This window comes from Streptomyces sp. RLA131 (assembly GCF_056270125.1).
Map to the genome: position 1 here is coordinate 4,867,262 of NZ_JBWDOQ010000002.1, position 110,812 is coordinate 4,978,073.

General features: G+C 70.4%; 122 protein-coding genes and 4 tRNA genes (1 of these 126 only partly in view). 101 read left to right on the top strand and 25 right to left on the bottom strand.

Going from position 1 to position 110,812, the window contains the following annotated elements:
* Positions 1-365, top strand: partial view of an NADH-quinone oxidoreductase subunit M gene (locus RWE79_RS23070; protein ID WP_475941963.1) — the 3' portion only. It extends 1,231 nt beyond the left edge of the window; only the last 365 of its 1,596 coding nucleotides appear in the window; its start codon lies off the left edge, out of view; the stop codon is at positions 363-365.
* Positions 362-2,011, top strand: coding sequence for an NADH-quinone oxidoreductase subunit NuoN (nuoN, locus tag RWE79_RS23075; protein ID WP_475941964.1), 1,650 nt, complete (start codon positions 362-364; stop codon positions 2,009-2,011). Before RWE79_RS23070 ends, nuoN begins: the two co-directional genes overlap by 4 nt.
* Positions 2,012-2,240: 229 nt before the next feature.
* On the opposite strand, the gene RWE79_RS23080 is transcribed toward nuoN, so the two are convergent.
* Complete coding sequence (locus RWE79_RS23080; protein ID WP_475941965.1) at positions 2,241-2,558, bottom strand: LuxR C-terminal-related transcriptional regulator; 318 nt, start codon at positions 2,556-2,558, stop codon at positions 2,241-2,243.
* 477 nt (positions 2,559-3,035) lie between these two features.
* On the opposite strand from RWE79_RS23080, the gene RWE79_RS23085 reads away from it, so the two are divergent.
* From RWE79_RS23085 to RWE79_RS23110, 6 genes are all read left to right on the top strand, one after another.
* Positions 3,036-4,289, top strand: coding sequence for a carboxylate--amine ligase (locus tag RWE79_RS23085; protein ID WP_475946036.1), 1,254 nt, complete (start codon positions 3,036-3,038; stop codon positions 4,287-4,289).
* The gene (locus tag RWE79_RS23090) at positions 4,286-5,485 is read left to right on the top strand and encodes an FAD-dependent oxidoreductase (protein WP_475941966.1); all 1,200 of its coding nucleotides are present in this window, start codon (positions 4,286-4,288) and stop codon (positions 5,483-5,485) included. The genes RWE79_RS23085 and RWE79_RS23090 overlap by 4 nt, the downstream gene beginning before the upstream one ends.
* Positions 5,486-5,763: 278 nt before the next feature.
* Complete coding sequence (locus RWE79_RS23095) at positions 5,764-6,786, top strand: polyprenyl synthetase family protein (protein ID WP_475941967.1); 1,023 nt, start codon at positions 5,764-5,766, stop codon at positions 6,784-6,786.
* Between the two features lie 299 nt (positions 6,787-7,085).
* On the top strand, positions 7,086-8,312 hold the full coding sequence (locus RWE79_RS23100; RefSeq protein WP_475941968.1) for a LolA family protein: 1,227 nt from the start codon (positions 7,086-7,088) through the stop codon (positions 8,310-8,312).
* 10 nt (positions 8,313-8,322) lie between these two features.
* A complete protein-coding gene (locus tag RWE79_RS23105; protein ID WP_475941969.1) occupies positions 8,323-9,306 on the top strand; it encodes an ABC transporter ATP-binding protein in 984 nt (327 codons plus the stop codon).
* Positions 9,293-10,189, top strand: a complete 897-nt coding sequence (locus RWE79_RS23110) for an ABC transporter permease (protein WP_475941970.1) — start codon at positions 9,293-9,295, stop codon at positions 10,187-10,189. Before RWE79_RS23105 ends, RWE79_RS23110 begins: the two co-directional genes overlap by 14 nt.
* 15 nt (positions 10,190-10,204) lie before the next feature.
* Here RWE79_RS23110 and RWE79_RS23115 read toward each other — a convergent pair whose 3' ends face one another.
* On the bottom strand, positions 10,205-10,693 hold the full coding sequence (locus tag RWE79_RS23115; protein ID WP_475941971.1) for a hypothetical protein: 489 nt from the start codon (positions 10,691-10,693) through the stop codon (positions 10,205-10,207).
* 123 nt (positions 10,694-10,816) lie between these two features.
* Between RWE79_RS23115 and RWE79_RS23120 the strand changes: the two genes are divergently transcribed.
* Both RWE79_RS23120 and RWE79_RS23125 read left to right on the top strand, forming a co-directional pair.
* Entirely contained in the window at positions 10,817-11,629 is an 813-nt protein-coding gene (locus RWE79_RS23120) for a helix-turn-helix domain-containing protein (protein ID WP_475941972.1), read from the top strand.
* Entirely contained in the window at positions 11,626-11,853 is a 228-nt protein-coding gene (locus tag RWE79_RS23125) for a DUF397 domain-containing protein (protein WP_475941973.1), read from the top strand. The genes RWE79_RS23120 and RWE79_RS23125 overlap by 4 nt, the downstream gene beginning before the upstream one ends.
* Here the strand turns inward: RWE79_RS23125 and rarD are convergent.
* The 7 genes from rarD to RWE79_RS23160 all read right to left on the bottom strand — a co-directional run bounded on the left by rarD (position 11,837) and on the right by RWE79_RS23160 (position 20,660).
* Positions 11,837-12,799, bottom strand: a complete 963-nt coding sequence (rarD, locus tag RWE79_RS23130; RefSeq protein ID WP_475941974.1) for an EamA family transporter RarD — start codon at positions 12,797-12,799, stop codon at positions 11,837-11,839. The two genes, RWE79_RS23125 and rarD, sit on opposite strands and share 17 nt — an antisense overlap.
* A 116-nt stretch (positions 12,800-12,915) precedes the next feature.
* Positions 12,916-13,773 (bottom strand): SDR family oxidoreductase, encoded by an 858-nt coding sequence (locus RWE79_RS23135; RefSeq protein ID WP_475941975.1) that lies wholly within the window; start codon positions 13,771-13,773, stop codon positions 12,916-12,918.
* Positions 13,774-13,981: 208 nt separating this feature from the next.
* Positions 13,982-15,064: a 2-oxoacid:ferredoxin oxidoreductase subunit beta gene (locus RWE79_RS23140; protein ID WP_475941976.1), complete on the bottom strand. Its 1,083-nt coding sequence runs from the start codon at positions 15,062-15,064 to the stop codon at positions 13,982-13,984.
* On the bottom strand, positions 15,057-16,961 hold the full coding sequence (locus tag RWE79_RS23145) for a 2-oxoacid:acceptor oxidoreductase subunit alpha (RefSeq protein ID WP_475941977.1): 1,905 nt from the start codon (positions 16,959-16,961) through the stop codon (positions 15,057-15,059). The genes RWE79_RS23140 and RWE79_RS23145 overlap by 8 nt, the downstream gene beginning before the upstream one ends.
* Before the next feature lie 252 nt (positions 16,962-17,213).
* Positions 17,214-17,873 carry a LuxR C-terminal-related transcriptional regulator gene (locus RWE79_RS23150; protein ID WP_475946038.1) on the bottom strand — a complete coding sequence of 220 codons (660 nt, stop codon included), beginning with the start codon at positions 17,871-17,873 and terminating at the stop codon, positions 17,214-17,216.
* A gap of 156 nt (positions 17,874-18,029) precedes the next feature.
* Positions 18,030-19,343 carry a sensor histidine kinase gene (locus tag RWE79_RS23155; RefSeq protein ID WP_475946040.1) on the bottom strand — a complete coding sequence of 438 codons (1,314 nt, stop codon included), beginning with the start codon at positions 19,341-19,343 and terminating at the stop codon, positions 18,030-18,032.
* 153 nt (positions 19,344-19,496) lie between these two features.
* The gene (locus RWE79_RS23160; protein WP_475941978.1) at positions 19,497-20,660 is read right to left on the bottom strand and encodes a sensor histidine kinase; all 1,164 of its coding nucleotides are present in this window, start codon (positions 20,658-20,660) and stop codon (positions 19,497-19,499) included.
* Positions 20,661-20,952: 292 nt separating this feature from the next.
* Here RWE79_RS23160 and RWE79_RS23165 point away from each other — a divergent pair, with 292 nt between their 5' ends.
* From RWE79_RS23165 to RWE79_RS23250, 18 genes are all read left to right on the top strand, one after another.
* On the top strand, positions 20,953-21,321 hold the full coding sequence (locus RWE79_RS23165) for an NADH-quinone oxidoreductase subunit A (protein ID WP_475941979.1): 369 nt from the start codon (positions 20,953-20,955) through the stop codon (positions 21,319-21,321).
* Positions 21,322-21,328: 7 nt separating this feature from the next.
* Entirely contained in the window at positions 21,329-21,904 is a 576-nt protein-coding gene (locus RWE79_RS23170; RefSeq protein WP_475941980.1) for an NADH-quinone oxidoreductase subunit B, read from the top strand.
* A complete protein-coding gene (locus RWE79_RS23175) occupies positions 21,901-22,809 on the top strand; it encodes an NADH-quinone oxidoreductase subunit C (protein ID WP_475941981.1) in 909 nt (302 codons plus the stop codon). The genes RWE79_RS23170 and RWE79_RS23175 overlap by 4 nt, the downstream gene beginning before the upstream one ends.
* Positions 22,806-23,768 carry a complex I subunit 1/NuoH family protein gene (locus tag RWE79_RS23180; RefSeq protein WP_475941982.1) on the top strand — a complete coding sequence of 321 codons (963 nt, stop codon included), beginning with the start codon at positions 22,806-22,808 and terminating at the stop codon, positions 23,766-23,768. Before RWE79_RS23175 ends, RWE79_RS23180 begins: the two co-directional genes overlap by 4 nt.
* Positions 23,765-24,337: a NuoI/complex I 23 kDa subunit family protein gene (locus tag RWE79_RS23185; protein WP_475946042.1), complete on the top strand. Its 573-nt coding sequence runs from the start codon at positions 23,765-23,767 to the stop codon at positions 24,335-24,337. The genes RWE79_RS23180 and RWE79_RS23185 overlap by 4 nt, the downstream gene beginning before the upstream one ends.
* Entirely contained in the window at positions 24,334-24,876 is a 543-nt protein-coding gene (locus RWE79_RS23190; protein ID WP_475941983.1) for an NADH-quinone oxidoreductase subunit J family protein, read from the top strand. Before RWE79_RS23185 ends, RWE79_RS23190 begins: the two co-directional genes overlap by 4 nt.
* Positions 24,876-25,208 (top strand): NADH-quinone oxidoreductase subunit NuoK, encoded by a 333-nt coding sequence (gene nuoK, locus RWE79_RS23195; RefSeq protein WP_475941984.1) that lies wholly within the window; start codon positions 24,876-24,878, stop codon positions 25,206-25,208. The genes RWE79_RS23190 and nuoK overlap by 1 nt, the downstream gene beginning before the upstream one ends.
* Positions 25,205-27,220, top strand: coding sequence for an NADH-quinone oxidoreductase subunit 5 family protein (locus tag RWE79_RS23200; RefSeq protein WP_475941985.1), 2,016 nt, complete (start codon positions 25,205-25,207; stop codon positions 27,218-27,220). Before nuoK ends, RWE79_RS23200 begins: the two co-directional genes overlap by 4 nt.
* Before the next feature lie 3 nt (positions 27,221-27,223).
* Complete coding sequence (locus RWE79_RS23205) at positions 27,224-28,798, top strand: complex I subunit 4 family protein (RefSeq protein WP_475941986.1); 1,575 nt, start codon at positions 27,224-27,226, stop codon at positions 28,796-28,798.
* Positions 28,798-30,279, top strand: a complete 1,482-nt coding sequence (locus RWE79_RS23210) for an NADH-quinone oxidoreductase subunit N (RefSeq protein ID WP_475941987.1) — start codon at positions 28,798-28,800, stop codon at positions 30,277-30,279. The genes RWE79_RS23205 and RWE79_RS23210 overlap by 1 nt, the downstream gene beginning before the upstream one ends.
* A gap of 149 nt (positions 30,280-30,428) precedes the next feature.
* On the top strand, positions 30,429-31,286 hold the full coding sequence (gene htpX, locus RWE79_RS23215) for a zinc metalloprotease HtpX (protein ID WP_475941988.1): 858 nt from the start codon (positions 30,429-30,431) through the stop codon (positions 31,284-31,286).
* A complete protein-coding gene (locus tag RWE79_RS23220) occupies positions 31,283-31,654 on the top strand; it encodes a YccF domain-containing protein (protein WP_475941989.1) in 372 nt (123 codons plus the stop codon). Before htpX ends, RWE79_RS23220 begins: the two co-directional genes overlap by 4 nt.
* 96 nt (positions 31,655-31,750) lie before the next feature.
* The gene (locus RWE79_RS23225) at positions 31,751-32,320 is read left to right on the top strand and encodes a sigma-70 family RNA polymerase sigma factor (RefSeq protein WP_475941990.1); all 570 of its coding nucleotides are present in this window, start codon (positions 31,751-31,753) and stop codon (positions 32,318-32,320) included.
* Positions 32,317-33,069 (top strand): anti-sigma factor family protein, encoded by a 753-nt coding sequence (locus RWE79_RS23230; protein WP_475941991.1) that lies wholly within the window; start codon positions 32,317-32,319, stop codon positions 33,067-33,069. Before RWE79_RS23225 ends, RWE79_RS23230 begins: the two co-directional genes overlap by 4 nt.
* A 310-nt stretch (positions 33,070-33,379) precedes the next feature.
* Complete coding sequence (locus tag RWE79_RS23235; protein WP_475941992.1) at positions 33,380-34,351, top strand: hypothetical protein; 972 nt, start codon at positions 33,380-33,382, stop codon at positions 34,349-34,351.
* Positions 34,352-34,594: 243 nt separating this feature from the next.
* Positions 34,595-36,061, top strand: a complete 1,467-nt coding sequence (locus RWE79_RS23240; RefSeq protein WP_475946044.1) for an amino acid permease — start codon at positions 34,595-34,597, stop codon at positions 36,059-36,061.
* A complete protein-coding gene (locus RWE79_RS23245; RefSeq protein ID WP_475941993.1) occupies positions 36,058-37,401 on the top strand; it encodes a glutamine synthetase family protein in 1,344 nt (447 codons plus the stop codon). The genes RWE79_RS23240 and RWE79_RS23245 overlap by 4 nt, the downstream gene beginning before the upstream one ends.
* 244 nt (positions 37,402-37,645) lie before the next feature.
* Positions 37,646-40,024, top strand: a complete 2,379-nt coding sequence (locus RWE79_RS23250; protein WP_475941994.1) for a glycoside hydrolase family 3 N-terminal domain-containing protein — start codon at positions 37,646-37,648, stop codon at positions 40,022-40,024.
* Positions 40,025-40,158: 134 nt separating this feature from the next.
* Here RWE79_RS23250 and RWE79_RS23255 read toward each other — a convergent pair whose 3' ends face one another.
* Complete coding sequence (locus RWE79_RS23255) at positions 40,159-40,647, bottom strand: YajQ family cyclic di-GMP-binding protein (protein ID WP_475941995.1); 489 nt, start codon at positions 40,645-40,647, stop codon at positions 40,159-40,161.
* Positions 40,648-40,835: 188 nt separating this feature from the next.
* On the opposite strand from RWE79_RS23255, the gene RWE79_RS23260 reads away from it, so the two are divergent.
* Positions 40,836-40,917 (top strand) — tRNA-Tyr (locus tag RWE79_RS23260).
* An 83-nt stretch (positions 40,918-41,000) separates the two neighbouring features.
* On the opposite strand, the gene RWE79_RS23265 is transcribed toward RWE79_RS23260, so the two are convergent.
* The 3 genes from RWE79_RS23265 to RWE79_RS23275 form a co-directional block, all read right to left on the bottom strand.
* Positions 41,001-41,210: a hypothetical protein gene (locus RWE79_RS23265; protein ID WP_475941996.1), complete on the bottom strand. Its 210-nt coding sequence runs from the start codon at positions 41,208-41,210 to the stop codon at positions 41,001-41,003.
* Between the two features lie 83 nt (positions 41,211-41,293).
* Complete coding sequence (locus RWE79_RS23270) at positions 41,294-41,956, bottom strand: SDR family oxidoreductase (protein ID WP_475941997.1); 663 nt, start codon at positions 41,954-41,956, stop codon at positions 41,294-41,296.
* A gap of 17 nt (positions 41,957-41,973) precedes the next feature.
* Positions 41,974-43,206 carry an amidohydrolase family protein gene (locus RWE79_RS23275; protein WP_475941998.1) on the bottom strand — a complete coding sequence of 411 codons (1,233 nt, stop codon included), beginning with the start codon at positions 43,204-43,206 and terminating at the stop codon, positions 41,974-41,976.
* Positions 43,207-43,503: 297 nt separating this feature from the next.
* Between RWE79_RS23275 and RWE79_RS23280 the strand changes: the two genes are divergently transcribed.
* From RWE79_RS23280 to RWE79_RS23315, 8 genes are all read left to right on the top strand, one after another.
* Positions 43,504-43,576: transfer RNA gene (locus tag RWE79_RS23280), tRNA-Thr, on the top strand.
* 46 nt (positions 43,577-43,622) lie between these two features.
* A tRNA-Met gene (locus tag RWE79_RS23285) sits at positions 43,623-43,695 on the top strand.
* 89 nt (positions 43,696-43,784) lie between these two features.
* Positions 43,785-43,949 carry a 50S ribosomal protein L33 gene (gene rpmG, locus RWE79_RS23290; RefSeq protein ID WP_065962933.1) on the top strand — a complete coding sequence of 55 codons (165 nt, stop codon included), beginning with the start codon at positions 43,785-43,787 and terminating at the stop codon, positions 43,947-43,949.
* A gap of 90 nt (positions 43,950-44,039) precedes the next feature.
* Complete coding sequence (locus tag RWE79_RS23295; RefSeq protein ID WP_475941999.1) at positions 44,040-44,492, top strand: FAS1-like dehydratase domain-containing protein; 453 nt, start codon at positions 44,040-44,042, stop codon at positions 44,490-44,492.
* A gap of 1 nt (position 44,493) precedes the next feature.
* Positions 44,494-44,928, top strand: a complete 435-nt coding sequence (locus tag RWE79_RS23300; RefSeq protein ID WP_475942000.1) for a MaoC family dehydratase — start codon at positions 44,494-44,496, stop codon at positions 44,926-44,928.
* A gap of 183 nt (positions 44,929-45,111) precedes the next feature.
* On the top strand, positions 45,112-45,657 hold the full coding sequence (locus RWE79_RS23305; RefSeq protein ID WP_475942001.1) for a TetR/AcrR family transcriptional regulator: 546 nt from the start codon (positions 45,112-45,114) through the stop codon (positions 45,655-45,657).
* Positions 45,658-45,754: 97 nt separating this feature from the next.
* A complete protein-coding gene (locus RWE79_RS23310; protein ID WP_475946046.1) occupies positions 45,755-47,257 on the top strand; it encodes an MFS transporter in 1,503 nt (500 codons plus the stop codon).
* A gap of 104 nt (positions 47,258-47,361) precedes the next feature.
* The gene (locus tag RWE79_RS23315; RefSeq protein WP_475942002.1) at positions 47,362-48,417 is read left to right on the top strand and encodes a UDP-N-acetylmuramate dehydrogenase; all 1,056 of its coding nucleotides are present in this window, start codon (positions 47,362-47,364) and stop codon (positions 48,415-48,417) included.
* Between the two features lie 147 nt (positions 48,418-48,564).
* On the opposite strand, the gene RWE79_RS23320 is transcribed toward RWE79_RS23315, so the two are convergent.
* The gene (locus RWE79_RS23320; protein WP_475942003.1) at positions 48,565-49,608 is read right to left on the bottom strand and encodes an adenosine deaminase; all 1,044 of its coding nucleotides are present in this window, start codon (positions 49,606-49,608) and stop codon (positions 48,565-48,567) included.
* Between the two features lie 138 nt (positions 49,609-49,746).
* A complete protein-coding gene (locus RWE79_RS23325) occupies positions 49,747-50,985 on the bottom strand; it encodes a pyridoxal phosphate-dependent aminotransferase (RefSeq protein WP_475942004.1) in 1,239 nt (412 codons plus the stop codon).
* 189 nt (positions 50,986-51,174) lie between these two features.
* On the opposite strand from RWE79_RS23325, the gene RWE79_RS23330 reads away from it, so the two are divergent.
* From RWE79_RS23330 to tuf, 15 genes are all read left to right on the top strand, one after another.
* Positions 51,175-51,247: transfer RNA gene (locus RWE79_RS23330), tRNA-Trp, on the top strand.
* Between the two features lie 60 nt (positions 51,248-51,307).
* Entirely contained in the window at positions 51,308-51,610 is a 303-nt protein-coding gene (gene secE, locus RWE79_RS23335) for a preprotein translocase subunit SecE (RefSeq protein WP_475942005.1), read from the top strand.
* Between the two features lie 73 nt (positions 51,611-51,683).
* Positions 51,684-52,565: a transcription termination/antitermination protein NusG gene (gene nusG, locus RWE79_RS23340; RefSeq protein WP_475942006.1), complete on the top strand. Its 882-nt coding sequence runs from the start codon at positions 51,684-51,686 to the stop codon at positions 52,563-52,565.
* A 145-nt stretch (positions 52,566-52,710) separates the two neighbouring features.
* Entirely contained in the window at positions 52,711-53,145 is a 435-nt protein-coding gene (gene rplK / locus RWE79_RS23345; RefSeq protein ID WP_475942007.1) for a 50S ribosomal protein L11, read from the top strand.
* A gap of 70 nt (positions 53,146-53,215) precedes the next feature.
* A complete protein-coding gene (gene rplA / locus RWE79_RS23350) occupies positions 53,216-53,938 on the top strand; it encodes a 50S ribosomal protein L1 (protein ID WP_475942008.1) in 723 nt (240 codons plus the stop codon).
* Positions 53,939-54,018: 80 nt separating this feature from the next.
* Positions 54,019-54,759: an SCO4651 family lipoprotein gene (locus tag RWE79_RS23355; RefSeq protein ID WP_475942009.1), complete on the top strand. Its 741-nt coding sequence runs from the start codon at positions 54,019-54,021 to the stop codon at positions 54,757-54,759.
* A 288-nt stretch (positions 54,760-55,047) separates the two neighbouring features.
* Positions 55,048-55,605, top strand: a complete 558-nt coding sequence (gene rplJ, locus RWE79_RS23360) for a 50S ribosomal protein L10 (protein ID WP_475942010.1) — start codon at positions 55,048-55,050, stop codon at positions 55,603-55,605.
* A gap of 87 nt (positions 55,606-55,692) precedes the next feature.
* Positions 55,693-56,076: a 50S ribosomal protein L7/L12 gene (gene rplL / locus RWE79_RS23365; RefSeq protein ID WP_475942011.1), complete on the top strand. Its 384-nt coding sequence runs from the start codon at positions 55,693-55,695 to the stop codon at positions 56,074-56,076.
* Between the two features lie 528 nt (positions 56,077-56,604).
* Complete coding sequence (rpoB, locus tag RWE79_RS23370; protein ID WP_475942012.1) at positions 56,605-60,090, top strand: DNA-directed RNA polymerase subunit beta; 3,486 nt, start codon at positions 56,605-56,607, stop codon at positions 60,088-60,090.
* Positions 60,091-60,209: 119 nt separating this feature from the next.
* Positions 60,210-64,109 (top strand): DNA-directed RNA polymerase subunit beta', encoded by a 3,900-nt coding sequence (locus RWE79_RS23375; protein WP_475942013.1) that lies wholly within the window; start codon positions 60,210-60,212, stop codon positions 64,107-64,109.
* Positions 64,110-64,344: 235 nt separating this feature from the next.
* Positions 64,345-64,791, top strand: coding sequence for a DUF1707 and DUF4190 domain-containing protein (locus tag RWE79_RS23380; protein ID WP_475942014.1), 447 nt, complete (start codon positions 64,345-64,347; stop codon positions 64,789-64,791).
* A 299-nt stretch (positions 64,792-65,090) separates the two neighbouring features.
* Entirely contained in the window at positions 65,091-65,462 is a 372-nt protein-coding gene (gene rpsL / locus RWE79_RS23385; protein WP_014144289.1) for a 30S ribosomal protein S12, read from the top strand.
* 2 nt (positions 65,463-65,464) lie between these two features.
* Positions 65,465-65,935, top strand: coding sequence for a 30S ribosomal protein S7 (gene rpsG, locus RWE79_RS23390; protein ID WP_475942015.1), 471 nt, complete (start codon positions 65,465-65,467; stop codon positions 65,933-65,935).
* A gap of 39 nt (positions 65,936-65,974) precedes the next feature.
* Entirely contained in the window at positions 65,975-68,104 is a 2,130-nt protein-coding gene (gene fusA, locus RWE79_RS23395) for an elongation factor G (protein WP_475942016.1), read from the top strand.
* 149 nt (positions 68,105-68,253) lie between these two features.
* Positions 68,254-69,447, top strand: a complete 1,194-nt coding sequence (gene tuf, locus RWE79_RS23400; protein WP_475942017.1) for an elongation factor Tu — start codon at positions 68,254-68,256, stop codon at positions 69,445-69,447.
* 100 nt (positions 69,448-69,547) lie between these two features.
* Here tuf and RWE79_RS23405 read toward each other — a convergent pair whose 3' ends face one another.
* The 3 genes from RWE79_RS23405 to RWE79_RS23415 all read right to left on the bottom strand — a co-directional run bounded on the left by RWE79_RS23405 (position 69,548) and on the right by RWE79_RS23415 (position 71,047).
* Positions 69,548-69,808, bottom strand: a complete 261-nt coding sequence (locus tag RWE79_RS23405; protein ID WP_475942018.1) for a Txe/YoeB family addiction module toxin — start codon at positions 69,806-69,808, stop codon at positions 69,548-69,550.
* Positions 69,805-70,056 (bottom strand): type II toxin-antitoxin system Phd/YefM family antitoxin, encoded by a 252-nt coding sequence (locus RWE79_RS23410; RefSeq protein ID WP_475942019.1) that lies wholly within the window; start codon positions 70,054-70,056, stop codon positions 69,805-69,807. Before RWE79_RS23410 ends, RWE79_RS23405 begins: the two co-directional genes overlap by 4 nt.
* An 88-nt stretch (positions 70,057-70,144) precedes the next feature.
* The gene (locus RWE79_RS23415; RefSeq protein WP_475942020.1) at positions 70,145-71,047 is read right to left on the bottom strand and encodes a helix-turn-helix domain-containing protein; all 903 of its coding nucleotides are present in this window, start codon (positions 71,045-71,047) and stop codon (positions 70,145-70,147) included.
* A 414-nt stretch (positions 71,048-71,461) separates the two neighbouring features.
* Between RWE79_RS23415 and RWE79_RS23420 the strand changes: the two genes are divergently transcribed.
* The 33 genes from RWE79_RS23420 to truA all read left to right on the top strand — a co-directional run bounded on the left by RWE79_RS23420 (position 71,462) and on the right by truA (position 90,243).
* Positions 71,462-72,340: a helix-turn-helix domain-containing protein gene (locus RWE79_RS23420; protein WP_475942021.1), complete on the top strand. Its 879-nt coding sequence runs from the start codon at positions 71,462-71,464 to the stop codon at positions 72,338-72,340.
* A complete protein-coding gene (locus RWE79_RS23425; protein ID WP_475942022.1) occupies positions 72,337-72,543 on the top strand; it encodes a DUF397 domain-containing protein in 207 nt (68 codons plus the stop codon). The genes RWE79_RS23420 and RWE79_RS23425 overlap by 4 nt, the downstream gene beginning before the upstream one ends.
* 520 nt (positions 72,544-73,063) lie before the next feature.
* Complete coding sequence (rpsJ, locus tag RWE79_RS23430) at positions 73,064-73,372, top strand: 30S ribosomal protein S10 (protein WP_014144312.1); 309 nt, start codon at positions 73,064-73,066, stop codon at positions 73,370-73,372.
* 14 nt (positions 73,373-73,386) lie between these two features.
* On the top strand, positions 73,387-74,031 hold the full coding sequence (gene rplC, locus RWE79_RS23435; RefSeq protein ID WP_475942023.1) for a 50S ribosomal protein L3: 645 nt from the start codon (positions 73,387-73,389) through the stop codon (positions 74,029-74,031).
* A gap of 4 nt (positions 74,032-74,035) precedes the next feature.
* Positions 74,036-74,686, top strand: coding sequence for a 50S ribosomal protein L4 (gene rplD / locus RWE79_RS23440; RefSeq protein ID WP_475942024.1), 651 nt, complete (start codon positions 74,036-74,038; stop codon positions 74,684-74,686).
* Entirely contained in the window at positions 74,686-75,009 is a 324-nt protein-coding gene (gene rplW, locus RWE79_RS23445) for a 50S ribosomal protein L23 (RefSeq protein ID WP_475942025.1), read from the top strand. Before rplD ends, rplW begins: the two co-directional genes overlap by 1 nt.
* 39 nt (positions 75,010-75,048) lie before the next feature.
* On the top strand, positions 75,049-75,885 hold the full coding sequence (gene rplB, locus RWE79_RS23450) for a 50S ribosomal protein L2 (RefSeq protein ID WP_475942026.1): 837 nt from the start codon (positions 75,049-75,051) through the stop codon (positions 75,883-75,885).
* 12 nt (positions 75,886-75,897) lie between these two features.
* Complete coding sequence (rpsS, locus tag RWE79_RS23455; RefSeq protein ID WP_127356386.1) at positions 75,898-76,179, top strand: 30S ribosomal protein S19; 282 nt, start codon at positions 75,898-75,900, stop codon at positions 76,177-76,179.
* A gap of 51 nt (positions 76,180-76,230) precedes the next feature.
* Positions 76,231-76,578, top strand: a complete 348-nt coding sequence (gene rplV / locus RWE79_RS23460) for a 50S ribosomal protein L22 (RefSeq protein WP_475946048.1) — start codon at positions 76,231-76,233, stop codon at positions 76,576-76,578.
* A complete protein-coding gene (rpsC, locus tag RWE79_RS23465; RefSeq protein WP_475942027.1) occupies positions 76,578-77,405 on the top strand; it encodes a 30S ribosomal protein S3 in 828 nt (275 codons plus the stop codon). Before rplV ends, rpsC begins: the two co-directional genes overlap by 1 nt.
* 6 nt (positions 77,406-77,411) lie before the next feature.
* Positions 77,412-77,831: a 50S ribosomal protein L16 gene (gene rplP / locus RWE79_RS23470; RefSeq protein WP_127356384.1), complete on the top strand. Its 420-nt coding sequence runs from the start codon at positions 77,412-77,414 to the stop codon at positions 77,829-77,831.
* A complete protein-coding gene (gene rpmC / locus RWE79_RS23475) occupies positions 77,831-78,055 on the top strand; it encodes a 50S ribosomal protein L29 (protein ID WP_475942028.1) in 225 nt (74 codons plus the stop codon). The genes rplP and rpmC overlap by 1 nt, the downstream gene beginning before the upstream one ends.
* Complete coding sequence (gene rpsQ / locus RWE79_RS23480) at positions 78,055-78,339, top strand: 30S ribosomal protein S17 (RefSeq protein ID WP_475942029.1); 285 nt, start codon at positions 78,055-78,057, stop codon at positions 78,337-78,339. The genes rpmC and rpsQ overlap by 1 nt, the downstream gene beginning before the upstream one ends.
* A gap of 101 nt (positions 78,340-78,440) precedes the next feature.
* On the top strand, positions 78,441-78,809 hold the full coding sequence (gene rplN / locus RWE79_RS23485) for a 50S ribosomal protein L14 (RefSeq protein WP_073492414.1): 369 nt from the start codon (positions 78,441-78,443) through the stop codon (positions 78,807-78,809).
* 3 nt (positions 78,810-78,812) lie between these two features.
* Complete coding sequence (rplX, locus tag RWE79_RS23490) at positions 78,813-79,136, top strand: 50S ribosomal protein L24 (protein ID WP_475942030.1); 324 nt, start codon at positions 78,813-78,815, stop codon at positions 79,134-79,136.
* Complete coding sequence (gene rplE, locus RWE79_RS23495) at positions 79,136-79,693, top strand: 50S ribosomal protein L5 (RefSeq protein ID WP_475942031.1); 558 nt, start codon at positions 79,136-79,138, stop codon at positions 79,691-79,693. The genes rplX and rplE overlap by 1 nt, the downstream gene beginning before the upstream one ends.
* Before the next feature lie 3 nt (positions 79,694-79,696).
* On the top strand, positions 79,697-79,882 hold the full coding sequence (locus tag RWE79_RS23500; protein WP_030890724.1) for a type Z 30S ribosomal protein S14: 186 nt from the start codon (positions 79,697-79,699) through the stop codon (positions 79,880-79,882).
* Between the two features lie 212 nt (positions 79,883-80,094).
* Positions 80,095-80,493, top strand: a complete 399-nt coding sequence (gene rpsH, locus RWE79_RS23505; RefSeq protein WP_475942032.1) for a 30S ribosomal protein S8 — start codon at positions 80,095-80,097, stop codon at positions 80,491-80,493.
* A gap of 22 nt (positions 80,494-80,515) precedes the next feature.
* Positions 80,516-81,055 (top strand): 50S ribosomal protein L6, encoded by a 540-nt coding sequence (rplF, locus tag RWE79_RS23510; RefSeq protein WP_475942033.1) that lies wholly within the window; start codon positions 80,516-80,518, stop codon positions 81,053-81,055.
* A gap of 3 nt (positions 81,056-81,058) precedes the next feature.
* A complete protein-coding gene (gene rplR, locus RWE79_RS23515) occupies positions 81,059-81,442 on the top strand; it encodes a 50S ribosomal protein L18 (protein ID WP_475942034.1) in 384 nt (127 codons plus the stop codon).
* A 43-nt stretch (positions 81,443-81,485) separates the two neighbouring features.
* Positions 81,486-82,091, top strand: coding sequence for a 30S ribosomal protein S5 (rpsE, locus tag RWE79_RS23520; protein WP_127356376.1), 606 nt, complete (start codon positions 81,486-81,488; stop codon positions 82,089-82,091).
* Positions 82,091-82,273, top strand: coding sequence for a 50S ribosomal protein L30 (gene rpmD, locus RWE79_RS23525; RefSeq protein WP_037912396.1), 183 nt, complete (start codon positions 82,091-82,093; stop codon positions 82,271-82,273). Before rpsE ends, rpmD begins: the two co-directional genes overlap by 1 nt.
* 1 nt (position 82,274) lies before the next feature.
* Complete coding sequence (gene rplO, locus RWE79_RS23530; RefSeq protein WP_475942035.1) at positions 82,275-82,730, top strand: 50S ribosomal protein L15; 456 nt, start codon at positions 82,275-82,277, stop codon at positions 82,728-82,730.
* A 221-nt stretch (positions 82,731-82,951) separates the two neighbouring features.
* Positions 82,952-84,265: a preprotein translocase subunit SecY gene (secY, locus tag RWE79_RS23535; protein ID WP_475942036.1), complete on the top strand. Its 1,314-nt coding sequence runs from the start codon at positions 82,952-82,954 to the stop codon at positions 84,263-84,265.
* Positions 84,265-84,918: an adenylate kinase gene (locus RWE79_RS23540; RefSeq protein ID WP_475942037.1), complete on the top strand. Its 654-nt coding sequence runs from the start codon at positions 84,265-84,267 to the stop codon at positions 84,916-84,918. Before secY ends, RWE79_RS23540 begins: the two co-directional genes overlap by 1 nt.
* A gap of 102 nt (positions 84,919-85,020) precedes the next feature.
* Positions 85,021-85,857: a type I methionyl aminopeptidase gene (gene map, locus RWE79_RS23545; protein WP_475942038.1), complete on the top strand. Its 837-nt coding sequence runs from the start codon at positions 85,021-85,023 to the stop codon at positions 85,855-85,857.
* Positions 85,858-86,164: 307 nt separating this feature from the next.
* A complete protein-coding gene (infA, locus tag RWE79_RS23550) occupies positions 86,165-86,386 on the top strand; it encodes a translation initiation factor IF-1 (protein ID WP_003956442.1) in 222 nt (73 codons plus the stop codon).
* A 38-nt stretch (positions 86,387-86,424) separates the two neighbouring features.
* The gene (gene rpmJ, locus RWE79_RS23555) at positions 86,425-86,538 is read left to right on the top strand and encodes a 50S ribosomal protein L36 (RefSeq protein WP_003956441.1); all 114 of its coding nucleotides are present in this window, start codon (positions 86,425-86,427) and stop codon (positions 86,536-86,538) included.
* Positions 86,539-86,713: 175 nt separating this feature from the next.
* Positions 86,714-87,094 carry a 30S ribosomal protein S13 gene (gene rpsM / locus RWE79_RS23560; protein ID WP_127356371.1) on the top strand — a complete coding sequence of 127 codons (381 nt, stop codon included), beginning with the start codon at positions 86,714-86,716 and terminating at the stop codon, positions 87,092-87,094.
* 66 nt (positions 87,095-87,160) lie between these two features.
* Positions 87,161-87,565: a 30S ribosomal protein S11 gene (gene rpsK / locus RWE79_RS23565; protein WP_003956432.1), complete on the top strand. Its 405-nt coding sequence runs from the start codon at positions 87,161-87,163 to the stop codon at positions 87,563-87,565.
* A gap of 115 nt (positions 87,566-87,680) precedes the next feature.
* Positions 87,681-88,703 (top strand): DNA-directed RNA polymerase subunit alpha, encoded by a 1,023-nt coding sequence (locus RWE79_RS23570; RefSeq protein ID WP_127356370.1) that lies wholly within the window; start codon positions 87,681-87,683, stop codon positions 88,701-88,703.
* A gap of 100 nt (positions 88,704-88,803) precedes the next feature.
* Positions 88,804-89,298, top strand: coding sequence for a 50S ribosomal protein L17 (gene rplQ, locus RWE79_RS23575; RefSeq protein ID WP_475942039.1), 495 nt, complete (start codon positions 88,804-88,806; stop codon positions 89,296-89,298).
* A gap of 75 nt (positions 89,299-89,373) precedes the next feature.
* Positions 89,374-90,243, top strand: coding sequence for a tRNA pseudouridine(38-40) synthase TruA (gene truA / locus RWE79_RS23580; protein WP_475942040.1), 870 nt, complete (start codon positions 89,374-89,376; stop codon positions 90,241-90,243).
* Here truA and RWE79_RS23585 read toward each other — a convergent pair.
* On the bottom strand, positions 90,214-91,278 hold the full coding sequence (locus RWE79_RS23585; protein ID WP_475942041.1) for a hypothetical protein: 1,065 nt from the start codon (positions 91,276-91,278) through the stop codon (positions 90,214-90,216). The two genes, truA and RWE79_RS23585, sit on opposite strands and share 30 nt — an antisense overlap.
* 76 nt (positions 91,279-91,354) lie before the next feature.
* Between RWE79_RS23585 and RWE79_RS23590 the strand changes: the two genes are divergently transcribed.
* From RWE79_RS23590 to glmM, 4 genes are all read left to right on the top strand, one after another.
* On the top strand, positions 91,355-92,974 hold the full coding sequence (locus RWE79_RS23590) for an ABC-F family ATP-binding cassette domain-containing protein (RefSeq protein WP_475942042.1): 1,620 nt from the start codon (positions 91,355-91,357) through the stop codon (positions 92,972-92,974).
* A gap of 226 nt (positions 92,975-93,200) precedes the next feature.
* Positions 93,201-93,653: a 50S ribosomal protein L13 gene (gene rplM / locus RWE79_RS23595; RefSeq protein WP_127358129.1), complete on the top strand. Its 453-nt coding sequence runs from the start codon at positions 93,201-93,203 to the stop codon at positions 93,651-93,653.
* 41 nt (positions 93,654-93,694) lie between these two features.
* Positions 93,695-94,210 (top strand): 30S ribosomal protein S9, encoded by a 516-nt coding sequence (gene rpsI, locus RWE79_RS23600; RefSeq protein ID WP_475942043.1) that lies wholly within the window; start codon positions 93,695-93,697, stop codon positions 94,208-94,210.
* Positions 94,211-94,367: 157 nt separating this feature from the next.
* Positions 94,368-95,726 (top strand): phosphoglucosamine mutase, encoded by a 1,359-nt coding sequence (gene glmM / locus RWE79_RS23605; RefSeq protein ID WP_475942044.1) that lies wholly within the window; start codon positions 94,368-94,370, stop codon positions 95,724-95,726.
* A gap of 36 nt (positions 95,727-95,762) precedes the next feature.
* On the opposite strand, the gene RWE79_RS23610 is transcribed toward glmM, so the two are convergent.
* Positions 95,763-96,707 carry a DUF389 domain-containing protein gene (locus RWE79_RS23610; RefSeq protein ID WP_475942045.1) on the bottom strand — a complete coding sequence of 315 codons (945 nt, stop codon included), beginning with the start codon at positions 96,705-96,707 and terminating at the stop codon, positions 95,763-95,765.
* A 90-nt stretch (positions 96,708-96,797) separates the two neighbouring features.
* On the bottom strand, positions 96,798-97,763 hold the full coding sequence (gene coaA, locus RWE79_RS23615; RefSeq protein WP_475946050.1) for a type I pantothenate kinase: 966 nt from the start codon (positions 97,761-97,763) through the stop codon (positions 96,798-96,800).
* A 261-nt stretch (positions 97,764-98,024) separates the two neighbouring features.
* On the opposite strand from coaA, the gene RWE79_RS23620 reads away from it, so the two are divergent.
* Genes RWE79_RS23620 through RWE79_RS23630 form a run of 3 tightly spaced genes read left to right on the top strand, consistent with a single transcriptional unit; the run spans position 98,025 to position 100,489 of the window.
* A complete protein-coding gene (locus tag RWE79_RS23620; RefSeq protein ID WP_475942046.1) occupies positions 98,025-98,240 on the top strand; it encodes a hypothetical protein in 216 nt (71 codons plus the stop codon).
* A 28-nt stretch (positions 98,241-98,268) separates the two neighbouring features.
* Positions 98,269-100,116, top strand: coding sequence for a glutamine--fructose-6-phosphate transaminase (isomerizing) (glmS, locus tag RWE79_RS23625; protein WP_475942047.1), 1,848 nt, complete (start codon positions 98,269-98,271; stop codon positions 100,114-100,116).
* A gap of 4 nt (positions 100,117-100,120) precedes the next feature.
* Positions 100,121-100,489, top strand: a complete 369-nt coding sequence (locus tag RWE79_RS23630; RefSeq protein ID WP_475942048.1) for a holo-ACP synthase — start codon at positions 100,121-100,123, stop codon at positions 100,487-100,489.
* A gap of 171 nt (positions 100,490-100,660) precedes the next feature.
* Here the strand turns inward: RWE79_RS23630 and RWE79_RS23635 are convergent, their stop codons facing one another.
* A complete protein-coding gene (locus RWE79_RS23635; RefSeq protein ID WP_475942049.1) occupies positions 100,661-102,151 on the bottom strand; it encodes an NAD(P)H-hydrate dehydratase in 1,491 nt (496 codons plus the stop codon).
* A gap of 49 nt (positions 102,152-102,200) precedes the next feature.
* Between RWE79_RS23635 and alr the strand changes: the two genes are divergently transcribed.
* The 4 genes from alr (at position 102,201) to RWE79_RS23655 (ending at position 105,636) form a co-directional block, all read left to right on the top strand.
* Complete coding sequence (gene alr, locus RWE79_RS23640; RefSeq protein WP_475942050.1) at positions 102,201-103,343, top strand: alanine racemase; 1,143 nt, start codon at positions 102,201-102,203, stop codon at positions 103,341-103,343.
* A gap of 133 nt (positions 103,344-103,476) precedes the next feature.
* Positions 103,477-104,706: an alpha/beta fold hydrolase gene (locus RWE79_RS23645; protein WP_475942051.1), complete on the top strand. Its 1,230-nt coding sequence runs from the start codon at positions 103,477-103,479 to the stop codon at positions 104,704-104,706.
* Between the two features lie 11 nt (positions 104,707-104,717).
* On the top strand, positions 104,718-105,227 hold the full coding sequence (gene tsaE / locus RWE79_RS23650) for a tRNA (adenosine(37)-N6)-threonylcarbamoyltransferase complex ATPase subunit type 1 TsaE (RefSeq protein WP_475942052.1): 510 nt from the start codon (positions 104,718-104,720) through the stop codon (positions 105,225-105,227).
* Between the two features lie 244 nt (positions 105,228-105,471).
* Positions 105,472-105,636: a hypothetical protein gene (locus RWE79_RS23655; protein ID WP_475942053.1), complete on the top strand. Its 165-nt coding sequence runs from the start codon at positions 105,472-105,474 to the stop codon at positions 105,634-105,636.
* Positions 105,637-105,658: 22 nt separating this feature from the next.
* Here the strand turns inward: RWE79_RS23655 and RWE79_RS23660 are convergent, their stop codons facing one another.
* The gene (locus RWE79_RS23660; RefSeq protein WP_475942054.1) at positions 105,659-106,225 is read right to left on the bottom strand and encodes a hypothetical protein; all 567 of its coding nucleotides are present in this window, start codon (positions 106,223-106,225) and stop codon (positions 105,659-105,661) included.
* Positions 106,226-106,310: 85 nt separating this feature from the next.
* On the opposite strand from RWE79_RS23660, the gene tsaB reads away from it, so the two are divergent.
* From tsaB to RWE79_RS23685, 5 genes are all read left to right on the top strand, one after another.
* Positions 106,311-106,970 carry a tRNA (adenosine(37)-N6)-threonylcarbamoyltransferase complex dimerization subunit type 1 TsaB gene (tsaB, locus tag RWE79_RS23665; protein ID WP_475942055.1) on the top strand — a complete coding sequence of 220 codons (660 nt, stop codon included), beginning with the start codon at positions 106,311-106,313 and terminating at the stop codon, positions 106,968-106,970.
* The gene (gene rimI, locus RWE79_RS23670) at positions 106,967-107,452 is read left to right on the top strand and encodes a ribosomal protein S18-alanine N-acetyltransferase (protein ID WP_475942056.1); all 486 of its coding nucleotides are present in this window, start codon (positions 106,967-106,969) and stop codon (positions 107,450-107,452) included. Before tsaB ends, rimI begins: the two co-directional genes overlap by 4 nt.
* Positions 107,445-108,524: a tRNA (adenosine(37)-N6)-threonylcarbamoyltransferase complex transferase subunit TsaD gene (gene tsaD, locus RWE79_RS23675; RefSeq protein ID WP_475942057.1), complete on the top strand. Its 1,080-nt coding sequence runs from the start codon at positions 107,445-107,447 to the stop codon at positions 108,522-108,524. The genes rimI and tsaD overlap by 8 nt, the downstream gene beginning before the upstream one ends.
* Positions 108,521-108,778 carry a hypothetical protein gene (locus tag RWE79_RS23680; protein WP_475942058.1) on the top strand — a complete coding sequence of 86 codons (258 nt, stop codon included), beginning with the start codon at positions 108,521-108,523 and terminating at the stop codon, positions 108,776-108,778. Before tsaD ends, RWE79_RS23680 begins: the two co-directional genes overlap by 4 nt.
* Positions 108,779-108,841: 63 nt before the next feature.
* A complete protein-coding gene (locus tag RWE79_RS23685) occupies positions 108,842-108,979 on the top strand; it encodes an SCO1431 family membrane protein (RefSeq protein ID WP_475942059.1) in 138 nt (45 codons plus the stop codon).
* Here the strand turns inward: RWE79_RS23685 and RWE79_RS23690 are convergent.
* Positions 108,957-110,141, bottom strand: coding sequence for a class I SAM-dependent methyltransferase (locus RWE79_RS23690; protein ID WP_475942060.1), 1,185 nt, complete (start codon positions 110,139-110,141; stop codon positions 108,957-108,959). The two genes, RWE79_RS23685 and RWE79_RS23690, sit on opposite strands and share 23 nt — an antisense overlap.
* Before the next feature lie 4 nt (positions 110,142-110,145).
* Positions 110,146-110,754, bottom strand: a complete 609-nt coding sequence (locus RWE79_RS23695; protein ID WP_475942061.1) for a Uma2 family endonuclease — start codon at positions 110,752-110,754, stop codon at positions 110,146-110,148.
* Positions 110,755-110,812 lie beyond the last annotated feature (58 nt).

Genomic DNA, 110,812 nt, shown 5'->3' on the forward strand with positions numbered 1-110,812 from the left:
GCGGACTGGCCACCCTGTCGCTGCCGGGACTGGCGCCCTTCGTCAGCGAGTTCCTGGTCCTGGTCGGCACCTTCAGCCGCTATCCGGCCCTCGGGATCGTCGCCACCGTGGGGATCGTCCTGGCCGCGCTCTACGTACTCGTCCTCTACCAGCGGACGATGACCGGCCCGGTGAAGGCCGGGATCGAGGGCATGCCCGACCTGAGAATCCGTGAACTCGCCGTCGTGGCACCGCTGATCGCGCTGCTGCTCTTCCTCGGTGTGTATCCCAAGCCGGTCACCGACATCGTGAACCCGGCGGTCCGGCAGACGCTCTCCGATGTGCACAAGACCGACCCCAAGCCGGCGCTGGAGGCAACCAAGTGAGCAGCACAACGGCTGTCCACAGCCTGTGGACAACGGCGGCCGACACCGCCGACAAGATCCAGGCCCCGAAGATCGAGTACGCCCAGCTCGCCCCGGTGCTGATCGTCTTCGGCGCGGCGGTGGCGGGGATCCTGGTCGAGGCGTTCCTGCCCCGGCGCTCCCGCTACCTCGCCCAGGTCGGCGTCAGCGTCCTCGGCCTGGCGGCCGCCTTCGCCGCCGTCGTGGCGCTGGCCGCCGACGGCTACGCGGGCACCAAGGCGCACATCGCGGCCATGGGCGCGGTCGCGGTCGACGGCCCGGCGCTCTTCCTGCAGGGCACGATCCTGCTGGTCGGCATCGTCGGTGTGTTCACCTTCGCCGAGCGGCGGCTCGACCCCAAGGCGCACGGCCGGCACGTCGACTCCTTCGCCGCGCAGGGCTCCGCGGTCCCCGGCGGCGAGCAGGAGAAGGAGGCGGTCAGGGCGGGCTTCACCACCACCGAGGTCTTCCCGCTGCTGCTCTTCGCGGTCGGCGGCATGCTGGTCTTCCCGGCCGCCAACGACCTGCTGACGCTCTTCGTCGCCCTGGAGGTCTTCTCCCTGCCGCTGTACCTGCTGTGCGCGCTGGCCCGCCGCCGGCGGGTCCTGTCCCAGGAGTCGGCGGTCAAGTACTTCCTGCTGGGCGCCTTCTCCTCGGCGTTCCTGCTGTTCGGCATCGCCCTGCTCTACGGCTACGCGGGCACGGTCACCTACTCCGGGATCGCCTCCGTCATCGACGGCAGCGCCAAGCTCACCCCGGCGCTGGCAAGCTCCTCCGCCAACGACGCCCTGCTGCTCATCGGCGCCGCCCTGGTCGTCATGGGCCTGCTCTTCAAGGTCGGCGCCGTCCCCTTCCACATGTGGACGCCCGACGTCTACGAGGGCGCCCCGACCCCGGTCACCGGCTTCATGGCGGCGGCCACCAAGGTCGCGGCCTTCGGCGCGCTGCTGCGGCTGCTGTACGTGGTGCTGCCGGGGCTGCGCTGGGACTGGCGGCCGGTGCTGTGGGGCGTGGCCATCCTGACGATGCTGGTGGGCGCGATCGTCGCGGTCACCCAGACCGACGTGAAGCGGATGCTGGCGTACTCCTCGATCGCGCACGCCGGATTCATCCTGGCCGGCGTCATCGCCACCTCGCCGGACGGCGTGTCGTCGGTGCTGTTCTATCTGGCCGCGTACTCCTTCGTGACGCTCGGCGCCTTCGCCGTGGTCACGCTGGTCCGGGACGCGGGCGGCGAGGCTACCCACCTGTCGCGGTGGGCCGGGCTGGGGCGGCGCTCACCGCTGGTCGCGGCGGTCTTCGCGGTCTTCCTGCTGGCCTTCGCCGGTATCCCGCTGACCTCGGGATTCGCCGGGAAGTTCGCCGTCTTCAAGGCGGCGGCGCAGGGCGGCGCGGTGCCGCTGGTGATCGTCGGTGTGATCTCCTCCGCGATCGCGGCCTTCTTCTACATCCGGGTGATCGTGCTGATGTTCTTCAGCGAGCCGAAGGCGGACGGCCCGTCGGTCGCGGTGCCCTCGCCGCTGACGTCCGCCGCGATCGGGATCGGTGTCCTGGTGACGCTGGTGCTCGGCCTCGCGCCGCAGTACTTCCTGGATCTGGCCGGCCACGCGGGCGTGTTCGTGCGCTGACCGCCCCGGCCGTCGGGCCGCGGCCCGACGGGCCGACGGGTCGACGGCCCCAACGGGAAACCCCACCCGCCGAGTCCGGCGGGTGGGGTTTTCTGCAGGAGCTTCCCGGGGTCACGCTCCCCAGGCGGGAGGCCGCGGTCCCCCCACGGGCCGCGGTCCTCCCGTCCTGCCTCGGCCCGCGCGGGATCGGGCCGACGGGACCCATCCCATCAGGCGGTGCGGGGGGCGCCTATTGGCGTTCGCGGCAGTCCTGCGCGTAATAGGCACTGGCGACGAGGCAGGCCTGAAGGCGCGAGTCGACCGCGAGTTTCTGGACGATACTCGCGACATGGGCACGGGCCGTTCGTTCGGTGATAAACAGCGCCCGGGAAAGTTCGTGATTGGACAGTCCACCCGGCAACAAAGAGAGCACATCCCGTTCTCTGCAACTGAGCAGCGTGACACGTGGCAGTGCCGCGTCCAGGTCCTTGGCCAGGCGCAATCGAGAGTGCCCGATCCCCGAGGCACAGCGATGGCATCCGTGATTCCCGTCCATGATTCCCCACATCCGAGGTCAACCGGTCTGGTGCAGACCCTAGTTCGAAAAATCGTCCTCGCGGAGGGGTGATATTCGCCATGAACGGGAATTCGGCCAGTTGTATTCGGACCTCTTGACCGCCGCCACCGGGCCGGGGCCGGGTCCATGTCCCCGGATCGGCCGCCCTGGACCGCCGCCCCTGGACCCCCGCCCCGGCGCCGGGGCTCCGCGCCGGGTGGGCGCCGGCTCGTGAGCCCTGCCTCGCCGGGGGCCTCGTACCGGTCTCTTACCGCCCTGAGCTGGGGCGACGGCGGCTCCACTACGGGATTTCCGGCGGGCGTCCAGTGTCTAAAGAGTTCGCAATGTCCGTAAAAGTCTTGCCGGAATGCTCAATTCGGGCTTAGCGTCCTTACTGGTCATGGTCGGGGTGGGCCATGCATACCGTGACCATTGGTGGGACAGGTGGTGAGTTCCGCATTCGCGGTGAATGCCGCTGTACCGGGTCTGATCGTGAAAATCGGCCATTATCCGCTGCACCACGGCGGCGTGGGCGCGATCCGCAGCCTCGGGCGGCTCGGCGTGCCGATGTACGCCGTCACGGAGGACCGGCATACGCCGGCCGCCGCTTCGCGCTATCTGCGCGGCCGCTTCGTGTGGCCGACGACAGGGCTTGAACCGGCGGCGAGGCTGGTCGCCGGGCTGCGGCGGATCGGGCGGACCATCGGCCGGCCGTCGGTGCTGATCCCCACCGACGAGGAGGCCGCCGTCCTCATCGCGGAGCACGCCGACGAACTGGCCTCCGGCACCACGGGTTTCCTCTTCCCCCGTGCGGACGACCCGGCCCTGTCCCGCCGGCTCGCCAGCAAGCGCGGGCTGCACGAGCTGTGCGCGCGGTACGGCGTTCCCTCCCCGCGGGCCGCGTTCCCCGAGTCGTACGCGGAGGTGCGGGCCTACGCGGCCACCGCCCGCTTTCCCGTCGTCGCCAAGAACCGCGAGGCCTTCGAACGCCGGCGGGCACCCGTGGTCCGCGGCACGACCCGGATATCGGGCGCGCGTGAACTGCTGGAGCTGGCCCGGGGGTGGGGGGAGCGGCCGGGGGTGATCCTCCAGGAGTACCTGCCGCGGGAGGACGCCGAGGACTGGATCGTCCACGTCTACTTCGGCTCCGGCGAGCCGGTGCTCTTCACCGGCGTCAAGGTCCGCTCCTGGCCGCCGCACGCCGGGATGACGGCCTGTGCGTACAGCGTGGACAATCCGGAACTGGCCGGACTGGCGGCCCAGTTCTGCGAGTCCGTCGGCTTCCGGGGCATCGCCGACCTCGACTGGCGCTACGACCGCCGCGACGGCCGCTACAAACTCCTCGACTTCAACCCCCGGATGGGCGCCCAGTTCCGGCTCTTCGAGTCGGCCGCCGGCATCGACGTGGTCCGCGCCCAGCACCTGGACCTGACCGGCCGCCGGATCCCGTACGCCCCGCAGCACCAGGGGCGGCGCCTCGTCGTCGAGAACATCGACCTGCCCGCGCTCCTGGCCTACCGCCGCAGCGGCTACACCACCCCGCACGCCCCGGCGCGCGCCTCCGGCACGGAACTGGCGTGGTTCGCCCGCGACGACCTCAAGCCCTTCGCCGTGATGCTCGCCCGGTTCGTACGGCCGGGCGCCGCGCATCTGCTCCAGATGTACCGCTCCACCCGCTCCACCCGCTCGAACCGCTCCACCCGCTCCACCCGCTCGAACCGCCTTCGAAAGGACGGCACATGACACCCGTGGCTGTGATCGGGGCCGGTCCCTACGGCCTCTCGACCGCCGCTCACCTGCGGGCGCTCGGCGTCTCCGTACGGGTCTTCGGCAGCCCCATGGTGAGCTGGCGCGAGCAGATGCCGGCCGGCATGGTCCTGAAGTCCACTCCGGCCGCCTCCAGCATCTCGGCCGCCGGGCCGGGGCACACCCTGCGGGACTTCGCACACGACACGGGCGAGCAGCCGCTCGTGACCGACTGGGACCTGATACCCGTGGACACCTTCGTCCGGTACGGGCAGTGGTTCCAGGAGCGGCTGCTGCCCGATCTGGAGCAGGTGCGGGTGGTCTCGGTCGACCGGCGGAGCGGCGGCTTCGACCTCAAGCTCGACTCGGGCGAGCAGTTCCGGGCCCGCGCAGTGGTTGTCGCCACCGGGCTGCACGGCTTCGCGTACGTTCCCCAGCCGCTGCGCGGCCTGGTCCCCGACGGCCCGTCCGGCACCGGGCCGGTCTCCCACAGTTCCCAGCACCCCGACCTCGGGCGGTTCGCCGGCCGGGACGTGATCGTGGTGGGCGCCGGCCAGTCCGCCCTGGAGTCCGCCGCCCTGCTGGCCGAGGCCGGCGCCCGGGTCCGGCTGATCGCCCGGGGCCGCAACGCGGTCGGCTTCGGCGACGCCCCCGACCGCCAGCCCCGGCTGCGGCCCGAATCGCCCTTCGGCCGCGCCTGGTCCCTGTACGCCTTCAGCTACCACGCCGAGGCCTTCCGCTACCTTCCGCCCGCCGCCCGGCTCCACCTCGTACGGCGGGTGCTGGGGCCGCTGGGCGCCTGGTGGCTGCGGGAGCGCTTCGCGGGCAAGGTCCAGGTCGCCTCCGGCCACGCCCTGCGGGGCGCCCGGATCGACGGCTCCTCCGGCAGGGTCGTGCTGTCCACCGCCGCCCCCGGCGGCCGGGCCGGCGAGTTCGCCGCCGACCATGTGCTGTCCGCCACCGGCTACCGCGTCGACCTCGAAGCGCTCGGCTGCCTCGCCCCCGAACTGCGCGCCGCCCTGACCCGTACCGGCGGCTCCCCGCGCCTCGGCGCCGATTTCGGCTCCTCCGTCCCCGGCCTGTACTTCACCGGCCTGCCGGCCGCCGCCACCTTCGGGCCCGTCCTGCGCTTCGTCTGCGGCACGCGATGGGCGTCCCCACGGCTGGCGAGGGCGGTGGCGGCCGCCGTCTGACACCGGTCCCGCGCCCACCGCCCCGATACCCCGGCCGGGTCAACGGCCGGGGTTTCGTGCGTCCCGGACGCGGGCGCATGGCCGGACCGGGGCAGGGCACGCGTGGGGGTGGTGGCGCGGACCGGGGGCAAAAGCGGACGTAGCGTGGCGACGAGGCCATGCCCCCGCAGTGATCGAGAAGCGACCAGATACGCTGCCCGTGCGGACAGCGATCTGTTTGACCATGTCCTCACACGCCAGTAGCCGCAGCAGCGATCTCAGCGACAGGAGAATCCCTCGTGACGACCGTCGTCGGGCCCTTCGGGCTGAGCGTGCGGGACCAGGCCCTCGAAGGCCACGTCCAGGCCGGACTGTCGGCTGTCGAGGAAGGCCTGCTGGAAGCCACCAAGAGCGACGTGCCGTTCATCACCGAGGCGGCCCGCCACCTGGTGCGGGCGGGCGGCAAGCGGTTCCGGCCGCTGCTGGTCATGCTCGCCGCGGAGTTCGGGGACCCGCACGCGCCGGGGATCGTGCCGTCGGCGGTGGTGGTGGAGCTGACCCACCTCGCGACGCTCTACCACGACGACGTGATGGACGAGGCCGAGGTGCGCCGCGGCGTGCCGAGCGCCAACGCCCGCTGGGACAACTCGCTGGCCGTCCTGACCGGCGACTTCCTGTTCTCGCGCGCCTCGCACATACTGGCCGACCTCGGTCCGGAAGCCGTACGCATCCAGGCGGAGGCCTTCGAGAGGCTGGTCACCGGCCAGATCCTGGAGACCGTGGGGCCGCGCGACGGGCGTGACCCGATCGAGCACTACCTCGACGTCCTCGCCGGAAAGACCAGCTCGCTGGTCGCCGTTTCCTGCCGCTTCGGCGCGATGATGTCCGGCGCCGAGGAGCAGGTCGTCGACATCCTCACCCAGTACGGCGAGCGGCTCGGCATCGCCTTCCAGCTCGCCGACGACGTCCTCGACATCGCCAGCGACTCCCACGAGTCGGGCAAGACCCCCGGCACGGACCTCCGTGAGGGCGTGCCGACGCTGCCGGTGCTCCACCTGCGGGCCCAGGCCGCGAGGACGAGCGGCCCCGGCGCCGAGGACGACCGCCGGCTCCGCGAGCTGCTCGACGGCGATCTGAGCGACGACGGCCGCCACGCCGAGGCCCTGACGCTGCTGCGGGCCCACCCCGCGCTGGAGGAGGCCCGCCGCGACACCGTCCGGTACGCCGCCGAGGCCCGGGCCACCCTCGCGCCGCTGCCGCACTGCGCTGCCAAGCTCGCCCTGGAGGGCCTGTGCGACGCGGTGGTCCACCGCGCGGGCTGAAAGGCTCCCGGCCCGACGGGCCCCGGCCGTGAGCGGCCGTCGGTGCGGCGAAGCCGCCCCTTCCGGTACCCGCGACCCGTAGCGTCCCCTGAGGCCGGCGTGCCGTACCGCGCCTGGTTTCTCTCCGTCCGGAAGCAGTCACGGCCGTGCGCAACCCGTAGACGTCCCCGGGGTCGGTCATCCCAGGGGCGTACGCGGGGTTGCGCCCGTCGGCTGATGTGCTGTCCTGGCGGGTTTGGTCTGATGAGAACACAATGGGGCAAGCCCGCCGTTGACGAGGGACGTAGGGACGGACAGCGATGTCAGACATCCAGGACCACAACAACCACCGGCGCAGGAACAACAAGGCGATGCGTTACGCCGTCCCCGTCCTGGCAGCGGGCGTGGCGGCGGCGACCATTGGACTCGTACCGGCGCTCGCGAGCGGCGCGGGCAGTCCCGACCTGCCGGAGATATCCGCGAAGAAGCTGATCGAGAAGATCGCCGCCTCCGACACGCAGACCATCTCCGGCTCCGTGAAGGTCAGCACGGACTTCGGACTGCCGGCCCTGGCGACCACCGGCACGGGCGCCCTCGGCGCCCTGGGCGGTACGGGCGGCAAGGGCGGCGGCAGCGCCGACCCCGAGCAGCAGCTCACGCAGCTGCTGCTGGGCTCGCACACCCTGCATGTCGCGGCCGACGGCCCGGACCGGCAGAAGATCTCGATCGTCCAGGACGCCGCCGAGTACAGCGTCATCCACAACGGCCGCCAGGTCTGGGCGTACGACAGCGGCAGCAACCAGGCCTATCACGCGACCCTCCCCAAGGACGCCGCGGACCGTTCCGCCGCGGACCGGTTCACCTCCTCGCTCACCCCGCGGGAGGCAGCCGAGCAGGCGCTGAAGGCGGTCGACGGCACCACGTCGGTCACCGTCGACGGCACCGCGAAGGTCGCCGGGCGGGACGCGTACGAGCTGCTCATCAAGCCCGAGCAGGCCGGCTCGACGGTCGGCGGCATCCGGATCGCGGTCGACTCGGACACCGGGGTGCCGCTGAAGTTCACGCTCACCCCCAAGGGCAGCGGCAAGCCGGCGGTCGACATCGGCTTCCTGAAGGTGGACTTCGCCAAGCCGGCGGCCGGCACCTTCCGCTTCACCCCGCCCAAGGGCGCCAAGGTGACCACGGAGAAGGCGGCGGAAGCGGAGAAGGCGGCGAAGGCGGCCCGGGCGGCCAAGACGGAGAAGGCGGCGACGAGCGGGCTCAACGCGAAGCACGACGCCCTGTCCGGCCTCGACGTGATCGGCAGCGGCTGGGACTCGGTCGCCGAGCTGAAGCTGCCCAAGGACACGGACAAGGACAAGGACAGCGGCGCCGGCTCCGCCCTGTCCCTGGTCAGCGGCTTCGGCAAGACGGTCAAGGGTGACTTCGGCTCGGGCACCCTCGTCAGCACCCGCCTGGTCAACGCCCTGATCACCGACAGCGGCACGGTGTACGTCGGCGCGGTCGACCAGGACGCGCTGATCAAGGCCGCGAATACGGGCAAGTAGGCAAGGACCGATGGAAGAGTTGCCCGCCGTGATCTCGACCCATGGGCTCACCAAGCGCTATCGCGGCGGGCAGCTCGCCGTCGACGGACTCGACCTGACCGTGCCGCGCGGCAGCGTCTTCGGCTTCCTCGGGCCCAACGGCTCGGGCAAGACGACCACCATCCGCATGCTCATGGGTCTGATCGCACCGACCTCCGGGACCGCCCGGGTGCTCGGTGCGCCCATGCCGGACGCGGTCCGTACGGTCCTGCCCCGGGTCGGGGCGCTCATCGAGGGCCCCGCCCTCTACGGCTTCCTCTCCGGCCGCGACAACCTGCTCCGCTACGACTGCGCCGACCCCACCGCCGACCCCCGCACCCGCCGTGCCCGGGTCGGCGGGGCGCTGGACCGGGTCGGTCTCGCGGCGGCCGCGGGGAAGAAGGCCCGCGCCTACTCGCTCGGCATGAAGCAGCGGCTCGGCCTCGCCGCCGCCCTGCTCCGCCCCCGTGAGCTGCTGGTCCTGGACGAGCCCACCAACGGCCTCGACCCGCAGGGCATGCGGGAGATCCGCTCCCTGGTCACCGGCCTGGCCGCCGACGGCACCACGGTCTTCCTCTCCTCGCACCTGCTGGACGAGATCGAGCAGGTCTGCACCCACGCCGCCGTCATGTCCCGGGGCCGTCTCATCACCCAGGGCCCGGTGGACGCCCTGGCCTCCCGCAGCCGGCTGGCCGTCACCACCCCGGACACCGCCGAGGCCGTACGTGTCCTCAAGGAGCTGGGCGTGACGGACCTGGCGACCGGCACCGACAGCAGGCTCACCGACAGCAGGCTCACCGACGGCAAGGTCACCGGGGAGCTGCCGCTGCCGCCCGGGCCCGTGCCCGATCTGGCCGACCTCAACGCGGCCCTGGTCGCCGCCGGTGTCCGCGTCCGTGCCTTCGGCCTGGAACGGGCCTCCCTGGAGGACGCGTTCCTCGCCCTGACCGGGGAGGGTTTCGATGTCGCGGGCTGAGACCGTGCCGTCGCCGGCCGGTACCCAGCCACGGGGCCGGTGGCGGTGGTCGCCGGGCTTCTTCCGCAGCGAGTTCACCATCGTCATGCGACGCCGGCGCACCCTGGCCCTGCTGGCCGTCCTGGCCGGTGTCCCGGTCCTCATCGGCATCGCCGTCAAGCTGCAGACCGGCGACGGCGGATCAGCCGGGGGCGGCGGCGAGGGCGGCGGCGGTCCCGCCTTCATCGCCCAGATCACCAACAACGGCCTCTTCCTGGTCTTCACCGGCCTCGCCGCCACCCTGCCCTTCTTCCTCCCGATGGCGGTCGGCGTCATCGCGGGCGACTCGGTCGCGGGGGAGGCGCACGCCGGCACCCTGCGCTACCTTCTGGTCGCCCCCGTCGGACGCACCCGGCTGCTGCTGGTCAAGTACGCCTCCGTCCTGGCGTTCTGCGTCGTCGGCACCCTGACCGTGGCCGTCTCGGGGCTTGCCGTCGGCAGCGTGCTGTTCCCGCTCGGCGACGTCACCCTGCTGTCCGGCACGACGATCTCCTTCTCCGAGGGCCTCTGGCGGGCCCTGCTGATCGCCGCCGCCGTCGCGGCCTCGCTCATCGGTGTGGCGGCCCTCGGCCTCTTCGTCTCCACGCTCACCGACAGCGGCATCGCCGCCATGGCCACCACCGTCGGCCTGCTCATCACCGTCCAGATCGTCGACACCATCCCGCAGCTGCACGCGGTGCAGCCCTATCTGTTCACCCACTACTGGCTCAGCTTCGCCGACCTCCTGCGCGACCCGGTCTCCTGGGACGGGCTGCGCCGCGACCTCGGGCTCCAGGGCCTGTACGCGGCCGTCTTCGGCTCCGCGGCCTGGGCCCGCCTCACCACCCGCGACATCACCGCCTGACGGCGTGCGCGGCGGCTACGCGCCTTCGGTGACCGGGTGCCAGCCCACCAGCCGGCAGAGCGTGCGGTAGAGCAGCTCAGCGTCGACGAAGGGCGTCTCCTCGGTGGGCCGGGAGTACCACGACAGCGGCCAGGTGTCCCCGGTCAGGGCGGGCACGCCGACGTAGCCGACGCTCGTGGAGGTGCCGCTGAGCCGCATGATGCCGGGCGGCCAGCGGTAGTCGGTGGCGCTGCCGGGCGGGCAGAGGAAGTACATCCAGCGCTTGCCGACGGCCTCGCGGATGATCGGCCCGGCATCGTCGCCGGTCTCGTCGGCGAGTTCGTCGGCGACCTCCTCGGCCCGCAGCCCCGCGATTCGTACGGCGTCGAACTGGACACCCGTACGGCTGAGTTGGTGTCCCGAGGCGGGTACCCATTCCGGGCGATAGGGGAGCGGCGGGCGGAAGGGTGCCGGAGCGGAAGGATAGGCGGACGGTTCCTCGTCGGTGGGAGGTTCTGTGTTCATGGACCCAACGATTCCGTCACGGGGCTAGCGTCGACATGACCGGCGCGACCACAGGACGGGTTGTGCAGGCGGGTGCGGGCCGGGTGGGCAGATGTACGGACACGGGAAAAAGGGGGCGGAGTCGTGAGTCAGAGCGACGGATCGTCGGCTACCTTGCGTGTCTTCGGGGGGCAGGTGCGCTGGCTGCGCACCGAGGCCGGGCTGACCCGCGCCGAGCTCGGCGAGCGGATCGACTACTCGGAGTCCATGGTCAGCGCGGTGGAGCAGGGCCGCCGGATCCCCAAGCAGGACTTCATCGACAAGGCAGACAACGTGCTGGGCGCCCGGGGTCTGCTGATGGCCGCCGCCCCCTTCCTCGCCCAGGAGCGCTACCCCTCCTGGTTCCAGGACTTCGCCCTGCTGGAGGCGGAGGCGGTGAGCATGTACCTGTACGCGAACCAGACCATCCCCGGTCTGCTCCAGACGGAGGGGTACGCGCGTGCGGTCATCGCCGCCCGCTGCCCGCCGCTGGACGACGAGGAGATCGAGAGCCGGGTCGCGGCCCGCCTCGACCGGCAGAGCGTGCTGACCCGCAAGCCGGCTCCCGTGCTGGGCTTTGTCATCGAGGAGGTCGTGCTTCAACGCCCCATCGGAGGGCGGGAATTAATGAAAGCTCAATTGCGCCGCCTGCTGGACTGCGGCAGCATGCGGAACGTCTCGTTGCAGGTCATGCCGACCTGGCGCGAGACCCACTCCGGTCTCGACGGCCCCATGGTGCTGCTCGAAACCCCCGAACGCCGCAGTCTGGCCTATGTCGAAGGCCAGAGCGGCAGCTTCCTGATCTCCGATCGGGACGAGGTCAGTGTGCTCACGCAGCGGTACGGCATCATCCGCGCACAGGCCTTGAACCCCGAGGAATCAGCGAACCTCATCGAACGGCTGGCAGGAGAACTATGAGCAGCGAGCACGGCACGCCCGCTTCCGGGGCATCGTCCCTGGAACTGGCGTGGTTCACGAGCAGCTACAGCGGCAACGAGGGCGGCGAGTGCGTCGAGGTCGCCGCCGCCCCCGGCACGGTCCACGTCCGCGACTCCAAGGACAGATCGCGGTCCGCCCTCGCCTTCCCCACCGATGCCTGGGCCGCCTTCGTCGCCCACGTCGGTGTCAGAGTTCGGCGGTAGTGGTAGCGGCTTGTACGTCCCCGTCCCCCGCGGTCACGCCGGGGACGGGGACGTTCCGTGCCCGGACCCTGGTCCGGCGGGCGGTGCGCAGCGCGTCCCAGGTCAGGACCGCCAGCGCCGCCCAGACCAGGGCGAAGCCCGCCCAGCGGGCCGGCGGCATCGACTCGCCGAAGTACACCAGGCCGAGCAGGAACTGGAAGACCGGCGCGAGGTACTGCAGCAGCCCCAGGGTGGACAGCGGCACCCGGATCGCGGCGGCGCCGAAGAAGACCAGGGGCACGGCGGTGACGACGCCGGTGGCGGCCAGCAGCGCGGCATGTCCGGCGCCGTCGGTGGTGAAGGTGCTGCCGCCGCGGGCGCCGAGCACGATCAGGTAGGCCAGCGCGGGCAGGAACTGGATGGCGGTCTCGGCGGCGAGGGACTCCAGGCCGCCCATGTCGACCTTCTTCTTCACGAACCCGTAGGTGCCGAAGGAGAAGGCCAGGGTCAGTGAGATCCACGGCGGCCGCCCGTACCCGACGGTCAGGACCACGACGGCGGCCAGCCCGGTCGCGACGGCGGCCCACTGGGCGGGGCGCAGCCGCTCGCGCAGCACCAGGACGCCCAGGGCGATGGTGACCAGCGGGTTGATGAAGTAGCCGAGCGAGGTCTCCACGACATGGCCGCTGTTGACGCCCCAGATGTACATGCCCCAGTTGACGGAGATCACGGTGGCCGCGAGCGCCAGCAGCCCGAGCCGGCGGGGCTGCCGCAGCAGTTCCGGTATCCACCGCCACCGGCGGGTCACCAGGAGCAGGACGGCGACGAAGAGCAGCGACCACACCATCCGGTGGGCGAGGATCTCGGCCGCGTCCGCCGGCTTGAGCAGCGGCCAGAAGAGCGGGACCAGTCCCCAAATGCCGTAGGCGGCGATTCCGGAGACCAGTCCCGTGCGCTGATCCTTCAAAGCAGCCTCCCGGGCCGACGGCGACCGCTTGACGGTAGCGCGCCGGACAGGGGGTGTCATCTGCGTTCCGTACAACGGTCATGACCGTCGTGGGCGTCATGCGGAACGCGGTGGCGTCAGCCCTTGAGCGCCGCCGCGATCGTGTCGGCGAGCGGGGTGGTCGGGCGGCCGATGAGGCGGGACAGGTCGCCGCTGCCGCCCTCCAGCAGGCCGCGCGAGATACCGGCCACGTCGACATCCACGAGGATCTCGGCGAACGGCTCGGGCAGGCCCGCGCCGAGCAGGATCCCCTTGAGGGCCTCCGGCGGGACGTCGGCGTGCGCGACCTCCTTGCCGGACTGCCGGGACAGCTCGGCGGCGTACTCGGCCAGCGTCCAGGCCTGGTCGCCGCTGAGCTCGTACGCCTTGTTCTCGTGGCCCTCGCCGGTCAGGACGGCGGCCGCGGCGGCGGCGAAGTCCTGCCGGGCCGCCGCGCCGATCCTGCCCTCGCCGGTGGCGCCGACGACGCCGTGCTCCAGCTGGACGGGGATCTGGGCGGTGTAGTTCTCGGTGTACCAGCCGTTGCGCAGGAAGGTGTACGTCAGGCCGGAGTCGAGGACGGCCTGCTCGGTGGCCTTGTGCTCGGCGGCGAGCGCGAAGTCGGCGTCCGGGCCGCCGAGGATGCCGGTGTACGCGATCCGGGCCACGCCCGCGTCCTTGGCGGCGTTGATGACCGCGGTGTGCTGGTCGACGCGCCGGCCGGGCTCGTTGCCGGAGATCAGCAGGACGACGTCACCGGCCTGGAAGGCGCCCGCCAGGGTCTCGGGCCTGCTGTAGTCCGCGACGCGGAGTCCGACGCCGCGGTCCGCGATGCCGGCCGCCTTCGCCTCGTCGCGCACGACGGCGACGATCTGCCCTGCGGGGACCCTGGCCAGCAGTTCGTCGATGACGAGGCGGCCCAGTGCTCCGGTTGCTCCGGTGACGACGATGCTCATGGGATGCGTTCTCCTGTGTTCCGGGAGGCGTGGGGTGCGGATGCACAACTAACGCTAGAGCCGGTACTAACTTTTAGAAAGTACCCACTTTGAAGTAAGGTACTGCTCTGGAAGTAAGTGCTCAGAGGAACGCGCCGGAGGCGCGTCCCGGACGTGATGTCCGCCCGGGACGCGTACGACACCGCCAAAAGGCCCTGGGACCCGAGCTCTAGAGCACGGTCCAGGTGTCGTTGCCGGCGAGGAGGGCGCCCAGGTCGCCCTTGCCGTGCTGCTCGACGGCGGCTTCGAGCTGGTCGGACATCTGGGTGTCGTAGACCGGCCGCCGCACGCTGCGCAGCACGCCGATCGGCGTGTGGTGCAGGGTGTCGGGGTCGGCGAGCCGGGACAGCGCGAAGGCGGTGGTGGGGCCGGCCGCGTGCGCGTCGTGGACCAGGACCAGGTGTTCGTTGTCCGCCGTGACCTCGACGACCCCGAGGTCACCGGTGGCCGGGTCGCGCACGACACCCTTGGAGCCCTGCGCGCCGAAGCGGATCGGCCGGCCGTGCTCCAGCCGGATCAGGGTGTCCTCGGCGGTGGTCCGGTCCTTGAGGGCGTCGAAGGCACCGTCGTTGAAGATGTTGCAGTTCTGGTAGATCTCCACCAGCGCCGTGCCCGGGTGGGCGGCGGCCTCGCGCAGCACGCCCGTCAGGTGCTTACGGTCGGAGTCGATGGTGCGGGCGACGAAGGAGGCCTCGGCGCCGATGGCCAGCGAGACCGGGTTGAAGGGCGCGTCCAGGGAGCCCATCGGGGTCGACTTGGTGATCTTGCCGACCTCGGAGGTGGGGCTGTACTGACCCTTGGTGAGGCCGTAGATCCGGTTGTTGAAGAGCAGGATCTTGAGATTGACGTTGCGCCGCAGGGCGTGGATGAGGTGGTTGCCGCCGATCGACAGCGCGTCGCCGTCACCGGTCACCACCCACACGCTCAGATCCCGGCGCGAACTCGCCAGCCCGGTGGCGATGGCGGGGGCACGGCCGTGGATGGAGTGCATGCCGTAGGTGTTCATGTAGTACGGGAAGCGGGACGAGCAGCCGATCCCGGACACGAACACGATGTTCTCGCGGGCCAGGCCGAGTTCGGGCATGAAGCCCTGCACGGCGGCGAGGATCGCGTAGTCCCCGCAGCCGGGGCACCAGCGCACCTCCTGGTCCGACTTGAAGTCCTTCATCGACTGCTCGGCGTCGGCCTTGGGAACCAGGCTCAACGCCGGCAGCCCCGGCGCCGAATCGTCGACGACAGGTGCCTCAGACATCCGCGCTCTCCTCCTTGATGGCGTCCGCGAGCTGTTCGGCCTTGAAGGGAAGTCCTGTGACCTGGGTGTAGGAACGGGCGTCCACCAGGTACTCGGCCCGCAGCAGATGGGCGAGCTGGCCGAGGTTCATCTCCGGTACTACGACCTTGTCGTAACGCCCCAGCACCTCGCCGAGATTGCCCGGGAAGGGGTTGAGGTGCCGCAGATGAGCCTGTGCCACCCGCCCGCCGGCGCCCCTGATCCGGCGGACGGCGGCGGTGATCGGCCCGTACGTCGAACCCCAGCCCAGCACCAGGGTCCGGGCGTCGTCCGGGTCGTCGACGATCAGATCCGGGACGGCGATGCCGTCGATCTTGGCCTGCCGGGTGCGGACCATGAAGTCGTGGTTGGCCGGGTCGTAGGAGATGTTGCCGGTGCCGTCCTGCTTCTCGATGCCACCGATCCGGTGCTCCAGACCGGGCGTGCCGGGCACCGCCCAGGGCCGGGCCAGGGTCTCGGGGTCGCGCAGGTACGGCCAGAACTCGCCCTCGTGGTTGGGCGCGGTGGCGAACCGCACCCGCAGATCCGGCAGATCGTCCAGATCCGGGACCCGCCAGGGCTCGCTGCCGTTGGCCAGATAGCCGTCGGAGAGCAGGAAGACCGGCGTCCGGTAGGTCAGCGCGATCCGGGCGGCCTCCAGGGCCGCGTCGAAGCAGTCCGCCGGGGTGGCCGGGGCCACGATCGGCACCGGGGCCTCGCCGTTGCGGCCGTACATGGCCTGGAGCAGGTCGGCCTGCTCGGTCTTGGTGGGCAGCCCGGTCGACGGCCCGCCGCGCTGGATGTCGATGACCAGCAGCGGCAGTTCCAGCGAGACCGCCAGCCCGATCGTCTCGCTCTTGAGGGCGACACCCGGACCGGAGGTGGTGGTGACCGCCAGCGAGCCGCCGAAGGCCGCGCCCAGGGCGGCGCCGATGCCGGCGATCTCGTCCTCGGCCTGGAAGGTGCGGACGCCGAAGTTCTTGTGCTTGCTCAGCTCGTGCAGGATGTCGGAGGCCGGGGTGATCGGGTACGAGCCCAGGTACAGCGGCAGATCCGACTGCGCGGACGCCGCCACCAGCCCGTACGACAGGGCCAGGTTTCCCGAGATGTTGCGGTAGGTGCCGGCCGGGAAGGCGGCGGAGGCGGGCGCGATCTCGTAGGAGACCGCGAAGTCCTCGGTCGTCTCACCGAAGTTCCAGCCGGCCCGGAAGGCCGCCACGTTCGCCTCGGCGAGCTGCGGTTTCTTCGAGAACTTCTTGCGCAGGAAGTCCTCGGTGCCCTGGGTCGGACGGTGGTAGAGCCAGCTGAGCAGGCCCAGCGCGAACATGTTCTTGCTGCGCTCGGCCTCCTTGCGGGTCAGGTCGAAGTCCTTGAGCGCCTCGACGGTGAGCGTGGTCAGCGGCACCGGGTGCACCGCGTAGCCGCTCAGCGAGTCGTCCTCCAGGGGGGAGGCGGCGTATCCGACCTTGGCCATCGCGCGTTTGGTGAACTCGTCGGTGTTGACGATGATCTCCGCGCCGCGCGGCAGGTCGCCGACGTTGGCCTTCAGCGCGGCCGGGTTCATCGCCACCAGCACGTTCGGCGCGTCGCCCGGCGTGAGGATGTCGTGGTCGGCGAAATGCAGCTGGAAAGACGAAACGCCCGGCAGGGTGCCTGCGGGCGCGCGGATCTCGGCCGGGAAGTTCGGCAGCGTGGAGAGGTCGTTCCCGAACGACGCGGTCTCCGAGGTGAAACGGTCACCCGTGAGCTGCATTCCGTCCCCGGAGTCCCCCGCGAACCGGATGATCACCCGGTCCAGGCGTCTGGTCTCCTTGGCCGGTTTCCGCTGCACACCGAGAACATGGTGCTCGGTGGCCGGGCTGCTGACCTGGCTGGTCACTGAATCGGACCTCCTTCGAGGCGGCGGCTCACGCACAAGGTCGTGACCCCTTGTCCCACCGGCCATCGTACGGGGGTAAGGGTCGCCTTCCCGGGGAAGCGCGCACTTCGTGCTGCCCCGGCGCCACGTTCCGTCATGATGCCTCGCCCCCGGAGCCGCGGCTCTCCCCTAACGGAAAGGACGTCCGCGAGCGGTCCTTCAGTTCCTGCGCGGCTCCCCTGCCACCCCATTACCTGACAGGGTGTCAGATTCTCAGGAGTTCAGATAGGTGAGCACGGCCAGCACCCGCCGGTGGTCCCCCTCGCTGGGCGCCAGCCCCAGCTTGAGGAAGATGTTGCTCACATGCTTCTCGACCGCCCCGTCGCTGACCACCAGCTGCTTGGCGACCGCCGAGTTGGTACGGCCCTCCGCCATCAGCCCCAGCACCTCGCGCTCCCGGGGGGTGAGCCCCGCCAGCACGTCCTGCTTGCGGCTGCGGCCCAGCAGCTGCGCCACCACCTCCGGGTCCAGGGCCGTCCCGCCCCGCGCCACCCGCACGACGGCGTCCACGAACTCGCGTACGTCGGCCACCCGGTCCTTCAGCAGATAACCGACCCCGCGGCTGCTGCCCGCCAGCAGCTCGGTCGCGTACCGCTCCTCCACGTACTGCGACAGCACCAGCACACCGAGCGCCGGATGCTCGGCGCGCAGCAGGACGGCGGCGCGCACCCCCTCGTCCGTATGGGTGGGCGGCATCCGCACATCCGCCACCACGACATCCGGCAGCGCGCCCTCGTCCGCCATCTCACCGATCACCTTGATCAGCGCCACCGCGTCCCCGACCCCGGCGACGACCTCGTGCCCGCGGTCGGTGAGCAGCCGGGTCAGTCCCTCCCTGAGCAGCACCGAATCCTCGGCGATGACGACCCGCACCCTGTCCTCCACGTTCCAGCCCCCCACGTCCTCGTGTACCGGCCCAGCATTCCAGCATCGCGGCGCGGGCGCGGGGGGATACCGGTCCTGGCTGCGGGGAGTTCGGGGAGTTCGGGGAGTTCGGGGAGTTCGGGGTTCGGGAAGGGATGGGGACGTTCAGGTCCGCCAGGGCAGTTCGGCGGCGATCGTGGTCGGCCCGCCGGCGGGGGAGTCCACGGCCAGGACGCCGTCCACCGCGCCGAGGCGTTCGGTCAGGCCGGCCAGCCCGGAACCGGCGGCGGTGGAGGCCCCGCCGCGGCCGTTGTCGAGGACATGGATCATCAGCCGGTCATCGGACCGCCACAGGTCGACCGTGGCCCGCGACGCCCCGCTGTGCTTGCTGATGTTCTGCAGCAGCTCGGAGACGGTGAAGTACGCGATGCCCTCGATCGCCGGCACCGGCCGGCCCGGCAGGTCCACCGTCACCGACACCGGGACCGTGCAGCGCGCCGCCAGCGAGGACAGGGCGGCGTCCAGGCCCCGGTCGGTCAGTACCGCGGGGTGGATACCCCGGGCCAGATCCCGCAGCTCCTGAAGCGCGAGCTTCACCTCGCCGTGCGCCTCGCCGACCATGGTGGCGGCGGCCTTCGGGTCCTCGTGCAGCTTCTCCTTCGCCAGCCCCAGCCCCATCGCCAGGGCGACCAGCCGGGCCTGCGCCCCGTCGTGCAGATCCCGCTCGATACGGCGCAGGTCGGCGGCGGCGGTGTCCACCACCGTGCCCCGGTCCGACTCCAGTTCGGTCACCCGGGTGGCCAGCCGGGACGGCCCGAGCAGCCCGGAGACCAGCAGCCGGTCCAGGTGCGCCATACCGCGCACCAGCCACGGCATGGCCAGCACCAGTGCCAGCCCGAAGCACGAGGTGAGCCCCACCTCGAAGGGCGAGTCCAGCCACCAGCTGTTGCCGTGCGCGTCCCCGTACACCTGCAGACCGGGCTGGTGGACGTAGCGGGGGAAGACCCACTTCCACAGGGGGTAGGTGAGAAAGCCCCAGCCGTAGGTGACCAGCGAGAGCGAGACGGTGGAGGTGAAGATCCCCCACGGGAAGTGCAGCAGGCAGTACAGCACGTGCCGCCACGACACCCCGTTGCCGAGCTGCGCCCCCAGCCAGGGCATGAAGCCGCGCGCCTTCGGCCGTACCGGCCCCGGCTCGGCCACCTCCAGCCGCAGCAGCGCCCGCGCCCGCGCCCGCTCCACGACCCCCAGGCCCCGGCAGCCCGCGAGCAGCAGCGCCAGGACGAAGACGCCCAGGAAGGTCACCAGCAGCCCCGCGCCCAGCGCGATCATCGTCACCGTCCAGACGAAGCCGATGATCCCCATCGGGAGGTTCAGCAGCAGATACGCGAGCTCCCGCCAGGTCCGGCCCTCGACCGGCGCGCGCAGCACCGCGGGCACCCGGTGCCCCGGGGTATCCGAAGGGAATCCGTACGCCATGGTCATGTCCGTCCGTCCTCGATGGGTGGGGTTCCGCGGTGGTTCCGTGGTGGTTCCGCGTCGGTTCCAGCCTGGTACGGCGGCGGCGCCCCGCCCATGGTGCGGATCGGCCTCTTCAGGCGGGGGATATCCCCACCGTCCGGGGCCGCCCGGTCAGCGGTCCCGCCAGGGGAGTTCGGCGGTGACGGCGGTGGGGCCGCCCGCGGGGGAGTCGACCACCAGCAGGCCGTCGACGGAGCCCAGCCGCCCGGCCAGGCCGGCCAGCCCCGAGCCGCCGCCGGCGGAGGCCCCGCCCTGACCGTCGTCGCGGACCTGGATCATCAGCCGGTCGCCGGAGCGCCAGAGCTCGACGCCCGCCGTACGGGCCCCGCTGTGCTTGCTGATGTTCTGCAGCAGTTCGGAGACGGTGAAGTACGCGATGCCCTCGATCGCCGGGGCCGGCCGGGCGGGCAGGTCCACCGTCACCTTCACCGGGACCGTGCAGCGCGCGGCGATCGAGGACAGGGCGGCGTCCAGGCCCCGGTCGGTCAGTACCGCGGGGTGGATGCCCCGGGCCAGGTCGCGCAGCTCCTGAAGCGCGAGCTTCACCTCGCCGTGCGCCTCCTCGACCATCCGCGCGACCTGGTCGTCGGCCTCGCCCTCCAGCAGCTTCTCCTTCGCCAGCCCCAGATCCATCGCCAGGGCCACCAGTCGGGCCTGGGCCCCGTCGTGCAGATCGCGCTCGATACGGCGCAGGTCGGCGGCCGCGGTGTCCACCACCGTGCCCCGGTCCGACTCCAGTTCGGCGATCCGCCGCTCCAGCTCGTCGGAGGGCTGAAGCAGCACCCTGACCATGGCCCGGTCCGCGTTGGCCAGGCCGCGCGCTATGAAGGGGAGCACCGGCCAGGCCACGAAGAGCGACACAAGGGTCACGGCGAAGGTGGTGATGCTCCACGGCAGCCGCATGAAGAAGTACAGGGCGTGCCGCCACCCCACCGGGTCCGTGATCGACGTCCGCAGCCAGGGCAGGAAGCCGAGCCGCCCGACCCGCAGCGGCCGGGGCTCCTCGACCCCCACCGCCAGCATGCCGCGGGCCCGTCCGCGCTCCAGCCGCCCTGCCAGCCGGCACCCGGCCAGCCCGACCGCCAGCAGCGGCAGCCCGACCACGGTCACCGACAGCCCGATGCCGAGGACGAGGACGACCACGACGTAGACGAAGCCGATGACGTCGACCGGCAGATTCACCAGCAGGTAGGCGATCTCCTTCCAGGTCACCCGGTCGAACGCGAAGCGTGCGGGCGGCAGTGAAAGGGGTTCGGCGCTCTGTGGCTGGCTCATGAGCCCAAGCCTGCCGGGCGGCCGGTGTCTCGCGCCATGGGGTGCGTACGAGGGGGATGGTGGGGTTATCCCGAGGCCGACGCGGCCCCGTCGCGGCCCCGGACGCGGCCCCGACGCGGCCCCGACGCGGCCGAGGACGCGGCTCGGTACACGGCCGCGGACGCATTTCTGGCCCATCTGGTTGCCCGGCACCCCGGGGGCAGGGCCTACACTCCGTCCGTACAGATCCTCTAAAGATCCACCGGGATCGCTGGACAACGAGCGAACGACGAGAATCGAGGGGCGGACGGACGTGGACTACTTCCACGGCTACTCGGTCATCGGCCTGGTCGCGGTGGTCGGGGTGCTCTTCGTCGCCGTGGCTTTCGGCGCCGGGCGGCTGCTGCGACCCGACCTGCCGACGCCGGAGAAGCTGCTCACGTACGAATGCGGGGTCGACCCGGTCGGCGAGGGCTGGGCGCACACCCAGATCCGCTACTACGTCTACTCCTTCCTCTATGTGATCTTCGCGGTCGACGCGATCTTCCTCTTCCCCTGGGCGACGGTCTTCGCCGCCAAGGGGTTCGGCGCGACGACGCTGGTGGAGATGTTCGTCTTCCTCGGCTTCCTCGCCGTCGGCCTGCTCTACGCCTGGAAGAAGGGGGTTCTGGAATGGACGTGAACATCCCATGGACGTGAACACCCCGGTGAACCTGCCCGAGCCCCGGCGGCTGGGCACGCTCGCCCGCCTGGCCCCCGAACCCATGAAGGTGGTCCTGAACTGGGGCCGCCGCTACAGCCTGTGGGTCTTCAACTTCGGGCTGGCCTGCTGCGCCATCGAGTTCATCGCCGCCTCCATGTCCCGGCACGACTTCATCCGGCTCGGCGTCATCCCCTTCGCCCCCGGGCCGCGCCAGGCCGACCTGATGATCGTCTCCGGCACGGTCACCGACAAGATGGCCCCGGCCGTCAAGCGGCTCTACGAGCAGATGCCCGAGCCGAAGTACGTGATCTCCTTCGGTGCCTGCTCCAACTGCGGCGGCCCCTACTGGGACTCGTACTCCGTGACGAAGGGCGTCGACCAGATCATCCCGGTCGACGTCTACGTCCCCGGCTGCCCGCCCCGGCCCGAGGCGCTGCTGCAGGGCATCCTCAAGCTCCAGGAGAAGATCGCCCGCGAGTCGCTCGCCGACCGCTACGCGGAGCCCCGGCCGCCCTCCGCCGCCCAGCTGAGCAGCGGCCTTGTCACGGAGGACGGCGGATGAACCCCTACGACCGGCTTCCGGACGCCGCGGCCGAGCTCTTCGGCGAGGAGGCCACGGCGGAGGAGGCGTACGGCCTGCTGACGGTGGACGTCCCCGCCGGCTCGTGGATCGCGGCCCTGGAGACCGCCCGCTCCACCTTGGGCTGCACGTTCTTCGACTGGCTGAGCGCCGTCGACGAGCCCGGCACCGGCTTCCGGGTCTGCGCGCACGTCGTCGCCCTGGGCGAGGGCCGGGTGCGCCGGCTGCTCGTCCGTACCACCGTCCCGCACGAGGCCGCCGCCCTGCCGACCGCCACCGGCGTCTACGCGGGCGCCGGCTGGCACGAGCGCGAGACGCATGAGATGTTCGGCATCGGCTTCACCGGCCACCCGCACCTGCTGCCGCTCCTGCTCCCCGAGGGCTTCGAGGGGCACCCGCTGCGCAAGGACTTCGTGCTGGCCGCGCGCGTCGCCAAGACCTGGCCGGGCGCCAAGGAACCGGGGGAGCCCGCGGCGGGCGCCGCGCACGGCGGGCCCAAGCGCCGCACGATGCTGCCGCCGGGCGTCCCCGACCCCAACGACTGGGGCCCGATGAAGGGCCAGCTCCCGCCCGCCCCGGCGAGGCCCGCCCGCGGCGCCCGCGCCGGTGCGGGCGCGGGTGCGGCTGCGGCTGCCGCCGGCGCCGGCGAGCGGCCCGCCCGGCGGGCGCGCTCGGTGAGCGAGGGTTCCGCCAGCCAGGCCGCCGCCCCGGACGCCCCGTGGGAGCGGCCGCGCGGCGCCGCGCAGGCACCGACCGGACCACCCGACGCTCCCACCGCTCCCGACTCTGACAAGCGACCCGCAGAACCACCGGCAGAACCACCCGCTGAACCACCGGCGAAGCCCGCCGCGGAGCCCGCCGCGGGCGAAGGAGGCCAGGACCAGTGAACGACGTGCTTGATGTCGCCCTGCGACTCGTCGCCGTGCTCGTCGTCTTCCTCACCCTCCCCCTGGTCGTCGGCCAGACCGAGCACAAGGTCATGGCCCATATGCAGGGCCGCCTCGGCCCGATGTACGCGGGCGGCTTCCACGGCTGGGCCCAGCTGGTCGCGGACGGCGTGAAGTTCGCGCAGAAGGAGGACGTGGTCCCGGCCGACGCGGACCGCAGGATCTTCCAGCTCGCGCCCGCGGTGGCCCTGCTGCCGTACCTCCTGGTCCTGATCGCCATCCCGGTCGGCCCGCACGGCTTCGTCGGTCAGGCCGTCGACGCCGGTCTGTTCTTCGTACTGGCCGTGATGGGCGTCGGCGTACTGGGCTCGCTGATGGCGGGCTGGGCGTCGGCCAACAAGTTCTCCCTCCTGGGCGGTCTGCGGACCGCCGCCCAGCTGATGGCGTACGAGCTGCCGATGCTGCTGGCCGCCGCCTCGGTGGCGATGGCGGCGGGCACGCTCTCCCTCCCGGGGATCGTGGAGGCGTACCACTGGTGGTGGACGCCCTGGCAGCTCGTGGGCGCCGTGGTCTTCTTCACGGCGGGCCTGGCCGAGCTGCAACGGCCGCCCTTCGACATGCCGGTGGCCGACTCGGAGATCATCTTCGGCGCCTACACCGAGTACACCGGTCTGCGCTTCGCGCTGTTCCTGCTCGCCGAGTACGCGGGCATCGTCGTGCTGTGCGCTCTGACCACCGTCCTGTTCCTCGGCGGCTGGCACGGGCCGTGGCCGGACAGCGTCGGCTGGCTGTGGACGCTGCTCAAGACCTTCGCCCTCGCCTTCGTCGTCATCTGGCTGCGGGTCACCTACCCCCGGATGCGCGAGGACCAGCTCCAGAAACTGGCCTGGACCGGGCTCATCCCGCTCGCCCTGGCCCAGATCGCGCTCACCGGCGTCGTCAAGGTGGTGATCTCCTGATGCCCGTTCCCGGCTCCGGCCTGGCCAAGGGTCTCGCCGTCACTCTGCGTACGATGACCCGCCGTTCGGTCACCGCGCAGTACCCGGACGCGCAGCCAGAACTGCCCCCGCGCAGCCGCGGTGTCATCGCGCTGTTCGAGGAGAACTGCACGGTGTGCATGCTGTGCGCCCGTGAGTGTCCCGACTGGTGCATCTACATCGACTCCCACAAGGAGACGACGCCGGCCGCGGCCCCCGGCGGCCGCGAGCGCAGCCGCAACGTCCTGGACCGCTTCGCGATCGACTTCTCGCTCTGCATGTACTGCGGGATCTGTATCGAGGTGTGCCCGTTCGACGCGCTCTTCTGGTCCCCGGAGTTCGAGTACGCCGAGACCGACATCCTCGAACTCACCCATGAGCGCGACAAGCTCCGCGAGTGGATGTGGACCGTGCCGGCCCCGCCGCCGCTGGATCCCGGTGCCGAGGACCCCAAGGAACTGGCCGCCGCGCAGAAGTCGGCCGAGAAGGCCGCCGCCGCGCAGCAGCAGCCGGCGCCGCCGCAGTCGCAGCCGCAGGAGGGCGACGCGTGACCCTCGCAGCCGCACACCCGGGCTTTCTCTCCCCGACCGGTGTCGAGATCGTCTTCGTCCTGGTCGGTATCGCGACCCTGGGGGCCGCCCTGATCACCGTGAGCACCAAACAGCTGGTGCACGCCGCGCTGTGGCTGGTGGTCGCGCTGGGCGGGCTCGCCGTCGAGTACCTGCTCCTCACCGCCGAGTTCATCGCCTGGGTCCAGGTCCTGATCTACGTGGGCTCCGTGGTCGTCCTCCTGCTCTTCGGGCTGATGCTCACCAAGGCGCCCATCGGCCGTTCCCCCGACGCCGACTCGGGCAACCGCTGGGTCGCCCTGGTGGTGGCCGCGGCCTCGGCCGGAACCCTGGTCTGGGTGGTCGTGGACGCCTTCCGGGCGACCTGGATCGGCCTCGACGGGCCCGTGCAGGGATCGGCCCGGGTCACCGGGCAGTTCCTCTTCCAGCACTGGGTGCTGCCGTTCGAGGCGCTGTCCGTCCTGCTTCTCGCCGCGCTGGTCGGCGCCATCGTGCTCAGCCGTAAGAACGGAGCGCGCTGATGCACCTCGTCTATCCCGCCGTGCTGGCCGCCCTGCTGTTCTCCGTCGGGCTGTACGGCGTGCTCGCCCGGCGCAACGCGATCCTCGTCCTGATGTCGGTCGAGCTGATGCTGAACGCGGTCAACCTCAACCTGGTCGCGTTCGACGTATGGCTCCGTGACACCCTGCACGCGGGCCAGGCGCTGACCCTGTTCGTCATCGTCGTGGCCGCCGCCGAGATCGGCATCGGCCTGGCGATCGTGCTGCTGGTGTACCGCAACCGCGGCACGTCCGACGTCGACAAGCTCACCGACCTCGCCGACCGCGAGGAGAAGGCAGAGGCCGCAGCGTGACCGTGACGACCCTGGCCGTCCTCGTCCCCCTTCTTCCGTTCCTCGGTGCCGCCGCCTCCCTGTTTTTGGGCAGGCGTGCGCCCGGCTTCGCCCAGCCGATCGCCGTGCTGCCCACCGCCGGCGCCTTCGTGCTCGCGGCGATCGTGGCGGTACGGCAGGGCAGCGGGCCGGCCACCGACGCCGCCCACCAGCTCACCCCGACCGGCTCGGTCCCCATCGACCTGGCCCTGCACCTGGACGGGTTCGCCGTCCTGATCGCCGTGCTCGTCGGCCTGGTCGCGACCTGCGTGCAGGTCTACTCCACCGGCTACCTGCGCGACGACCCGCGCTATGTCTCCTACTCCGCCCTGGTCGCCCTCTTCACCTCCGCGATGTTCCTGGTCGTCTACTCCGGCGATGTGATGGTGCTGCTGGTGGGCTGGGAGATCATGGGCATCTGCTCGTACTTCCTGGTCGGCCACTACTGGGAGACCGAGGCCGCCCGCTCCGCCTCGATCAAGGCGTTCCTGGTCACCAAGCTCGGTGACGTCCCCTTCCTGATCGGTCTGTTCGCGCTGGCCACCGACGCCGGCACGTTCCGGATCAACGGCATCCTCACCGCCGCCACCCACGGCGAGCTCAGCCATCCCACCGTGATCGCGCTGCTGCTGCTGGCCGGGGTGGCCGGCAAGTCCGCCCAGTTCCCGCTGCACACCTGGCTGCCGGACGCGATGGCCGGCCCCACCCCGGTGTCCGCGCTGATCCACGCCGCCACCATGGTCGCGGCGGGCATCTACTTCGTCGCCCGCCTGCTGCCGGTCTTCGAGACCTCCGCCGCCGCGATGGCGGTGCTGGGCGTCATGGCCGCGGTGACCATGATCGGCTCCGGGCTGGCCGCGCTCGCCCAGGACGACATCAAGCGGGTGCTGGCCTACTCGACGATCGGCCAGCTCGGCTACATGGCCGGCGCGCTGGCCGTCGGCGACCGCGGTGCCGCCGTCTTCCACCTCCTGTCGCACGGCGCCTTCAAGGCGCTGCTCTTCCTCGGCGCCGGTGTGGTCATCCACGCCGCCGGCACCAACTCGCTCGCCGCGATGTCCCGCATGGGCGACCTCGGCAAGCGCATCCCGGACGCCATGTGGACGATGGGCATCGCCCTGGCGTCCCTCGCCGCACTGCCCCCCTTCTCGGGCTTCTTCTCCAAGGAGTCCGTGCTCCGGGCCGCCGAAACGGCCTCCGAGGGCCACACCGCCCACATCCCGTCCGCCGTCGGCTGGACGGTCCTGGTCGCCGGCCTGGTCACCGCCCTGCTCACCGCGGGCTACGCCACCCGCCTGTTCCTCCTCGTCTTCCGGGGCCAGGGCCCCGAGGTCGCCGACCACGGCCACGAGCCGGTCGTGATGAACGCCGTCCTGTGGGTGCTGGCCGTCCCCACCCTCGGGTTCGGCCTGATCTCCCTCGTGCCGAAGGTCTTCGACCTCCCCGCCTGGTTCGACGGAGCGGAACTCGCCCCGACGCTGACCACCTCCGTCCTCGGCATCGGATTCGCCCTCGTCGGTGTCCTCGCCGCCTACGGCGCCTGGCAGGCCACGGCCGACCGCCGCCGTACGCCGATCGGAGCGGTCGTCGCGCCGCAGCCGGCCGGCGCGGAGCCCGCAGGCGTGGAGCCCGCACTCGTGGAGGAGGCGGCCATCGACACCCACGCCCAGGTCTACGGCGACATCGCGGCCGCACAGGACCCCGGCGACCCCGGACGCCTCCTGCTCGGCCCGCTGCACCGCCACGCCGCCCACGGCTTCCACCTGGACGCCCTCTACTCGGTGCTCTTCGTACGCCCCGTGCTCGCCGCCGCCGGCCTGGTCCGCTTCCTGGACCGTGAGGTCGTGGAGACCTACGTACGCGGCTCGGGCGCGGCACCCCGGCTGCTCGGCGCGCTCGTCCGCCGTACCCAGACCGGCAACGTACAGACCTATCTCAGCGTGTTGCTGGCCGGCTCCGTCGTGCTCGCCGTCCTCGTCGCTGTCGGAGCGTGAGCCGTGAACCACACCGTTCTCCAGTACCTGCTCGCGGCCACCGTCGTTCTGCCGCTGCTCGGCGCGGCCGGGGCCCTGCTCCCGCCGCCACCCGGTCTGCGCGGGCGGAGCCCCGACCAGGCCGTCCTGCGGCACGGCGTGACCGTCACCGGTCTCGTGCTCGCGGTGACCGTCGCCCTCGCGGCGGGCTTCGACCACGACCACCCCGCCACGATGCAGGCGAGCACCGACATCAGCTGGATCCCGGCGCTGGGCATCCGGATCCACCTCGGCATCGACGGCATCAGCCTCCCCCTCCTGGTACTGACCGCGCTGCTGACCTTCCTCTGCGCGGTCTACAGCTACTTCAAGATGCCTGCCGGCCCCTCTCCCAGGGCCTTCGTCGCGCTTCTGCTCCTCCTGGAGTCGGGCACCCTGGCGACCTTCGCCGTACTCGACCTGATGCTGTTCTTCCTGGCCTTCGAGACGGTCCTCATCCCGATGTACTTCCTCATCGCCCGCTGGGGCGGCGACCGCCGTGAGCGGTCCGCCCTGCGTTTCATCCTCTACACGCTCCTCGGTTCCGTGGTCATGCTGCTCGGCCTGCTCCTCATCGGGCTGAAAGCGGGCACATTCGACATGGTGACACTCGCCACTGACAGTGCCCGCGGAGTACACCTCAGTCACACCACGCAACTGATCGCCGCCCTCGCCATCGGCATCGGCCTGGCCGTCAAGGCCCCCATGTGGCCGCTGCACAGCTGGCTGCCGGACGCCCACACCTCCGCGCCCACCGTCGGCTCGGTCCTCCTGGCGGGTGTCCTGCTCAAGATGGGCACCTACGGATTCGTCCGGATCCTGCTCCCCGTCACCCCCGGCGCGATGCGGACCTACGGGCCCTACCTGGCCGCCTTCGCCGTGATCGGCATCATCTACGGATCCCTCGCCTGCCTGGCGCTGGCCAGGCAGGGCGCGGGCGGTGACCTCAAACGGCTCATCGCCTACAGCTCCGTCGGCCACATGGGCTTCGTGCTGCTCGGCATCGCGTCCCTGACCCCCACCGGCGTCAACGGCGCGCTCTTCGCCAACATCGCCCACGGCCTCATCACCGGCCTGCTCTTCTTCCTGGTCGGCTCGCTCAAGGACCGCTACGGCTCCACCGACCTCGACCGCCTCGCCGGCCGGACCGGCGCCGCGCTCTACGGCCGCGCACCCCGCCTCGGCGGGCTGCTGGCCTTCGGGGCCGTCGCCTCCCTCGGCCTGCCGGGGCTGGCCGGGTTCTGGGGCGAGATGCTCGCGATGTTCGGCTCCTTCGATCCCGCCCCGGGCCTGCACCGGGGCGCGTATCTGACCTTCACCGCCATCGCCGCCTTCGGCACCCTGCTCACCGCCGCGTATCTGCTGGTCGTGGTCCGCCGGGTCTGCATGGGCGAGCGGACCACCGCCGAGGCCACCGAACCGGTCCTCGCCGACGTGCGGAGCTACGAGTTCGCGGCCTGGACCCCGCTGGTCGCGCTCACCGTCATCGCCGGGCTCTGGCCGGCGCTCCTGCTCGGCCTCACCGACCCGGCCGTGCGTACCCTCCTCGGAGGCAGCTGATGGGTTCCCTCGTCCAGTCCGTCGACTGGATCGCGATCGCGCCGCCGGTCGTCGTGGCCGTGTTCGCGCTGATCGTGCTGGTCACCGACCTGTTCGTCAGCGAGCGGCGCAAGCCGCTGCTCGGCCTGCTCACCGTCGGCGGCCTCGCCCTGGCCGGGCTGAGCCTGCTCCCGCTGCTCGACGGCGACCGCAGCACCTTCTGCCTCACCACCGCCGGCCGTGACTGCAGCTACGTCGCCGACCACTTCACCCTCGTCGTCCAGCTGCTGGTCATCGGCGGCGCGCTGCTCACGGCCCTGGTGTCCTTCCACACGATGGACGAACTGCCGGCCGGGGAGTACTGGTTCCTGCTGCTGTCCTCCGCGTCCGGCGCGGCCCTGCTGCCCGCCGCCCGCGACCTGACGACGCTGGTCATCGCCCTGGAGGTCGCCAGCCTCCCCGCCTTCGCCCTCGTCGGCATCAGGCGCGGCGACCGGCTCGCCGGCGAGGCCGCGCTGAAGTTCTTCCTGTCCTCCGTCGCCGCCACCGCCGTCACCCTTCTCGGCGTCAGTTTCCTGTACGCGGCCACCGGCACCCTGCACCTCACCGCCCTGGCCCACGGCCTCACCGGCGTCGACCCCCGGCTGGACACCCTCGCCAAGGCGGGCGCAGCCCTCACCATCGTCGGCTTCGCCTTCAAGCTGGCCGTCGCGCCCTTCCACTTCTGGGTGCCCGACACCTACACCGGCGCCCCGCTGCCCATCGCCGCCTATCTGTCGGTCGTCGGCAAGGCGGCCGGGTTCTCCGGCCTCATCCTCGTCACGGTCGTCGCCCTCAAGCCGTACGCGGACGTGTGGGGCCCCGCCGTCGCGGTCCTGGCCGCACTGACCATGACCGTCGGCAATGTCGCCGCCCTGCGCCAGCGGCCGGACGTCTCGCGCAGCGCGGTGCGGCTGCTCGCCTGGTCCTCCATCGGCCAGGCCGGCTATCTGCTGGTTCCGGTCGCGGCGGCCGCGTACGCCGGCACCGCCGAGATCGGCACCACCATCGCCTACGCGCTGATGTACGGCGCCGTGAACCTCGGCGCCTTCGCCGTCGCCGCCCTGGTGGCCCGCTCCGCGCCCGACAACCGCCTCACCGACTACCGGGGGCTGTACGCGAGCCGCCCCCTGGCGGCCCTGTCGCTGGCGTTCTTCCTGCTCTGCCTGGCCGGGCTGCCGCCAGGGGTCATCGGGCTGTTCGCCAAGGTCGCGGTCTTCTCCTCGGCCGTGGACGCCGGGCTCGGCTGGCTCGCCGTCATCATGGCGCTGAACGTCGTCGTGGCCCTGGTCTACTACCTGCGCTGGACCGCGCTGCTGTTCGCCAAGCCCGAGGGGGCCGCCGTACCGGCGCGTCCGCCCGCTCCGCTCACCGCCGCCATCGCCCTCAGCGCGGTCCTCGGCATCGCCCTGTCCGGCGCCCCCCAGCTGGTCCTCCGCTTCGCCACGGCGGGGCTGCTCTGAGGGCCCCGCCCCGAGGCCCACCGTGAGCCCGCTGTGACCCCGCTGTGAGGCGTGCACAAGGGAACTAACGTCTTTCCGGTGGCGTTGCCCCCTACGGGAGGTTCTCCTGAAGTGGAGAGAACTCAGCAGGGGATCTTGGAGGACGCACCGTGCACAGCCGGCACAACGGGCTCAAGACCGCCGTACTCCTCGGCGGACTGTCGGCACTCATCCTGGTCATCGGCAGCTTCTTCGGCCGTACCGGACTGATCGTCGCGCTCGTCGTAGCCCTGGGCACCAACGCCTACGCGTACTGGAACAGCGACAAGCTGGCTCTACGCGCGATGCGCGCCCGCCCGGTCAGCGAGTTCGAGGCCCCCGCGCTCTACCGCATGGTGCGCGAGCTCTCCACCGCCGCCCGCCAGCCCATGCCCCGGCTGTACATCTCGCCGACCGAGGCCCCCAACGCCTTCGCCACCGGCCGCAACCCGCGCAACGCGGCGGTCTGCTGCACCGACGGCATCCTGCGCATGCTCAACGAGCGTGAGCTGCGCGGTGTCATCGGCCATGAACTGAGCCATGTCTACAACCGCGACATCCTCATCTCCTCCGTGGCCGGCGCCCTCGCCTCCGTGATCGTCTTCCTCGCCAACTTCGCCTGGCTGATCCCCTTCGGCCGCTCCGACGACGACGACGGCCCCGGTCTGTTCGGCATGCTCGCCCTGATGGTCCTGGGCCCGCTGGCAGCCTCCGTCATCCAGCTCGCCGTCAGCCGCTCCCGCGAGTACGAGGCCGACGCCTCCGGTGCCCGGCTCACCGGTGACCCCCTCGCCCTGGCCAGCGCCCTGCGCAAGCTGGACGCCGGCACCAAGCAGCTCCCGCTGCCGCCCGAACCGCGTCTGGAAACCACCAGTCATCTCATGATCGCCAACCCGTTCCGTCCCGGCGACGCGTCGAAGCTCTTCTCGACGCATCCGCCCATGGCCGAGCGCATCGCCCGGCTGGAAGAAATGGCAGGTCACCGATGAGGACGTTGCTCAACATCATCTGGCTGATCGTCTGGGGCCTGTGGATGGCCATCGGCTACGCCCTGCTGGGGCTGCTGATGTTCGTCTTCGTCATCACCATCCCGTGGGGTATCGCCAGCCTCCGTATCGCCAACTACGTCCTGTGGCCCTTCGGCCGGACCACCGTCGAACGCCCCGACGCCGGCGCCGCGTCCTTCGTGGGCAACCTCATCTGGCTGATCCTCGCCGGTATCTGGCTCGCCCTCGGGCACATCATCGCCGGCATCGGCTTCTGCCTGACGATCATCGGAATCCCGTTCGGCATCGCCAACTTCAAGATGGTCCCGATATCGCTGGTCCCGCTCGGCCGGGAGATCGTCGACCTCTGACGTCAATATGTGACCCAGGTCACACAGTTGCGCCCTGAACCACCCACCGTCCTCCCACGTGTTCGTCAGGAACCGCCAAGAGGACGGAGTGAGTGGATGGCGGCATTGTGGTCCCGCACTCGGCAGCGCACCAGTGACGAGGTGCTGATCCGATCGCTCTACGAAGAACACGGGGCCGCGCTCCTGGCGTACGCGACCCGGCTCACCGGTGACCGGGGGGCCGCCGAGGACGTGGTGCAGGAGACGCTGATCAGGGCATGGAAGCACCCAGAGGCGCTCGTCAACGGCAAGGGGTCGGTGCGCGGCTGGCTGCTCACGGTCGCCCGCAACATCATCACCGACCGCTACCGGGCCAGGGCGGCCAGGCCGACCGAGGTGGCCGAGTCCCCGGCGACCCCGCCCGTGCAGCAGGACCACGCCCAGCAGGTCGTGGACTCGTTGGTCGTCATGGAGGCACTGGACCGGCTTTCGCCGGATCACCGCGACGTGCTCCTGGAAATCTACTTCCGGGGCCGGAGCGTCGCCGAAGCCGCGAAAAAACTCGGAATACCGCCGGGTACCGTGAAATCCCGGTCGCACTACGCTCTCAAGACCTTGAGAGAGGTCTACGCGAATAAGAATGCGAACACGCAGAAACCGGTCGCACTGCGGGAGGTGGCGGCATGAGTACGACGCAGCACGACAGCGGGCGTCATGACAGCGAGCAGCTCACCGCCTATGTCCTCGGCGTCCTCGGCGAGCAGGAGGTGAGGGCCGTGGACGAGCACATCGCCTCCTGCGATCCGTGCCGCGACGAGCTGGCCGAGCTGCGGGAGATGGAGCAGGCCCTCGGTGAGGTGCCGCCCGAGGCGTTCGTCGACGGCCCCCCCGAGGGCGGGCACCTGCTGCTCCAGCGCACCCTGCGACGGGCCCGCGCCGAGCGCGCCGGCCGCGACCGGCGCCGGTACGCCGCCATCGGTGCCGTCGCCGCGGCCGCGGCGGGGGTCGTTCTCTACGGCGGCGTGCTGATCGGCCAGAGCGGTGCCCCGGGGGCCGTGGTGTCGCTGCCCACGGCGTCGGCGTCCACGGCGTCGGCGTCCACCGCGCCGGGCTCGACCGCGCCCGTCGGTGTCAGGGTGGTCTCGGCCACCGACCCGGGCACCAAGGCCGGTCTCACCGTGCGGGTCACCCCGGCCGCCAGGTGGGTCCGGGTCAACGCCTCGGTCACCGGGGTCCCGGCGGGGCAGCGGTGCCGGCTGGTGGTCGTCGCCAAGGACGGCAGCAGGGAGATCGCCGGAAGCTGGGTGGCCGGCGAGGAGGACGGGCACGGCAAGCCCGCCGGCCTCGACGGCTCCGCGGCCGTGGCGCCCGGGGACGTCGCCTCCGTACTGGTCGAGAACACCGACGGAAAGCAGTACGTCTCCGCCTCCCTCTGAGGGCCCCCGGCCCCGAAGCCCTCGGAATCCCCTTGAATTCCTTTGAATTCCTGCATTTCCCTGGGTGTCCTGATTTTCCAGGACGAACACGGCACCGCCGGACTTCTCCCGGCGGTGCCACGTTCATTTCCGGCCGTATTTCCGCGCGGGGTGAAGCGGAATTGCCCCGTCGAATTCCGGGGATTCCTGCGTGTGCCCCGGAGCGGTGGTAGTGTCCCCGACGATCTACGCAACGGAGTCGGGCGACCCCCTGCCGTAACCACGGCGGGCCGCCGGCTCCGGGATCGCATCGTCTCAGGGGGAGCGTTCGATGTCCGGCGGGGAGTACGTGCCGCAGTACCATCCGGCGGGTTCCGACGGCGAGCTGCGCCTGGCGCTGGAGGACTTACGCACCGGCCGCTGGCGTGAGACCAGGGAACTCCTCGCCCGTACCGGCGACGACTGGTCGTTACGCACCGCCCGCAGCCAGGTCCTCGCCGTGGCCGCCGCCCGGACCGACGCGGTCGCCGCCTGGCTGGCCGAGGACCCCGCGAGTGCCGACGCCGTGATGATGGAGGCCCGGGTCATGGCGCAGCGGGCGCTCGCCGCCCACCGCGCCGGCCATCGCGACGCCGAACGCCTCGCCGCCCGGGCCCGCCTGGTGGCCCACGACGCGGCACGGTTCGGCCCCGCGGACCCCGTCCCCTGGGTGTGCCTGCTCTCCCTGGCCCTGGCCGACATCGGCCAGCACCTCCCGGAGCACCGTGTCCCGCCGCCGGAAGGGCTGTTACCCACCGGCCCATGGGGCCTGCTCGAAGAGGTCTACCAACGGGACCCGTACAACCGCGAGGCCTGGCACCGCATGCTCCAGGTCTTCTACGCCCGCAGGATCAACGCCTTCGACTACGTGCGCTGGGTGGCCTCCTGGGCGCCGCCGGGCTCCGCCCTTCTCGTACTGCCGCTCTATGCCTACGCCGAGGACTACCGCTCCCGGCTGCGCAGCGGCGCCGCAGGCGGACTCGCCCTCTACTGGATCAGCGAGCAGGTCACCCACTACACCGCCCGCGCCCTGCACGACTGGTTCCACCGGTCGGCTCCCGCCGGCCGCTCGCCCCTCGACCTCAACCACCTCGGGCACGCGCTCTACGCGGGTGGCTTCGACGGGGGCTCCGATGTCTTCCGGGCCATCGGGCCGCACGCCACCCCCACTCCCTGGCAGGACATCGCCGACGCCCCGCAGCGCTGGGAGGAGGAGTTCCAGCGCGCCGGCCGGCACTTCCTGGGCGCCGGATCCCGCCCGTGAACACTCCCCCCGGAACGGGCCGGGCCCCGCCGCGCCCGCCGCGCCGCCGCGCCCGCCCGCCGTGCCACCGCCGGCCGTGCCACCGCCCGCCGTGCCACCGCCGGGCCCGCGCCTGATCCTCCGTACCGCCAGCCCAGTACCCCCGTACCCCCGTACCCCCGTCCCTTCCGCTCCCGACCGGAGGTCCACGTGTCCTTCTCCCAGCCGTCAGACGACGGTGTCCACGGCCTGAACGACGAGGCGATGCTGCGACGTCTGGGCTACCAGCCCGAACTCGCCCGCCGTATGGGCCCGTTCGGCAACTTCGCGATCAGCTTCTCGGTCATCTCCATCCTCTCCGGCTGCATGACCCTCTACGGCTTCGGCCTCGGCACCGGCGGCCCCGCCGTCATGCTGTGGGGCTGGGTCGGCGTCGGGCTCATGGTGCTGCTGCTCGGTTCCGCCCTCGCCGAGGTCACCAGCGCCTACCCGACCTCCGGCGCCCTCTACTACATGGCCGACCAGCTCGGCGGCCCGCGCTGGGGCTACTTCACCGGCTGGTTCAACCTGCTCGGCCTGCTGGGCGGCATAGCCGGCATCGACTACGGGGCGGCGGCGTTCACCGGGGCGCTGCTCAACCTCCAGTTCGGCTTCACGCCGACGCCCGGCAGAATCCTGGTCATCTTCGCGGTCATCCTGCTGCTGCACGCCGCGCTCAACCTGTTCGGCGTCCGGCTGGTCAGCATCCTCAACTCGGTCAGCGTCTGGTGGCACCTCGGCGGGGTCGCGGTGATCGTCGGCGTGCTCGCCGTCGTGCCCTCGCACCACCAGTCCGCCGGGTTCGTCTTCGGCCACTTCGCCAACGGCACCGGCTGGACCAGCCCGCTCTACGTCGGCGCCCTGGGGCTGCTCCTGGCCCAGTACACCTTCTGCGGTTACGACGCCTCCGCCCACCTGTCCGAGGAGACCACCCAGGCCCAGGTCAGCGCGGCCAAGGGCATCGTCCACTCCATCCTGTGGTCGTGGGTCGCCGGCTTCGTCCTGCTGGCCGGCCTCACCTTCGCCATCCAGGACTACGCGGGCACCGTCGGCTCGGCCACCGGTGTGCCGCCCGCCCAGATCTTCCTGGACGCGCTCGGCGAGGGCGGCGCCAAGGCGCTGCTGCTGGTGGTGATCGTGGCCCAGCTCTTCTGCGGCAACGCCGAGGTCGCCGCCGCCTCCCGGATGGTCTTCGCGTTCTCCCGTGACGGCGCCATGCCCGGGTCCGCGCTCTGGCGCCGGGTCAGTGGCCGCACCCGCACGCCGGTCAACGCTGTCTGGCTCGCGGTCGGTGTCGCCTTCGTCCTCGCCCTGCCGTCCCTGTACTCCCCGACCGCGTACACCGCCGTCGTCGCGATCAACGTCATCGGCATGACCCCGGCCTACGCGATCCCCGTCTACCTGCGGCTGCGGGCCGGCGACCGGTTCGTCCCCGGACCCTGGAACCTCGGCCGCTGGAGCAGGCCGATCGGCTGGACCGCCGTGGTCTGGGTGGTCCTGGTCACCGTTCTCTTCTGCCTGCCCCCGGTCTCCCCGGTCACCGCCAAGTCCTTCAACTACTCGGTCGTGGCGCTGCTGGCGGTCCTGGCCGTCGCCACCGTCCTGTGGCTGACCCGGGGCCGCCGCTCGTACGAGGTGCCGGTCTACGGATCCGCCGCCGAGCGCGCCGAGTTCGCCCAGGACGTCGTGTGAGCCCCGACGAACTGCGCCGCCGGACGGACAGCGGCGAGGTGGACACCGTCCTGCTCGCCCTGCCCGACCTCCAGGGCCGCCTCAAGGGCAAGCGGCACGGCGCCCGCCACTTCCTCGACCACGTACTCACCGACGGCGCCGAGATGTGCGCGTACGTCCTGGCCACCGACATGGACATGCGCCCGCTGGACGGTTTCGCGCTCGCCTCCTGGGCCACCGGCTACGGCGACCTGCGGCTCGTCCCCGACCCCACGACCCTGCGCCTTCTGCCCTGGCTCCCGCGCACCGCGCTGCTGCTGGCCGACGCCGTCGACGAGCACGGCCGGCCCGTGGAGGCGGCGCCGCGCCGCATGCTTCGCCGCCGGCTGGACGCCCTGGCGGCGCGCGGCATCCACGTCAGGGCGGGCATCGAGACCGAGTACGTCCTCTACCAGGGCACCCACGCCCGGGCCCACCGGCGCGGCTACCGCAAGCTCAGGCCCGCCGTCACCGACAACCTGGACTACGCGCTGGACCACCCCGCCCCCCTCGACCAGTACTTCCGCGAGCTGTCCGCCGCCCTCGCAGGGGCCGGGCTGCCCGTCGAGGCGATCAAGACCGAGGCCGCCCTCGGCCAAATCGAGGTCACCTTCCCGTACGGCGACGCGCTCGCCGCCGCCGACGGGCATCTGGTCTTCAAACACGCCGCCAGGCACCTCGCCGACCGGGCCGGCCTGGCCGCGACCTTCATGGCGGCCCCGCAGACCGGCGTCGGCAACGGCCTCCACCTGCACCTGTCCTTCTGGACGCAGGACGGCGAGCCGCTCTTCCCCGACGAGGACGGTGCCCTGTCCCCGCTGGCCCGGCAGTGCGTCGCCGGCCTCCTGGACGCCCTGCCGGCCCTCACCCCGCTCTACGCCCCCACCGTCAACTCGTACAAGCGCTTCGTGCCCGACTCGTTCGCCCCCACCCGCTACACCTGGGGCCGCGACAACCGCACCTGCGCCGTACGGGTCGTCGGCCACGGCCGCGGTCTCCACCTGGAGCTGCGCCTGCCAGGGGCCGACGCCAACCCCTACCTCGCCCTCACCGCGGCGCTCGCCGCCGCCCAGCACGGCATCGACCAGGACCTCAAGCCACCGCCCGCCGCCACCGGCAGCGCCTACCAGGACACCGGCTCCCCGTCGGTGCCGCCCACCCTGCAGGACGCGCTCGCCGTCTACCTCGACGGCGACCTTCCCGCGCGTCTGCTCACCCCCGACGTCGCCGCCCACCACGCGCACGCCGCCCGTACCGAACTGGACGGCCAGCGCCTGCAGGTGACCGACGCCGAGCTGCGCCGGGGCTTCTCCCGCGCGTGAGCCGCCGGGCCGGGGGCCGCCCACCGGGCCCCCGGCCGCGCTGCCACAACTTCTGAACGCGAACCCGAATCTTGACGCATGTTCAACAACGGTGCGTCAATGGGAACCGCGCTCGGACGCCGCATTCGATCGCATTCGATGACGCTGTGTAAAAGTCCTGGAACAGCACGCCGCGCGGGGGCGCCCGTCCCCGCGCTCTGAGAGCGCTCTCCCGAACGTCGTCCCCGACGAAGGGCCTTCACCCGTGCTTCCCGTCACCGCATCCAGCCATCCTCGACGCCCCCAGCAACCCCGACAGTCCCAGCAGCCCAAACAGTCCCAGCAGCCCCGCAGATCCTTACGTCTCCGCGGCCGCCGGGCCCGCCTCACCGTCGCCGCGCTGGCCGCCGCGACCGCCCTGCTCACCTTCGGCACCGCGCCCGCCCCCGCCTCGGCCCGGACCCCCGCCTATCTGGACGCGAAGCTTCCGGTGGCCCAGCGGGTGGCCGACCTGCTCGGCCGGATGACCCTGGCCGAAAAGGTCGGCCAGACCGCCCAGCCGGCCGTCGTCACCATGCAGGGCGACTGCAACTGGTCCGGCGGCGAACTCAGCCCCGCCTGCATGCAACGCATCCTCGGAGACCAGCACGTCGGCTCCGTCCTGTCCGGCGGCGGCGAGACACCGGTCAAGAACACGCCCAAGGACTGGGCCGAGATGGTCAACTCCGTGCAGAAGTACGCCCTCGACCACTCACGGCTGCACATCCCCATCGTCTACGGCGTCGACGCGGTGCACGGCCACAACAACATCCTCGGCGCCACCAAGTTCCCCCAGCAGCTCGGCCTCGGCGCCACCTGGGACCCGGAACTGTCCGAGCGGCTCGGCCGGGCCACCGCCGCCGCCGTCAAGGCCACCGGACCCACCTGGGACTTCGCGCCGGTACTCGACATCGCCCGCGACACCCGCTGGGGCCGCTACTACGAGACGTACTCCGAAGACCCCTACCTCGCCGGGTCGCTCGGCGCGAGCAACGTCAGGGGCCTCCAGCACAGCGGCCAGGTCGCCGCCACCGTCAAGCACTTCGCCGGCTACTCCCAACCGCAGAACGGCCACGACCGGGCTCCCGCCCAGCTCGACATGCGCTACCTCCAGGACACGATCCTGCCCGCCTACAAGGCCGCCGTCGACGCCGGCGCCATGACCGTGATGGTCAACTCCGGCGCCGTCAACGGCATCCCCGCCCACTCCTCGCACTACCTGCTCACCGATCTGCTGCGCGAGCAGTGGGGCTTCAAGGGCGTCGTCGTCAGCGACTGGGACGACGTGAAGAACCTCCAGACCGCCTACCACCTCACCGGCAGCTACGCCGACGCCACCGGCATCGCCGTCAACGCCGGCGTCGACATGGCGATGCTGCCGCCCGGCAGCGTCGACGGCTACATCGACGGCCTCACCCAGCAGGTGCGCGACGGCAAGGTCAGCACGGCCCGCCTCGACCAAGCCGTCTCCCGCATCCTCACCCTCAAGTACCGGCTCGGCCTCTTCGAACACCCCTACGTCGACGCCGCCAAGGCCGACGCCGCCGTCCTCGGCACCGACAAGGCCCTCGCCGTACGGGCGGCGACCGAGTCGATGACCCTGCTGCGCAACGACGACGACGTACTGCCGCTGTCCACCGGCGCGGGCACCGGCAAGGTCGTCGTGGCCGGCCCCGGCGCCGACTCGGTACCGGACCAGAACGGCGGCTGGACCATCGGCTGGCAGGGCATCCCCGACGGCGTCACCGACCCGGGCGTCACCGTCTACGAAGGGGTCAGGGAACTGCTCGGCGCGGACCGCACCGTCCTGGCCGGCACCGCCGACGACGCCGTCGCCCGCACCCAGGACGGCGACACCACCGCCGCGGTCGTCGTGGTCGGCGAGAAACCCGGCGCCGAGGGCGTCAACGACAACGAGACCCCGGAACTGTCCGCCGCCCAGCAGACCCTGGTCGACCGCCTCCAGGCCACCGGCAAGCCGGTCGTCGTGGTCGTCCTCGCCGGCCGCCCCCTGGTCCTGGGCGACGCCGCCGACGCCGACCAGCTGCTGATGGCCTGGCTCCCCGGCAGCGAAGCCGGCACCGCCGTCGCCGACGTCCTCTTCGGCCGGGCCGACCCCAGCGGCCGCCTCCCCGTCTCCTGGCCCAGGACCGTCGGCGACCAGCCCATGTACTACCAGCAGCTCCCCGGCACCAACGGCGGCGCCAGCTCCGGCTACGACCCGCTGTTCGCCTTCGGCTCCGGCCTCTCCTACACCACGTACGAGGTCCGCGACCTCACCCTCGCCGACGCCACCGTCTCCCGCGACGGCACCGTCAGAGCCGCCGTCGAGGTCGCCAACACCGGCACCACCGACGGCGACACAGTGGTGCAGCTCTACGCGAAGCAGCCCCCTGGCGCCGTCCTCACCCCGCCCACCCGGCTGGCCGCCTACACCCGCGTCCACCTCAAGGCCGGCCAGAGCCGGACGGTCACCCTGACCTTCCCCCTCTCCCGGCTCGCCGTCACCACCGGCGACATCGCCGGCAACGGCCCGCGCTCCGTACGCCCCGGCTCCTACGAGCTCTCCGCCGGCGCCCGGACCGCGGCCCTGACCGTCCACTGACGGCGAGGGCGGCGCGGCCCACCGGCCGCGCCGCCGTCGCCCCCACCTCACCTCACCTCGCCGGCGACCGGCGACCGGTAACCGGCAACCGGTAACCGGTAACCGGTAACCGGTAACCGGTAACCGGCGCCGGGTCAGCGGTAGTTGACGTACTGCAGGGCGAAGTCGAAGTCCTTGCCCTTGAGCAGCGCCTGCACCGCCTGCAGATCGTCCCGGCTCTTGGAACTGACCCGCAGCTCGTCGCCCTGGACCTGGGCCTTCACACCCTTCGGGCCCTCATCACGGATGATCTTGGCGACCTTCTTCGCGTTGTCCTGGGAGATCCCCTCCTCGATCGTCGCGAAGATCTTGTACTCCTTGCCGGACAGCTGCGGCTCGCCCGCGTCCAGCGACTTCAGCGAGATCCCCCGCTTGACCAGCTTGGTCTCGAAGACGTCCAGGATCGCCTTCACCCGCTCCTCGGAGTTCGCCTCCATCAGGATCTTCTCGCCCGACCACGCGATCGAGGCGCCCACGTTCTTGAAGTCGTAGCGCTGCGAGATTTCCTTGGCGGCCTGGTTGAGGGCGTTGTCGACCTCCTGCCGCTCGACCTTCGAGACGATGTCGAAACTGGAGTCGGCCATCTTCAGTTGGCTCCTTGGCTCTGATCCATCTTGGGTCGCGGCCCACGGCGGACCGCCCCCGCAAGCCTAGCCACCGTCCCTGTCCGAGGGGCTGATCAATCGAGTGGCGAAGCACCCCTGGGTATCGGGTATCGTTTACGTCGTCGCCACGGACGCCTCACGCGGGCCCCGGAGGCGGCACCATCCCAGGCGGTGTGCCCGAGTGGCCAAAGGGAGCAGACTGTAAATCTGCCGGCTCAGCCTACCCAGGTTCGAACCCTGGCGCCGCCACAGGGAACAAAGGGCCCGTGATCTGCCTCACCGCAGATCAGGGGCCCTTTTCTGTTGTGCGTGGCCGGGGCCGGGGGCGTGGTTCAGGGGCCGCCGTAGCCGGGGGAGTCGTCCTCCGGGTCCTCGGTCGCGTACAGGGTGGGGCCCGGGCGGGCCGCCAGGGTTTCCCCGGAGGTACGGGTCGTGGCCGGGCGTCCGTCGTCGCCCGGCGTCAGCGCCGCGTAGAAGGCCAGATGTGCCGGCCACTGATCACGACGCTCACCCGGCCCGGGGCCGGCCGCACACCCGCACATGGACGCAGCCGTCCCCGCCGTCGTCGCGGATCAGCGGGGGTAGGTCCGGCCCGACGCCCGTACCGGAGCTTCCTTCCTCGCCGTCAGTTGCCGGCGACGTCCTTCACGGCCACCGCCACCGGGGTGTGACCCCCGATCAGCTCCAGGGTCAGCCCCGCCGTGGACGGGGTGTCGGCCAACTCGGCCAGTACGGCGGCCACGTCGTCGCGGGGGACCGATCCCCGTCCGGTGGAGGCGGCGAGGGCGACCCGGCCGGTGCCGGGGTCGTCGGTGAGGGCGCCGGGCCGCAGGATGGTCCAGCCGAGGCCGGTGCGGCGGCGCAGATCGGCGTCGGCGGCGGCCTTGGCCCGCAGGTAGGTGGCGAAGACGGGGTCCGTGCCGGCCGGGGGCTCGGCGTCGGCGCCCATGGAGGAGACCATCAGGTACCGGCGTACCCCGGCCTGTTCGGCGGCGTCGGCGAACAGGACGGCGGCGGCGCGGTCGACGGAGTCCTTGCGGGCGGCGCCGCTGCCCGGGCCGGCCCCGGCGGCGAAGACGGCCGTGTCGGCCCCGGTGAGGGCCGCGGCCACTTCGTCGGGGGAGGCCTTCTCCAGGTCGAGGACGACCGGCTCGGCGCCCGCGGCGCGCAGGTCCTCGGCCTGGCCCGGGTCGCGGATGAGGCCCGCGACGTGGTTCCCGCGCCCGGCGAGCAGCCGTTCCAGCCGGAGCGCGATCTTTCCGTGTCCACCAGCGATCACAATGCGCATGTATCCGACGCTACGCCCTACGCCGGGTCCCTGCGGCTTCGCGCCTGCCGGGGGAGATCCAGCGCCAGCGTGTCGGTGAACTCCCGTACGGCGCTGGTCCGGGACACCACCCGGCCCCGGTGGATCACGATCCGGCTGTACGCGAGTGACAGCGCCGCCTCGATCCGGTCGGCCCGCACCGCCAGCAGCTCGGCCGGGAAGCCCGCCTCGATCCGTACCTCCGGCAGCCCGAGCACCGCCCGGGCCCGGCCGCTGACGGCGTCGTAGGCCAGGTCGGGGCGGCACTCGCCGTACGAGGCGAGCAGGAAGGCCGCCTCCAGCGGGTCGCCGCGCCCGACGGGGTTGGCCAGGTCGCGCAGGGCGCCGCTGCCGGCCGCGACCCGCACCCCGGCGGCGCGCAGCGCCCGTACCGGCGCGAAGCCGGGGCCGCGGGACTCCAGGGCGCCGCAGCCGCCCTGCGGGAGGGCGACCACCGACACGCCGGCGGCGGCGAGCTGGTCGGCGGCGCGGGTCACGGTCTCGCGGGGGAGCCGGGCAAGGCCGCCGCAGGGGCCGATGGTGACGCCGGGGCGCAGGCCGCCGGCCATGGCGGCGAGGCGGGCCAGCCGGGCCGGGTCACCGGCCTCGGTGTGGAGGTCGACGGGGAGGCCGAACTCGTCGGCGACGCCGAGCACGGTCTCGACGTAGCCCCAGGGGTCGGGGTCGAGGTCGGGGCAGCCGCCTACGACGCCGGCGCCCATCTTGAGGGCGTCCCGCAGCACGGCCACCCCGTCGGCCCCGGCGGTGCCGGTGAGCAGCCGGGGCACGGCCACGGTGTGCAGTTCGGCGAGTCCGCGCAGCGCGCGCCGGGCCTGGAGCACGGCCTCCAGGGCGTGCAGCCCGGCCACGTCGCCGATCCGGACGTGGGTGCGCACGGCGGTCGCCCCGTGCCCGAGTTGCAGCAGTACGGCCTCGGTGACCCGGCGCTGGACGTCCTCCGGTTCGTACGAGGGCGGCCCGCCGCAGTCCGCGGTGAGGGCGGTGTCCAGGTGGGCGTGCGGTTCGGCGGGGGCGGGGAGCAGGAGGTAGCCGCCGAGGTCGATCCGGGGGGCCTGGCAGGAGCCGGTGAGGCTGCCGGCGGTGCCGACGGCCTCGATCCGGGGGCCGGCGAGCCGCACGTCGACGGTGCGGCCGTCGGCGAGGCGGGCGCCGCACAGCAGCAGGGGGGTGTCGGTGGCGGCCACGGGTGGTCGCGGCGGGCTGTCGGTCATCGCGCTCCTCGGGGCCGGAGGCAAGATCACGCGTTCCGAGCCTAGGGTGCGGTGCCCGGTCCGTCCGGGAAGAGGCGAATAGTCGTACCGGCGAGGTCGCCCGGCACCGCACCGCGGGTGCCTCGCGGGTGCCTCGCACGTGCCCGGCGGGCGTCCGGCCGGTGCGCCCGGACCCCCCAAGTGGCCTGCGCGGCACCGCCCGACGGCCCGCCCGGCACCCTGTCCCCGGACGTCCGGTGTGCCCCGCCGATACGGATTTCACCTTCGGCGGCGGACCGTGTAATGTCTTCCCCGTTCGCCCCTATAGCTCAGTCGGTAGAGCGTCTCCATGGTAAGGAGAAGGTCTGCGGTTCGATTCCGCATGGGGGCTCTGATGATCGGACGGCCCGCCACTCGGCGGGTTGTCTCTTCATCGCAGCGGCGTAGCTCAGTCGGTAGAGCAAGCGGCTCATAATCGCTGTGTCACCGGTTCAAGTCCGGTCGCCGCTACCCTGTGTAGCCGATTGTGGGATCGGTCCTTCAATCGGCTACTCTTGCTGTGTTCATTTCTCTTACCCCGTTCGTCAAGGAGCACTCACGTGGCCGCCACCGACGTCCGCCCGAAGATCACGCTGGCCTGCGTGGAGTGCAAGGAGCGGAACTACATCACCAAGAAGAACCGGCGTAACGACCCGGATCGTCTTGAGCTGAAGAAGCACTGCCCCCGCTGCAACGCGCACACCGCGCACCGCGAGACGCGCTGATCTCAGGCTTTTACGTCCACGAGGCCGTCCCCATCACCGGGGGCGGCCTCGTGGTGTTGCGTTGACCGAAATCCTTCGCAGGAGGTGCCGATGGCGCTCGACCAGTCCTTCGTCGGGCGGACGTATCCGCCCACCGCTCCCTATGAGGTGGGGCGCGAGAAGATCCGCGAGTTCGCCGAGGCGATCGGGGACACCAACCCCGTCTACTCGGATCCGGGCGCGGCCGCGGCGTTCGGTCACTCCGATGTGATCGCCCCGCCGACCTTCCCGTTCGTGATCACGTACAAGGCCGCGGGGCAGGTGGTCCTCGATCCCGAACTCGGGCTGGACTACACCCGTGTGGTGCACGGCGACCAGAAGTTCCGTTACACCCGCCCGGTCCGGGCCGGGGACCGGCTGGCGGTGACCGTGGCCATCGATTCCATCAAGTCCCTTGCCGGCAACGATGTGATCGACGTACGCGGCGACGTCCACGACGAGCGCGGCGAGCACGTCGTGACCGCGCTGATGAAGCTGGTGGCCCGCGCCCCGGAGGAGAGCTGACATGGCCGCGATCATCTCCTACGACGAGGTCGAGGCCGGCACCGAACTGCCGGCGCAGTCCTTCCCGGTGAGCCGGGCGGCGCTGGTGGAGTACGCCGGCGCCTCGGGCGACTTCAACCCGATCCACTGGAACGAGCGGTTCGCCCGGGAGGTCGGGCTGCCCGACGTCATCGCGCACGGCATGTTCACCATGGCCTCGGCGATCCGCGTCGTGACGGACTGGACGGGTGACCCGGGCGCGGTCGTCGAGTACGGGGTGCGTTTCACCAAGCCGGTCGTGGTGCCCGACGACGACAAGGGCGCGGTGATCGAGGTCACGGCCAAGGTCGCCGCGAAGCTGGACGACCAGGAGCGGACGGTCCGGGTGGACCTCACGGCGATCGCCGACGGCCAGAAGGTGCTGGGCATGTCGCGGGCCGTGGTCCGGCTGGCGTAGCGCCGGCGGAACCGGCCCCGATGCGGGCCCGGGTGCGAGCCAGGGCCCGGGCCCGGGCTCGCACCCGGCTCGCACCGGGGTCCGGACCAGCCCTCGGGGCGGCGGGAATTTTTCCGCCGTGCCGCCTTGCGTGCCTAGTTATTGATTGATAACTTACTTGGCATGGGAAGCGACGGAATCCGAATGAGCGCCGACGAGCGCCGCGAGGCGGCGATCCGCGCAGCGGTCACCGAGTTCGGCTCGACCGGGTACCACGGCACCTCCACCGCCGCCATCGCCAAGCGGATGGGGGTCTCGCAGCCGTACCTGTTCCGGCTCTTCCCCAACAAGAAGGCGCTCTTCCTCGCCGCCGCCTGGCGCTGCGTCGAGAGCATCGAGCAGCACTTCGAGAGGACGGCCGAGGGCCTGGAGGGCGAGGCCGCCTTCGAGTCGATGTGCGTGAGCTACCGGGAGCTGATCGCGGACGGCGACAACCTGCGGATGCAGCTCCAGATGTATGTCGCGTCCGTCGACGACGAGGAGATCCGCGAGGTCTGCCGGCGCGGCTGGCTCGGTCTGTGGGACTACGTGCGGGCCCGCACCGGCGTCGGCGACGCCGAGGCCGCGGAGTTCTTCGGCACCGGAATGCTGGTGAACATCCTGATGGCGCTGGGCATCCCCGAGGGGGCGCGGTGCTGGACGGGTATTGACGACATGTACGCGGACCGCTTCCCGGAGACCTCTTCCTGAAGCGGACAGGTGCCACCCGACGGGCACAGCCCTGATCTGTGGCGTCGAAAGTTATTGATCGATAACTAACAACATGACGTACGCAACGGAGGAAGCCATGAAGGACCAGCAAGCACCCCGCCGGGGCTCCACCACCTGGGCCCTGATCATCACCAGCGTCGCCGGCTTCATGGCCGCGCTCGACAACCTCGTCGTCACCACCGCCCTCCCCTCCATCCGCAAGGACCTCGGCGGCGGTCTGTCCGACCTCGAATGGACAGTGAGCGCCTACACCCTCACCTTCGCGGTCCTGCTGATGTTCGGCGCCGCCCTCGGTGACCGCTTCGGCCGCCGCAAGCTCTTCGTCACCGGCATCGGCGTCTTCTCCGCCGCCTCCGCCGCGGCCGCCATGGCACCCGGCATGGGCGAACTGATCGCCGCCCGTGCCTTACAGGGCGTCGGCGCCGCCATCCTGATGCCGCTCACCCTCACCCTGCTCTCCGCGGCCGTCCCCGCCGAACGGCGCGGCATGGCCTTCGGTATCTGGGGCGCGGCCAACGGCCTCGCCGTCGCCACCGGCCCGCTGATCGGCGGCGCGCTCACCGAACACGTCTCCTGGCAGTGGATCTTCTGGGTGAACGTCCCGATCGGCCTGCTGCTCATGCCGCTCGCCCGGCTGCGCCTCGCCGAGAGCCGCGGCACCAGCTCCCGTCTGGACTTCCCCGGCACGCTGCTCGCCAGCGGCGGTCTCTTCGGCATCGTCTACGCCCTCATCCGCGGCAACGCCGACGGCTGGACCAGCACCTGGGTCCTCACCGGTCTGATCGCCGGCAGCGTGCTGCTGGCCGGGTTCGTCCGCCACGGCGTCGTCAGCCCCAACGCCATGCTGCCGATGCGGTTGTTCCGCAGCCGCGCCTTCTCCGCCATCAACGCCGCCAGCCTGCTGATGTTCCTCGGGATGTTCGGCTCGGTCTTCCTGCTCAGCCAGTTCCTGCAGGGCGTCGGCGGCTACTCCCCGATGGAGGCCGGTGTGCGGATGCTGCCCTGGACCGGCATGTCGCTGCTCCTCGCCCCGGTGGCCGGAGCCGTCTCCGACCGCATCGGCGGCCGGCCGGTGGTCGCCACCGGGCTGGCCCTCCAGGCGCTCGGCCTGGGCTACTTCGCCTACGTCATCGCCGCCGACGTCTCCTACCTCACGCTGCTCCCCGCCATGATCATCAGCGGCGTCGGGATGTCCCTGTACTTCGCACCCAGCGCCAACCTCGTGATGGGCAGCGTCCGTCCCGAGGAGCAGGGCATCGCCTCCGGCGCGAACAACGCGCTGCGTGAGGTGGGCGGCGCCCTCGGCATCGCCATCCTGGCCTCGGTCTTCGCCGGCCAGGGCGGTTACGAGTCCGCCACCCGGTTCGCCGACGGCATCACCCCGGCCCTGTGGGTGGGCGCCTCGGCGGTGGCCCTGGGAGCGGTGGCCGCACTGCTGGCCCCGCGCCGCCGGGTCGCCCCGGCCGCCGCGGTCACCCCCGCCGAGCCGGCCGAGCCGGCCGCCGCGCCGACGCGGGCCGACCGCGCCGACCGGTCCGACCACGCCGTCGAGCCGGAGCCCGTGCCCGCCGGCCGGTGATCCGCACCCGGCAGCCCGTACGCCGGCCCAGGCCTCCGAGAGGAGGTCCCGGGCCGGCGTTCGTGCGGGCGGGCCGGGCCCCGCGCGCTGCGTAAGCTGGGCGGGTGACCGTTACGTATGACGCCCCGCTCGCCCCGCTGACCACCTTCCGCCTGGGCGGGCCCGCCGCGCGTCTGGTGACGGCCGGCACCGACGACGAGGTGATCGAGGCCGTACGGGAGGCTGACGCGTCCGGCACGCCGCTGCTGGTGATCGGCGGCGGCAGCAATCTGGTCATCGGGGACGACGGCTTCGACGGCACGGCGCTGCGCATCGCGACGAAGGGCTTCGCCCTGGACGGCACACGGCTGGAGCTGGCCGCCGGCGAGGTGTGGACCGACGCCGTCACGCGCGGCGTGCGCGCCGGGCTGGCCGGCATCGAGTGCCTGGCGGGCATCCCCGGTTCGGCCGGGGCGACGCCGATCCAGAACGTGGGCGCGTACGGCCAGGAGGTCTCGGCCACGATCGCCGAAGTCGTGGCGTACGACCGCGATCTCGGCAGGACCGTGACCCTCGCCGGCTCCGAGTGCGCCTTCTCGTACCGCCACAGCCGCTTCAAGGCCGACCCGGCCCGCTATGTGGTGCTGCGGGTGCGGTTCGCCCTGGAGGACGCCGGCGGGCTGTCCGCCCCGGTGCGCTACGCCGAGGTCGCCCGCACCCTGGGCGTCGAGCCGGGCGGCCGGGTGCCGCTGGAGCTCGTCCGCGAGACGGTGCTCCGGCTGCGCGCGGGCAAGGGCATGGTGCTGGACCCGCAGGACCACGACACCTGGTCGGCGGGGTCCTTCTTCACCAACCCGGTGCTGGGCGTGGCCGAGTACGACGCCTTCATCGCCCGCGTCCACGACCGGCTCGGCGACGACGTGGAGCCGCCCGGCTGGCCGGCCGCCGACGGACAGGTGAAGACCTCCGCCGCCTGGCTGATCGACAAGGCCGGCTTCACCAAGGGATACGGGACCGGCCCGGCCCGGATCTCCACCAAGCACACCCTGGCACTGACCAACCGGGGGAGCGCCAAGACCGAGGACCTCCTCGCCCTGGCCCGCGAGGTCCGGGACGGCGTCCACGCCGCGTTCGGAGTCACCCTGGTCAACGAGCCGGTGACGGTGGGCGTCACCCTCTAGCGCGGCCACCGCACGGACCCGGTGAAGCAGCGCGGTCACCGCACCACCCGCCGGTGGACTGCCCGGGCGACGCGGCCCGCGCGTGCGCGTGCGCCCGGTGGCGGACCCACCGGGGCCAGGCCGACCGGTCGGCGCCGCGTCGCGGGCCTAGCGGGGATCGGCCGGCTCGTGGCCGGGGGACCCGTCGAGCCAGGCTTCCGTGCCGGCCAGCAGCCGGTCCCGTACGGCGTCGGGGGCGCGGGAGGCCCGCACGGACTGACGGGCCAGCTCGGCCAGTTCCTCGTCGGTGAAGGCGTGGTGCTCGCGCGCGAACTCGTACTGCGCGGCGAGGCGGGAGCCGAACAGCAGCGGGTCGTCGGCGCCGAGCGCCATCGGCACACCGGCGTCCCACAGCGTGCGCAGCGGGACGTCCTCCGGTTTCTCGTAGACACCCAGGGCGATGTTGGACGCCGGGCACACCTCGCAGGCGATCTGCCGCTCCGCCAGCTTGCGCAGCAGCCGGGGGTCCTCCGCCGCCCGTACGCCGTGACCGACCCGCCCGGCGTGCAGGTCGTCCAGGCAGTCGCGGACGCTGCTCGGGCCGGCCAGCTCGCCGCCGTGCGGGGCGGCCAGCAGCCCGCCCTCCCGCGCGATGGCGAAGGCCCGGTCGAAGTCCCTTGCCAGGCCCCGCCGTTCGTCGTTGGAGAGCCCGAAGCCGACCACCCCGCGGTCGGCGTAGCGCACCGCGAGCCGGGCCAGGGTGCGGGCGTCCAGCGGATGCTTCATACGGTTGGCGGCGACGACCACGGCCATGCCCACGCCGGTGTCGCGGGACGCGCTCGCGACGGCGTCGAGGATGATCTCCATCGTCGGGATCAGACCGCCCAGCCGGGGCGCGTACGAGGTCGGATCGACCTGTATCTCCAGCCAGCCGGAGCCGTCGCGGGCGTCCTCCTCGGCGGCCTCGCGCACCAGGCGCTGGATGTCCTCCGGCGTCCGGAGCACCGAGCGGGCGATGTCGTACAGCCGCTGGAACCGGAACCAGCCGCGCTCGTCGGTCGCCCGGAGGCTGGGCGGCTCGCCCGAGGTCAGCGCCTCGGGGAGGTGCACGCCGTGTCTGTCGGCGAGCTCCAGCAGGGTGCCGGGGCGCATCGACCCGGTGAAGTGCAGGTGCAGGTGTGCTTTGGGGAGGGTGCGTACATCACGTGCCATTTTCAGATCTTGCCGCACGGCCACCCCCGCCGGTACCGGTTTCCCCGATCGGGGAGCGACCGGGGCCCCGGCTTGACGGCGGACGGCCGCCGGCGGACGGCCGGCGCCCGGTGTGCGCTCCGGCCGTCCGCCGGGCGATCAGTCCCGGGCCTCGCCCAGCAGCTTCTGCAGCCGGGAGACGCCCTCCACCAGGTCCTCGTCGCCGAGGGCGTAGGAAAGCCGCAGGTAACCCGGGGTGCCGAAGGCCTCGCCGGGGACGACGGCGACCTCGGCCTCGTCGAGGATGAGGGCGGCGAGCTCGGCCGAGTCGGCGGGGCGCTTGCCGCGGATCTCCTTGCCGAGCAGGCCCTTGACCGAGGGGTAGGCGTAGAACGCGCCCTCGGGCTCGGGGCACAGGACGCCGGGGATCTCGTTGAGCATGCGCACGATCGTCTGGCGACGGCGGTCGAAGGCGACGCGCATCTCGGCGACGGCCTCCAGGTCACCGGAGACGGCCGCGAGGGCCGCGACCTGCGCGACGTTGGAGACGTTGGACGTGGCGTGCGACTGGAGGTTGGTGGCGGCCTTGACCACGTCCTTGGGGCCGATCACCCACCCGACACGCCAGCCGGTCATGGCGTACGTCTTGGCGACACCGTTGACCACGACGCACTTGTCGGCCAGCTCCGGCACCACCACCGGCAGCGAGGAGAACTCCGCGTCGCCGTAGACCAGGTGCTCGTAGATCTCGTCGGTCAGGACCCACAGGCCCTTCTCGGCGGCCCAGCGGCCGATCGCCTCGACCTGCTCGCGCGGGTAGACGGCACCCGTCGGGTTGGAGGGCGACACGAACAGCAGCACCTTGGTGCGCTCGGTGCGGGCGGCCTCCAACTGCTCCACGGAGACCCGGTAGCCGGTGGTCTCGTCCGCCACGACCTCGACCGGCACGCCGCCCGCCAGCCGGATCGACTCGGGGTAGGTGGTCCAGTACGGAGCCGGGACGATGACCTCGTCCCCCGGGTCGAGGATCGCGGCGAAGGCCTCGTAGATGGCCTGCTTGCCGCCGTTGGTCACCAGCACCTGGGACGGGTCGACCTGGTAGCCGGAGTCGCGGAGCGTCTTCGCGGCGATGGCGGCCTTGAGTTCGGGCAGGCCGCCGGCCGGGGTGTACCGGTGGTACTTCGGGTTGCGGCACGCCTCCACGGCGGCCTCGACGATGTACCCGGGCGTCGGGAAGTCCGGCTCGCCCGCGCCGAAGCCGATGACCGGACGCCCGGCGGCCTTGAGGGCCTTTGCCTTTGCGTCCACGGCGAGGGTGGCCGACTCGGAGATCGACCCGATGCGGGCCGACACACGTCGTTCAGTGGGGGACTGTGCGGGTGGGGTTGCAGCGGTCATGCCTGCAATCGTGGCAGACGTGCCGGGGCCGGGGCATACGGGTTCCGGCTACGGCGACGCGGCCGGGGCCAACCCATTCGACGCGGGGTCGCCGAACACGTACACTCATCCGTCGATGGCCCCCGCGAGCCGATCTTGCCTGCATACATCGTGCAGTCGGCCGGATGCGGTACGTTGGGGGAGCTTCAAAGGGTCGTAGCTCAATTGGTAGAGCACTGGTCTCCAAAACCAGCGGTTGGGGGTTCGAGTCCCTCCGGCCCTGCTATACGCAGGCGTACGTTAGGAATTTCCAGCAAACGACCCAGAATCAGGTGAGGACGTAGTGACGGAAGCCCTGGGCTCCACCGCAACGCCTGAGAGTGGTCGCCCCGAAGACGCCGAGTCCGCGGAGACCACGAGCAAGAAGGCCCGCAAGGGCGGCAAGCGCGGCAAGAAGGGCCCTGTGGCCCGGCTGGCGCTCTTCTACCGGCAGATCATCGCCGAGCTCCGCAAGGTCGTCTGGCCCTCCCGGCACGACCTGATCACGTACACCACCGTGGTGATTGTCTTCGTTGTGGTCATCATCGCGCTCGTGACCGTGATTGACTGGGGTTTCAACAAGGGCGTCTCGTACGTCTTCGGGTGATTCCCCCGCGGAAGGTGCCCAAAGGCGCCCGGCCGCCAGTTCCACCCCTTGAAGTCAGGAAGAAGCAGCCACAGTGTCTGACCCGAATCTGAACGACGCCGTCGAACCCGCAGAGGCTGTCTCGGCCGAGGTCACGGGCGACGACACCGAACTGGAGATCGTCGAGGCTGCCGACGAGATCGACGAGTTCGAGGCCGCGGATGCCGAGGCCGGTACCCCCGCCGAGGAAGACGCCGTTCACGTCGAGGACGAGGACGAGGAAGACACCGAGGCGGCTGAGGCCGAGGTCGAGGCTGACGACAGCGACGCCGAGCCCGTGGAAGAGGCCGAGGAGGCCGAGCCGGTCGACCCGGTGGTCGCCTTCCGCGAGGAGCTCCGCACCCTGCCGGGCGAGTGGTACGTGATTCACACCTACGCCGGCTACGAGAACCGCGTGAAGTCCAACCTGGAGCAGCGCGCCGTCTCGCTCAACGTCGAGGACTACATCTACCAGGCCGAAGTGCCCCAGGAAGAAGTCGTCCAGATCAAGAACGGCGACCGCCGCACCGTCCGTCAGAACAAGCTGCCCGGCTACGTGCTGGTGCGCATGGACCTGACGAACGAGTCCTGGGGCGTCGTCCGCAACACCCCCGGCGTCACCGGCTTCGTCGGCAACGCGTACGACCCGTACCCGCTGACCCTGGACGAGATCGTCAAGATGCTCGCCCCGGAGGTCGAGGAGGCGGCTGCGGCCGCCGCCGAGGCCGAGGGCGGTGCCCCGAAGCGCAAGGTCGAGGTCCAGGTGCTGGACTTCGAGGTCGGCGACTCGGTCACCGTCACCGACGGCCCCTTCGCGACGCTGCAGGCGACGATCAACGAGATCAACGCCGACTCGAAGAAGGTCAAGGGCCTCGTCGAGATCTTCGGCCGCGAGACGCCGGTCGAGCTCAGCTTCGACCAGATCCAGAAGAACTGATCGACACCTCACTTCCGTCCAGGTCGGGCCGGCTCTCACAGCCGTCCTGACCTGCTCGGTTTCAGGGCTCGCCACGGTACCCGTTATCGTGGTGCGGTATGCCTGCTCGCAGGCAAAAAACCTCTCATAGGACCCGGAGAGAGCAATGCCTCCCAAGAAGAAGAAGGTCACGGGGCTTATCAAGCTCCAGATCAACGCCGGCGCGGCCAACCCGGCGCCGCCGGTCGGCCCCGCGCTGGGCCAGCACGGCGTGAACATCATGGAGTTCTGCAAGGCCTACAACGCCGCGACCGAGTCGCAGCGTGGCATGGTCGTGCCGGTGGAGATCACGGTCTACGACGACCGTTCCTTCACCTTCATCACCAAGACTCCGCCGGCCGCCAAGCTGATCCTCAAGGCCGCGGGCGTGGACAAGGGCTCCGGCGAGCCGCACGTCAAGAAGGTCGCCAAGATCACGACGGCCCAGGTTCGCGAGATCGCCACCACCAAGCTCCCGGACCTGAACGCCAACGACCTGGACGCCGCCGAGAAGATCATCGCCGGCACCGCCCGCTCCATGGGCATCACGGTCGAGGGCTGATCAAGCCGCCACCCCCTGTGGAAGGGCCTGCTCGGCCCGCACCACGACTCCAAAGCCTTCAGGAGAAGCAATGAGCAAGCGCAGCAAGTCGCTCCGCGCTGCGGACGCCAAGATCGACCGGGAGCGTCAGTACGCCCCCCTTGAGGCCGTCCGTATCGCCAAGGACACCAGCACCACCAAGTTCGACTCGACCGTCGAGGTCGCCTTCCGCCTGGGTGTCGACCCTCGCAAGGCCGACCAGATGGTCCGTGGCACCGTGAACCTTCCGCACGGCACCGGCAAGACCGCCCGGGTCCTGGTCTTCGCGACCGGTGACCGTGCCGAGGCCGCGCGTGCCGCGGGCGCCGACATCGTCGGCTCCGACGAACTGATCGACGAGGTCGCGAAGGGCCGTCTGGACTTCGACGCCGTCGTCGCCACCCCGGACCTCATGGGCAAGGTCGGCCGCCTGGGCCGCGTGCTCGGTCCCCGTGGCCTGATGCCGAACCCGAAGACCGGCACCGTGACCCCGGACACCGCCAAGGCCGTGACCGAGATCAAGGGCGGCAAGATCGAGTTCCGCGTCGACAAGCACTCGAACCTGCACTTCATCATCGGCAAGACGTCGTTCGGTGAGCAGCAGCTGGTCGAGAACTACGCGGCCGCCCTGGACGAGATCCTGCGTCTGAAGCCGTCCGCCGCCAAGGGCCGCTACATCAAGAAGGCCGCCATCAGCACCACGATGGGCCCCGGCATCCTGGTGGACCCGAACCGCACCCGCAACCTCCTCGTCGAGGAGGACGCGACCGTCTGACGGCCGCTCCGCAGGCAGCAGTACGCACACAGGCTGGGCCCGCTCCTCCGGGAGCGGGCCCAGCCTGTTAGTTTCCGGCCATGGACTACAGGTGGCGCATGATGACGTGCGCGGCCGTCGCGCTGACGGTCGCCCTGACGGGCTGCAGCGGTGGTACGGAGGCCGGGCCCGCCCCGAGCGCCTCCGCCGCCGACCCCGCCGTGCTGAGCGCACTGCGCCACGCGGCCAAGGCCACCGACCGGGCCGGCTCCGCCCGTTTCGAGGGCAGCTCGAAGACCGGCGACTCCACCGGCGTGCGCAGCGGCGCCCTCGACTGGTCCCACAGCCCCACCACGGGCCGGCTGACCGTCACCGGCTCCGGCGCCGGCCAGACCCGCTGTCTGCGCAAGGCCGTCTACCAGCGGGTGACGGACACCGTCGCCGCCTCGCTCGGCGGCAAGCACTGGCTCAAGTACAGCTACGCGGCCGTGGGCGACGGCACCCAGCTGCTCAGCGCCGCCGAGCCGGCCGGGCCGGTGCGCGAGCTGATCGCCTCCGGCGATGTGCGCAGGATGGGTTCGCAGCGGGTGCGCGGCGTGCGCACGACGCATTACCTGGGTACCACCGACACCGAGCGCATCGAGCTGTGGATCGACAGCCACGGCCTGGTGGTCAAGTCGGTCCGCGAGGACGACGGGTCGGCCGGCTCCACGACCGCGACGGCCTACTACAGCCACTACGGCACGCCGGTCACGGTGAAGGCCCCGGCGGCCGCCGACACGCTGGACTACACGGCACTGCTGGGCGCGCGGAGCGCGAGCCCGACCGCCTCCCCACGCTGAGGGCGGACCGGCGGACCGACGGACCGGCCACAGGGGAGGGATTTGGTGTTGGGCACAGGTGTCGCCTACTCTGATGCCGAAGCCAAAGACCGCTGGTTGCCGCTGCCCGTCAAAGGGCGTCGCGGCCGAAGGATCCGCTAGCTGCGGACGACCCGCGCAGGTGATCGTGGATGGACTCCCGGATGTGAATCCGGTCGAGTCAAGCCCCGTGCGCCTGCGCCGGGGCGTTTCGTTTTGTTCAGCCCCTTCCGTGCGGTCCGCAATCACCCGGAAGGAGGCCGAGGCTCTATGGCGAGGCCCGACAAGGCTGCCGCGGTGGCCGAGCTGACGGACCAGTTCCGCAGCTCGAACGCCGCCGTGCTGACCGAGTACCGCGGTCTCACCGTGGCGCAGCTCAAGACGCTGCGTCGTTCGCTCGGTGAGAACGCCACGTACGCCGTGGTGAAGAACACGCTTACCAAGATCGCGGCCAACGAGGCCGGGATCAGCACGCTGGACGACCAGTTCACTGGTCCGACGGCGGTCGCCTTCGTCACCGGTGACCCGGTGGAGTCGGCGAAGAGTCTGCGTGACTTCGCCAAGGACAACCCCAACCTCATCATCAAGGGCGGTGTCCTTGACGGTAAGGCGCTGTCCGCCGATGAGATCAAGAAGCTTGCGGACCTCGAGTCCCGCGAGGTGCTGCTCGCCAAGCTGGCGGGTGCCTTCAAGGCCAAGCAGTCCCAGGCTGCCGCGCTCTTCCAGGCCCCGCTGTCGAAGTTCGTCCGCACCGCGGAAGCACTTCGGGCGAAGGTCGAAGAGCAGGGCGGTGCCGGTACGCCGGCTCCCGCCGAGGCTGCCGAGTAACCACTCAGCAGTCCAGCGGGCTCCATGTACGCCCGCCGATATGTACGCATCCGGCACCTGCCGAACATAGTGGAAGGACGCCACATCATGGCGAAGCTGTCCCAGGACGAGCTGCTTGAGCAGTTCGCGGAGCTCACCCTCATCGAGCTGGCCGAGTTCGTCAAGGCCTTCGAGGAGAAGTTCGACGTCACCGCCGCCGCCCCGGTCGCGGTTGCCGCCGGTGGTGGCGCTGCCGCCGCCGTCGAGGCCGTCGAGGAGCAGGACGAGTTCGACGTCATCCTCACGGGTGCCGGCGAGAAGAAGATCCAGGTCATCAAGGTCGTGCGTGAGCTGACCTCGCTGGGCCTGAAGGAGGCCAAGGACCTCGTGGACGGCGCTCCGAAGCCGGTCCTGGAGAAGGTCGCCAAGGAGGCCGCCGAGAAGGCTGCCGACTCCCTCAAGGCCGCTGGCGCGTCCGTCGAGGTCAAGTGACCCCATTGATCGCGTAGTCCCGTCAAGGGGCTGATCAGCCGCAGGGCGGCCACCCGTACGGGTGGCCGCCCTCGGTCGTTTGAGTGGCGGCCCACCAGGGCTGTCGGTGGTCCCCGGTAGGGTGATCAACACCGGTTGGCCAGGCACGCTGTGACGATCTCCGCCGAGCGGGGGCCTTGACGAACCGCACGCGGCGCGCAATTCTCAGGACGCGTGGCCATATCGACCGGGCGCCGAGGCATGGATCGAAGGCCACGTGGGAATGCTGGGTACGCCTGGCAAGAGCGAGCGCGAGGAACAACGAAGGGGCGGATCCCTCCTGCAGAGGAATCGGCATTGGACATCAGTGAGCCAAGTGGCTACACTGACCCTTTGCGCTGCCTGTTAGCTGCCTGCTGGCCCGTCACCAGGGGCAAGCCCAAGCCTGAGCACACTCGAGGGACGTCCTGACCAGGATGTTCCTGCCTGCACTCAGGGGCGGAAGCCGGTACGCGCGTAGTGAGTCCGAGCCCTCGGAAGGACCCCCTCTTGGCCGCCTCGCGCAACGCCTCGACTGCCCATATGAACAACGGCGCAAGCACCGCACCGCTGCGCATTTCCTTCGCAAAGATCAAAGAGCCCCTTGAGGTCCCGAACCTCCTGGCGCTGCAGACCGAGAGCTTTGACTGGCTCCTCGGTAACGCCGCCTGGAAGGCTCGCGTCGAGGCGGCTCTGGAGAGTGGTCAGGACGTCCCCAGGAAGTCGGGTCTGGAAGAGATCTTCGAGGAGATCTCGCCGATCGAGGACTTCTCCGGGTCGATGTCGCTGACCTTCCGTGACCACCGCTTCGAGCCTCCCAAGAACTCGATCGACGAGTGCAAGGAGCGCGACTTCACGTACGCTGCCCCGCTCTTCGTCACCGCCGAGTTCACCAACAACGAGACCGGCGAGATCAAGTCCCAGACGGTCTTCATGGGCGACTTCCCGCTCATGACCAACAAGGGCACCTTCTGCATCAACGGCACCGAGCGTGTCGTCGTCTCGCAGCTGGTCCGCTCGCCGGGTGTCTACTTCGACAGCCAGATCGACAAGACGTCCGACAAGGACATCTTCTCCGCCAAGGTCATCCCCTCCCGGGGTGCCTGGCTGGAGTTCGAGATCGACAAGCGCGACATGGTCGGTGTCCGCATCGACCGCAAGCGCAAGCAGTCGGTCACCGTCCTCCTGAAGGCTCTCGGCTGGAGCACCGAGCAGATCCTTGAGGAGTTCGGCGAGTACGAGTCGATGCGCGCCACCCTGGAGAAGGACCACACCCAGGGCCAGGACGACGCGCTGCTGGACATCTACCGCAAGCTGCGTCCGGGCGAGCCGCCGACCCGTGAGGCCGCGCAGACGCTGCTCGAGAACCTCTACTTCAACCCCAAGCGCTACGACCTCGCCCAGGTCGGCCGCTACAAGGTCAACAAGAAGCTCGGCGGCACCCAGCCGCTGGACTCCGGTGTGCTGACCGTCGAGGACATCATCCCGACGATCAAGTACCTGGTGAAGCTTCACGCGGGCGAGACCGAGACGGTCGCCGAGAACGGCCAGTCCATCGTGGTCGAGGTCGACGACATCGACCACTTCGGCAACCGCCGTCTGCGCAACGTCGGCGAGCTCATCCAGAACCAGGTCCGTACCGGCCTGGCCCGGATGGAGCGCGTCGTCCGCGAGCGGATGACGACCCAGGACGTCGAGGCGATCACGCCGCAGACCCTGATCAACATCCGGCCTGTCGTCGCCTCCATCAAGGAGTTCTTCGGCACCAGCCAGCTGTCCCAGTTCATGGACCAGACCAACCCGCTCTCCGGCCTGACGCACAAGCGTCGTCTGTCGGCGCTGGGCCCCGGTGGTCTGTCCCGTGAGCGGGCCGGCCTGGACGTCCGTGACGTGCACCCCTCGCACTACGGCCGCATGTGTCCGATCGAGACCCCCGAAGGCCCGAACATCGGTCTGATCGGCTCGCTCGCCTCGTACGGCCGGGTGAACGTCTTCGGCTTCATCGAGACCCCTTACCGCAAGGTCGTCGACAACCAGGTGACCGAAGAGGTCCACTACCTGACCGCCGACGAGGAGGACCGCTACCTCATCGCCCAGGCGAACGCCCCGCTGAGCGACGACAACTACTTCGTCGAGAACCGGGTGCTGGTCCGCCGCCGCGGCGGCGAGATCGACTACGTGCCGGGCGCCGAGATCGACTACATGGACGTCTCGCCGCGCCAGATGGTGTCGGCCGCGACCGCCATGATCCCGTTCCTGGAGCACGACGACGCCAACCGCGCGCTCATGGGATCGAACATGATGCGCCAGGCGGTGCCGCTCATCAAGAGCCAGGCCCCGCTGGTCGGCACCGGCATGGAGTACCGCTGCGCGGTCGACGCCGGTGACGTCATCAAGGCCGACAAGGACGGTGTGGTCCAGGAGGTCTCCGCGGACTACATCACCGTCTCCAACGACGACGGCACGTACAACACGTACCGCGTCGCCAAGTTCGCGCGCTCCAACCAGGGCACGGCCTTCAACCAGAAGGTCGTCGTCGACGAGGGCGCCCGCGTCGTCGCCGGCCAGGTGCTCGCCGACGGCCCGTCCACCGAGAACGGTGAGATGGCGCTCGGCAAGAACCTGCTCGTGGCGTTCATGCCGTGGGAGGGTCACAACTACGAGGACGCGATCATCCTCAGCCAGCGTCTGGTGCAGGACGACGTCCTCTCCTCGATCCACATCGAGGAGCACGAGGTCGACGCCCGTGACACCAAGCTCGGCCCCGAGGAGATCACCCGGGACATCCCGAACGTCTCCGAGGAGGTCCTCGCGGACCTCGACGAGCGCGGCATCATCCGGATCGGTGCCGAGGTCGTCGCCGGCGACATCCTGGTCGGCAAGGTCACGCCCAAGGGCGAGACCGAGCTGACCCCGGAGGAGCGCCTGCTCCGTGCGATCTTCGGTGAGAAGGCCCGTGAGGTCCGTGACACCTCGCTGAAGGTGCCGCACGGCGAGATCGGCAAGGTCATCGGCGTCCGCGTCTTCGACCGCGAGGAGGGCGACGAGCTTCCCCCCGGTGTGAACCAGCTGGTGCGCGTGTACGTGGCGCAGAAGCGCAAGATCACCGACGGTGACAAGCTCGCCGGCCGTCACGGCAACAAGGGCGTCATCTCCAAGATCCTGCCGATCGAGGACATGCCGTTCCTGGAGGACGGCACCGCGGTCGACATCGTGCTCAACCCGCTCGGCGTCCCGTCCCGGATGAACCCGGGACAGGTACTGGAGATCCACCTCGGCTGGCTCGCCCAGCAGGGCTGGGACGTCTCCGGGCTCAGCCAGGACTGGGCACAGCGCCTGCAGGTCATCGGCGCCGACCGCGTCGAGCCCGGCACCAACGTCGCCACCCCGGTGTTCGACGGTGCCCGCGAGGACGAGATCACCGGTCTCTTCGAGGCCACGATCCCCAACCGCGACGGCGAGCGCATGGTCCTGCCCTCGGGCAAGGCCCGGATGTTCGACGGCCGCTCCGGCGAGCCGTTCCCGGACCCGATCTCGGTCGGCTACATGTACATCCTCAAGCTGCACCACCTGGTGGACGACAAGCTGCACGCCCGCTCCACCGGCCCGTACTCCATGATCACCCAGCAGCCGCTGGGTGGTAAGGCCCAGTTCGGTGGTCAGCGCTTCGGTGAGATGGAGGTGTGGGCCCTTGAGGCTTACGGCGCGGCATACGCCCTCCAGGAGCTCCTGACGATCAAGTCCGACGACGTGCTCGGCCGCGTGAAGGTCTACGAGGCCATCGTCAAGGGCGAGAACATCCCCGAGCCGGGCATTCCCGAGTCCTTCAAGGTGCTCATCAAGGAAATGCAGTCGCTCTGCCTCAACGTGGAGGTGCTGTCCTCGGACGGCATGTCCATCGAGATGCGCGACACCGACGAGGACGTCTTCCGCGCGGCGGAAGAGCTCGGTATCGACCTGTCCCGGCGTGAGCCGAGCAGCGTCGAAGAGGTCTGACGGGCCGGCCGGGGCTCTTGTCGAGAGCCCCGGCCATCCCCGGACCGTTCAGACCATGTTTGACACTCGACCCCGGCAGTAACATTGCTCGGGAAACCCGAAGGCGGGATTGACGACAAGTGCTCGACGTCAACTTCTTCGACGAGCTGCGGATCGGCCTGGCCACCGCGGACGACATTCGTACCTGGTCGCACGGCGAAGTCAAGAAGCCGGAGACCATCAACTACCGAACCCTCAAGCCCGAGAAGGACGGACTCTTCTGCGAGAAGATCTTCGGTCCGACCCGGGACTGGGAGTGCTACTGCGGCAAGTACAAGCGTGTCCGCTTCAAGGGCATCATCTGTGAGCGCTGCGGCGTCGAGGTGACCCGCGCCAAGGTGCGCCGTGAGCGGATGGGCCACATCGAGCTTGCCGCTCCCGTGACCCACATCTGGTACTTCAAGGGCGTTCCGTCGCGGCTGGGCTACCTGCTCGACCTCGCCCCGAAGGACCTGGAGAAGGTCATCTACTTCGCCGCCTACATGATCACGTGGGTGGACGACGAGCGCCGTACGCGTGACCTGCCTTCGCTGGAGGCCCAGGTCTCCGTCGAGCGCCAGCAGATCGAGAACCGCCGCGACTCCGACGTCGAGGGCCGCCAGAAGAAGCTGGAGGCCGACCTCGGCGAGCTGGAGGCCGAGGGCGCCAAGGCCGACGTGCGCCGCAAGGTGCGCGAGGGTGCCGAGCGCGAGATGAAGCAGCTGCGCGACCGTGCGCAGCGCGAGCTGGACCGTCTCGACGAGGTCTGGGCCCGCTTCAAGGGCCTCAAGGTCCAGGACCTGGAGGGTGACGAGCTGCTCTACCGCGAGCTGCGGGAGCGCTTCGGCACGTACTTCCAGGGTTCGATGGGTGCCGCGGCGCTGCAGAAGCGCCTGGAGTCCTTCGACCTGGAGGAGGAGGCCGAGAAGCTCCGCGAGATCATCCGCACCGGCAAGGGCCAGAAGAAGACCCGTGCGCTCAAGCGCCTCAAGGTCGTCTCCGCCTTCCTGCAGACCACCAACAAGCCCAACGGCATGGTGCTGGACTGCGTCCCGGTGATCCCGCCGGACCTGCGTCCGATGGTGCAGCTGGACGGTGGCCGCTTCGCGACCTCCGACCTGAACGACCTGTACCGCCGCGTCATCAACCGCAACAACCGCCTCAAGCGTCTCCTTGACCTCGGTGCCCCCGAGATCATCGTGAACAACGAGAAGCGGATGCTGCAGGAGGCCGTCGACGCCCTCTTCGACAACGGTCGTCGTGGTCGTCCGGTCACCGGTCCCGGTAACCGCCCGCTGAAGTCCCTGAGCGACATGCTCAAGGGCAAGCAGGGTCGTTTCCGTCAGAACCTGCTCGGCAAGCGCGTCGACTACTCGGCCCGTTCGGTCATCGTCGTCGGCCCGCAGCTCAAGCTGCACCAGTGCGGTCTGCCCAAGGCCATGGCGCTGGAGCTCTTCAAGCCGTTCGTGATGAAGCGCCTGGTGGACCTCAACCACGCGCAGAACATCAAGAGCGCCAAGCGCATGGTCGAGCGCGGCCGCACGGTCGTGTACGACGTGCTGGAAGAGGTCATCGCCGAGCACCCGGTGCTGCTGAACCGTGCGCCGACCCTGCACCGCCTGGGCATCCAGGCGTTCGAGCCGCAGCTGGTCGAGGGCAAGGCCATCCAGATCCACCCGCTCGTCTGCACCGCGTTCAACGCGGACTTCGACGGTGACCAGATGGCCGTCCACCTGCCGCTGTCCGCGGAGGCGCAGGCCGAGGCCCGCATCCTGATGCTGTCCTCGAACAACATCCTGAAGCCGGCCGACGGTCGTCCCGTCACCATGCCGACCCAGGACATGGTGCTGGGCCTGTTCTTCCTGACCACCGACCCCGAGGAGCGCGTGCTCAAGGGCGAGGGCCGGGCGTTCGGCTCCACCGCCGAGGCGATCATGGCCTTCGACAACCGTGAGCTCTCGCTCCAGTCGACGGTCGACATCCGCTTCCCGGTCGGCACCGTCCCGCCGCGCGGCTGGACCCCGCCGGCCCAGGAGGAGGGCGACGCCCCCTACCAGGTCGGCGACTCCTTCCGGCTGCCCACGACCCTGGGCAGGGCGCTCTTCAACGAGCTGCTGCCCGAGGACTACCCGTTCGTGGACTACCCGGTCGGCAAGAAGCAGCTCTCCGAGATCGTCAACGACCTCGCCGAGCGCTACCCCAAGGTTGTCGTGGCGGCCACGCTGGACAACCTGAAGGCGGCCGGCTTCCACTGGGCCACCCGTTCCGGCGTCACCGTCGCCGTCTCCGACATCGTCGTGCCGGAGGCCAAGAAGGCGATCGTCGCGGGCTACGAGGCCCAGGACGAGAAGATCCAGAAGCAGTACGAGCGCGGTCTGATCACCAAGGACGAGCGCACGACGGAACTGATCACGGTCTGGACCCGGGCGACCAACGAGGTCGCCGAGGCCATGAACGCGAACTTCCCGAAGACCAACCCGATCTTCATGATGGTCGACTCGGGTGCCCGTGGAAACATGATGCAGATGCGTCAGATCGCGGGTATGCGTGGCCTGGTGTCCAACGCCAAGAACGAGACGATTCCCCGTCCCATCAAGGCGTCGTTCCGTGAGGGCCTGTCCGTGCTGGAGTACTTCATCTCCACCCACGGTGCCCGTAAGGGTCTGGCCGACACCGCCCTGCGTACCGCCGACTCGGGTTACCTCACCCGTCGTCTGGTGGACGTCTCGCAGGACGTCATCATCCGCGAGGAGGACTGCGGCACCGAGCGCGGTCTCAAGCTGCCGATCGCCACGCGGGACGCCGAAGGTGTCCTGCGCAAGAACGACAACGTCGAGTCCACGGTCTACGCCCGCTGCCTCGCCGAGGATGTCGTCGTGGGCGGGAAGGTGCTGGCCACGGCCGGCGCAGACCTGGGTGACGTACTCATCGGCCAGCTCGTCGCGAACGACGTCGAGCAGGTCAAGATGCGTTCGGTCCTGACCTGTGAGTCCGCCGTCGGCACCTGCGCCATGTGCTACGGCCGCTCGCTGGCCACCGGCAAGCTGGTGGACATCGGTGAGGCCGTCGGCATCATCGCGGCCCAGTCCATCGGTGAGCCCGGCACCCAGCTGACGATGCGTACCTTCCACACCGGTGGTGTGGCCGGTGACGACATCACCCTGGGTCTGCCGCGTGTCGTCGAGCTCTTCGAGGCCCGTACGCCCAAGGGTGTCGCCCCGATCTCCGAGGCCGTCGGCCGCGTGCGGATCGAGGAGACCGAGAAGACCAAGAAGATCGTCGTCACCCCGGACGACGGCACCGACGAGATCCCTTACGCGATCTCCAAGCGTGCCCGTGTCCTGGTGAGCGAGGGCGACCACGTCGAGGTCGGCCAGAAGCTGATCGTGGGTGCCACCAACCCGCACGACGTGCTGCGTATCCTCGGCCAGCGCCAGGTTCAGATCCACCTGGTCAACGAGGTCCAGAAGGTCTACAACTCCCAGGGTGTGTCGATCCACGACAAGCACATCGAGATCATCATCCGGCAGATGCTCCGCCGGGTGACGATCATCGAGTCCGGCGACGCCGAGCTGCTGCCCGGCGAGCTGGTCGAGCGTGGTCGCTTCGAGACCGAGAACCGTCGTGTGGTCTCGGAGGGCGGTCACCCCGCCTCCGGCCGTCCGCAGCTGATGGGTATCACCAAGGCCTCGCTGGCCACCGAGTCCTGGCTGTCGGCCGCCTCCTTCCAGGAGACGACCCGAGTCCTCACCGACGCGGCGATCCACGCCAAGTCCGACTCGCTGCTGGGCCTCAAGGAGAACGTCATCATCGGTAAGCTCATCCCGGCCGGTACGGGTCTGTCCCGTTACCGCAACATCCGGGTCGAGCCGACCGAGGAGGCCAAGGCCGCGATGTACTCGGCCGTCGGCTACGACGACATCGACTACAGCCCGTTCGGCACCGGCTCCGGCCAGGCCGTCCCGCTGGAGGACTACGACTACGGCCCGTACAACGGCTGAGTCGTACGGCACACAACCGCAGGGCGGTCACCTCTCCGGAGGTGGCCGCCCTGCGGCGTTCACGGCCGCTGGGACCGTACGGGCCGTACGGGCCGTTGCGGGCCGTTGCGGGTGCCCTGGCCGCCACCCGGGGGCCGCCCAGGCCGCCCGGGGCCCCGCCCGGCGGCGGCGCGGGTACGGGAGTTGGCGATCCGGTGCATCATGGAGGGACGGTGCCGACCGGGGAGGTGCGGGCATGCTCGCGGGTGATGTCGATCGCGAACGCACGGTGGAGACGCTCAAGGGCGCCTACACCGAGGGCCGGCTCACCGACGACGAGCTGCGGCAGCGGAGCGGCCTGGCCTACCAGGCGCGCACCCATGAGCAGTTGTACGGCCTGACGGCCGACATCCCGCGCCCGCCGCGTCCGCTGCCGCGTCCGCCGGCCCCGCCGCCGTCGGTGAACGCCAAGGCGGTGGCGGCCCTGGTGTGCGGGGTGACCGGCGTCCTCGGGCTGCTGGTGACCGGGATCCCGGCGATCGTCCTGGGGCATCTGGCCCGCCGTGAGATCCGCCGGACCGGCGAACGCGGGGACGCGATGGCGGTCTGCGGCCTGGTTCTGGGGTATGTGCTCACCGCGCTCGTGGTGGCGGTCGTCACCCTGGTCACTGTCGTGGTGTGGGGTGTCACCCGGAGTGGGTGACAGATCGGGATGATCCGGACCAGAGGGCATATGTTTTGACCGGAGGCTGAGCGCTCGGTACGCTCTGACCTTGTGCCTGGGGTGTGCCCGGGTTCTCGTGCGTGCGCATTCTCCGTCGGTCTTCGGCCGGCAGGTGCCCCCAGTACGGGATCCCGAGGCCGGAGCACCGACATATACGCAGGTTCCGCTCGACGGAAATCGTATGAGGACTGCGACACACCCGACCGCGTGGGTCGGCGTGAGCCGCTGGCACTCCAGGTTAGATTTATCGAGATCGGCACACAGAAACCGGAGAAACGGTGCCTACGATCCAGCAGCTGGTCCGGAAAGGCCGGCAGGACAAGGTCGAGAAGAACAAGACGCCCGCGCTGAAGGGTTCCCCCCAGCGCCGCGGCGTCTGCACGCGCGTCTACACGACCACCCCGAAGAAGCCGAACTCGGCGCTGCGCAAGGTGGCTCGTGTCCGCCTGACCAGTGGCATCGAGGTCACCGCCTACATTCCGGGTGAGGGTCACAACCTGCAGGAGCACTCGATCGTGCTCGTGCGCGGCGGCCGTGTGAAGGACCTGCCGGGTGTTCGCTACAAGATCATCCGCGGTTCCCTCGACACCCAGGGTGTCAAGAACCGCAAGCAGGCCCGCAGCCGCTACGGCGCCAAGAAGGAGAAGTAAGAATGCCTCGTAAGGGCCCCGCCCCGAAGCGCCCGGTCATCATCGACCCGGTTTACGGTTCTCCTCTGGTGACCTCGCTCGTCAACAAGATCCTCCTCCACGGCAAGCGCTCCACCGCTGAGCGCATCGTGTACGGCGCCCTCGAAGGTGTGCGCGAGAAGACCGGTTCCGACCCGGTCATCACGCTGAAGCGCGCCCTGGAGAACGTCAAGCCGGCCATCGAGGTCAAGTCCCGCCGTGTCGGTGGCGCGACGTACCAGGTGCCCGTCGAGGTGCGCCCGGCTCGTCAGTCCACCCTCGCGCTGCGCTGGCTCGTGGGTTACTCCCGCGCCCGCCGCGAGAAGACCATGACCGAGCGTCTGATGAACGAGCTGCTGGACGCCAGCAACGGTCTCGGCGCCTCCGTCAAGCGTCGCGAGGACACCCACAAGATGGCCGAGTCCAACAAGGCCTTCGCGCACTACCGCTGGTAGTCAGCACCCACATCGAGACCGAGAGAAGATTGAGCCACTATGGCCACCACTTCGCTTGACCTGGCCAAGGTCCGCAACATTGGGATCATGGCCCACATCGACGCGGGCAAGACGACGACCACCGAGCGGATCCTGTTCTACACCGGTGTCTCTTACAAGATCGGTGAGGTCCACGACGGCGCAGCCACGATGGACTGGATGGAGCAGGAGCAGGAGCGCGGCATTACCATCACGTCCGCCGCGACGACCTGTCACTGGCCGCTCGAGGGTGTTGATCACACGATCAACATCATCGACACCCCCGGTCACGTCGACTTCACCGTCGAGGTGGAGCGTTCGCTCCGCGTCCTCGACGGCGCTGTCACCGTCTTCGACGGTGTCGCCGGCGTCGAGCCGCAGTCCGAGACCGTCTGGCGTCAGGCGGACCGCTACGGCGTGCCGCGTATCTGCTTCGTCAACAAGCTGGACCGCACCGGCGCGGAGTTCCACCGCTGCGTCGACATGATCGTGGACCGCCTTGGCGCGGTTCCGCTGGTCATGCAGCTGCCGATCGGCGCCGAGGCCGACTTCAAGGGCGTGGTCGACCTCGTCCAGATGAAGGCCCTCGTGTGGTCCGCCGAGGCGACCAAGGGCGAGATGTACGACGTCGTCGACATCCCGGACACCCACATCGAGGCGGCCGACGAGTGGCGCGGCAAGCTCCTTGAGGCCGTCGCCGAGAACGACGACGACATGATGGAGCTGTACCTGGAGGGCCAGGAGCCCACCCAGGAGCAGCTGATGGCGGCCATCCGCCGCATCACCCTCGCCTCCAAGGGCGGCGCGGGCTCTGTCACCGTCACTCCCGTGTTCTGCGGTACCGCGTTCAAGAACAAGGGCGTACAGCCCCTGCTCGACGCGGTCGTGCGTTACCTGCCGTCGCCCCTGGACGTCGAGGCCATCGAAGGCCACGACGTCAAGGACCCCGACGTCATCGTGAAGCGCAAGCCGTCGGACGACGAGCCGTTCTCCGGCCTCGCGTTCAAGATCATGAGCGACCCGCACCTGGGCAAGCTCACCTTCGTCCGGGTGTACTCGGGCCGCCTGGAGTCCGGCAGTTCGGTGCTGAACTCCGTCAAGGGCAAGAAGGAGCGCATCGGCAAGATCTACCGCATGCACGCGAACAAGCGTGAGGAGATCCCCTCGGTGGGCGCCGGCGACATCATCGCCGTCATGGGCCTGAAGCAGACCACCACCGGTGAGACGCTGTGCGACGACAAGAGCCCGGTGATCCTGGAGTCCATGGACTTCCCGGCCCCGGTCATCCAGGTCGCGATCGAGCCCAAGTCCAAGGGTGACCAGGAGAAGCTGGGTGTCGCCATCCAGCGTCTCGGCGAGGAGGACCCCTCCTTCCAGGTTCACTCGGACGAGGAGACCGGCCAGACCATCATCGGTGGTATGGGCGAGCTTCACCTCGAAGTGCTCGTCGACCGCATGAAGCGCGAGTTCCGCGTCGAGGCCAACGTCGGCAAGCCGCAGGTCGCGTACCGCGAGACCATCCGCAAGACGGTCGAGCGCATTGACTACACCCACAAGAAGCAGACCGGTGGTACCGGTCAGTTCGCCAAGGTGCAGATCATGCTGGAGCCGCTTGAGGGCGGCGACGCGAACTACGAGTTCGTCAACAAGGTCACCGGTGGCCGCATCCCCCGGGAGTACATCCCCTCGGTGGACGCCGGTGCGCAGGAGGCCATGAAGTTCGGCATCCTGGCCGGCTACGAGATGGTGGGCGTCCGCGTCACCCTTCTCGACGGTGGCTACCACGAGGTCGACTCGTCCGAACTCGCCTTCAAGATCGCCGGTTCGCAGGCGTTCAAGGAGGGTGCGCGCAAGGCGAGCCCCGTGCTCCTGGAGCCGATGATGGCCGTTGAGGTCACCACGCCCGAGGACTACATGGGTGACGTCATCGGCGACCTCAACTCCCGCCGTGGCCAGATCCAGGCCATGGAGGAGCGCAGCGGTGCCCGGGTCGTCAAGGGCCTGGTCCCGCTTTCGGAGATGTTCGGCTACGTCGGCGACCTCCGCAGCAAGACCTCGGGTCGCGCAAGCTACTCGATGCAGTTCGACTCCTACGCCGAGGTTCCGCGGAACGTCGCCGAGGAGATCATCGCGAAGGCCAAGGGCGAGTAAGCCTTAGGCTTTACAACAGGCAGGCAGCGGGGCATACCGCCGCAATCCGCTGAGGAGAGCGGCGGGTGCCCCGGTCGCCCGCATCCCAAGCAAAGATCACCTGGCGCCGATGAGTAAGGCGTACCAGAACCACTCCCAGGAGGACCCCAGTGGCGAAGGCGAAGTTCGAGCGGACTAAGCCGCACGTCAACATCGGCACCATCGGTCACATCGACCACGGTAAGACGACCCTCACGGCCGCCATTACCAAGGTGCTGCATGACGCGTACCCGGACCTGAACGAGGCCTCGGCCTTCGACCAGATCGACAAGGCTCCCGAGGAGCGCCAGCGCGGTATCACGATCTCGATCGCGCACGTCGAGTACCAGACGGAGTCGCGTCACTACGCGCACGTCGACTGCCCGGGTCACGCTGACTACATCAAGAACATGATCACGGGTGCGGCGCAGATGGACGGCGCCATCCTGGTCGTGGCCGCGACCGACGGCCCGATGCCGCAGACCAAGGAGCACGTGCTCCTGGCCCGCCAGGTCGGCGTTCCGTACATCGTTGTCGCCCTGAACAAGGCCGACATGGTGGACGACGAGGAGATCCTGGAGCTCGTCGAGCTCGAGGTCCGTGAGCTGCTCTCCGAGTACGAGTTCCCGGGCGACGACCTGCCGGTCGTGCGCGTCTCCGCGCTCAAGGCGCTTGAGGGCGACAAGGAGTGGGGCGAGAAGCTCCTCGGCCTCATGGCGGCCGTGGACACCGCGATCCCCACCCCCGAGCGTGACGTCGACAAGCCGTTCCTGATGCCGATCGAGGACGTCTTCACGATCACCGGTCGTGGCACCGTCGTCACCGGTCGTATCGAGCGTGGTGTGCTCAAGGTCAACGAGACTGTCGACATCATCGGCATCAAGGAGACCAAGACCACCACCACGGTCACCGGCATCGAGATGTTCCGCAAGCTGCTCGACGAGGGCCAGGCGGGCGAGAACGTCGGTCTGCTCCTCCGTGGCATCAAGCGCGAGGACGTCGAGCGCGGCCAGGTCATCATCAAGCCCGGTACGGTCACGCCGCACACCGAGTTCGAGGCCCAGGCCTACATCCTGTCGAAGGACGAGGGTGGTCGTCACACCCCCTTCTTCAACAACTACCGTCCGCAGTTCTACTTCCGGACCACCGACGTGACCGGTGTCGTTACCCTCCCCGAGGGCACCGAGATGGTCATGCCGGGCGACAACACCGCCATGACGGTCGCGCTGATCCAGCCGATCGCCATGGAGGAGGGCCTGAAGTTCGCCATCCGCGAGGGTGGCCGTACGGTCGGCGCCGGCCAGGTCGTCAAGATCACCAAGTGATCTAGCGGCACCCGGTAAGAGGGCCCCGTCCCACCGCCTCGGCGGTGGGACGGGGCCCTCTGCGTTCTCCGGCGGGGCCGGGCGGGAGTTCGCGGCGTGGTCAGCGGCCGTAGTGGTATCGGCAGGCCGCGACGCGGACCTCGTCCTCGACGACCTTGTAGACGAGGCGGTGCTCATCGGTGATTCTTCGGGACCAGTAGCTCTGAAACCCGTGCTTCAAGGGCTCGGGCTTGCCGATGCCCTCGTGGCCGTTACGGGCTACGTCCTGGAGGAGGGTGTTGATCCGCTTCAGGACCTTGCGGTCCTGCGTCTGCCACCAGACGTAGTCCTCCCAGGCCGACTCGTCGAAGACGAATTTCACTCGGCCAGCTCCCGGACGCTCCCGCCGCCGTTCTCCAGGCGGTCGATCGAGGTCAGCAGGCGACGGGCGTTCTCCGGGCTCCGCAGCAGGTACGCGGTTTCCTTGAGGGACTGATAGTCGTCGAGTGCCACGATGACGACGGGGTCATGGCCGGCGCGGGTGATTATGACTTCCTCGCGGTCTTCGGTGACCGAGTCCAGCGTCTCGGCGTACTTTGCCCGGGATTCGGTGTACGACATCGTCTTCATTGGCCACATCCTCAGCGAGTCACGTACAGAAAACTGTACAGAGATCCTTGGCGGGGGACAATCGCCCACGCTGATGGGAGCTGTCCGGCTACGCCGCCCGCTCCGGACCGGCCGCCGACCGGCACTCCTGGCAGTGGCCAGGAGCCGGGGCGCGGAACGCGCGGTCGCACCCGTCGCAGTTCTGGAGCGGTGGCGCGAGCGTGCGCGGTGGCGGGGCGGCCGGGAGCGGCGGCGGCAGCAGCGTGGTGAGGCGGTGGGCGAGCAGACCGGCGGGATGGCGGGGGGAAGACGGCAGGTCGCTGGTCAGGGCGCGGCGTACGGCGTCGGGGCTGACGCCGCGTTCCAGCCAGGCGGCGACGGCGGTGGCGAGGCGGTCCACCTCCCGCCCGGGGAGTACCAGCCGCTCGTCGTACCGCCGCAGGTCGGCGAGCAGGGCGGCGGCGACCCGGTGGCGTTCGGGGTCGGGTGAGCGGGGCGCGGGCAGCGGCGGCGCCGCGCGGGGTCGCGCGGGCGGGGGCGCCGGGGCTTCGGCCGGGACGGGCGCTCCCGGGGCTTCGGCCGGGACGGGCCGGACGGCGCCGGGCCGGGGCTGCGAGGTGCGCGCCTGCCGGGGCACGGTCGCCGGGGGCGCGTCGCTGCCGCCGGGCCGGTCGTGGAAGACCGTGTGCGTGATGATCCGGCCGTTGGGCAGCCGCTCCCGGGTGCGGGACAGATAGCCGCATGCCTCCAGCTCGCGCAGGGCTGCGGCGATCCGTGTCTCGCCCTCCGGGAAACGCGCGGCCATGGTCCTGATGTCCACCTTGGCGCCGTCGGGCAGCGACTGGATGTGGACGGCCAGTCCGATCGCGGTGAGGGTCAGCTCGCGGTGCTGGGCGAGGTGGTTGCCGACGACGGTGAAGCGGTCGGTGTGGCGGCCGCGCACGTGGACGACACCCGGCTGGAGAACCGGGGACGGGGCACGCGGGGGCACGCTAAGCTGCGGGTCAGCCATCGGGAAGCGGGTTTCTTCCTGGTTTGGTCAGGCCCTCGATCGGGATTGCACTCCCGGCGGGGGCCGTCTCTTGTCTGCGGTTGTGGGGTGATCGCGGCGAGCCTATGGCGGTGGACCCGCGCCTTGTCCAGCCCATCGGCCGCGGACCACTCGTGAGGGTGACAGCGGAGGGGAAGGGCCGGATGGGTTCTCTCCCGGGTTCTTCAAAAGCCCTTGTACAGATCGCGTGCCCGGCCGCGTCCCCGCCCGCCGAAGTGTGGCCCGCCGCGGTCCGGCAGGCCGCGGCGCGAGGTCCCCAGGGCGAGTGAAGTTCCGGCGCATCGTCCGACGCGCGTGTTCGCAGGCCCCTACGCTGAGCCGCCCTGACGCGCCTGTGCGGCGGGGACCTTCCGTGTCAGAGGTGGAGGTGGCCGGATGGCCCTGGACGGCGGCGGGCGCAGGGACTGCGCGACGGACGGCGCGGACGGCTCCCGCTGGGACGCCGGGCTGGAGGACGACTCCGGAGCCGTCATGCGGGCGGTCGGCCGCCAGCTCAAGCTCTGGCGGGAAGCGGCGGGCCTGACGCAGTCCGAACTCGGGACGGCGATCGGCTACGGCGAGGAGATGGTCTCCTCCGTCGAGCGCGGGCGCCGTGTCCCCAAGCCGGAGTTCCTGGACAACGCGGACCGCGTGCTGCGCGCGGACGGCCGGATCGCGGCCATGAAGGGCGATGTCGCGCAGGCCCGTTACCCCAAGAAGGTGCGGGACCTGGCCAGGCTGGAGGCCGACGCGGTCGAGCTCGGGGCCTACGGCAACCACAACATGCACGGCCTGTTGCAGACGGAGGAGTACGCACGGGCCCTGTTCGAGATGCGGCGGCCGTCGTACACCGAGGACGAGGTCGGCCGGCTGGTCGAGGCCCGCATGGCCCGGCGGACGGTCTTCGAGCGGCAGCCCGCGCCGACGCTCACCTTTGTCCAGGAAGAGGTGACGCTCCGGCGGCCGATCGGCGGCAGAATTGTCCTGCGCCGACAGCTCGAACGCGTGCTGGAAATGGGCCGGTTGCGGCACGTCGAGGTCCAGGTGATGCCGACGGACCGTGAGGACCACGCGGGGATGGGCGGCGAGCTGGGCGTCCTGAAACTCACTGACGGAACAACGGTGGGCTACTCGGAAGCCCAGCTGACCAGCCGCCTGATCTCCAACCCCAAGGAGGTCCAGATTCTGGAGCTGAGATATGGGATCATCCGCGCCCAGGCCCTCACGCCGCGTGAGTCGTTGGCCATCATCGAGAAACTGCTGGGAGAGACATGACGCTCAAGCCCTCTGCTGGAGACGCTTCCGCGCTGGAGTGGTTCAAGAGCAGTTACAGCGCCAGCAACAGCAATGACTGCGTCGAGGTGGCGGTGGCCCCCGGCATGGTTCGTGTCCGTGACTCCAAGGATCCGCACGGCCCGCAGTTGGGGTTCACGCCCGAGGCTTGGGCGGTCTTCGTGGCCCACACGTCCGAGTCCTGAACTCCGGCCGGCCCGGTTGTTTTTGGGCGGGCGGCCGCAGTGCCTCCACCGCTCCGGCCGCATGGTCGGGCAGGGCCGAAGGACGTGGGGGACCACCCGTCGGCGCGGTGGGTCGGCCTTCGGTTTGGACGTCCTGGGGATAGGGGTAAGGTACTGCGCCCGATTGGCGTCCGGCACGTCCGGTATGGCAGACTAGCGGGGTTGCTCGGTCGAGCGCCGATGTTGCACGCCCCCCGTCGGGGGGACCGGAAGCGAGTCCCACAGTACTCGTCGCCCTAACTGCCTCCGGGCAGCAATGGGGCGGACGTACGGGAATCTTCCGGGAAGTGTCAGCGCGGGGCAGGCCAGGCTCCTGGTGGGTGTCTTCTCCCACGTATCCCCTCCCTGAGGGTCTTCGCCATGCGGAGATTTAAGGGAAGGGGGGCGACACACCCGACCGCGTGGGTCGGGGGAAGACGGTCGAGCTAGCCGATCCACCAGGTTCCAGAGCGTTACTACTAGACAGGACTACTGAGTAGCCATGGCGGGACAGAAGATCCGCATCCGGCTCAAGGCCTACGACCACGAGGTCATCGATTCCTCGGCGAAGAAGATCGTCGAGACGGTGACGCGTACTGGTGCGCAGGTCGCGGGCCCGGTGCCGCTGCCCACTGAGAAGAACGTGTACTGCGTCATCAAGTCGCCGCACAAGTACAAGGACTCGCGCGAGCACTTCGAGATGCGTACGCACAAGCGCCTGATCGACATCCTCGACCCGACGCCCAAGACCGTTGACTCGTTGATGCGCCTGGACCTTCCGGCCGGCGTTGACATCGAGATCAAGCTCTGAGAGGCGCGGAGAAGATGGCTAAGCAGATCAAGGGCATCCTGGGCGAGAAGCTCGGCATGACCCAGGTCTGGGACGAGAACAACCGTGTCGTCCCGGTCACTGTTGTCAAGGCCGGCCCCAACGTCGTCACCCAGGTTCGTACCAACGACGTCGACGGTTACGAGTCGGTCCAGATCGCCTTCGGCGAGATCGACCCCCGCAAGGTGAACAAGCCCCTCAAGGGCCACTTCGCCAAGGCGGACGTGACCCCCCGCCGCCACCTGGTGGAAATCCGTACCTCCGACGCCAGCGAGTACACGCTCGGCCAGGAGATCACGGCCACCGTGTTCGAGTCCGGCGTCAAGGTAGACGTCACGGGCAAGAGCAAGGGCAAGGGCTTCGCCGGTGTCATGAAGCGTCACAACTTCAAGGGACTCGGCGCCGGCCACGGTGTCCAGCGCAAGCACCGCTCTCCCGGCTCCATCGGTGGCTGTGCCACCCCGGGCCGTGTCTTCAAGGGCATGCGCATGGCGGGCCGCATGGGCAATGAGCGGGTCACCACCCAGAACCTGACCGTCCACGCCGTTGACGCGGAGAAGGGACTGCTCCTCATCAAGGGAGCCATCCCCGGTCCGAACGGCGGCCTCGTCCTGGTCCGCACCGCGGCCAAGGGGGCCTGAGGATATGAGCACCATTGACATTCTGTCGCCCTCCGGCGACACCGCCGGGACCGTAGAGCTCCCGGCCGAGATCTTCGACGCCAAGGTCAGCATCCCGCTGATCCACCAGGTCGTCGTGGCGCAGCTGGCTGCCGCCCGTCAGGGCACGCACAGCACCAAGCGCCGTGGCGAAGTCCGCGGTGGTGGCAAGAAGCCGTACCGCCAGAAGGGCACCGGCCGCGCCCGTCAGGGTTCGACCCGCGCCCCGCAGTTCGTCGGCGGTGGCGTCGTCCACGGCCCCAAGCCGCGTGACTACTCGCAGCGGACTCCGAAGAAGATGATCAGGGCCGCCCTCAAGGGCGCGCTGACCGACCGGGCGCGTCACAACCGCATCCACGTCGTTTCCGGCGTCATCGAGGGCTCCGCGCCGTCGACGAAGGCCGTCAAGTCCCTCCTTGGCAAGATCAGCGAGCGCAAGAACGTGCTCCTGATCGTCGAGCGGGCCGACGAGGTCGCGTGGCTGTCCGCCCGCAACCTGCCCCAGGTCCACATCCTGGAGGCCGGCCAGCTGAACACCTACGACGTGCTCGTCTCCGACGACGTGGTGTTCACCAAGGACGCCTTCGACCGCTTCACCGGTAACGGCGCCGCCGAGACCGAAGGGAGCGACGCCTGATGTCCGAGGCGACGATCACGAGCAAGACCTTCACGGACCCGCGCGACATTCTTGTCAAGCCGGTCGTGTCGGAGAAGAGCTACGCCCTGCTCGACGAGAACAAGTACACGTTCCTCGTCGCTCCGGGCAGCAACAAGACCCAGATCAAGCAGGCCGTCGAGGCGGTCTTCTCGGTCAAGGTCACCGGGGTCAACACGATCAACCGGCAGGGTAAGCGCAAGCGCACCAAGACCGGTTTCGGCAAGCGCAAGGACACCAAGCGCGCCATCGTGACCCTCGCTGAGGGCGACCGAATCGACATCTTCGGCGGCCCGGTCTCCTAACGGAGTCCGAGTCGTCCGGAATCGGACGAGGACTGAGAAATGGGTATCCGCAAGTACAAGCCGACGACCCCGGGCCGTCGTGGCTCCAGCGTCGCCGACTTTGTCGAGATCACGCGGTCCACGCCGGAGAAGTCGCTGGTCCGCCCCCTGCACAGCAAGGGCGGCCGTAACAACACCGGTCGTGTGACCGTTCGCCACCAGGGTGGTGGCCACAAGCGCGCCTACCGCGTGATCGACTTCCGTCGTCACGACAAGGACGGCGTGCCGGCCAAGGTCGCGCACATCGAGTACGACCCGAACCGCACCGCGCGCATCGCCCTCCTGCACTACGCGGACGGCGAGAAGCGCTACATCCTGGCCCCGGCCAAGCTGAACCAGGGTGACCGGATCGAGAACGGCCCCGGGGCCGACATCAAGCCGGGCAACAACCTGCCGCTGCGCAACATCCCGGTGGGTACGACCATCCACGCCATCGAGCTGCGTCCCGGCGGCGGCGCGAAGATCTCCCGCAGCGCGGGCTCTTCCGTCCAGCTGCTGGCGAAGGAGGGCTCCATGGCCACCCTTCGTATGCCGTCCGGTGAGGTCCGTATGGTCGACGTTCGCTGCCGCGCCACGATTGGCGAGGTCGGCAACGCCGAGCAGTCGAACATCAACTGGGGCAAGGCCGGCCGTATGCGCTGGAAGGGCGTTCGCCCGAGCGTCCGCGGCGTGGCCATGAACCCCGTCGACCACCCGCACGGTGGTGGCGAGGGCAAAACCTCGGGAGGCCGTCACCCGGTCAGCCCGTGGGGTCAGAAGGAAGGACGTACTCGCTCGCCGAAGAAGGCAAGCAGCAAGTACATCGTCCGCCGCCGCAAGACGAACAAGAAGCGCTAGGAGCGGGTTTAGATGCCGCGTAGTCTCAAGAAGGGGCCCTTCGTCGACGACCACCTCATCAAGAAGGTGGACGTACAGAACGAAGCTGGCACCAAGAACGTCATCAAGACCTGGTCCCGGCGCTCGATGATCATCCCGGCAATGCTGGGCCACACCATCGCGGTGCACAACGGCAAGATCCACGTCCCGGTGTTCGTCACCGAGTCCATGGTCGGCCACAAGCTCGGCGAGTTCTCGCCGACCCGCACCTTCCGCGGCCACGTCAAGGACGACCGCAAGTCGAAGCGTCGCTGACGGCGGGGTGGCAACTCCATGACGAATGTGACTGACACCGAAGGGACAACCATGGAAGCCAGGGCCCAGGCGCGGTACATCCGCGTCACGCCCATGAAGGCCCGCCGCGTGGTGGACCTTATCCGTGGCATGAGCGCCACGGAGGCTCAGGCGGTCCTGCGTTTCGCCCCGCAGGCCGCGAGCGTGCCGGTGGGCAAGGTGCTTGACAGCGCCATTGCCAACGCCGCGCACAACTACGACCACACCGACGCCGAGTCGCTGATCATCAGCGAGGCGTACGTGGACGAGGGCCCGACCCTGAAGCGGTTCCGTCCGCGTGCCCAGGGCCGTGCCTACCGGATCCGCAAGCGGACCAGCCACATCACCGTGGTCGTCTCCAGCAAGGAAGGGACCCGGTAATGGGCCAGAAGGTTAACCCGCATGGGTTCCGGCTCGGCATCACCACGGACTTCAAGTCCCGTTGGTACGCCGACAAGCTGTACAAGGACTACGTCAAGGAAGACGTGGCCATCCGCAAGATGATGACGCAGGGCATGGAGCGCGCCGGCATCTCGAAGGTTGAGATCGAGCGCACCCGTGACCGCGTCCGTGTCGACATCCACACCGCGCGTCCGGGCATCGTCATCGGCCGCCGCGGTGCGGAGGCCGACCGTATCCGCGGTGACCTGGAGAAGCTGACCGGCAAGCAGGTCCAGCTGAACATCCTTGAGGTCAAGAACCCGGAGACGGACGCTCAGCTGGTGGCCCAGGCCGTCGCCGAGCAGCTGTCCTCGCGTGTCTCCTTCCGTCGCGCCATGCGTAAGAGCATGCAGTCGACGATGAAGGCCGGCGCCAAGGGCATCAAGATCCAGTGCGGTGGCCGTCTCGGCGGCGCCGAGATGTCCCGCTCGGAGTTCTACCGCGAGGGCCGTGTGCCCCTGCACACCCTCCGCGCCAACGTCGACTACGGCTTCTTCGAGGCCCGTACGACCTTCGGCCGGATCGGTGTGAAGGTCTGGATCTACAAGGGCGACGTCAAGAACATCGCCGAGGTCCGCGCCGACAACGCCGCTGCCCGCGCCGGGAACCGTCCGGCCCGTGGCGGTGGCAACGAACGCCCGCAGCGCCGCGGTGGCGAGCGCGGCGGACGTGGCCGTCGTCCCCAGGGTGACGCCCAGGCCCCCAAGGCCGAGGCGACCACCGCTGAGGCTCCGGCAGCCGCGGAGACCACCGGAACGGAGGCCTGACCCGTCATGCTGATCCCCCGTAGGGTCAAGCACCGTAAGCAGCACCACCCCAAGCGCCGTGGCATGGCCAAGGGCGGCACCGAGCTCGCGTTCGGTGAGTACGGCATCCAGGCCGTGACCCCGGCCTACGTGACGAACCGGCAGATCGAGTCCGCTCGTATCGCCATCACCCGTCACATCCGCCGTGGTGGCAAGGTCTGGATCAACATTTACCCGGACCGTCCCCTGACGAAGAAGCCGGCCGAAACCCGCATGGGTTCCGGTAAGGGTTCTCCGGAGTGGTGGATCGCGAACGTTCACCCCGGCCGGGTGATGTTCGAGCTGTCCTTCCCGAACGAAAAGGTTGCCAAGGAGGCGCTCACCCGCGCCGCCCACAAGCTTCCGATGAAGTGCCGGATCATCCGGCGCGAGGCAGGTGAGTCGTAATGGCGGCCGGCACCAAGACGGCAGAGCTGCGTGAGCTGGACGACGAGGGTCTCCTCGCCAAGCTGCGCGAGGCGAAGGAAGAGCTGTTCAACCTTCGCTTCCAGGCGGCCACCGGCCAGCTGGAGAACAACACCCGGCTGAAGATCGTCCGCAAGGACATCGCCCGGATCTACACCCTCATGCGTGAGCGTGAGCTCGGCATCGAGACGGTGGAGAGCGCCTGATGAGCGAGAAGAATGTGACTGAGAGCACCGAGAAGCGCGGTGACCGCAAGACCCGTGAGGGCCTTGTCGTCAGCGACAAGATGGACAAGACCGTCGTGGTCGCCGTCGAGGACCGTGTGAAGCACGCCCTCTACGGCAAGGTCATCCGTCGTACCAACAAGCTCAAGGCCCACGACGAGCAGAACGCCGCGGGCGTCGGCGACCGTGTCCTCCTCGCGGAGACCCGGCCGCTGTCCGCCACGAAGCGGTGGCGCGTCGTCGAGATCCTCGAGAAGGCCAAGTAATTCATCCTGGGGGCTTTCCCCCAGGACCGTTCCGTCAGGCTCGGTAGGGGTCGGGGCGACCCGCCCCTACCGGGAACCGACGCGACAATCAGGAGATAGACGTGATCCAGCAGGAGTCGCGGCTTCGGATTGCCGACAACACCGGTGCGAAGGAAATCCTCTGCATCCGTGTTCTCGGTGGCTCGGGCCGCCGCTACGCGGGAATCGGTGACGTCATCGTTGCCACCGTCAAGGACGCGATCCCCGGTGGCAACGTGAAGAAGGGCGAGGTCGTCAAGGCGGTCATCGTCCGGACCGTCAAGGAGCGCCGTCGCGCTGACGGCTCGTACATCCGGTTCGACGAGAACGCCGCCGTCATTCTGAAGAACGACGGCGACCCCCGCGGCACCCGTATCTTCGGCCCGGTGGGCCGTGAGCTGCGCGAGAAGAAGTTCATGAAGATCGTCTCTCTCGCGCCGGAGGTGCTGTAACCGATGAAGATCAAGAAGGGCGACCTGGTACAGGTCATCACCGGCAAGGACAAGGGCAAGACGGGCAAGGTCATTGTGGCCTACCCCGCCGACGACCGCGTCCTGGTCGAGGGTGTCAACCGGGTCAAGAAGCACACCAAGGCCGGTCAGACGGCTCGTGGTTCGCAGACCGGCGGCATCATCACCACCGAGGCCCCCATCCACGTCTCCAACGTCCAGCTGGTCGTGGAGAAGGACGGGAACAAGGTCGTGACCCGCGTCGGCTACCGCTTCGACGACGAGGGCAACAAGATCCGCGTTGCCAAGCGGACGGGTGAGGACATCTGATGACGACCACCACCATTCCGCGTCTCAAGACGAAGTACCGTGAGGAGATCACGGGCAAGCTGCGTGAGGAGTTCTCGTACGAGAACGTCATGCAGACCCCGGGCCTCGTCAAGATCGTGGTCAACATGGGTGTGGGCGACGCCGCCCGCGACTCCAAGCTGATCGAGGGCGCCATCCGCGACCTCGCCACGATCACCGGTCAGAAGCCGGCCGTCACCAAGGCCCGTAAGTCCATCGCGCAGTTCAAGCTGCGTGAGGGCCAGCCGATCGGTGCCCACGTCACCCTCCGCGGTGACCGCATGTGGGAGTTCCTGGACCGACTGCTGTCGCTGGCGCTTCCGCGTATCCGCGACTTCCGTGGTCTGTCGCCGAAGCAGTTCGACGGCCGTGGGAACTACACCTTCGGTCTCACGGAGCAGGTCATGTTCCACGAGATCGACCAGGACAAGATCGACCGCGTCCGGGGTATGGACATCACCGTGGTCACCACGGCGACCAACGACGACGAGGGCCGCGCCCTTCTCCGTCACCTCGGCTTCCCGTTCAAGGAGGCGTGAGCCGTGGCGAAGAAGGCTCTCATTGCCAAGGCCGCCCGCAAGCCCAAGTTTGCGGTCCGTGCCTACAACCGTTGCCAGCGCTGCGGTCGACCCCACTCCGTCTACCGCAAGTTCGGCCTGTGCCGCGTGTGCCTTCGTGAGATGGCTCACCGCGGCGAGCTGCCGGGCGTGACCAAGAGCTCCTGGTAACAACCCCGCGGGGTTGTGCCAGGGCTCTCGGTAAGCATCTGGATGGCAGGGGCCCGGCCCTTCGTACCGTAAGGTAGAAGGGTTGGGCGCCTGCCGCCCACGAATCGTCTTACTACGCCGTAGGTCCCCGCGCCGCACCCGTCCCCAGCATGAGTGGGGGAGAGGGATGGCGCAGATAGGAAACCCCGGCGAGAGAGGCCTAAGGCCATCACATGACCATGACTGACCCGATCGCAGACATGCTGACGCGTCTGCGGAACGCGAACTCCGCGTATCACGACGATGTCACCATGCCGTTCAGCAAGATCAAGTCGCACATCGCGGAGATCCTCCAGCAGGAGGGTTACATCCAGGGCTGGAAGGTCGAGGACGCCGAGGTCGGCAAGAACCTCACCATCGACCTCAAGTTCGGGCCGAACCGCGAGCGCTCGATCGCCGGCATCAAGCGCATCAGCAAGCCCGGTCTGCGGGTCTACGCAAAGTCCACCAACCTGCCGAAGGTGCTCGGCGGCCTGGGCGTGGCGATCATCTCCACGTCCCACGGCCTCCTCACCGGTCAGCAGGCTGCCAAGAAGGGTGTAGGCGGAGAAGTCCTCGCCTACGTCTGGTAACCCGGGAACAGGAGGAACAGCAATGTCGCGTATTGGACGGCTGCCCATCCCGGTTCCCGCCGGCGTGGACGTCACCATCGATGGCCGGACGGTTTCGGTGAAGGGCCCCAAGGGTTCCCTCTCCCACACCGTTGCCGCGCCGATCGACATCGCCAAGGGCGAGGACGGCACCCTGCAGGTGACCCGCCCCAACGACGAGCGTCAGAACAAGGCCCTGCACGGCCTGTCCCGCACGCTGGTGGCGAACATGATCACCGGCGTGACCGCGGGGTACAGCAAGAAGCTCGAGATCAGCGGTGTCGGCTACCGCGTCCAGGCGAAGGGCTCCAACCTGGAGTTCGCCCTGGGCTACAGCCACCCGATCCTCGTCGAGGCCCCTGAGGGCATCTCCTTCAAGGTCGAGAACCCCACCAAGTTCTCGGTCGAGGGCATCGACAAGCAGAAGGTCGGCGAGGTCGCCGCGAACATCCGCAAGCTGCGGAAGCCCGACCCGTACAAGGCCAAGGGTGTCAAGTACGAGGGCGAAGTCATCCGCCGCAAGGTCGGAAAGGCGGGTAAGTAAGCCATGGCATACGGTGTGAAGATCGCCAAGGGCAAGGCGTACAAGGGCGCCGCCCTCAAGCGCCGCCACATCCGGGTCCGCAAGCGGATCTCGGGTACGGAGGAGCGCCCGCGCCTGGTCGTGACCCGCTCCAACCGCGGTATCACGGCTCAGGTCATCGACGACATCGCGGGCCACACGCTCGCGTCGGCGTCGACTCTCGACTCGTCCATCCGCGGCGGCGAAGGCGACAAGAGCGCCAAGGCGAAGCAGGTCGGCCAGCTCGTGGCCGAGCGTGCGAAGGCCAAGGGCGTCGAGGCTGTCGTGTTCGACCGTGGCGGCAACCAGTACGCGGGGCGCATCGCCGCCCTGGCGGACGCCGCCCGCGAAGCCGGGCTCAAGTTCTGAGTCCGCTCGTAGCTAGCGGAAACAACGAGGAGAGGTAATTCCAATGGCTGGACCCCAGCGCCGCGGAAGCGGTGCCGGTGGCGGCGAGCGGCGTGAGCGCAAGGACCGGCGGGACGGCGGCCAGCAGGCCGAGAAGACCGCCTACGTCGAGCGTGTTGTCGCGATCAACCGTGTCGCCAAGGTTGTGAAGGGTGGTCGTCGCTTCAGCTTCACCGCGCTGGTCGTGGTGGGCGATGGTGACGGCACCGTCGGTGTCGGTTACGGCAAGGCCAAGGAGGTGCCGGCCGCCATCGCCAAGGGTGTTGAGGAGGCCAAGAAGCACTTCTTCAAGGTCCCCCGTATCCAGGGCACCATCCCGCACCCGATCCAGGGTGAGAAGGCTGCGGGCGTCGTCATGCTCAAGCCGGCGTCCCCCGGTACCGGCGTTATCGCCGGTGGCCCGGTGCGTGCCGTGCTGGAGTGCGCCGGCGTCCACGACATCCTGTCGAAGTCGCTCGGATCGTCGAACGCGATCAACATCGTGCACGCCACGGTGGCCGCGCTCCAGGGCCTTCAGCGGCCCGAGGAGATCGCTGCCCGCCGCGGCCTGCCGCTGGAGGACGTCGCGCCCGCGGCTCTGCTGCGTGCACGTGCCGGGGTGGGTGCGTAATGGCTCGCCTCAAGGTCACGCAGACGAAGTCCTACATCGGTAGCAAGCAGAACCACCGTGACACCCTGCGTTCGCTCGGCCTCAAGCGGCTGAACGACGTCGTGGTCAAGGAGGACCGCCCGGAGATCCGCGGCATGGTCCACACCGTCCGCCACCTCGTCACGGTCGAGGAGGTTGACTGACATGAGTAACGAGAACCCGCTCAAGCCGCACAACCTCCGTCCGGCTCCGGGCGCCAAGACCGCCAAGACCCGTGTGGGTCGTGGTGAGGCGTCCAAGGGCAAGACGGCCGGTCGTGGTACCAAGGGCACCAAGGCCCGTTACCAGGTTCCCGCGCGCTTCGAGGGTGGGCAGATGCCCCTCCACATGCGCCTGCCGAAGCTCAAGGGCTTCAAGAACCCCTTCCGCACCGAGTACCAGGTCGTCAACCTGGACAAGCTCACCGTCCTCTACCCCGAGGGTGGAGAGGTCACGGTGGCCGATCTGGTCGCCAAGGGTGCGGTTCGCAAGAACCAGCTCGTCAAGGTGCTCGGCACCGGCGAGGTCTCCGTGGCGCTGCAGGTGACCGTTGACGCGGTCTCCGGCTCCGCCAAGGAGAAGATCGCCGCTGCCGGCGGCACCGTCACCGAGCTCATCTGAGTTCGAACAGTGACTCCTCGACCGGGGATGTTCCGCACTTTGTGCGGGGCATCCCCGGTTGGTCATTCCTAGCGGACGTTCCACGCCGGTAAGGTGGCGGACACTGCTAGTCTCGCGAAGCCTGTGTGCTCTCACAGGCCTCGGTACTCGTACTGATCCATTGTCGTAGCACTCACAGACCGTTACCTACCGCGCGCGGCGCGGGGGTCGCAGGAGGCACCGTGCTCACCGCGTTCGCCCGGGCGTTCAGGACGCCCGACCTGCGCAAGAAACTGCTGTTCACGCTGGGCATCATGGTGATTTACCGGCTGGGAGCACACATCCCGGTGCCGGGTGTCGACTACCAGGTGGTCAACACGTGCATCAAGGAAGTCGGCGGTAGCCAGGGGCTGTTCGGCCTGGTGAACCTCTTCAGCGGTGGTGCGCTGCTCCAGCTGACCATCTTCGCGCTCGGGATCATGCCGTACATCACGGCGAGCATCATCCTTCAGCTGCTGACCGTGGTCATCCCGCGTCTGGAAGCCCTCAAGAAGGAGGGCCAGGCCGGCACCACGAAGATCACGCAGTACACACGTTATCTGACTGTCGCACTCGCTGTTCTGCAGGGCACCGGCCTGGTGGCCACCGCCCGCTCCGGCACCCTGTTCTCCGCGTGCGCCGAGCGCTTCTCGATCGTCCCGGACACGTCGATCTTCACCACGATCACCATGGTCGTCACCATGACCTCCGGTACCGCCGTCATCATGTGGCTCGGTGAGCTCATCACCGACCGCGGCATCGGCAACGGCATGTCGATCCTGATGTTCGTCTCCATCGCGGCCGGCTTCCCGACCTCCCTCTGGGCGATCAAGACGGCCGGCAAGATCGCCGGCGGCTGGGTGGAGTTCTTCTCGGTCATCGGGATCGGTCTGGTGATGGTCGGGCTCGTGGTCTTCGTGGAGCAGGCCCAGCGCCGGATCCCGGTCCAGTACGCGAAGCGCATGATCGGCCGCCGGTCCTACGGCGGTACGTCCACTTACATCCCCTTGAAGGTGAACCAGGCCGGTGTGATTCCGGTCATCTTCGCCTCGTCGCTGCTCTACATCCCCTCGCTCGTCGTGTCGTTCAGCGGCTCGACCGCGCCGTGGGCGCTGTGGGTCCAGGCCAACCTGGTCAGGGGCGACCACCCGATCTACATCACCACGTACTTCCTGCTGATCGTTTTCTTCGCGTTCTTCTACGTCGCCATCTCCTTCAACCCCGAGGAAGTGGCCGACAACATGAAGAAGTATGGTGGGTTCATCCCGGGCATCCGGGCTGGTCGGCCCACCGCTGAGTACCTCAGCTACGTGCTCAACCGGATCACGTGGCCGGGTGCGATGTATCTGGGTCTGATCGCCCTGGTGCCCACCGTGGCGCTGGTGCTGTTCCACGCGAACCAGAACTTCCCGTTCGGCGGGACGAGCATCCTGATCATCGTGGGTGTGGGTCTGGAGACCGTGAAGCAGATCGAGAGCCAGCTTCAGCAGCGTAATTACGAAGGGTTCCTCCGCTGATGCGCATCGTCCTCGTCGGCCCTCCTGGGGCGGGCAAGGGTACGCAGGCCGCGTACCTTGCCAGGAACCTGTCGATCCCGCACATCTCGACGGGCGACCTCTTCCGCGCCAACATCAGCCAGGGCACGCCGCTCGGCAAGCAGGCGGAGGCCTATATGAAGGCCGGCGACCTGGTTCCGGACGAGGTCACCATCGGGATGGCGAAGGACCGTTGGGAGCAGCCGGACGCCGCTCACGGCTTCCTGCTCGACGGGTTCCCGCGCAACCTCAACCAGGCCGAGGCACTGGACCGGATCCTCAAGGAGGAGGGCATCGCGCTGGACGCGGTCCTCGACCTGGAGGTCCCGGAGGAGGAGGTGGTCCGGCGCATCGCCGGCCGCCGCACGTGCCGTAACGACAGCAGCCACACCTTCCACATCGAGTACAAGCAGCCCAAGGCCGAGGGTGTCTGCGACGAGTGCGGCGGCGAGCTGTACCAGCGCGAGGACGACACCGAGGAGACGGTGCGGCGGCGTCTTGAGGTCTACCACCGCGAGACCGAGCCGATCATCGACTACTACCGGGCGCAGGATCTGGTGATCACGATCTCCGCGCTCGGCCCGGTCGGCGAGGTCACGCAGCGCTCGATGGAAGCGCTGCGCGAGCGCGACTGAGCAAGCCAGTACGGACATTCAGACGGCCGCGGTGCCCAGGGGGCACCGCGGCCGTACCGTTGAACGCAGGGCCCGTGGCCGGTTACAGGAGGGCGTAAGCCGATGGTCGAGATCAAGAACCCCGAGCAGATCGCGAAGATGCGGGCGGCGGGGCTTGTCGTCGCGGCCATCCACGAGGCGACCCGCGAGGCGGCGGTCCCCGGGGCGACCACCAAGGACCTGGACGACGTCGCCCGCAAGGTGCTCGCCGACCACGGCGCCAAGTCCAACTTCCTCGGGTACGGCGGCTTCCCCGCGACCATCTGCACCTCGGTCAACGAGGTCGTCGTCCACGGCATCCCCGACACCGCCACGGTGCTCAAGGACGGCGACATCATCTCCATCGACTGCGGCGCGGTCATCGAGGGCTGGCACGGCGACGCGGCGTACACCGCGTTCGTCGGCAGCGGACACGCCCCCGAGCTGGTCGAGCTCAGCCGCGTCACGGAGGAGTCCATGTGGGCCGGCATCGCCGCGTTCCGCAAGGGCGACCGCCTGGTCGACATCTCCCGGGCCATCGAGACCTACATCCGCCGCCAGCCCAAGCCCGGCGGCGGCAAGTACGGGATCATCGAGGAGTACGGCGGCCACGGCATCGGCACCGCCATGCACATGGACCCCCACCTGCTGAACTACGTCAACCGCAAGCGCGGCCGCGGCATCCGGCTGGTCCCCGGGCTCTGCCTGGCCATCGAGCCCATGGTGAGCCTGGGCACCCCGCTCACCCACGTGCTTGAGGACGAGTGGACCGTCAAGACCAACGACGGCACCTGGTCCTCGCACTGGGAGCACTCCATCGCCCTGACGGAAGAGGGCCCCCTGGTGCTGACCGCGGTGGACGGCGGCAAGGCCAAGCTCGCCGAGTACGGCGTGACGGCGGCGCCCGATCCGCTGGCGTGAGTCCGTGTCGCCGGCCGGAGGCCGGCGCAGTCGCGCGAAGCCTGTGAGGCGCTCCGGCGCCGAATGCGCGAGGGTGGCACGGGGGAGGGGCCGGTGTGACGGCGGCGCCCGATCCGCCGGCGTGAGTCCGTGTCGCCGGCCGGAGCGAGCCCCGTTCCTGGTTCCGGCTTAATGATCTTGACGGTGGGGCATGGTGTTGGGCACGGATTCGTCTTTCGGGATGGGCTGACGTAGACTGACACGTCGGCTCTCGCATGCCTGCGTGTTTGTGTGAGCCGATCAAGGTAGTCGATCCCGAAAGCAGGACATGGCCAAGAAGCAAGGCGCCATCGAGATCGAGGGCACCGTTATCGAGTCTCTCCCGAACGCAATGTTCAAGGTGGAACTCCAGAACGGTCACAAGGTCCTCGCGCACATCAGCGGCAAGATGCGGATGCACTACATCCGTATCCTCCCGGATGACCGGGTCGTCGTGGAGCTGTCTCCCTACGACCTGACGCGCGGACGGATCGTCTACCGCTACAAGTAGCAACGAGTAGATCTCACGACCCGGAGAACCTGAATCCCATGAAGGTCAAGCCGAGCGTCAAGAAGATCTGCGACAAGTGCAAGGTGATCCGCCGCCACGGTCGGGTCATGGTCATCTGCGACAACCTGCGCCACAAGCAGCGCCAGGGCTGACGCACGACCCCCCTGCACGACCCGCAGTTCTTCGCGCGACGCACACCATGCAGATACGCAGACACCCATCCCCGGCGCGAAGGGGATGACACCCCCGGCGGAGGCCGGGGACCCGGACGGTATCGCCCGGGAACGGTGCTGCGGAAGACCTCCGACGCTACCCAGGAGCCAGTCAGTGGCACGCATCTCGGGCGTTGACATCCCGCGCGAAAAGCGCGTGGAGATCGCCCTCACCTACGTCTTCGGCATCGGTCGCACCCGTGCCCAGGAGACCCTGAAGAACACCGGTGTGAACCCGGACACCCGTGTCCGCGACCTTGCCGAGGAAGACCTCGTCAAGATCCGCGAGTACGTGGACGCCAACTACAAGACCGAGGGTGACCTCCGCCGCGAGGTCCAGGCGGACATCCGCCGCAAGGTCGAGATCGGCTGCTACCAGGGTCTGCGTCACCGCCGCGGCCTGCCGGTCCACGGTCAGCGCACCCACACCAACGCCCGCACCCGCAAGGGCCCGCGTCGCGCCATCGCCGGTAAGAAGAAGCCGGGCAAGAAGTAGTCCTCAGCGGACCACGCTCAGCGGTCTTCGCTGTAGGACCGACCACCTCCCCTCTGGAGTCAATTCATGCCCCCCAAGGGTCGCCAGGGCGCTGCCAAGAAGGTGCGCCGCAAGGAAAAGAAGAACGTCGCTCATGGGCACGCCCACATCAAGAGCACGTTCAACAACACCATCGTCTCGATCACGGACCCGTCCGGCAACGTGATCTCCTGGGCCTCCGCCGGCCACGTCGGCTTCAAGGGCTCGCGCAAGTCCACTCCGTTCGCCGCGCAGATGGCCGCCGAGTCGGCCGCCCGTCGCGCGCAGGAGCACGGCATGCGCAAGGTGGACGTGTTCGTCAAGGGTCCCGGCTCCGGCCGTGAGACCGCGATCCGCTCGCTCCAGGCCACCGGCCTGGAGGTCGGTTCGATCCAGGACGTCACTCCCACCCCGCACAACGGCTGCCGTCCGCCGAAGCGCCGCCGCGTCTGACCCTCCGGGTCGCGATGCGTTTACGGGCGGTACGACGTGTAAGCGCCGTACCGCCCGTAGTCTGTACTTACGGCATCAAATAGTGGGTGCCGAAGACTGGAAGGTCTGACACAACATGCTGATCGCTCAGCGCCCCTCGTTGACCGAAGAGGTCGTCGACGAATTCCGCTCCCGGTTCGTGATCGAGCCGCTGGAGCCGGGCTTCGGCTACACCCTCGGCAACTCCCTCCGCCGTACGCTCCTCTCCTCGATCCCCGGCGCCGCTGTCACCAGCATCCGGGTCGACGGTGTCCTGCACGAGTTCACCACCGTGCCGGGCGTCAAGGAGGACGTGACCGACCTCATCCTCAACATCAAGCAGCTGGTCGTCTCCTCGGAGCACGACGAGCCGGTCGTGATGTACCTGCGCAAGCAGGGCCCGGGTGTGGTCACCGCCGCCGACATCGCGCCCCCGGCCGGTGTCGAGGTGCACAACCCCGACCTGGTTCTGGCCACCCTGAACGCCAAGGGCAAGCTGGAGATGGAGCTGACCGTCGAGCGCGGTCGCGGCTATGTCTCCGCGGTGCAGAACAAGCAGCAGGGCCAGGAGATCGGCCGTATCCCGGTCGACTCCATCTACTCGCCCGTGCTCAAGGTCACGTACAAGGTCGAGGCGACCCGTGTCGAGCAGCGCACCGACTTCGACAAGCTGATCGTCGACGTCGAGACCAAGCAGGCCATGCGCCCGCGTGACGCGATGGCCTCGGCCGGCAAGACCCTGGTCGAGCTCTTCGGCCTGGCCCGCGAGCTCAACGTCGACGCCGAGGGCATCGACATGGGCCCGTCCCCGACGGACGCCGCTCTGGCGGCGGACCTCGCGCTCCCGATCGAGGAGCTCGAACTCACCGTCCGGTCGTACAACTGCCTCAAGCGCGAGGGCATCCACTCCGTGGGCGAGCTCGTGGCCCGCAGCGAGGCGGACCTGCTCGACATCCGCAACTTCGGTGCGAAGTCGATCGACGAGGTCAAGGCGAAGCTGGCCGGCATGGGCCTGGCCCTCAAGGACAGCCCGCCCGGATTCGACCCGACCGCCGCCGCCGACGCCTTCGGCGCCGACGACGACGCGGACGCGGGCTTCGTGGAGACCGAGCAGTACTGAGGCTCACCCGCCTTACCTGATTTCTGCCCGCGGGTAATCGCCTGCGGGGCCCTGACGCCGGTACCTGGTACGGCCGGCGCAGATCACTAGGAGAAACACCATGCCTCAGCCCGCCAAGGGTGCCCGTCTGGGCGGCAGCGCCGCGCACGAGAAGCTGCTTCTCGCGAACCTCGCGAAGTCGCTCTTCGAGCACGGCCGTATCACCACCACCGAGGCCAAGGCGCGCCGGCTGCGCCCGGTCGCGGAGCGCCTGATCACCAAGGCGAAGAAGGGCGACATCCACAACCGTCGCCTGGTGCTGCAGTCGATCACGGACAAGGGCATCGTCCACACGCTCTTCACCGAGATCGCCCCGCGGTACGAGAACCGCCCCGGTGGCTACACCCGCATCACCAAGATCGGCAACCGTCGTGGCGACAACGCCCCGATGGCGGTCATCGAGCTGGTGGAGGCCCTGACCGTCGCCCAGGAGGCGACCGGTGAGGCCGAGGCCGCCACCAAGCGCGCGGTGAAGGAGTCCGAGGAGGCCAAGGCCGAGACGACCGACGAGGTCGTCGAGGACGAGGCCCCCGCCGAGGAGTCCAAGGACGCCTGATCCAGGGTTGTCCGGGCCCGCATCGCCCTCCGGGGCGGTGCGGGCCCTTTTCCGTCTGCTGAGAGGATCACCGGCGTGAGCGATGAGGTAGAGCCCGGCTTCGTACGGGTGCGGCTGGACCTGGCCTACGACGGGGCCGAGTTCTCCGGCTGGGCCAAGCAGCGGACCCGGCGGACCGTCCAGGGGGAGCTGGAGTCCGCGATCTCCACGGTGCTGCGGCTGCCCGGACCGGTCGACCTGACGGTGGCCGGCCGCACCGACGCCGGGGTCCACGCCCGGGGCCAGGTCGCCCATGTCGACCTCCCGGAGCAGGTGTGGGCGGCGGAGGGCGGCAAGCTGCTGCGGCGGCTGGCGGGGCGGCTGCCCTGGGACGTACGGGTGTGGCGGGTCGGCGAGGCCCCGTACGGCTTCAACGCGCGCTTCTCGGCGATCTGGCGGCGTTACGCGTACCGGGTGGGCGACCACCAGGGCGGGGTCGACCCGCTGCTGCGGGGGCATGTGCTGTGGCACGACCGGCCGGTGGACGTCGCCGTGATGAACGAGGCCGCGAAGCTGCTGCTGGGCGAGCACGACTTCGCCGCCTACTGCAAGAAGCGTGAGGGCGCGACGACCATCCGCACCCTGCTGGAGCTCTACTGGGAGCGGGACCCGGCGACCGGGCTGGCCGTCGCGACCGTACGGGCCGACGCCTTCTGCCACAACATGGTGCGGGCCCTGGTCGGCGCGATGATCCTGGTCGGCGACGGCCACCGCGCCGTGGGCTTCCCCGGCGAGGTGCTGGCCGGGCGCGTGCGGCACTCCGCCGTCAACGTGGTGCGGCCGCACGGCCTCACCCTGGAGGAGGTCGGCTACCCGGCCGACGAGCTGCTGGCCGCCCGCAACCGGGAGGCCCGCAATCTGCGCACGCTGCCGGCGTCAGGATGCGGCGGGGCTGGCGATCGCTGAGGCGACCGCGTCCCGGCCGCGCTGGACGATACGGGAGAAGGCGTAGGCGCCGCCGTCGGTGCCGGCCTGCCGGGCCAGGGTGTCCGAGGCGGTGAGCGCCTGGTTGTTCCTCAGCCCGGCGATGGTGAAGTAGGCGTAGCGGCCCTTGGCGTTGGCGGTCATGCGGCACGCGGTGGCGTGGCAGAACGTGCCCTGCCCGCCGCCCGCCAGCGGCAGGATGTACTGCTGGGCCGGCCGCACCTTGGTCTTGGTCCGGTCGGCGGCGGAGGCGTTGTCGAAGACGGCGACACCGACGGTGACGGCCACGGTGCCGCGCACATAGGTCACGCGGAAGAACTGGCGGCAGCCGTTCTGCTTCAGCAGCGCCGCGAGGGCGGCCGAGGTGGCGGTGGAGCAGGAAGCGGTCGCGGCCGAGGCGGTCTTGGTGTACTTGCGCGCGCCCTGGGCCATGGACAGCGACGTGCCGGGGAAGAGCGTGTTGACGCCGAGCGGGGCGGTGTCCTTCTTGGCGCTGGAGATGAAGTCCAGGGAGTTGTACGTCGGGGCGGGGCTGACGGACGGGAAGGACGGCTGCGGGGGCAGGGCCTCGGTGGGCGTGGTGGAGGTGGTGGGGGAGGCCTCCGGGTCCTTGTGGCCCGAGGTCACGACGGCGGTCGCGACGATGCCGGCTATCGCGGCGACCGCCAGGACGCCGCCGCCGGCCATCATCAGCCTGCGGCGCCGGGCGCGGGCCGCGGACTCCTCGGCCAGCGCGGACCAGTCGGGCTCGGCCACCGGGGGCGGCACGGGGGCGGAGGGGCCGCGGGTGCCCTGGCCGGGGAGTGGCGCGGCCCAGTCGGCGGGCGCGTTCCACGCCCCGGGCTGGGGCTGCCGCGGATCGCCGACGATGTTGCCGCGGAGCGGGCCGGGCGCGCCGGGCGCGGCGGGCGGCCCCTGCGGCCCCTGCGGGTGCTGTGGGGTCTGGGGGGTCTGCCATCCCTGCCAACCCGACTGGTCCTGCTGGGGGTTGTGCGGCTGCTGTGGCCCTTCAGTCATGGCGCGGATTCTATCGGCCGGGCCCGGTACCAAAACCCGTTTGGCGGTGCGGGCCGGCCCGACGAGAATCCAGGCCATGGGACATGTTGAGGCGGCACACCTGGAGTACTACCTGCCGGACGGACGGGTGCTGCTCGGCGACGTCTCGTTCCGGGTGGGAGAGGGCGCCGCGGTCGCCCTGGTCGGGGCCAACGGCGCGGGCAAGACGACGCTGCTGAGGCTCATCGCGGGGGATCTCAAGGCGCACGGCGGTTCGGTCACGGTCAGTGGTGGCCTCGGTGTGATGCCGCAGTTCGTGGGCTCGGTGCGGGACGACCGTACGGTACGTGACCTGCTGGTGTCGGTGGCCCCGCCGCGGATCCGGGCCGCGGCCGCAGCGGTGGACGCGGCCGAGCTGGCGATCATGGCGCAGGACGACGAGCCCGCGCAGATGGCGTACGCCCACGCCCTCAGCGACTGGGCGGAGGCGCACGGCTACGAGGCCGAGACGGTCTGGGACATGTGCACGATGGCCGCGCTGGGCGTGCCGTACGAGCGGGCGCAGTGGCGCGAGGTGAAGACGCTCTCCGGCGGTGAGCAGAAGCGGCTGGTGCTGGAGTCGCTGCTGCGCGGCAACGACGAGGTGCTGCTGCTGGACGAGCCGGACAACTATCTGGACGTCCCCGGCAAGCGGTGGCTGGAGGAGCAGCTGCGGCAGACCAAGAAGACCGTGCTCTTCGTCTCGCACGACCGGGAGCTGCTGGACCGCTCGGCGGAGAAGATCATCAGCGTGGAGCCGGGCCCGGCCGGCAGTGACGTGTGGGTGCACGGCGGCGGCTTCGGTACGTACCACAACGCGCGCAAGGAGCGGTTCGCGCGCTTCGAGGAGCTGCGGCGCCGCTGGGACGAGGAGCACGCCAAGCTGAAGAAGCTGGTGCTCGGCCTCAAGCAGGCCGCGTCCATCAGCCATGAGCTGGCCTCGCGCTACCACGCGGCCCAGACGCGGCTGCGCAGGTTCGAGGACGCCGGGCCGCCGCAGGAGCCGCCGCGGGAGCAGAACATCTCCATGCGGCTGGCCGGCGGCCGGACCGGGGTGCGGGCCATCACCTGCGAGCGGCTGGAGCTGACCGGCCTGATGAAGCCGTTCGACCTGGAGATCTACTACGGCGAGCGGGTCGCGGTGCTGGGGTCGAACGGCTCGGGCAAGTCGCACTTCCTGCGGCTGCTGGCCGGGGAGGACGTGCGGCACACCGGTGCCTGGAAGCTGGGCGCGCGGGTCGTGCCCGGGCACTTCGCCCAGACCCACGCCCATCCGGAGCTGCTCGGGCGGACCCTGGTCGACATCCTGTGGACCGAGCACGCCCGGGACCGCGGCAAGGCGATGGGCGCGCTGCGCCGCTACGAGCTGGAGCGCCAGGGCGACCAGCGCTTCGACCAGCTCTCCGGCGGCCAGCAGGCCCGGTTCCAGATCCTGCTGCTGGAGCTCCAGGGGACCACCGCGCTGCTGCTGGACGAGCCCACGGACAACCTTGACCTGGAGTCCGCGGAGGCCCTTCAGGAGGGCCTGGAGGCGTACGACGGGACAGTGGTCGCGGTGACCCACGACCGGTGGTTCGCGCGCTCCTTCGACCGGTATCTGGTCTTCGGCTCGGACGGTACGGTCCGGGAGGCGACGGAGCCGGTATGGGACGAGTCGCGGGTGGTCCGGGAGCGGTGACCGGGGCCCTGCGCGGCCCGCGTTTTGACCGGCCCCGGGTGCGGCGGCTATTCTGCTATTTCGTTATGCGTATTGGCTTGCTCGTTCTCACGTGAGAGGCCGTTACGCCGGTCCACCGGGCCGATGACCAGTGTTCGCCCCGCGGTATGCGTCGCCGCAGGCGACAAGACTGTCGTGATCGTCCGGGTGGCCTTGTCAGGACTCACTCACTGAAGAAGCGAAGGCTATGACCGCGCGTACGTTCAGCCCCAAGCCCGGCGATGTCCAGCGCCAGTGGCACGTCATCGACGCGCAGGACGTTGTCCTGGGCCGTCTGGCCACGCAGGCAGCGAACCTCCTCCGGGGCAAGCACAAGCCTTATTACGCGCCCCACGTCGACACGGGTGACTTCGTCATCATCATCAACGCCGACAAGGTGCACCTGTCCGGCAACAAGCGGACCCAGAAGCTCGCCTACCGTCACTCGGGCTTCCCGGGTGGCCTGCGGTCCGTCCGCTACGACGAGCTCCTGGACAAGAACCCGGAGAAGGCCGTCGAGAAGGCCATCAAGGGCATGATCCCCAAGAACACCCTGGGCCGTCAGATGCTCTCGAAGCTGAAGGTGTACTCGGGCTCCGAGCACCCCCACGCCGCGCAGCAGCCGGTTCCGTTCGAGATCACTCAGGTCGCGCAGGGCTAGTCCCAGCCACCAACATCACAGAAAGCAATCTGAGGAGAATCGTGGCTGAGACCACCCCCGAGGCCGTCGTCGAAGACGTCGAGACCGCTGAGGCCGTTGAGATCGTCGAGAACATCGAGATTCCGGAGGAGTACACCTCCGAGTCTCTCGCGGGCCGTTTCGGCGACCCGCAGCCGGCGGCCGGCACCGGCCGTCGCAAGGAGTCCGTTGCCCGCGTCCGGATCATCCCGGGCTCCGGCAAGTGGAAGGTCAACGGACGCACCCTTGAGGGCTACTTCCCCAACAAGGTGCACCAGCAGGAAGTCAACGAGCCGTTCAAGATCCTTGAGCTCGACGGCCGTTACGACGTCGTCGCCCGCATCAGCGGCGGCGGCATCTCCGGCCAGGCCGGTGCCCTGCGTCTCGGTGTCGCCCGCGCCCTGAACGAGGCCGACGCGGACAACAACCGCGCCGCGCTGAAGAAGGCCGGCTTCCTCACCCGCGACGACCGCACGGTCGAGCGGAAGAAGGCCGGTCTCAAGAAGGCCCGCAAGGCGCCGCAGTACAGCAAGCGCTAATCACGCGCTCGCTTTTTCGCGCCGTACGCCCCGGAGGCACTTTGTGCGCCTCCGGGGCGTACGTATTCCGGGGGACGGCACGCGGACGTATATCCGGGGATCTGGGGAGGGGCCGCTCCTCACCAGGTCCGACACGGCAAAGCTCGGAGGAGACACTGTGGGACGACTCTTCGGTACGGACGGTGTGCGCGGCGTCGCGAACGCCGATCTGACGGCCGAGCTGGCGCTCGGACTGGCGGTCGCGGCCGCGCATGTGCTCGCCGAGGCGGGCACCTTCGAGGGCCATCGGCCGGTGGCCGTGGTGGGCCGTGATCCGCGGGCGTCCGGAGAGTTCCTGGAGGCCGCACTCGTGGCCGGGCTGGCCAGCGCGGGCGTGGACGTCCTGCGGGTCGGTGTGCTGCCCACCCCGGCGGTGGCGCATCTCACCGGCGCGCTGGGCGCCGACCTCGGCGTCATGCTCTCCGCGAGCCACAACGCGATGCCCGACAACGGGATCAAGTTCTTCGCCCGGGGCGGCCACAAGCTCGCCGACGAGCTGGAGGACCGGATCGAGGCCGTCTACGACGAGCACCGCACCGGCGCGCCCTGGGACCGGCCCACCGGTGGCGGCGTGGGCCGCGTGCGCACGTACGAAGAGGGCTTCGAGACCTACGCGGCCCATCTGCTCGGCGTGCTGCCGAACCGCCTCGACGGACTCAGGGTCGTCCTGGACGAGGCGCACGGCGCGGCGGCGCGGGTCTCCCCGGAGGTCTTCAAGCGGGCCGGCGCCGACGTCATCACGATCGGCACCGAGCCGGACGGGCTCAACATCAACGACGGCTGCGGCTCCACCCACCTGGACCTGCTCAGGGCCGCCGTCGTCGAGCACGGCGCCGACCTGGGCATCGCCCACGACGGTGACGCCGACCGCTGCCTGGCCGTGGACCACCAGGGCGCGGAGGTCGACGGCGACCAGATCCTCGCCGTACTGGCCCTGGCCATGCGCGAAGCCGGCGAGCTGCGCAAGGACACCGTGGTCGGCACCGTGATGTCCAACCTCGGCTTCAAGCTGGCCATGGAACGCGAGGGCATCGAGCTGATCCAGACCGGCGTCGGCGACCGCTACGTCCTGGAGGAGATGAAGGCCGGCGGCTACGCCCTCGGCGGCGAGCAGTCCGGCCACGTCATCATCCTCGACCACGCCACCACCGGCGACGGCACCCTGACCGGGCTGCTGCTCGCGGCACGGGTGGCCGCCACCGGCCGGACACTGGCCGACCTGACCGGCGTGATGCGGCGACTGCCGCAGGTCCTGGTCAATGTGCGCGACGTGGACAGGACCCGGGTCGCCGGCTCGCCCGAGCTCACCGCCGCCGTCGCCGACGCCGAACGCGAGCTGGGCACCACCGGCCGCGTGCTGCTGCGCCCCTCCGGCACCGAGCCGCTGGTACGCGTCATGGTCGAGGCCGCCGACATCGACCACGCCCGGTCGGTCGCCGCCCGGCTCGCCGACGTCGTGAAGTCGGCGCTGGGCTAGGCCCTCAGGCCCTCAGGCCCTCAGGCCCTCAGGCCCTCAGGCCGCTTCCGGTTTCAGCCGCGCGCGCTGCCTCGCCCAGAACCACTTCTGGGCGAGCAGCGTGAGTGTGCCGGCGACGACGATGCCGACGAGGTTGACCAGGAGCTGGAGCGAGGAGCCCCGGACCTCGGTGAAGTCCCCGTACGACAGGGCGAGTGCGGCGTTCGCCGCGGCCGGGACGGTGGTCACCGAGATGGCGACGCCCACCAGGGCACCGGACTTGGACGAGGTCAGGGAGAGGATTCCGGCGATCCCGGCCAGGAACGCCACCACGAAGGAGCTGGCGTCGGGCTGCCAGATGAACTGGGTGGAGGGGTGCGGCCGGGTGAAGTCCGACTGGCTGAACACCCCCAGAAGGTCCATCAGGAAGTTGAAGCCGCCGGTCAGCACCATGGCCAGCGGAAAGCCGACCAGCAGTGCCACCGACGACCGCCACACCAGGCGCGGGTGACGCTGCACCAGTCCCGTGCACACCCCCGCCAGCGGCCCGAACTCCGGGCCCACCACCATCGCGCCCACGATCAGGATCGAGCTGTCCAGCATCACGCCGCAGGCTGCCAGCATCGTCGCGACCGACAGGAACGCCAGGTAGGTGACCGTCAGTGCCGACTCCTCCTGGGTCGCCTCGGTGAGCGACTCCCACAGGACGGCGTCCACGCCCTCGCCGGGGGCTTCCTTCTCCGCCTGGTCGGCACGCCGGGACAGGGACAGGCCGATGTCGTCGGCGGCGATCGACCCGTTGTCCACGATCCCGAGTTCGCGCAGATTCCGCAGCAGGCCGTCCGCCGCCTCGCGTGCGACGTCGCACAGCACGATGTCCCCGCTCGGGTTGCGGGCCACGCCTGGCAGTACGGCGACGTGCGCCGTGCCCACGGTCCGCTCGACGAGGGCGAGGACGTCGTCGGTGCGGTCGGGAGGGACGATCATCCGCAGGTGCAGCATGCCGCGCAGCTTACGGGGGGCGCTGGTCTCAGGCCGCGCCCGGCGACGTGGCCCGGGACCATGCGCGGGGCGGAGCCGGTGGCGTCGGGATCAGAGCTTGCGCAGCGAGAGGCGCTGGACCTTGTGGCCGGGACCCTTGCGGAGCACGAGTGAGGCGCGGCCACGGGTCGGCAGGACGTTCTCACGGAGGTTGGGCTCGTTGATGGCCCGCCAGGTGTGGCGGCCGTACTCCATCGCCTCCTCCTCCGACACCTCGGTGTACTTGTGGAAGTACGAGCGCGGGTTCTGGAAGGCGGTCTCGCGCAGCTTCCGGAAACGGGCGAGGTACCACTGCTCGATGTCCTCGGTCCGCGCGTCGACGTAGACGCTGAAGTCGAAGAAGTCGGCGAGGCCGACCCGGGTGCGGCCGTCCTTGCCGGGCAGGGCGGGCTGGAGGACGTTGAGCCCCTCGACGATGAGGATGTCGGGGCGGCGGACCACGAGGCGTTCGCCGGGGACGATGTCGTAGATCAGGTGGGAGTAGACGGGGGCACTCACCTCGGCCTTGCCGGCCTTGACGTCGGCGACGAACCGGGTGAGGGCCCGGCGGTCGTAGGACTCGGGGAAGCCCTTGCGGGACATCAGGTCGCGGGCCTGGAGCTCGGCCTTGGGGAGCAGGAAGCCGTCGGTGGTGACCAGCTCGACGCGCGGGTGCTCGGGCCAGCGGGCCAGGACCGCCTGCAGGATGCGGGCGACGGTGGACTTGCCGACGGCCACCGAGCCGGCCACCCCTATGACGAAGGGGGTGCCGGACTGGGCGCCGTGGCCGCCCCCGGCGTCGCCGAGGAAGGTGTTCAGGGCGCCCCGCAGACCGCTGGTGGCCCCGACGTAGAGGTTGAGGAGCCGGGACAGCGGCAGGTAGATGTCGCGGACCTCGTCCAGGTCGACCACGTCGCCGAGGCCGCGGAGGCGCTCGACCTCGTCGGCGTTGAGGGGGTTCGGGGTGCGGTCGCGCAGCGCGCTCCACTCGGCGCGGGTGAGGTCCACGAAGGGGGTCGGCTGGGTGGCGGTCGTCATCTGCGGCACGGGCCCATTGTTGCGCCGCTGTGAACGCGGTTCACCTCGGGGTCGCCTCAGGGCCGCTCCGGTGCCGTTCGGGTGCCGCTCCGGTGCCGGCCGGGCCGGTGCCCGCCGCGCGCGGATCCGGCCACGCGCCCCTGGGGCGCCCCGGTCCGTCCGAACAGGGGCGTCCCAGGTCTGTACCTTCCGGCGTACGGCTCATAGGCTCCGCACAGCCGCAGCCGCAGTCGCGGGCGGGTTCGCCGTGAGGGGGCAGGCATGTTCGGCCGCAAGTCCCGACACGCCCACCACAGCCCTGAGTTCGAGGAGCGGGTCAGGGACGAACTCAACGACACCCTGCCCGAGGAGGACCTGACCGAGGAACTCGACGACTGCCTGGCGATGTACGAGCCGGGCAGCAAACCGCGCTGCGAGGAGGTCGAGTACCTCGGCCTGGTGCGGGAGGCGATCGACCGCATCGAGCGCGGCTACTGAGCGGGGGCCTGCGCATACGCTGTTCCCCATGTGCGGAATCGTGGGATATGCGGGTGGCGGGTCCGCCCTCGACGTGGTCATCTCCGGTCTCAGACGCCTGGAGTACCGGGGCTACGACTCGGCGGGCGTCGCGGTGCTCGCCGACGGCGGCCTGGCCGCGGCCAAGAAGGCCGGCAAGCTCGTCAACCTGGAGAAGGTCCTGGAGGAACGGCCCTTGCCGGCCGGTACCGCCGGTATCGGCCACACCCGCTGGGCCACCCACGGCGGCCCCACGGACGCCAACGCCCATCCGCACCTGGACAACGCCGGTCGGGTCGCCGTCGTCCACAACGGCATCATCGAGAACTTCGCCGCGCTGCGGGCGGAACTGGCCGAACGGGGCCACACCCTGGAGTCCGAGACCGACACCGAGGTCGTCGCCCACCTGCTCGCCGAGAACTTCTCCTCCTGCGGTGACCTGGCGGAGGCGATGCGGCTGGTCTGCCGGCGGCTCGACGGCGCGTTCACGCTCGTCGCGGTGCACGCCGACGAGCCCGATGTGGTGGTCGGCGCCCGCCGCAACTCCCCCCTGGTGGTGGGCATCGGGGAGGGCGAGAACTTCCTGGCCTCGGATGTCGCCGCCTTCATCGCCCACACCCGCGAGGCCGTCGAGCTGGGCCAGGACCAGGTCGTCGAACTGCGCCGCGACCGCGTCACGGTGACCGACTTCGACGGCAAGCCCGCCGACGTACGCCCGTACCACGTCAGCTGGGACGTCTCGGCGGCCGAGAAGGGCGGCTACGACTACTTCATGCTCAAGGAGATCGCCGAGCAGCCCAAGGCCGTCGCCGACACCCTGCTCGGCCGGATCGACGCCGGCGGCCGGCTGACCCTCGACGAGGTGCGGATCCCGGACGGCGTGCTGCGGGAGACCGACAAGATCGTGATCGTCGCCTGCGGCACCGCCTTCCACGCCGGGATGATCGCCAAGTACGCCATCGAGCACTGGGCCCGGATCCCCTGCGAGGTGGAGCTGGCGAGCGAGTTCCGCTACCGGGACCCGATCCTGGACTCCCGGACGCTGGTGGTGGCCATCAGCCAGTCCGGGGAGACCATGGACACCCTGATGGCGCTGCGGCACGCCAGGGAGCAGGGCTCCAGGGTGCTGGCCATCTGCAACACCAACGGCTCGACCATTCCCCGGGAGTCCGACGCCGTGCTCTACACGCACGCCGGGCCGGAGGTCGCCGTCGCGTCGACGAAGGCGTTCCTCACCCAGGTCGTCGCCTGCTACCTGGTGGCCCTGTACCTGGGGCAGGTACGGGGCACCAAGTGGGGCGACGAGGTGGTCGCGGTGGTGCGGGAGCTGTCCGGGGTCGCCCGGCAGGTGGAGGAGGTACTGGCCACCATGGAACCGGTGCGGGAGCTGGCCCGTTCGCTCAAGGACAAGAACACGGTGCTCTTCCTGGGGCGGCACGTCGGCTACCCGGTGGCCCTGGAGGGCGCGCTCAAGCTCAAGGAGCTGGCGTACATGCACGCCGAGGGCTTCGCCGCGGGCGAGCTCAAGCACGGGCCGATCGCGCTGATCGAGAAGGACCTGCCGGTCGTGGTGGTCGTGCCCTCGCCGCGCGGGCGGTCCGTCCTGCACGACAAGATCGTCTCCAACATCCAGGAGATCCGGGCCCGGGGCGCCCGGACCATCGTCATCGCCGAGGAGGGCGACGAGGCGGTCGTCCCCTACGCCGACCACCTGGTGCGGGTGCCGGCCACCCCCGTGCTGCTCCAGCCGCTGGTCGCCACCGTGCCGCTCCAGGTCTTCGCCTGCGAGCTGGCCACCGCCCGCGGCAATGAGGTCGACCAGCCCCGCAACCTGGCCAAGTCGGTGACCGTGGAGTGAACGAGTGATCATCGGAGTCGGAATCGATGTCGCGGAGATCAGCCGCTTCGCCGCGGCGCTGGAGCGTACGCCCGGCATGGCGGACCGGCTGTTCGTGACGGGCGAGCTGTACCTGCCGGGCGGCGCGCGGCGAGGTGTGGCCTCGCTGGCCGCCCGCTTCGCGGCCAAGGAGGCCCTGGCGAAGGCGCTGGGCGCCCCCGCCGGGCTGCTGTGGACGGACGCGGAGATCGTCACCGAGGACTCCGGGCAGCCGCGGCTGCTGGTGCGGGGAACGGTGGCGGCGCGGGCCGCCGCGCTCGGCGTACGGACCTGGCACGTGTCCCTGAGCCATGACGCGGGCGTCGCCTCGGCGGTGGTCGTCGCGGAGGCCTGACCCGGGCCGCGCCCCGGACTCCCCGCGCCCCGGACTCCCCGCCCCGGACTCCACCAGGATCCGCCGGACGGACCCGGTGAACCAACCCGGTCACAGCACCGGACGCCGGGAGGTGCCCCCACCCCCGGCCTCAGGCGGGACGCCCTGCCCCCGACGCGGGGGCGAGGGCGGTCAGGCCCGCGTGTCGCCCCGCGTGTCGCCCCGCGTGTCGCGCCGCACGTCGCGCCACGCGTCCGGCAGTGCCAGGGCCACGTCCAGCGCGGCTACCGGCGCGCCCGGCGGGCCGGAGGCGATGCGGGCGGCCAGCCCGTGGAGGTAGGCGCCGACGGACGCGGCGTCCAGGGCGTCCAGGCCGGAGGCGAGCAGGGAGCCGGTGAGGCCGGAGAGGATGTCGCCGCTGCCCGCGGTGGCGAGCCAGGGCGTACCGCTGGGGTTGACGCGGACCGGGCGCCCGGCGCCGGGGGCGGCGACCAGCGTGGTGGAGCCCTTGAGCAGGGCGGTGGCCCCGTACCGCTCGGCCAGGGCCCGTACGGAGGCCAGCCGGGCGCCCTCGACCTCCTCCCGGGGGACGCCGAGCAGCGCGGCGGCCTCCCCGGCGTGCGGGGTGAGCAGGGTCGCGGCGGACCGGGACCGTACGGTGTCGCGGTCGAGCAGCCGCAGGCCGTCCGCGTCGACCAGGACGGGGACGTCGGAGGCCAGGACGTCCTGGACGGCCCGGTGGGCCTGGGTCCCGTCGCCGAGGCCGGGGCCGACCACCCAGGCCTGGACGCGGCCGGCCTTCCCGGGCGGCCCGGCCGACACCAGCGTCTCGGGGAAGCGGGCGAGCACCGCCTCCGCGCCGGGCCCGACGTACCGTACGGCGCCCGCGCCGCCCCGCAGGGCGCCCGCGACGGCCAGCACGGCGGCGCCCGGGTACCGCTCCGAACCGGCGACGACACCGACGACGCCCCGCCGGTACTTGTCGCTCTCCCCGGTGGGGCGGGGCAGCAGCGCGGCGACGTCGGCGTGCTGCAGGGCCTCGAACCCGGCGACCCGCGGGACCGTCGCGCCGAGGCCGATGTCGATGAGCCGCAGGGCGCCGGCGTACCCGGCGGCCGGGTCGACGAGCAGCCCCGGCTTGTAGGCGCCGAAGGTCACCGTCAGGTCCGCCCGGACCGCCGCGCCGTGCACCTCGCCGGTGTCGGCGTCGACCCCGCTGGGCAGGTCGACCGCCACCACGACCGCGCCCGAGGCGCGGGCCGCCTCCGCCAGTGGCGCCGCCTCCGGGCGCAGCCCGCCCTTGCCGCCGATGCCCACGATGCCGTCCAGCACCAGATCCGCCCGCGCGAGGAGCGCCGCGGCCCGCTCCGGGGCGGCCGTGCGGCCCCCGGCGGCCCGGAGCGCGGCCAGTCCGCCGGGGTGGGCCCGTTCCGGGGTGAGCAGGACGGCCGTGACGGCGGCGCCGCGCCGGGCGAGCCGGGCGGCGGCGTGGAGGGCGTCACCGCCGTTGTCGCCGCTGCCGGCCAGGACGACCACCCGGGCGCCGTACACACCGCCCAAGGCCGCCGCGCAGGCCGCCGCGAGCCCTGCGGCGGCGCGCTGCATCAGGGTGCCCTCGGGCAGGCGAGCCATGAGCGCCCGTTCGGCGCTCCGTACCGTCTCTACGCTGTACGCGTGCCTCATGGTGCCCCATTCAATCGCGCGGACATGCGGATAAGGGACACTTGGCGCGATGGAACGTGAAAGTGAAGGCTTGCGCGCCTGGGCGCAGATCGATCTGACGGCGCTGCGGGCCAACGTGGCGGCGCTGCGCGCCCGCGCCCGCGGCTCGGCGCTGATGGCCGTGGTGAAGGCGGACGCGTACGGCCACGGTGCCGTGCCGTGCGCCCGCGCGGCGCTGGAGGGCGGCGCGTCCTGGCTGGGCACGGCGACCCCGGAGGAGGCGCTGGCCCTGCGGGCGGCCGGTATCGACGCGCCCGTGCTGTGCTGGCTGTGGACGCCCGGCGGGCCGTGGCGGGCCGCGATCGAGGCGGACATCGACGTGTCCGTCAGCGCGCTGTGGGCCCTGCGCGAGGTGACGCGGGCCGCCCGTGAGGCCGGCCGTACCGCCCAGGTGCACCTGAAGGCGGACACCGGCCTGGGCCGGGGCGGCGCCCAGCCCGCCGACTGGCCGGAACTCACCGCGGCCGCCCGCACCGCCGAGCGCGACGGCCTGATCCGGGTGACCGGCGTCTGGTCGCACTTCGCCTGCGCCGACGAGCCCGGCCACCCCTCCGTCGCCGCCCAGCTCGGCGCGTACGAGCAGAGCCTGGCCACCGCGCGGGCGGCGGGCCTGCGTCCGCGGGTGCGGCACATCGCCAACTCCCCGGCGACGCTCACCCTTCCCGAGTCGCACTACGACATGGTCCGTACCGGTGTCGCGGTGTACGGCATCTCCCCGGTCCCGCAGCTGGGCGGCCCCGCCGACTTCGGGCTGCGGCCGGTGATGACCCTGGGCGCGCGTCTCGCGCTGGTCAAGACCGCCCCCGGCGGTCACGGCGTGTCGTACGGGCACCACTACGTCACCCCCGGCGAGACGACCCTCGCCCTGGTCCCGGCCGGCTACGCGGACGGCGTCCCGCGCCACGCCTCGAACACCGGCCCGGTGCTGGTGGCCGGCAAGTGGCGCACGGTGGCCGGGCGGGTGGCCATGGACCAGTTCGTGGTCGACCTGGGCGGGGACGCCGCCCGGGCGGGGGACGAGGCACTACTGTTCGGTCCGGGTGACCAGGGGGAGCCGACCGCCGAGGACTGGGCGCGGGCGGCGGGCACCATCGCGTACGAGATCGTCACTCGGATCGGGACCCGGGTGCCGCGCGTCTACGTGGGTAAGTAGCGCGTAGCCGAAGGGGAGCAGCGACAGCGACATGAACGACAGTGGCACCACCCCTGTGACGCAGGGAACCAAGGGGATACAGGGGATACAGGGGATACAGGGGATACAGGGCCTTCAGGAGGTGGTGGAGGCCGTGGCGGGGGGCCGGTGGTCCAGGGCCGGCTTCGTGGGCGCCGCCATCGGCGTGGTCGCGGCGGGCGCCGCGGCCGGTGTCGCCCTGGAGCGGGCGACGGTGGGGCGGGGCATCCGCCGCAAGGCCCGGCTGGCCCTGGACTCCACGGGCCCGTACGGCAGTCTGCGGGGGACGCCGGGCCGGGTGGCGGCCGAGGACGGCACCGAGCTGTACTACGAGACCGAGGAGGCCGACGCCTCGCCGGCGGACGTGGCCGCGGCCCCCGTACGGCGCTGGAGCGGGCTGTTCCGGCGCGGCGGGGCGGGCGGGTCGGCGCCGCCGCTGACGCTGGTCTTCAGCCACGGCTACTGCCTCAACCAGGACGCCTGGCACTTCCAGCGGGCCGCGCTGCGCGGCATCGTCCGGGCCGTCTACTGGGACCAGCGCAGCCACGGCCGCTCCGAGCGCGGCCGGGACCAGGCCGGCGGCGCGCCGGGCACCATCGACCAGCTGGGCCGCGACCTGAAGCGGGTCATCGACGCCGCCGCCCCGGAGGGGCCGCTGGTGCTCGTCGGGCACTCGATGGGCGGGATGACGATCATGGCGCTGGCCGAGCAGTTCCCCGAGCTGATCCACGAGCGGGTGGCCGGGGTCGCGTTCGTCGGTACGTCCTCCGGGAAGCTGGCCTCGGTCACCCTCGGCCTGCCGGCGGCCGGGGCGCGGGCGCTGCGCGCGCTGGCACCGGGTGTGCTGAAGTTGCTGGGCACGCAGGTGGACCTGGTGGAGCGGGGCCGGCGGGCGACCGCCGACCTCTTCGCGGGGATCGTCAAGCGGTACTCGTTCGGGTCCGACGACGTGGATCCGGCGGTGGTGCGGTTCGCGGAGCGGATGATCGAGTCGACGCCCATCGACGTGGTGGCGGAGTTCTATCCGGCCTTCACCGAGCACGAGAAGGATGAGGCGCTGGACGTGCTGGACGGCCTCCCGGGGCTGGTGCTGGCCGGCGACAAGGATCTGCTGACCCCGAGCGAGCACAGCCGCGCCATCGCGGAACGGCTGCCGGACACCGAGCTGGTGGTGGTCCCCGGCGCCGGGCACCTGGTCATGCTGGAGTACCCCGAGCTCGTCAACGGGTGGCTGGCCGCGCTGCTCGCGGAGGCGGCCGACGTGGCCCGCGCGCCGCTCCCGCAGGCCCTTCGGGAGCTCGCCGCGACGGACCGGAACGCCGGGGACAGCGTGCTCGGCGCGTAGCATTCGGGCACATGGAAGACGCTGCGGCACGCATCACTGTCACGACCCCCGAGCAGATGAAGGACCTCGGCCGCCGGCTCGCCGGCCTGCTGGCACCGGGTGACCTGGTCCTGCTCAGCGGCGAGCTCGGAGCCGGCAAGACGACCCTGACACGCGGGCTGGGGGAGGGGCTCGGGGTCCGGGGCGCGGTCACCTCACCGACGTTCGTGATCGCCCGGGTGCATCCGTCGCTGGGCGCCGGTCCGGCGCTGGTGCATGTGGACGCCTACCGGCTGGGCGGCGGCCTCGACGAGATGGAGGACCTCGACCTCGATGTGTCGCTGCCGGAGTCGGTGGTCGTCGTGGAGTGGGGCGAGGGCAAGGTCGAGGAGCTGGCGGAGGCGCGGCTGCAGGTCCTCATCCACCGCGCGGTCGGCGAGGTCGAGCCGGGCGCCGACGACCACGACGTGCGCCAGGTGACGGTCACCGGCGTGGGGCCGCGCTGGGCGGGCAGCGACCTGTCGGTGGCGCTGGCACGCTGACCGGGGCCGGGGCCGGGGCCGGGGCCGGAACCGGTCCTGGGCCGGTCCTGGGCCGGGGCTTGGAGCCCGGATCGGCGTTGGGACCCCGAGCCCGGACTTGGGCCTGGACCTGGTCCGGGACCTGGTCCGGGCGTTGTTCCGACAGACTGTCGGGAAGATGTTGCGCGGTGCGGCCCTCCCGTGTTCTTCTGGAGCCAGAGAGTTGGTTAGGGCTACCTAACCACGTCTGCCCCAGGAGGCACGCATGTCGGCCCAAGGCACCACGGACGCGGTCGGCGCCCACCCGGCGCCCGGCTGCTATTCGGTGCGTGATCTGCTCGCGGCGGCCCCGGCCGCCAGCGCGATCTGCACACCGCCCACCCGCGCGGAGCCCCCGGCGGACGGCGAGGAGGAGAGCGACGCGGCGTAGCGCGTTCACTCCTTCGGTGGAATCAGCCGACCACGACGACCTTGGTGCCGACGGTCGCCAGCTCCCACAACGCGGAGCCGTCCGACCGCCGTTCCCGGATGCCGCCGGTCTGCTGGGAGGGGTCGGGCGAGGGCAGCGAGCCGTCCTCGGCCGCGCTGAAGCCGATGATCACACCGCCGGAGGTCGCGAAGCGCACGACGTGCTCGATGGCCACCCCGTCGCCCCCCGTTCCGGCCTTGGTACGCGAGGTCACGGTGTACGTCCCCTTGGCGGGGTCGACCGTGCCGGGCACCACGGTGTACGTCCGTGCCACCTTGCCGTTGTCGCCGACCAGCCAGACCCGGTCGCCGGCCAGCGAGTAGACCACCCGCAGGCCGCCGCCGGAGCCGCCGGGAAGCGGATGTGCGGCCTTGGGACGCGAGGGCGAGGAGGAGGCCGAGGCCGAGGCGCCGGGCGACGCCGAGGCGGCGGGCGCCCCCGCGGTGACGTCGGGGGCGGTCCCGGAGGCCTGAACGGCGAGGACACAGACCCCGGCGAGGGCTCCCGCGGTGAGACCGGCCACGATGATCCCCGAACCGATCCTTGCCACGGTGCGCGCTCCTCCGCTCCTCGCATGCTGTCATGCGGTAACGGTGCCGACGTTAGCAGCCGGTGCGAGCCGTAGGCTTGGCACCGTGCTGCTCCTCGCCTTCGACACCGCCACGCCCGCCGTCACCGCCGCGCTCCACGACGGGCGGCACGTGCTCGCCGAGTCCACCCAGGTCGACGCCCGGCGTCACGGAGAACTGCTGATGCCCGCCGTCGACCGGGTGTTGCGCGAAGCCGGTACCAAGCTCGACGCCGTCACCGGCATTGTGGTCGGCGTCGGCCCCGGCCCCTACACGGGGCTGCGGGTCGGACTGGTGACCGCCGCCGCCCTCGGCGACGTGCTCGGCGTCCCGGTGCACGGCGTCTGCACGCTGGACGGCCTCGCGTACGCCGCCGGTCTCGACGAACCGTTCGTCGTCGCGACCGACGCCCGCCGCAAGGAGGTCTACTGGGCGCGCTACGACCACCACCTCGGCCGCGCCACCGGCCCAGCCGTCGACCGCCCCGCCGACATCGCCGGACAGGTGGCGGGGCTCCCCGCGGTGGGCCACGGCGCCGAGCTCTACCCGGAGGTCTTCACGGGCCTGCGGCCGGGCTTCCCCGTCCACCAGTCCGCCGGCGCGCTGGCCGCGCTCGCCGCCGTCAGGCTGGAGGCGGGCGAGGAGTTCCTCCCCGCGCTTCCGCTGTACCTGCGCCGCCCGGACGCCCAGGTGCCCGCCGGGTACAAGGCGGTCCTGCCCAAGTGACCGCCGTACTGCGCGAGATGCGCTGGTGGGACCTCGACCCGGTGATGGAGCTGGAGCACACCCTCTTCCCCGAGGACGCCTGGTCGCGCGGCATGTTCTGGTCCGAACTGGCCGACGCCCGGCACCCGTCCGCGACCCGGCACTACATCGTGGCCGAACAGGACTCCCGCCTCGTCGGCTACGCCGGGCTCGCCGCCGTCGCCGGCACCGGCGACGTCCAGACCATCGCGGCCGCCCGCGACCAGTGGGGCACCGGCCTCGGCGGCCGCCTGCTGGCCGAACTGCTGCACCAGGCCTCCGCCTTCGAGTGCCACGAGGTGCTGCTCGAAGTACGCGTCGACAACTCCCGCGCCCAACGGCTCTACGAGCGCTTCGGCTTCGAGCCGATCGGCTTCCGCAAGGGCTACTACCAGCCCGGCAACGTCGACGCCCTCGTCATGCGCCGTGCGCAGAGCCCGAAAGGAAACGACACCCATGGCTGACGAGCCCCTCGTCCTCGGCATCGAGACCTCCTGCGACGAGACCGGCGTCGGCATCGTCCGCGGCCACACCCTCCTCGCCGACGCCATCGCCTCCAGCGTCGACGAGCACGCCCGCTTCGGCGGCGTCGTCCCCGAGGTCGCCAGCCGCGCCCACCTGGAGGCGATGGTCCCCACCATCCGGCGCGCCCTGAAGACCGCCGGGGTCACCGCCGCCGACCTCGACGGCATCGCGGTCACGGCCGGCCCCGGGCTCGCCGGAGCGCTGCTGGTCGGCGTCTCGGCCGCCAAGGCGTACGCCTACGCGCTCGGCAAGCCGCTCTACGGCGTCAACCACCTCGCCTCGCACATCTGCGTCGACCAGCTCGAACACGGGCCGCTGCCGGAGCCGACGATGGCCCTGCTGGTCTCCGGCGGCCACTCCTCGCTGCTCCTCGCCCCGGACATCACCAGTGACGTACGCCCCCTCGGTTCGACCATCGACGACGCGGCGGGCGAGGCCTTCGACAAGGTCGCCCGGGTGCTGGGGCTGGGCTTCCCCGGCGGCCCGGTCGTCGACCGCTACGCGCGCGACGGCGACCCGGCCGCGATCCGCTTCCCGCGCGGCCTGACCGGCTCCCGCGACCCGGCCTACGACTTCTCCTTCTCCGGCCTCAAGACCGCCGTCGCCCGCTGGGTCGAGGGCCGCCGCCGTGACGGCCAGGACGTGCCCGTCGCCGACGTCGCGGCCTCGTTCCAGGAGGCCGTGGTCGACGTCCTCACCCGCAAGGCCGTCCGCGCCTGCCGGGACAACGGCGTCGACCACCTCATGATCGGCGGGGGCGTCGCCGCCAACACCCGGCTGCGCGCCATGGCCCAGGAACGCTGCGACGCCGCCGGCATCGTGCTGCGGGTGCCCCGGCCCGGACTCTGCACCGACAACGGCGCGATGGTCGCCGCCCTCGGCGCGGAGATGGTCGCCCGTGGCCGGCCCGCCTCCGCCTTCGACCTCTCGGCCGACTCCTCGCTCCAGGTCACCGAGATCTCCGTCCCCGCCCCGGCGTCCGTCCCGGCCCCGGCACCCGCCCACCGATGACCGTCGCCCTCATGTGGGAGGCCCGCGCCGCCGACGGCCGCGGCCCCGAACTCCTGGCCTGGGCGCGTGCGCAGGCGTTCCCGCGAACGCCGCTGCGCAGGGAGACCTTCGCCGCCCCCGGGGACCGTGTGCTGGTCATCACCTGGTGGGAGGCGCCGTACGACGCCGAGCTGCCGGAACTGCCCACCCCGGCGCCGGAGTTGGTGGCCCGGCCGCCGCACCGCTGGCGTTTCGAGTCGCTCGGGGCGGCCTGAGGCGGCACATGAGGTCGGTCACTTTCGGCCATAAAGGGCGCTATGGGTGTTTAGGCTCGCCGCATGACAGAAATGACGGCGCCCCGCGCGCGTACCGGTGGCCCCTCGGGTGACGACGGCGTCAAGCTGCTGGAGCATGTGCTCGGCTGGACGCTGACCGTGCTCCTCGCGATGCTCGTCACCGGCCTGGGCCTGATGTAGCCGCCGGCCGCCCCAGCAGCATGCTCGGGGCGCCCGCGACCCGGGTCAGGAAGACCGTCGCGGAGGCCGGTCCCTGCGGCCTCACCCGGCGGCGCAGCTCCTCGGGCTCCACGGCCGAGCCGCGCTTCTTGACGGTGAGCACCCCGATCCCGCGCTCCCGCACCAGCGCCTTGAGCCGCTTGAGGCCGAACGGCAGCACATCGGTGATCTCGTACGCGCTCGCGTACGGCACCGGCCGCAGCTCGTCCGCCGTCACATAGGCGATCGTCGAGTCGATCAGCCCGCCGCCCACGGCCTGCGCCACCTCCGCCACGAGGTGCGCCCGGATCACGGCGCCGTCCGGCTCGTACAGCCACCGCCCCACCTCCCGCACCGCCGGGTCCGGCAGGCCCCGGCCCAGCAGCGAGGCGGTGCCCGGCAGCAGCGTCGCCCGCCGGGCCCCCGGTGCGGTGCCGAACCACAGCACCGCCTCCTTCACGTCGCCGTGGTCGGAGATCCACTCCGCCTCGGCCTCGTCCGCGACGGCCTCGTGCGGCACCCCGGGCGCGATCTTCAGCGCCGCGTACGGAGCCTTGCGCGCCGCCTCCACCGCCCAGGACAGCGGCGGCGAGTACGCCTCAGGGTCGAAGATCCGCCCCCGGCCGCCCCGGCGGGCCGGGTCGACGAAGACCGCGTCGTACGCCTGTGTGGCGACCTCCGTGACATCGGCGCAGCGCACCTCGATCAGCCCGGCCAGCCCCAGGGCCTCCGCGTTGGCCCGGGCGACCGCGCAGGTCAGCGGCGACCGGTCGACGGCCAGCACCTCGATGCCGGCCCGGGCCAGCGCGATCGCGTCACCGCCGATCCCGCAGCACAGGTCGGCCAGCCGCCGTACACCCAGCGCGGTGAACCGCCCGGCGCGGTACTCGGCGACGGTGGTTCGGGTCGCCTGCTCCACGCCGTCGGGCGTGAAGTACATCCGGTACGCGTCCTCGCCGAACTTGGCCGCCGCCCGCTGCCGCAGCCGGGCCATCCCCAGGGCCGCCGACACCAGCCCCGCCGGGTGCGTGCGGCGCAGCCGGGTGGCCGTCGCCAGCTCCGTGCCGGGGTCGTAGTCCCGGAGGGAGGCGAGCAGGGCCTGCCCCTCGGCGGTCAGGAGGGCGGAGAACGCGTCAAGATCCACGTGCCTATTGTCGCGGAGGCCGCTTCCGGTACAGCGTGGTGAGGTCGACGCCCATGGGGAACGGCACGGGTACGTCGAGCTTGCCCCGGTGGATGCCGGTGGGGACGTACACGGCCGGCCTGCGGGCGGTCGCCTCGTCGAGCTCGTAGACATGGACGACCGGGCTGCCGTCCTCGTTCTCCACCCGCCAGAAGTGCCGGATACCCGCTTCGGCGTACTTGGTCGGCTTGGTCTCGCGGTCGCGTTCCTCGGACTCGTCCGAGACGATCTCGATGGCGAGGACGACTTCCCCGGGCAGGTAGTTCGTGCGCTTGTCATCGAGAGGGGCGTCGACGAGCAGAATGTCAGGCTCGGGCCCCTGTCGCCGGCCCAGCCTGACCGTCATCTCGGTCACCACGCGCAGGTTGTCCGACTCGTCGGGGATCGCGTCCTCCATGGCGTTGGCCAGCCGCCGCATCACAACACTGTGAAAGTCGGTCTGCGGCGACATCATGATGAGCGCTCCGTCGATCAGCTCGAACCGGGGCGCGTCAGGAGGCAGACGGTCCAGATCGTCGACCGTCCAGCCGCCCGGCGGCGGGTAGAACCAGTCGGGAAGGGGCTCGGCGGTCACCTGCGGCACTCCTCGCGAACGCGACGAAATGTGACGCCTCCAGGCTACCGGGGAAGGC

What these genes read in the sequence shown, in the direction of transcription:
- RWE79_RS23080 (WP_475941965.1), bottom strand. Translation starts at nt 2,558, where the DNA reads ATGTGGGGAATCATGGACGGGAATCACGGATGCCATCGCTGTGCCTCG.
- RWE79_RS23090 (WP_475941966.1), top strand. Translation starts at nt 4,286, where the DNA reads ATGACACCCGTGGCTGTGATCGGGGCCGGTCCCTACGGCCTCTCGACC.
- RWE79_RS23100 (WP_475941968.1), top strand. Translation starts at nt 7,086, where the DNA reads ATGTCAGACATCCAGGACCACAACAACCACCGGCGCAGGAACAACAAG.
- RWE79_RS23105 (WP_475941969.1), top strand. Translation starts at nt 8,323, where the DNA reads ATGGAAGAGTTGCCCGCCGTGATCTCGACCCATGGGCTCACCAAGCGC.
- RWE79_RS23110 (WP_475941970.1), top strand. Translation starts at nt 9,293, where the DNA reads ATGTCGCGGGCTGAGACCGTGCCGTCGCCGGCCGGTACCCAGCCACGG.
- RWE79_RS23115 (WP_475941971.1), bottom strand. Translation starts at nt 10,693, where the DNA reads ATGAACACAGAACCTCCCACCGACGAGGAACCGTCCGCCTATCCTTCC.
- RWE79_RS23125 (WP_475941973.1), top strand. Translation starts at nt 11,626, where the DNA reads ATGAGCAGCGAGCACGGCACGCCCGCTTCCGGGGCATCGTCCCTGGAA.
- RWE79_RS23135 (WP_475941975.1), bottom strand. Translation starts at nt 13,773, where the DNA reads ATGAGCATCGTCGTCACCGGAGCAACCGGAGCACTGGGCCGCCTCGTC.
- RWE79_RS23140 (WP_475941976.1), bottom strand. Translation starts at nt 15,064, where the DNA reads ATGTCTGAGGCACCTGTCGTCGACGATTCGGCGCCGGGGCTGCCGGCG.
- RWE79_RS23155 (WP_475946040.1), bottom strand. Translation starts at nt 19,343, where the DNA reads ATGGCGTACGGATTCCCTTCGGATACCCCGGGGCACCGGGTGCCCGCG.
- RWE79_RS23160 (WP_475941978.1), bottom strand. Translation starts at nt 20,660, where the DNA reads ATGAGCCAGCCACAGAGCGCCGAACCCCTTTCACTGCCGCCCGCACGC.
- RWE79_RS23170 (WP_475941980.1), top strand. Translation starts at nt 21,329, where the DNA reads ATGGACGTGAACACCCCGGTGAACCTGCCCGAGCCCCGGCGGCTGGGC.
- RWE79_RS23175 (WP_475941981.1), top strand. Translation starts at nt 21,901, where the DNA reads ATGAACCCCTACGACCGGCTTCCGGACGCCGCGGCCGAGCTCTTCGGC.
- nuoK (WP_475941984.1), top strand. Translation starts at nt 24,876, where the DNA reads ATGCACCTCGTCTATCCCGCCGTGCTGGCCGCCCTGCTGTTCTCCGTC.
- RWE79_RS23210 (WP_475941987.1), top strand. Translation starts at nt 28,798, where the DNA reads ATGGGTTCCCTCGTCCAGTCCGTCGACTGGATCGCGATCGCGCCGCCG.
- RWE79_RS23220 (WP_475941989.1), top strand. Translation starts at nt 31,283, where the DNA reads ATGAGGACGTTGCTCAACATCATCTGGCTGATCGTCTGGGGCCTGTGG.
- RWE79_RS23225 (WP_475941990.1), top strand. Translation starts at nt 31,751, where the DNA reads ATGGCGGCATTGTGGTCCCGCACTCGGCAGCGCACCAGTGACGAGGTG.
- RWE79_RS23230 (WP_475941991.1), top strand. Translation starts at nt 32,317, where the DNA reads ATGAGTACGACGCAGCACGACAGCGGGCGTCATGACAGCGAGCAGCTC.
- RWE79_RS23235 (WP_475941992.1), top strand. Translation starts at nt 33,380, where the DNA reads ATGTCCGGCGGGGAGTACGTGCCGCAGTACCATCCGGCGGGTTCCGAC.
- RWE79_RS23240 (WP_475946044.1), top strand. Translation starts at nt 34,595, where the DNA reads ATGCTGCGACGTCTGGGCTACCAGCCCGAACTCGCCCGCCGTATGGGC.
- RWE79_RS23255 (WP_475941995.1), bottom strand. Translation starts at nt 40,647, where the DNA reads ATGGCCGACTCCAGTTTCGACATCGTCTCGAAGGTCGAGCGGCAGGAG.
- RWE79_RS23265 (WP_475941996.1), bottom strand. Translation starts at nt 41,210, where the DNA reads ATGTGCGGGTGTGCGGCCGGCCCCGGGCCGGGTGAGCGTCGTGATCAG.
- RWE79_RS23270 (WP_475941997.1), bottom strand. Translation starts at nt 41,956, where the DNA reads ATGCGCATTGTGATCGCTGGTGGACACGGAAAGATCGCGCTCCGGCTG.
- RWE79_RS23275 (WP_475941998.1), bottom strand. Translation starts at nt 43,206, where the DNA reads ATGACCGACAGCCCGCCGCGACCACCCGTGGCCGCCACCGACACCCCC.
- RWE79_RS23295 (WP_475941999.1), top strand. Translation starts at nt 44,040, where the DNA reads ATGGCGCTCGACCAGTCCTTCGTCGGGCGGACGTATCCGCCCACCGCT.
- RWE79_RS23300 (WP_475942000.1), top strand. Translation starts at nt 44,494, where the DNA reads ATGGCCGCGATCATCTCCTACGACGAGGTCGAGGCCGGCACCGAACTG.
- RWE79_RS23305 (WP_475942001.1), top strand. Translation starts at nt 45,112, where the DNA reads ATGAGCGCCGACGAGCGCCGCGAGGCGGCGATCCGCGCAGCGGTCACC.
- RWE79_RS23310 (WP_475946046.1), top strand. Translation starts at nt 45,755, where the DNA reads ATGAAGGACCAGCAAGCACCCCGCCGGGGCTCCACCACCTGGGCCCTG.
- RWE79_RS23320 (WP_475942003.1), bottom strand. Translation starts at nt 49,608, where the DNA reads ATGGCACGTGATGTACGCACCCTCCCCAAAGCACACCTGCACCTGCAC.
- RWE79_RS23325 (WP_475942004.1), bottom strand. Translation starts at nt 50,985, where the DNA reads ATGACCGCTGCAACCCCACCCGCACAGTCCCCCACTGAACGACGTGTG.
- rplK (WP_475942007.1), top strand. Translation starts at nt 52,711, where the DNA reads ATGCCTCCCAAGAAGAAGAAGGTCACGGGGCTTATCAAGCTCCAGATC.
- rplA (WP_475942008.1), top strand. Translation starts at nt 53,216, where the DNA reads ATGAGCAAGCGCAGCAAGTCGCTCCGCGCTGCGGACGCCAAGATCGAC.
- RWE79_RS23355 (WP_475942009.1), top strand. Translation starts at nt 54,019, where the DNA reads ATGGACTACAGGTGGCGCATGATGACGTGCGCGGCCGTCGCGCTGACG.
- rplJ (WP_475942010.1), top strand. Translation starts at nt 55,048, where the DNA reads ATGGCGAGGCCCGACAAGGCTGCCGCGGTGGCCGAGCTGACGGACCAG.
- rplL (WP_475942011.1), top strand. Translation starts at nt 55,693, where the DNA reads ATGGCGAAGCTGTCCCAGGACGAGCTGCTTGAGCAGTTCGCGGAGCTC.
- RWE79_RS23380 (WP_475942014.1), top strand. Translation starts at nt 64,345, where the DNA reads ATGCTCGCGGGTGATGTCGATCGCGAACGCACGGTGGAGACGCTCAAG.
- rpsG (WP_475942015.1), top strand. Translation starts at nt 65,465, where the DNA reads ATGCCTCGTAAGGGCCCCGCCCCGAAGCGCCCGGTCATCATCGACCCG.
- fusA (WP_475942016.1), top strand. Translation starts at nt 65,975, where the DNA reads ATGGCCACCACTTCGCTTGACCTGGCCAAGGTCCGCAACATTGGGATC.
- RWE79_RS23410 (WP_475942019.1), bottom strand. Translation starts at nt 70,056, where the DNA reads ATGAAGACGATGTCGTACACCGAATCCCGGGCAAAGTACGCCGAGACG.
- RWE79_RS23415 (WP_475942020.1), bottom strand. Translation starts at nt 71,047, where the DNA reads ATGGCTGACCCGCAGCTTAGCGTGCCCCCGCGTGCCCCGTCCCCGGTT.
- RWE79_RS23420 (WP_475942021.1), top strand. Translation starts at nt 71,462, where the DNA reads ATGGCCCTGGACGGCGGCGGGCGCAGGGACTGCGCGACGGACGGCGCG.
- RWE79_RS23425 (WP_475942022.1), top strand. Translation starts at nt 72,337, where the DNA reads ATGACGCTCAAGCCCTCTGCTGGAGACGCTTCCGCGCTGGAGTGGTTC.
- rpsJ (WP_014144312.1), top strand. Translation starts at nt 73,064, where the DNA reads ATGGCGGGACAGAAGATCCGCATCCGGCTCAAGGCCTACGACCACGAG.
- rplC (WP_475942023.1), top strand. Translation starts at nt 73,387, where the DNA reads ATGGCTAAGCAGATCAAGGGCATCCTGGGCGAGAAGCTCGGCATGACC.
- rplD (WP_475942024.1), top strand. Translation starts at nt 74,036, where the DNA reads ATGAGCACCATTGACATTCTGTCGCCCTCCGGCGACACCGCCGGGACC.
- rplW (WP_475942025.1), top strand. Translation starts at nt 74,686, where the DNA reads ATGTCCGAGGCGACGATCACGAGCAAGACCTTCACGGACCCGCGCGAC.
- rplB (WP_475942026.1), top strand. Translation starts at nt 75,049, where the DNA reads ATGGGTATCCGCAAGTACAAGCCGACGACCCCGGGCCGTCGTGGCTCC.
- rpsS (WP_127356386.1), top strand. Translation starts at nt 75,898, where the DNA reads ATGCCGCGTAGTCTCAAGAAGGGGCCCTTCGTCGACGACCACCTCATC.
- rplV (WP_475946048.1), top strand. Translation starts at nt 76,231, where the DNA reads ATGGAAGCCAGGGCCCAGGCGCGGTACATCCGCGTCACGCCCATGAAG.
- rpsC (WP_475942027.1), top strand. Translation starts at nt 76,578, where the DNA reads ATGGGCCAGAAGGTTAACCCGCATGGGTTCCGGCTCGGCATCACCACG.
- rplP (WP_127356384.1), top strand. Translation starts at nt 77,412, where the DNA reads ATGCTGATCCCCCGTAGGGTCAAGCACCGTAAGCAGCACCACCCCAAG.
- rpmC (WP_475942028.1), top strand. Translation starts at nt 77,831, where the DNA reads ATGGCGGCCGGCACCAAGACGGCAGAGCTGCGTGAGCTGGACGACGAG.
- rpsQ (WP_475942029.1), top strand. Translation starts at nt 78,055, where the DNA reads ATGAGCGAGAAGAATGTGACTGAGAGCACCGAGAAGCGCGGTGACCGC.
- rplX (WP_475942030.1), top strand. Translation starts at nt 78,813, where the DNA reads ATGAAGATCAAGAAGGGCGACCTGGTACAGGTCATCACCGGCAAGGAC.
- rplE (WP_475942031.1), top strand. Translation starts at nt 79,136, where the DNA reads ATGACGACCACCACCATTCCGCGTCTCAAGACGAAGTACCGTGAGGAG.
- rpsH (WP_475942032.1), top strand. Translation starts at nt 80,095, where the DNA reads ATGACCATGACTGACCCGATCGCAGACATGCTGACGCGTCTGCGGAAC.
- rplF (WP_475942033.1), top strand. Translation starts at nt 80,516, where the DNA reads ATGTCGCGTATTGGACGGCTGCCCATCCCGGTTCCCGCCGGCGTGGAC.
- rplR (WP_475942034.1), top strand. Translation starts at nt 81,059, where the DNA reads ATGGCATACGGTGTGAAGATCGCCAAGGGCAAGGCGTACAAGGGCGCC.
- rpsE (WP_127356376.1), top strand. Translation starts at nt 81,486, where the DNA reads ATGGCTGGACCCCAGCGCCGCGGAAGCGGTGCCGGTGGCGGCGAGCGG.
- rpmD (WP_037912396.1), top strand. Translation starts at nt 82,091, where the DNA reads ATGGCTCGCCTCAAGGTCACGCAGACGAAGTCCTACATCGGTAGCAAG.
- rplO (WP_475942035.1), top strand. Translation starts at nt 82,275, where the DNA reads ATGAGTAACGAGAACCCGCTCAAGCCGCACAACCTCCGTCCGGCTCCG.
- RWE79_RS23540 (WP_475942037.1), top strand. Translation starts at nt 84,265, where the DNA reads ATGCGCATCGTCCTCGTCGGCCCTCCTGGGGCGGGCAAGGGTACGCAG.
- map (WP_475942038.1), top strand. Translation starts at nt 85,021, where the DNA reads ATGGTCGAGATCAAGAACCCCGAGCAGATCGCGAAGATGCGGGCGGCG.
- infA (WP_003956442.1), top strand. Translation starts at nt 86,165, where the DNA reads ATGGCCAAGAAGCAAGGCGCCATCGAGATCGAGGGCACCGTTATCGAG.
- rpmJ (WP_003956441.1), top strand. Translation starts at nt 86,425, where the DNA reads ATGAAGGTCAAGCCGAGCGTCAAGAAGATCTGCGACAAGTGCAAGGTG.
- rpsK (WP_003956432.1), top strand. Translation starts at nt 87,161, where the DNA reads ATGCCCCCCAAGGGTCGCCAGGGCGCTGCCAAGAAGGTGCGCCGCAAG.
- RWE79_RS23570 (WP_127356370.1), top strand. Translation starts at nt 87,681, where the DNA reads ATGCTGATCGCTCAGCGCCCCTCGTTGACCGAAGAGGTCGTCGACGAA.
- rplQ (WP_475942039.1), top strand. Translation starts at nt 88,804, where the DNA reads ATGCCTCAGCCCGCCAAGGGTGCCCGTCTGGGCGGCAGCGCCGCGCAC.
- RWE79_RS23585 (WP_475942041.1), bottom strand. Translation starts at nt 91,278, where the DNA reads ATGACTGAAGGGCCACAGCAGCCGCACAACCCCCAGCAGGACCAGTCG.
- RWE79_RS23590 (WP_475942042.1), top strand. Translation starts at nt 91,355, where the DNA reads ATGGGACATGTTGAGGCGGCACACCTGGAGTACTACCTGCCGGACGGA.
- rplM (WP_127358129.1), top strand. Translation starts at nt 93,201, where the DNA reads ATGACCGCGCGTACGTTCAGCCCCAAGCCCGGCGATGTCCAGCGCCAG.
- RWE79_RS23610 (WP_475942045.1), bottom strand. Translation starts at nt 96,707, where the DNA reads ATGCTGCACCTGCGGATGATCGTCCCTCCCGACCGCACCGACGACGTC.
- coaA (WP_475946050.1), bottom strand. Translation starts at nt 97,763, where the DNA reads ATGACGACCGCCACCCAGCCGACCCCCTTCGTGGACCTCACCCGCGCC.
- RWE79_RS23620 (WP_475942046.1), top strand. Translation starts at nt 98,025, where the DNA reads ATGTTCGGCCGCAAGTCCCGACACGCCCACCACAGCCCTGAGTTCGAG.
- glmS (WP_475942047.1), top strand. Translation starts at nt 98,269, where the DNA reads ATGTGCGGAATCGTGGGATATGCGGGTGGCGGGTCCGCCCTCGACGTG.
- RWE79_RS23635 (WP_475942049.1), bottom strand. Translation starts at nt 102,151, where the DNA reads ATGAGGCACGCGTACAGCGTAGAGACGGTACGGAGCGCCGAACGGGCG.
- alr (WP_475942050.1), top strand. Translation starts at nt 102,201, where the DNA reads ATGGAACGTGAAAGTGAAGGCTTGCGCGCCTGGGCGCAGATCGATCTG.
- tsaE (WP_475942052.1), top strand. Translation starts at nt 104,718, where the DNA reads ATGGAAGACGCTGCGGCACGCATCACTGTCACGACCCCCGAGCAGATG.
- RWE79_RS23655 (WP_475942053.1), top strand. Translation starts at nt 105,472, where the DNA reads ATGTCGGCCCAAGGCACCACGGACGCGGTCGGCGCCCACCCGGCGCCC.
- tsaD (WP_475942057.1), top strand. Translation starts at nt 107,445, where the DNA reads ATGGCTGACGAGCCCCTCGTCCTCGGCATCGAGACCTCCTGCGACGAG.
- RWE79_RS23680 (WP_475942058.1), top strand. Translation starts at nt 108,521, where the DNA reads ATGACCGTCGCCCTCATGTGGGAGGCCCGCGCCGCCGACGGCCGCGGC.
- RWE79_RS23685 (WP_475942059.1), top strand. Translation starts at nt 108,842, where the DNA reads ATGACAGAAATGACGGCGCCCCGCGCGCGTACCGGTGGCCCCTCGGGT.